Origin of the sequence: Delftia sp. GW456-R20 (assembly GCF_001622915.1) — a bacterium.
Taxonomy (GTDB): domain Bacteria; phylum Pseudomonadota; class Gammaproteobacteria; order Burkholderiales; family Burkholderiaceae_C; genus Comamonas; species Comamonas acidovorans.
This window is the reverse complement of sequence record NZ_LWCN01000004.1, coordinates 3,928,419-4,041,391: the sequence shown is the minus strand read 5'-3', so window position 1 is coordinate 4,041,391 and position 112,973 is coordinate 3,928,419. Positions and strand designations below refer to the sequence as shown.

Annotated in this window: 96 protein-coding genes and 2 pseudogenes (2 of these 98 cut by a window edge); 47 read left to right on the top strand and 51 right to left on the bottom strand. The window is 69.4% G+C overall.

Going from position 1 to position 112,973, the window contains the following annotated elements:
* Both A4F85_RS23410 and A4F85_RS23405 read right to left on the bottom strand, forming a co-directional pair.
* A protein-coding gene (locus A4F85_RS23410) for a response regulator transcription factor (RefSeq protein WP_013800000.1) crosses the window boundary here: on the bottom strand, nt 1-509 show its 5' portion. Its footprint begins 172 nt before the window's first position; the window shows 509 of its 681 coding nt (coding positions 1-509); it begins with the start codon at nt 507-509; its stop codon lies beyond the left edge, outside the window.
* Entirely contained in the window at nt 509-1,219 is a 711-nt protein-coding gene (locus A4F85_RS23405) for a PepSY domain-containing protein (RefSeq protein ID WP_224986229.1), read from the bottom strand. The genes A4F85_RS23410 and A4F85_RS23405 overlap by 1 nt, the downstream gene beginning before the upstream one ends.
* A 148-nt stretch (nt 1,220-1,367) precedes the next feature.
* Between A4F85_RS23405 and A4F85_RS23400 the strand changes: the two genes are divergently transcribed.
* The gene (locus A4F85_RS23400) at nt 1,368-2,567 is read left to right on the top strand and encodes a DUF5666 domain-containing protein (RefSeq protein WP_063328068.1); all 1,200 of its coding nucleotides are present in this window, start codon (nt 1,368-1,370) and stop codon (nt 2,565-2,567) included.
* On the opposite strand, the gene A4F85_RS23395 is transcribed toward A4F85_RS23400, so the two are convergent.
* The 18 genes and pseudogenes from A4F85_RS23395 to A4F85_RS23310 all read right to left on the bottom strand — a co-directional run bounded on the left by A4F85_RS23395 (nt 2,564) and on the right by A4F85_RS23310 (nt 21,299).
* Complete coding sequence (locus tag A4F85_RS23395) at nt 2,564-3,979, bottom strand: amino acid permease (RefSeq protein ID WP_047217568.1); 1,416 nt, start codon at nt 3,977-3,979, stop codon at nt 2,564-2,566. The two genes, A4F85_RS23400 and A4F85_RS23395, sit on opposite strands and share 4 nt — an antisense overlap.
* Nucleotides 3,980-4,188: 209 nt before the next feature.
* Nucleotides 4,189-4,692, bottom strand: coding sequence for a flavin reductase family protein (locus A4F85_RS23390; RefSeq protein WP_012202035.1), 504 nt, complete (start codon nt 4,690-4,692; stop codon nt 4,189-4,191).
* 190 nt (nt 4,693-4,882) lie between these two features.
* Entirely contained in the window at nt 4,883-5,518 is a 636-nt protein-coding gene (locus tag A4F85_RS23385) for a 3'-5' exonuclease (protein WP_063327830.1), read from the bottom strand.
* Between the two features lie 44 nt (nt 5,519-5,562).
* Complete coding sequence (gene hpaR / locus A4F85_RS23380; RefSeq protein ID WP_013800005.1) at nt 5,563-6,051, bottom strand: homoprotocatechuate degradation operon regulator HpaR; 489 nt, start codon at nt 6,049-6,051, stop codon at nt 5,563-5,565.
* Nucleotides 6,052-6,137: 86 nt separating this feature from the next.
* The gene (locus A4F85_RS23375) at nt 6,138-6,959 is read right to left on the bottom strand and encodes an aldolase/citrate lyase family protein (RefSeq protein ID WP_012202038.1); all 822 of its coding nucleotides are present in this window, start codon (nt 6,957-6,959) and stop codon (nt 6,138-6,140) included.
* An 18-nt stretch (nt 6,960-6,977) separates the two neighbouring features.
* The gene (locus A4F85_RS23370) at nt 6,978-8,432 is read right to left on the bottom strand and encodes an NAD-dependent succinate-semialdehyde dehydrogenase (protein ID WP_063327829.1); all 1,455 of its coding nucleotides are present in this window, start codon (nt 8,430-8,432) and stop codon (nt 6,978-6,980) included.
* A 45-nt stretch (nt 8,433-8,477) separates the two neighbouring features.
* The gene (gene hpaH / locus A4F85_RS23365; protein ID WP_043823361.1) at nt 8,478-9,311 is read right to left on the bottom strand and encodes a 2-oxo-hept-4-ene-1,7-dioate hydratase; all 834 of its coding nucleotides are present in this window, start codon (nt 9,309-9,311) and stop codon (nt 8,478-8,480) included.
* Between the two features lies 1 nt (nt 9,312).
* Nucleotides 9,313-9,747, bottom strand: a complete 435-nt coding sequence (locus A4F85_RS23360) for a 5-carboxymethyl-2-hydroxymuconate Delta-isomerase (protein ID WP_012202041.1) — start codon at nt 9,745-9,747, stop codon at nt 9,313-9,315.
* Entirely contained in the window at nt 9,748-10,566 is an 819-nt protein-coding gene (locus A4F85_RS23355; RefSeq protein WP_012202042.1) for an extradiol ring-cleavage dioxygenase, read from the bottom strand. It abuts the gene before it with no gap.
* A gap of 1 nt (nt 10,567) precedes the next feature.
* Entirely contained in the window at nt 10,568-10,894 is a 327-nt protein-coding gene (locus A4F85_RS23350) for an aromatic ring-opening dioxygenase subunit LigA (RefSeq protein WP_012202043.1), read from the bottom strand.
* A gap of 20 nt (nt 10,895-10,914) precedes the next feature.
* Nucleotides 10,915-11,910 (bottom strand): annotated as a pseudogene (locus A4F85_RS23345) (tripartite tricarboxylate transporter substrate binding protein); the annotation flags it as partial.
* Nucleotides 11,911-11,952: 42 nt separating this feature from the next.
* A complete protein-coding gene (hpaE, locus tag A4F85_RS23340) occupies nt 11,953-13,410 on the bottom strand; it encodes a 5-carboxymethyl-2-hydroxymuconate semialdehyde dehydrogenase (protein WP_017405675.1) in 1,458 nt (485 codons plus the stop codon).
* A 28-nt stretch (nt 13,411-13,438) separates the two neighbouring features.
* Nucleotides 13,439-14,200 (bottom strand): fumarylacetoacetate hydrolase family protein, encoded by a 762-nt coding sequence (locus tag A4F85_RS23335; protein ID WP_063327828.1) that lies wholly within the window; start codon nt 14,198-14,200, stop codon nt 13,439-13,441.
* Complete coding sequence (locus tag A4F85_RS23330) at nt 14,197-14,877, bottom strand: fumarylacetoacetate hydrolase family protein (protein WP_063327827.1); 681 nt, start codon at nt 14,875-14,877, stop codon at nt 14,197-14,199. Before A4F85_RS23330 ends, A4F85_RS23335 begins: the two co-directional genes overlap by 4 nt.
* Nucleotides 14,878-15,050: 173 nt before the next feature.
* Nucleotides 15,051-18,695 carry a choice-of-anchor U domain-containing protein gene (locus tag A4F85_RS23325; protein ID WP_231890600.1) on the bottom strand — a complete coding sequence of 1,215 codons (3,645 nt, stop codon included), beginning with the start codon at nt 18,693-18,695 and terminating at the stop codon, nt 15,051-15,053.
* Nucleotides 18,696-18,905: 210 nt separating this feature from the next.
* Entirely contained in the window at nt 18,906-19,328 is a 423-nt protein-coding gene (locus A4F85_RS23320; RefSeq protein ID WP_012202049.1) for a universal stress protein, read from the bottom strand.
* A gap of 63 nt (nt 19,329-19,391) precedes the next feature.
* Complete coding sequence (locus A4F85_RS23315; protein ID WP_063327826.1) at nt 19,392-20,291, bottom strand: metallophosphoesterase; 900 nt, start codon at nt 20,289-20,291, stop codon at nt 19,392-19,394.
* 48 nt (nt 20,292-20,339) lie between these two features.
* Nucleotides 20,340-21,299 carry a LysR family transcriptional regulator gene (locus tag A4F85_RS23310; RefSeq protein ID WP_013800015.1) on the bottom strand — a complete coding sequence of 320 codons (960 nt, stop codon included), beginning with the start codon at nt 21,297-21,299 and terminating at the stop codon, nt 20,340-20,342.
* Nucleotides 21,300-21,440: 141 nt separating this feature from the next.
* Between A4F85_RS23310 and A4F85_RS23305 the strand changes: the two genes are divergently transcribed.
* Nucleotides 21,441-21,860 (top strand): hypothetical protein, encoded by a 420-nt coding sequence (locus tag A4F85_RS23305; protein WP_012202052.1) that lies wholly within the window; start codon nt 21,441-21,443, stop codon nt 21,858-21,860.
* A 294-nt stretch (nt 21,861-22,154) separates the two neighbouring features.
* Here A4F85_RS23305 and A4F85_RS23300 read toward each other — a convergent pair whose 3' ends face one another.
* From A4F85_RS23300 to A4F85_RS23295, 3 genes are all read right to left on the bottom strand, one after another.
* Complete coding sequence (locus A4F85_RS23300) at nt 22,155-24,020, bottom strand: phosphoenolpyruvate carboxykinase (GTP) (protein WP_063327825.1); 1,866 nt, start codon at nt 24,018-24,020, stop codon at nt 22,155-22,157.
* 325 nt (nt 24,021-24,345) lie between these two features.
* The gene (locus tag A4F85_RS30930; RefSeq protein ID WP_013800017.1) at nt 24,346-24,495 is read right to left on the bottom strand and encodes a hypothetical protein; all 150 of its coding nucleotides are present in this window, start codon (nt 24,493-24,495) and stop codon (nt 24,346-24,348) included.
* A gap of 106 nt (nt 24,496-24,601) precedes the next feature.
* Nucleotides 24,602-25,801: a threonine ammonia-lyase gene (locus tag A4F85_RS23295; protein WP_034397582.1), complete on the bottom strand. Its 1,200-nt coding sequence runs from the start codon at nt 25,799-25,801 to the stop codon at nt 24,602-24,604.
* A gap of 135 nt (nt 25,802-25,936) precedes the next feature.
* Here A4F85_RS23295 and A4F85_RS23290 point away from each other — a divergent pair, with 135 nt between their 5' ends.
* Together A4F85_RS23290 and A4F85_RS23285 are read left to right on the top strand one after the other, a co-directional pair.
* Nucleotides 25,937-26,965, top strand: a complete 1,029-nt coding sequence (locus tag A4F85_RS23290) for a helix-turn-helix transcriptional regulator (protein ID WP_063327824.1) — start codon at nt 25,937-25,939, stop codon at nt 26,963-26,965.
* Nucleotides 26,966-27,095: 130 nt separating this feature from the next.
* Nucleotides 27,096-28,208, top strand: coding sequence for a siderophore-interacting protein (locus A4F85_RS23285; RefSeq protein ID WP_063327823.1), 1,113 nt, complete (start codon nt 27,096-27,098; stop codon nt 28,206-28,208).
* Nucleotides 28,209-28,241: 33 nt separating this feature from the next.
* Here A4F85_RS23285 and A4F85_RS23280 read toward each other — a convergent pair whose 3' ends face one another.
* Nucleotides 28,242-29,762: a class I adenylate-forming enzyme family protein gene (locus A4F85_RS23280; protein ID WP_063327822.1), complete on the bottom strand. Its 1,521-nt coding sequence runs from the start codon at nt 29,760-29,762 to the stop codon at nt 28,242-28,244.
* Between the two features lie 45 nt (nt 29,763-29,807).
* Nucleotides 29,808-31,502 carry an acyl-CoA dehydrogenase family protein gene (locus A4F85_RS23275; protein WP_063327821.1) on the bottom strand — a complete coding sequence of 565 codons (1,695 nt, stop codon included), beginning with the start codon at nt 31,500-31,502 and terminating at the stop codon, nt 29,808-29,810.
* A 45-nt stretch (nt 31,503-31,547) separates the two neighbouring features.
* Here A4F85_RS23275 and A4F85_RS23270 point away from each other — a divergent pair, with 45 nt between their 5' ends.
* On the top strand, nt 31,548-32,201 hold the full coding sequence (locus A4F85_RS23270; protein ID WP_013800023.1) for a TetR/AcrR family transcriptional regulator: 654 nt from the start codon (nt 31,548-31,550) through the stop codon (nt 32,199-32,201).
* A 26-nt stretch (nt 32,202-32,227) separates the two neighbouring features.
* Here A4F85_RS23270 and A4F85_RS23265 read toward each other — a convergent pair whose 3' ends face one another.
* From A4F85_RS23265 to A4F85_RS23255, 3 genes are all read right to left on the bottom strand, one after another.
* Nucleotides 32,228-33,406 (bottom strand): sensor histidine kinase, encoded by a 1,179-nt coding sequence (locus tag A4F85_RS23265; RefSeq protein WP_043823338.1) that lies wholly within the window; start codon nt 33,404-33,406, stop codon nt 32,228-32,230.
* A complete protein-coding gene (locus A4F85_RS23260; RefSeq protein ID WP_013800025.1) occupies nt 33,391-34,116 on the bottom strand; it encodes a response regulator in 726 nt (241 codons plus the stop codon). The genes A4F85_RS23265 and A4F85_RS23260 overlap by 16 nt, the downstream gene beginning before the upstream one ends.
* Nucleotides 34,117-34,249: 133 nt before the next feature.
* A complete protein-coding gene (locus tag A4F85_RS23255; protein WP_063327820.1) occupies nt 34,250-35,254 on the bottom strand; it encodes a fimbrial protein in 1,005 nt (334 codons plus the stop codon).
* 344 nt (nt 35,255-35,598) lie between these two features.
* Here A4F85_RS23255 and A4F85_RS23250 point away from each other — a divergent pair, with 344 nt between their 5' ends.
* The 9 genes from A4F85_RS23250 to A4F85_RS23210 all read left to right on the top strand — a co-directional run bounded on the left by A4F85_RS23250 (nt 35,599) and on the right by A4F85_RS23210 (nt 43,829).
* The gene (locus A4F85_RS23250; protein ID WP_063327819.1) at nt 35,599-37,071 is read left to right on the top strand and encodes an efflux transporter outer membrane subunit; all 1,473 of its coding nucleotides are present in this window, start codon (nt 35,599-35,601) and stop codon (nt 37,069-37,071) included.
* Entirely contained in the window at nt 37,068-38,222 is a 1,155-nt protein-coding gene (locus tag A4F85_RS23245; RefSeq protein WP_012202065.1) for an ABC transporter permease, read from the top strand. Before A4F85_RS23250 ends, A4F85_RS23245 begins: the two co-directional genes overlap by 4 nt.
* A 15-nt stretch (nt 38,223-38,237) precedes the next feature.
* Nucleotides 38,238-38,996: an ABC transporter ATP-binding protein gene (locus A4F85_RS23240; RefSeq protein ID WP_013800028.1), complete on the top strand. Its 759-nt coding sequence runs from the start codon at nt 38,238-38,240 to the stop codon at nt 38,994-38,996.
* Nucleotides 38,993-39,937, top strand: coding sequence for an HlyD family secretion protein (locus tag A4F85_RS23235; RefSeq protein ID WP_034397595.1), 945 nt, complete (start codon nt 38,993-38,995; stop codon nt 39,935-39,937). Before A4F85_RS23240 ends, A4F85_RS23235 begins: the two co-directional genes overlap by 4 nt.
* Complete coding sequence (locus A4F85_RS23230) at nt 39,930-40,634, top strand: MtnX-like HAD-IB family phosphatase (RefSeq protein WP_013800030.1); 705 nt, start codon at nt 39,930-39,932, stop codon at nt 40,632-40,634. The genes A4F85_RS23235 and A4F85_RS23230 overlap by 8 nt, the downstream gene beginning before the upstream one ends.
* Before the next feature lie 174 nt (nt 40,635-40,808).
* Nucleotides 40,809-41,756: an alpha/beta hydrolase gene (locus tag A4F85_RS23225; RefSeq protein WP_013800031.1), complete on the top strand. Its 948-nt coding sequence runs from the start codon at nt 40,809-40,811 to the stop codon at nt 41,754-41,756.
* Nucleotides 41,746-42,114: an EamA family transporter gene (locus A4F85_RS23220; RefSeq protein ID WP_012202070.1), complete on the top strand. Its 369-nt coding sequence runs from the start codon at nt 41,746-41,748 to the stop codon at nt 42,112-42,114. The genes A4F85_RS23225 and A4F85_RS23220 overlap by 11 nt, the downstream gene beginning before the upstream one ends.
* A gap of 1 nt (nt 42,115) precedes the next feature.
* On the top strand, nt 42,116-42,610 hold the full coding sequence (locus A4F85_RS23215) for a DMT family transporter (RefSeq protein ID WP_012202071.1): 495 nt from the start codon (nt 42,116-42,118) through the stop codon (nt 42,608-42,610).
* The gene (locus A4F85_RS23210) at nt 42,603-43,829 is read left to right on the top strand and encodes a DegT/DnrJ/EryC1/StrS family aminotransferase (RefSeq protein ID WP_063327818.1); all 1,227 of its coding nucleotides are present in this window, start codon (nt 42,603-42,605) and stop codon (nt 43,827-43,829) included. The genes A4F85_RS23215 and A4F85_RS23210 overlap by 8 nt, the downstream gene beginning before the upstream one ends.
* On the opposite strand, the gene A4F85_RS23205 is transcribed toward A4F85_RS23210, so the two are convergent.
* From A4F85_RS23205 to A4F85_RS23190, 4 genes are all read right to left on the bottom strand, one after another.
* A complete protein-coding gene (locus tag A4F85_RS23205; RefSeq protein WP_063327817.1) occupies nt 43,792-45,096 on the bottom strand; it encodes an SAM-dependent methyltransferase in 1,305 nt (434 codons plus the stop codon). The two genes, A4F85_RS23210 and A4F85_RS23205, sit on opposite strands and share 38 nt — an antisense overlap.
* A 68-nt stretch (nt 45,097-45,164) precedes the next feature.
* Nucleotides 45,165-46,076: an arginase family protein gene (locus A4F85_RS23200; RefSeq protein WP_063327816.1), complete on the bottom strand. Its 912-nt coding sequence runs from the start codon at nt 46,074-46,076 to the stop codon at nt 45,165-45,167.
* Nucleotides 46,058-47,131 carry a GNAT family N-acetyltransferase gene (locus tag A4F85_RS23195; protein ID WP_063327815.1) on the bottom strand — a complete coding sequence of 358 codons (1,074 nt, stop codon included), beginning with the start codon at nt 47,129-47,131 and terminating at the stop codon, nt 46,058-46,060. The genes A4F85_RS23200 and A4F85_RS23195 overlap by 19 nt, the downstream gene beginning before the upstream one ends.
* 7 nt (nt 47,132-47,138) lie before the next feature.
* Nucleotides 47,139-48,512, bottom strand: a complete 1,374-nt coding sequence (locus A4F85_RS23190; RefSeq protein ID WP_034397609.1) for an aspartate aminotransferase family protein — start codon at nt 48,510-48,512, stop codon at nt 47,139-47,141.
* 278 nt (nt 48,513-48,790) lie between these two features.
* Here A4F85_RS23190 and A4F85_RS23185 point away from each other — a divergent pair, with 278 nt between their 5' ends.
* From A4F85_RS23185 to A4F85_RS23175, 3 genes are all read left to right on the top strand, one after another.
* Complete coding sequence (locus tag A4F85_RS23185; RefSeq protein ID WP_063327814.1) at nt 48,791-51,211, top strand: TonB-dependent hemoglobin/transferrin/lactoferrin family receptor; 2,421 nt, start codon at nt 48,791-48,793, stop codon at nt 51,209-51,211.
* Between the two features lie 172 nt (nt 51,212-51,383).
* Nucleotides 51,384-51,872, top strand: a complete 489-nt coding sequence (locus A4F85_RS23180; protein ID WP_012202078.1) for a hypothetical protein — start codon at nt 51,384-51,386, stop codon at nt 51,870-51,872.
* Between the two features lie 6 nt (nt 51,873-51,878).
* Complete coding sequence (locus A4F85_RS23175; RefSeq protein WP_063327813.1) at nt 51,879-52,688, top strand: DUF4198 domain-containing protein; 810 nt, start codon at nt 51,879-51,881, stop codon at nt 52,686-52,688.
* 100 nt (nt 52,689-52,788) lie between these two features.
* Here A4F85_RS23175 and A4F85_RS23170 read toward each other — a convergent pair whose 3' ends face one another.
* The 3 genes from A4F85_RS23170 to A4F85_RS23160 form a co-directional block, all read right to left on the bottom strand.
* Nucleotides 52,789-54,720 (bottom strand): RecQ family ATP-dependent DNA helicase, encoded by a 1,932-nt coding sequence (locus A4F85_RS23170; protein WP_063327812.1) that lies wholly within the window; start codon nt 54,718-54,720, stop codon nt 52,789-52,791.
* A 220-nt stretch (nt 54,721-54,940) separates the two neighbouring features.
* The gene (locus A4F85_RS23165) at nt 54,941-56,092 is read right to left on the bottom strand and encodes an acyl-CoA dehydrogenase family protein (protein ID WP_063327811.1); all 1,152 of its coding nucleotides are present in this window, start codon (nt 56,090-56,092) and stop codon (nt 54,941-54,943) included.
* A gap of 10 nt (nt 56,093-56,102) precedes the next feature.
* Nucleotides 56,103-57,344, bottom strand: coding sequence for a CaiB/BaiF CoA transferase family protein (locus A4F85_RS23160; protein ID WP_063327810.1), 1,242 nt, complete (start codon nt 57,342-57,344; stop codon nt 56,103-56,105).
* A gap of 94 nt (nt 57,345-57,438) precedes the next feature.
* Here A4F85_RS23160 and A4F85_RS23155 point away from each other — a divergent pair, with 94 nt between their 5' ends.
* From A4F85_RS23155 to hutG, 13 genes are all read left to right on the top strand, one after another.
* Nucleotides 57,439-58,329, top strand: a complete 891-nt coding sequence (locus tag A4F85_RS23155; RefSeq protein WP_063327809.1) for a LysR substrate-binding domain-containing protein — start codon at nt 57,439-57,441, stop codon at nt 58,327-58,329.
* A gap of 274 nt (nt 58,330-58,603) precedes the next feature.
* The gene (locus A4F85_RS23150) at nt 58,604-59,578 is read left to right on the top strand and encodes an ABC transporter substrate-binding protein (protein ID WP_012202084.1); all 975 of its coding nucleotides are present in this window, start codon (nt 58,604-58,606) and stop codon (nt 59,576-59,578) included.
* 18 nt (nt 59,579-59,596) lie between these two features.
* Nucleotides 59,597-60,481 (top strand): ABC transporter permease, encoded by an 885-nt coding sequence (locus A4F85_RS23145; protein ID WP_016447378.1) that lies wholly within the window; start codon nt 59,597-59,599, stop codon nt 60,479-60,481.
* Nucleotides 60,482-60,630: 149 nt separating this feature from the next.
* Complete coding sequence (locus A4F85_RS23140; protein ID WP_012202086.1) at nt 60,631-61,410, top strand: ABC transporter ATP-binding protein; 780 nt, start codon at nt 60,631-60,633, stop codon at nt 61,408-61,410.
* 27 nt (nt 61,411-61,437) lie between these two features.
* Entirely contained in the window at nt 61,438-62,208 is a 771-nt protein-coding gene (gene hutC / locus A4F85_RS23135; protein ID WP_049801468.1) for a histidine utilization repressor, read from the top strand.
* 113 nt (nt 62,209-62,321) lie between these two features.
* Nucleotides 62,322-63,893: a histidine ammonia-lyase gene (gene hutH / locus A4F85_RS23130; RefSeq protein ID WP_063327808.1), complete on the top strand. Its 1,572-nt coding sequence runs from the start codon at nt 62,322-62,324 to the stop codon at nt 63,891-63,893.
* 39 nt (nt 63,894-63,932) lie between these two features.
* The gene (gene hutU / locus A4F85_RS23125; RefSeq protein WP_016447381.1) at nt 63,933-65,666 is read left to right on the top strand and encodes a urocanate hydratase; all 1,734 of its coding nucleotides are present in this window, start codon (nt 63,933-63,935) and stop codon (nt 65,664-65,666) included.
* A 23-nt stretch (nt 65,667-65,689) separates the two neighbouring features.
* A complete protein-coding gene (locus A4F85_RS23120) occupies nt 65,690-66,250 on the top strand; it encodes a HutD/Ves family protein (protein ID WP_063328066.1) in 561 nt (186 codons plus the stop codon).
* A gap of 29 nt (nt 66,251-66,279) precedes the next feature.
* Entirely contained in the window at nt 66,280-67,587 is a 1,308-nt protein-coding gene (gene hutI / locus A4F85_RS23115; protein WP_063327807.1) for an imidazolonepropionase, read from the top strand.
* A 10-nt stretch (nt 67,588-67,597) separates the two neighbouring features.
* Entirely contained in the window at nt 67,598-68,986 is a 1,389-nt protein-coding gene (locus A4F85_RS23110; RefSeq protein WP_063327806.1) for an FAD-binding oxidoreductase, read from the top strand.
* Nucleotides 68,983-70,128: a histidinol-phosphate transaminase gene (locus tag A4F85_RS23105; protein WP_063327805.1), complete on the top strand. Its 1,146-nt coding sequence runs from the start codon at nt 68,983-68,985 to the stop codon at nt 70,126-70,128. Before A4F85_RS23110 ends, A4F85_RS23105 begins: the two co-directional genes overlap by 4 nt.
* On the top strand, nt 70,125-71,525 hold the full coding sequence (locus A4F85_RS23100) for a formimidoylglutamate deiminase (protein WP_063327804.1): 1,401 nt from the start codon (nt 70,125-70,127) through the stop codon (nt 71,523-71,525). The genes A4F85_RS23105 and A4F85_RS23100 overlap by 4 nt, the downstream gene beginning before the upstream one ends.
* Nucleotides 71,526-71,539: 14 nt before the next feature.
* On the top strand, nt 71,540-72,403 hold the full coding sequence (gene hutG / locus A4F85_RS23095; protein WP_051941033.1) for an N-formylglutamate deformylase: 864 nt from the start codon (nt 71,540-71,542) through the stop codon (nt 72,401-72,403).
* Here hutG and soxR read toward each other — a convergent pair whose 3' ends face one another.
* Entirely contained in the window at nt 72,404-72,907 is a 504-nt protein-coding gene (gene soxR, locus A4F85_RS23090; protein ID WP_012202096.1) for a redox-sensitive transcriptional activator SoxR, read from the bottom strand.
* A 223-nt stretch (nt 72,908-73,130) separates the two neighbouring features.
* Between soxR and A4F85_RS23085 the strand changes: the two genes are divergently transcribed.
* Both A4F85_RS23085 and A4F85_RS23080 read left to right on the top strand, forming a co-directional pair.
* Nucleotides 73,131-73,514 (top strand): hypothetical protein, encoded by a 384-nt coding sequence (locus A4F85_RS23085; RefSeq protein WP_063327803.1) that lies wholly within the window; start codon nt 73,131-73,133, stop codon nt 73,512-73,514.
* 31 nt (nt 73,515-73,545) lie between these two features.
* Entirely contained in the window at nt 73,546-74,379 is an 834-nt protein-coding gene (locus tag A4F85_RS23080; RefSeq protein WP_012202098.1) for a helix-turn-helix domain-containing protein, read from the top strand.
* Nucleotides 74,380-74,399: 20 nt separating this feature from the next.
* Here the strand turns inward: A4F85_RS23080 and A4F85_RS23075 are convergent, their stop codons facing one another.
* From A4F85_RS23075 to A4F85_RS23065, 3 genes are all read right to left on the bottom strand, one after another.
* Nucleotides 74,400-76,376 (bottom strand): reverse transcriptase family protein, encoded by a 1,977-nt coding sequence (locus A4F85_RS23075; RefSeq protein WP_063327802.1) that lies wholly within the window; start codon nt 76,374-76,376, stop codon nt 74,400-74,402.
* Between the two features lie 307 nt (nt 76,377-76,683).
* Nucleotides 76,684-78,411: an SWIM zinc finger family protein gene (locus A4F85_RS23070; protein WP_063327801.1), complete on the bottom strand. Its 1,728-nt coding sequence runs from the start codon at nt 78,409-78,411 to the stop codon at nt 76,684-76,686.
* A gap of 31 nt (nt 78,412-78,442) precedes the next feature.
* Nucleotides 78,443-81,586, bottom strand: coding sequence for a hypothetical protein (locus A4F85_RS23065; RefSeq protein WP_063327800.1), 3,144 nt, complete (start codon nt 81,584-81,586; stop codon nt 78,443-78,445).
* 449 nt (nt 81,587-82,035) lie between these two features.
* Between A4F85_RS23065 and A4F85_RS23060 the strand changes: the two genes are divergently transcribed.
* The 9 genes from A4F85_RS23060 (at nt 82,036) to A4F85_RS23020 (ending at nt 95,083) form a co-directional block, all read left to right on the top strand.
* Nucleotides 82,036-83,250 (top strand): efflux RND transporter periplasmic adaptor subunit, encoded by a 1,215-nt coding sequence (locus A4F85_RS23060; RefSeq protein ID WP_063327799.1) that lies wholly within the window; start codon nt 82,036-82,038, stop codon nt 83,248-83,250.
* 13 nt (nt 83,251-83,263) lie between these two features.
* Nucleotides 83,264-86,458 carry an efflux RND transporter permease subunit gene (locus A4F85_RS23055; RefSeq protein ID WP_034397640.1) on the top strand — a complete coding sequence of 1,065 codons (3,195 nt, stop codon included), beginning with the start codon at nt 83,264-83,266 and terminating at the stop codon, nt 86,456-86,458.
* Nucleotides 86,451-87,884, top strand: a complete 1,434-nt coding sequence (locus A4F85_RS23050; RefSeq protein ID WP_063328065.1) for an efflux transporter outer membrane subunit — start codon at nt 86,451-86,453, stop codon at nt 87,882-87,884. The genes A4F85_RS23055 and A4F85_RS23050 overlap by 8 nt, the downstream gene beginning before the upstream one ends.
* 151 nt (nt 87,885-88,035) lie before the next feature.
* A complete protein-coding gene (locus tag A4F85_RS23045; RefSeq protein ID WP_269447126.1) occupies nt 88,036-89,190 on the top strand; it encodes an NAD(P)/FAD-dependent oxidoreductase in 1,155 nt (384 codons plus the stop codon).
* A 61-nt stretch (nt 89,191-89,251) separates the two neighbouring features.
* Nucleotides 89,252-90,337 (top strand): YkvI family membrane protein, encoded by a 1,086-nt coding sequence (locus A4F85_RS23040; protein ID WP_063327797.1) that lies wholly within the window; start codon nt 89,252-89,254, stop codon nt 90,335-90,337.
* Between the two features lie 53 nt (nt 90,338-90,390).
* Complete coding sequence (locus A4F85_RS23035; RefSeq protein ID WP_193760916.1) at nt 90,391-91,062, top strand: helix-turn-helix domain-containing protein; 672 nt, start codon at nt 90,391-90,393, stop codon at nt 91,060-91,062.
* A 233-nt stretch (nt 91,063-91,295) separates the two neighbouring features.
* Complete coding sequence (locus tag A4F85_RS23030) at nt 91,296-92,360, top strand: homocysteine S-methyltransferase family protein (protein ID WP_063327796.1); 1,065 nt, start codon at nt 91,296-91,298, stop codon at nt 92,358-92,360.
* A gap of 22 nt (nt 92,361-92,382) precedes the next feature.
* Nucleotides 92,383-93,765, top strand: a complete 1,383-nt coding sequence (locus tag A4F85_RS23025) for a hypothetical protein (protein ID WP_063327795.1) — start codon at nt 92,383-92,385, stop codon at nt 93,763-93,765.
* Between the two features lie 319 nt (nt 93,766-94,084).
* Nucleotides 94,085-95,083 carry a porin gene (locus A4F85_RS23020; protein ID WP_012202110.1) on the top strand — a complete coding sequence of 333 codons (999 nt, stop codon included), beginning with the start codon at nt 94,085-94,087 and terminating at the stop codon, nt 95,081-95,083.
* Here the strand turns inward: A4F85_RS23020 and A4F85_RS23015 are convergent, their stop codons facing one another.
* Together A4F85_RS23015 and A4F85_RS23010 are read right to left on the bottom strand one after the other, a co-directional pair.
* Nucleotides 95,084-96,736 carry a methyl-accepting chemotaxis protein gene (locus A4F85_RS23015; RefSeq protein ID WP_013800064.1) on the bottom strand — a complete coding sequence of 551 codons (1,653 nt, stop codon included), beginning with the start codon at nt 96,734-96,736 and terminating at the stop codon, nt 95,084-95,086.
* Between the two features lie 595 nt (nt 96,737-97,331).
* Entirely contained in the window at nt 97,332-98,633 is a 1,302-nt protein-coding gene (locus tag A4F85_RS23010; protein ID WP_063327794.1) for a CaiB/BaiF CoA transferase family protein, read from the bottom strand.
* A gap of 162 nt (nt 98,634-98,795) precedes the next feature.
* On the opposite strand from A4F85_RS23010, the gene A4F85_RS23005 reads away from it, so the two are divergent.
* On the top strand, nt 98,796-99,710 hold the full coding sequence (locus A4F85_RS23005; protein WP_012202113.1) for a LysR family transcriptional regulator: 915 nt from the start codon (nt 98,796-98,798) through the stop codon (nt 99,708-99,710).
* 152 nt (nt 99,711-99,862) lie between these two features.
* Here A4F85_RS23005 and A4F85_RS23000 read toward each other — a convergent pair whose 3' ends face one another.
* The 4 genes from A4F85_RS23000 to A4F85_RS22985 are packed head-to-tail and all read right to left on the bottom strand — an operon-like array spanning nt 99,863 to nt 103,062.
* Entirely contained in the window at nt 99,863-100,264 is a 402-nt protein-coding gene (locus tag A4F85_RS23000) for a PaaI family thioesterase (RefSeq protein ID WP_043795651.1), read from the bottom strand.
* Between the two features lie 5 nt (nt 100,265-100,269).
* Nucleotides 100,270-101,427 carry an acyl-CoA dehydrogenase family protein gene (locus A4F85_RS22995; protein ID WP_063327793.1) on the bottom strand — a complete coding sequence of 386 codons (1,158 nt, stop codon included), beginning with the start codon at nt 101,425-101,427 and terminating at the stop codon, nt 100,270-100,272.
* Between the two features lie 22 nt (nt 101,428-101,449).
* Nucleotides 101,450-102,661 carry a thiolase gene (locus A4F85_RS22990; RefSeq protein WP_063327792.1) on the bottom strand — a complete coding sequence of 404 codons (1,212 nt, stop codon included), beginning with the start codon at nt 102,659-102,661 and terminating at the stop codon, nt 101,450-101,452.
* Nucleotides 102,658-103,062 (bottom strand): Zn-ribbon domain-containing OB-fold protein, encoded by a 405-nt coding sequence (locus A4F85_RS22985; protein WP_063327791.1) that lies wholly within the window; start codon nt 103,060-103,062, stop codon nt 102,658-102,660. The genes A4F85_RS22990 and A4F85_RS22985 overlap by 4 nt, the downstream gene beginning before the upstream one ends.
* Nucleotides 103,063-103,426: 364 nt before the next feature.
* Here A4F85_RS22985 and fmdA point away from each other — a divergent pair, with 364 nt between their 5' ends.
* From fmdA to A4F85_RS22965, 5 genes and pseudogenes are all read left to right on the top strand, one after another.
* Nucleotides 103,427-104,659, top strand: coding sequence for a formamidase (fmdA, locus tag A4F85_RS22980; RefSeq protein ID WP_063327790.1), 1,233 nt, complete (start codon nt 103,427-103,429; stop codon nt 104,657-104,659).
* A gap of 17 nt (nt 104,660-104,676) precedes the next feature.
* Nucleotides 104,677-105,030, top strand: a complete 354-nt coding sequence (locus tag A4F85_RS22975; RefSeq protein WP_013800072.1) for a zinc ribbon domain-containing protein — start codon at nt 104,677-104,679, stop codon at nt 105,028-105,030.
* 146 nt (nt 105,031-105,176) lie between these two features.
* Nucleotides 105,177-106,202, top strand: coding sequence for a tripartite tricarboxylate transporter substrate binding protein (locus A4F85_RS22970; protein WP_034397659.1), 1,026 nt, complete (start codon nt 105,177-105,179; stop codon nt 106,200-106,202).
* 231 nt (nt 106,203-106,433) lie between these two features.
* Nucleotides 106,434-106,643, top strand: a pseudogene (locus A4F85_RS29865) (ABC transporter substrate-binding protein); the annotation flags it as partial.
* Between the two features lie 57 nt (nt 106,644-106,700).
* Entirely contained in the window at nt 106,701-106,910 is a 210-nt protein-coding gene (locus A4F85_RS22965) for a hypothetical protein (protein WP_063327789.1), read from the top strand.
* A 69-nt stretch (nt 106,911-106,979) separates the two neighbouring features.
* Here A4F85_RS22965 and A4F85_RS22960 read toward each other — a convergent pair whose 3' ends face one another.
* The 6 genes from A4F85_RS22960 to A4F85_RS22935 form a co-directional block, all read right to left on the bottom strand.
* Nucleotides 106,980-108,371 carry an amidase gene (locus tag A4F85_RS22960; RefSeq protein ID WP_063327788.1) on the bottom strand — a complete coding sequence of 464 codons (1,392 nt, stop codon included), beginning with the start codon at nt 108,369-108,371 and terminating at the stop codon, nt 106,980-106,982.
* Entirely contained in the window at nt 108,355-108,615 is a 261-nt protein-coding gene (locus tag A4F85_RS22955) for a hypothetical protein (RefSeq protein ID WP_013800077.1), read from the bottom strand. The genes A4F85_RS22960 and A4F85_RS22955 overlap by 17 nt, the downstream gene beginning before the upstream one ends.
* Nucleotides 108,593-109,564, bottom strand: a complete 972-nt coding sequence (locus A4F85_RS22950) for a tripartite tricarboxylate transporter substrate binding protein (RefSeq protein ID WP_063327787.1) — start codon at nt 109,562-109,564, stop codon at nt 108,593-108,595. Before A4F85_RS22950 ends, A4F85_RS22955 begins: the two co-directional genes overlap by 23 nt.
* 354 nt (nt 109,565-109,918) lie before the next feature.
* Nucleotides 109,919-111,430 carry a class I adenylate-forming enzyme family protein gene (locus A4F85_RS22945; protein WP_063327786.1) on the bottom strand — a complete coding sequence of 504 codons (1,512 nt, stop codon included), beginning with the start codon at nt 111,428-111,430 and terminating at the stop codon, nt 109,919-109,921.
* Nucleotides 111,431-111,444: 14 nt separating this feature from the next.
* Nucleotides 111,445-112,461 carry a Bug family tripartite tricarboxylate transporter substrate binding protein gene (locus A4F85_RS22940; RefSeq protein WP_043823455.1) on the bottom strand — a complete coding sequence of 339 codons (1,017 nt, stop codon included), beginning with the start codon at nt 112,459-112,461 and terminating at the stop codon, nt 111,445-111,447.
* Between the two features lie 155 nt (nt 112,462-112,616).
* Nucleotides 112,617-112,973, bottom strand: the 3' end of a protein-coding gene (locus tag A4F85_RS22935; RefSeq protein WP_082848247.1) for a LysR family transcriptional regulator. Its footprint extends 639 nt past the window's final position; only the last 357 of its 996 coding nucleotides appear in the window; its start codon lies off the right edge, out of view; the stop codon is at nt 112,617-112,619.

Here is a 112,973-nt window from a genome sequence, read left to right as displayed (position 1 = left end):
CTGACGAGCTGTCCATGCCGGTTGGTCAGAAAGCTCAGGATGCGTTGCTCCTGCGCGGTCAGCGCAAGCGGCCGACCTTCGAGCGTGAAGCGGTCTGCCATGGTGTCGTAGGCCAGCGGGCCTATCTGCACCAGGGGCCGGCTGCCGCCTGCTGCGCGCCGGTGCAGCACGCGCAGCCGCGTGACGACCTCCTCGTGCAGAAAGGGCTTGGTCAGGTAGTCGTCCGCGCCGGCCTGGAAGGCCGTGAGCTTGTCGCTCCAGCGGTTGCGGGCCGTGAGCACCAGCACGGGAAAGGAGCGGCCCTGCTCGCGCCAATGGCGCAGCACCGAGACGCCGTCCTGTCCTGGCAGCCCCAGGTCCAGCAAGGCGGCGTCATAGTGTTCGACGCTGCCCAGTTCCTGGGCGAGGCGGCCGTCCGCGCAGCACTCGGCCAGCATGCCGGCCTCCTGCAGGATGGCCTGCAGGCCTGCAGCAAGATCGGCGTCGTCTTCGACGATGAGCACCCGCATCAGCGCAGTCCGTCCTCTTCGATGGGCTGGCCGCTATACGCATCCACATGCACTTCGATGCTGCGGCCGGCGCTCAGCTGCAACTCGACCTCGTAGTAGGCGCGCTGCCGGACGTCGATCTTGAGCTCGGCCTCTGTGGCGCGGGCCTGGTACTTGCGCTCCAGCTCCTCAAGAATGCGCGGCAGCGGTTGCAGCGTGGCGGCCTGCTCCCGGCTCAGGACAGGCTCCACCAGGATGCGGCCCGTCTGGGCGTCGGCGCGCAGCAGCTGCTCACGGCCTTCGCGCGTGAGCAGCTGGATCTCGTAGTAGGGCCTGGGGCTGCGCGTTTCCTCCAGCTCGATCTGCAGCACGGTGCCGGGATGCAAGCGGGTGACGGCTGCCGCCACGGCGGACATGGGTATCAGCACGGCGGTGGTCGCGCCTGGCCGGGGGATGTCCTGTCCCGTGACTGCATCGATATAGATCTCCGTGCGCTGGCCATTGGCGAGCTTGATTTCGTACCAGCGCCGGCCGTCGGCGCCGCGCTCGAGTTCGATGTCGATGACGCGCCCTTTGTGGCGCTGCTGCACGTCCTGGAGGATTTCCGCCAAGGGCCGCAGGCGCTTCGACTGCACCTCGCGGCGCACGCTTTCATGCTCCGCTGGCGTGGTGGCAGAGGCGGGCGCCAGCGGCAGGGCCAGCAAGGCAGCAAGTGCGAGGCGGAGTTTCACGGCCACGCATCTTATGTGCACGTTCTTAAACAGTGCATGAACGCGCCATTCATGCGCGGTTTAGGCGCCTTTGCCGACACTGCAGGCGGTTGCACCGATGGCCCCGCCGCGGTGCCTTTTCATCTGTTTCTTTCTGGCATCGAACACCATGCATTTTCTTCGCTTTTCCCGCTCCGCCCCGCCATTGCACCGGGCCCTGGGCGCTGGCGCGCTCTCGCTGTCCGTGCTGCTGGCCGCCTGCGGCGGTGGCGGCGGCGGGGCTGACAAGCCCGCCCCCACGCCGGTCACTCCCAGCGCCAGCTATGCGTCGGGCACCATTGACGGCTTCGGCTCCATCCTGGTCAATGGGGTGCGGTATGACGAGCGCCAGGCCCGGATCACCGATGGCGATGGCGTCCTGCTGGCCAGCGATGCGCTCAAGCTGGGCATGGCGGTCCATGTCACGGCCGACCCCGTGACCACCGGCAGCGACGGTGTGGCGCGCGCCATGGCCCGCCAGATTCTTGTGCGCAGCGATCTGGAAGGCCCGTTGAGCGCGGTCGTGGGCGACCGGCTGACCGTACTGGGCCAGACCGTGATCGTCGATGCGGCCACGGTGTTCGAGGACGGCCGCGCGGCGGCGCTGCAGGTCGGCCGTGTGCTGGAAGTCCACGGCCTGCGCGATGCGCAGGGCCGCATTCTTGCCAGCCGCATCGAGATCGAGGATGACGCCGACGAGCCCTGGCGCCTGCGCGCGCCTGTCGATGCCGTTGACGCGTCGCGCCGCACCCTGCGCATCGGCGAGGCCATCGTCAACTGGAGCGGCGTGCAGGTTGCCGCCGCGCTGGCTGCCGGCGACGTGGTCAGCCTGCGACTGGCGCGCCAGCCCGATGCCGCCGGCCTGTGGGTGGCCACCGCACTGTCGGTGCAGCGTCCCACGCTGCCCGAACAGGCAGGCGTGGAGGCCGACGTCACCGGCCATATCACCCGCATGGACTCGCCGACCCGCTTCGTCGTGGACGGCCTGAGCGTGGATGCGGGCAGCGCCACACGCCTGCCCGCAGGCCTTGCCGTGGGCGACCTGGTCGAGGTCGAGGGTATGTTCCAGGACGGGGTGCTTCGCGCCTCCGAGGTCGAGCGCAAGCTGCGGCTGGACAGTGACGATGGCTTCGAGATCGAGGGCCGCATCACCGCTGTCGACAGCCTGGCCGGCATCTTCGAGCTGCGCGGCGTGCGCGTGGACTATCGCAATGCGCGCTTCGAGGATGGCAGCGCTGCCCAAATTGCCGTGGGGCGCGTGGTGGAGGTCAAGGGCCGGCTCTCGGTCGATGGCGCGATGGTGGTGGCCACCGAGGTCGAGTTCGACTAAGGGTTCGCGTTCGCCGCAGGCCGCATCGCCTCGCTCTGCGCACGCGCGGCGGCGGGGCGCACCCACAGCAGGTAGGCAGCGCCCAGCAGCACGATCCACAGGCCGCCCACGACCAGGGCTGCCCGGGTGTGGGGGAAGTAGCCGAGCACGCCCAGCACCAGCAGCATGAAGGCGATGGCGGCCAGCGGCGCGGCGGGCCACAGCGGGACCGGGAACTTCAGCGCGGCCACCTGCTGCGGGCTCATGCGGCGGCGCGCCGCGAACTGCGACAGCAGGATCATCAGCCAGACCCAGACCGTGGCGAAGGTGGCGATGGAGGCGATCAGCAGGAACACGTCCTCGGGGATCAGGTAGTTCAGCACCACGCCGGCCAGCAGCGCCACGGCCATCACCACCACCGTCATCCAGGGCACGCCATGGCGCGAGACGCGGCCGAAGCCGGCGGGGGCCTGGCCCTGGTGCGCCATGCCGTAGAGCATGCGGCCGGCGCCGAAGATGTCGCTGTTGATGGCCGACACGGCCGCCGAGATCACCACGATGTTGAGGATGGTGGCGGCCGAGGAAATGCCCAGGCCGCTGAAGATCTGCACGAAGGGGCTGCCCTGGCTGCCGATCTGCGGCCAGGGGAAGATGCTCATCAGCACGAACAGCGTGAGCACGTAGAACAGCAGGATGCGCAGCGGCACGGCGTTGATGGCGCGCGGGATCACGCGCGCCGGGTCCTTGGCCTCGCCGGCCGATATGCCGATGATCTCGATGCCGCCGAAGGCGAACACCACCACCGCCAGCGAGGCGATCAGGCCCGAGACGCCATGGGGCATGAAGCCGCCGTGCACCCACAGGTTCTGCACGCCGGTCGGCGCCTGATCGGCCGCCATGCCGAAGCCGAACACCATGATGCCCAGGCCGCCGCCGATCATGGCGATGATGGCCGCCACCTTGAGCAGGGACAGCCAGAACTCCATCTCGCCGAACACCTTGACCGAGCACAGGTTGAGCGCGCCGATGAAGCAGACGATGGACAGCACCCAGATCCAGCGCGGCACCTCGGGAAACCAGAACCCCATGTAGATGCCGAAGGCCGTCACGTCGGCCAGGCAGACGATGACCATCTCGAAGGTATAGGTCCAGCCCGTGACGAAGCCGGCGAACGGCCCCAGGTAGTCGCTGGCGTACTGGCCGAAGGAGCCGGGCACGGGGTTGTGCACGGCCATCTCGCCCAGCGCGCGCATCACCATGTAGACCGCCGCGCCCGCCAGCAAGTAGGCGATCAGCACCGAGGGGCCGGCCTGCTGTATGGCCTTGGCCGAGCCGTAGAACAGCCCCGTGCCTATGGCCGAGCCCAGTGCCATGAAGCGGATATGGCGGGCCGACAGCCCTCGGTGCAGGCTGCCTGCAGATGGTGAACTCATGTGCTGTCTCCCCCCGTCATTGGTGAAATGGCTGCCGCATCCACAGGCTTCATCAGCCTGCGGATGGGTCTGCGATCAGATGTATAAGCCTGTATATACAATATGCGCAGACACCGATTTCCCGGACCGGGGATTACCCGGAGGCGGGAAGGTACGGGAATGGGGGAGTCGCCGAAAGAGGCGACGGGAGTGCCGCCGCGGGCCCGGGCTCAGCCCAGGCCGCCCGTGTGCATGCGGCCTGCGTGGTACAGCAGCGGCGTGTGGCCGGCCTGGTGGCTGCACTGCTCGACCTCGCCGATGAAGATCACATGGTCGCCTTCTTCATGGCGATGGCGGTTGCGGCACTCGAAGACGGTGGTGGCTTCGGACAGCAGCGGCACTCCCTGGGCCGAACTGCGCCAGGCGGTGTTGGCGAAGCGGTCCACGCCCTTGCGCGCGAACAGCTCGGCCAGGGGCTTTTGCGAGGCCGACAGCACGTGGATGGCGTAGTGCGAGCAATGCTGGAACACGGGCAGCGAGGCTGCCGACAGCGCCATGCTCCACAGCACCAGCGGCGGCGTGAGCGAGACGGAGTTGAACGAGCTCACGGTGACGCCCACCGGATGGCCCTGCGGACTGCGTGCGGTGACGATGGTCACGCCCGTGGCGAACTGGCCCAGCGCGTCGCGGAACTCGCGCGACGAGAACGGGGACTGTGGAGGCAGGGCGGCCATGGCGGCGGGAGGCAGTGCGGAATTCACGGGTGCAAGAACCAGGCGGCAGCAAGGCCGCAGCAGGGCTGCAGCGTTTGGGACGGGCGCCCGGAGCCGGGCAGCAACCTTGCATTATGGGTGCGGATGCCGGCAGAAGCGGCCGATGGGGCCTCTGCCAGGGAGGTCTTTGCCCTGTGTGCGCGGCGCCGGCTCACAGCGCCATGCTCATCTGGGCGGGCGCGGCGTTCTCGTTCAGCCAGGCCTTCATGCGGGCCCGCGTGCAGCGCTGCAGCTGCATCAGCAGGGCATGCTCGGGCCAGGCCAGCGCGTGGCGCCGGCACAGGTCCTGCTGCATGCGCGCCAGCAGGGCGGCGGCCATCTCGGCATCGGCCAGCGCCCGGTGGGCACGCTCGGCCACGGGCAGGCCCAGGTGGGCGGTGAGCCGGCTCAGGCTGTGGCTGGGCGCCTCCGGGTAGATGCGGCGCGACAGCAGCACGGTGCAGGCAAAGGGCTGGGGCGCGGCCTCGCCGGCCAGGGCCAGTTCGGACTGCCAGAACTTGCTGTCGAAGGCCGCGTTGTGCGCCACCATGGGGGCGCTGCCCACGAAGCGGGCGGCATCGCGCATCACGTCCTCGGCGGGCGGCGCGGCTGCGACCATGGCATTGGTGATGCCGGTCAGCCGCGTGATGAAGGGCGGTATCCAGGCGCCGGTGCGCATCAGGCTCTGGAAGCGGTCCACGACCTGGCCGCCCTCGATCAGCACGATGGCGACCTCGGTGGCACGCGCGCCCTGGGCGGGCGCCATGCCCGTGGTTTCAAAGTCGATGACGGCAATCGGCTGCGGCATGGGGCGATTGTGCCCGGCAGTGCCCGACCGGCGTGCCGGGGCGGCTATTCCTCGGCCTGGCTGCCGTCGGCCGCGCCCAGGCGCTGCACGACCTGGTCGAGCAGGGCGTAGAGCTGCTCGATCTCTTCATGGCCCACCAGGCGCTCGATCTCGGCATAGGTCTCGGAGGAATGCGGCGCGATCTCGGCCACGATGGCGTGGCCGGCCGCCGTGAGCTCGAACTCGGCGCCGCGCATGTCGCTGGCGTGGCGCGAGCGCTCCACCAGCTGCCGGCCTTCCAGCGTCTTGAGCAGGCGCGAGAGGCTGGGCATGCTGATGTAGGTGGCCTGCGACAGCTCCATGGGCCGCAGCCTGTGCGTGACCGCCGCCATGGCGCGCAGCACGCGCCACTGCTGTTCGGTCAGGCCATGGGCGCGCAGCATGGGCCGAAAGCGCACCATGACCGATTCGCGGGCGCGCAGCAGCGCCATGGGCAGGGAGCGCGAGAAGGCGCGCAGCGGCTCGGGGGCAAAAGAGGGCGTGGTCTGGGGCATGTTCGGCAGCATCTGTCGGCTGGATTCTATGCAGCCGCCGCTCCCTCCCCGGAGCGGCGTTGCGGGCGCCTTGTCAGGCCGGGGCCTCAATAGGTCTGGCTTTTCGGCGCGGGGGCCGCTGCCTGCTTGAAGCGCGCAGCCAGCGCGCTGGTGGCCTGCACCAGCACGCTGGTGTCCAGGCCCACGGCCGTGAAGGTGCAGCCCAGCTCCAGGTACTTGCGTGCCAGGGCCTCGTTGGGCGTGAGGATGCCGGGCGCCTTGCCGGCGCGGCGTATGCGGGCGATGGCGTCGGCAATCGCCTCCTGCACCTCGGGGTGGCCGGGGTTGCCGATGTGGCCCATGGACGCCGACAGGTCGGCCGGGCCGATGAAGACGCCGTCCACGCCCTCGGTGGCGGCAATGGCGTCCAGGTGGGCCAGCGCCTGGCGCGTTTCCACCTGCACCAGCACGCAGACCTGGGCGTTGGCTTCATGGGCGTAGTTGGCACGCCGGCCCCAGGCCGAGGCGCGTGCGCCGCCCATGCCGCGGATGCCGCCCTGGCCGTCGGCCTGCGGATAGCGCGCGGCGCGCACGATGCGTGCGGCCTGCTCGGCCGTGTCCACCATGGGCACGAGCAGGGTCTGCACGCCGATGTCCAGGTACTGCTTGATCAGCATCTCGCCGACCTCGCCGTGTCCCATGGGCACGCGGGCAATGGCATGGCTGTCGGGATAGGCCGCGATGGCCTGCAGCTGCGCCAGCAGGGTGCGCGTGTCGTTGGGCGAATGCTCGCCATCGATCAGGAGCCAGTCGAAGCCGGCGCCCGCGCAGATTTCCGCCGAATAGGCGTCGGCCAGGCCCAGCCACAGGCCGATCTGGGGTTGGTCGGCCGCAATGGCGGCCTTGAAGCGGTTCACAGGTGTCTGCATGGTGTGATTGTCCGGGCCTCAGTGGCCCATGCACAGGTACTTGGTGCTCAGGTATTCCTCTATGCCGGCGGCGCCGCCCTCGCGGCCCATGCCCGACTGCTTGACGCCGCCAAACGGCGCCACGGCCGTGCTGATGATGCCGCTGTTGATGCCCACCATGCCGTACTCCAGCGCCTCGCCCACGCGCCACACGCGGCCCACGTCGCGGGCGTAGAAGTAGGCTGCCAGGCCGTACTCGGTGTCGTTGGCCATGCGGATGGCCTCTTCCTCGGTCTTGAAGCGGAACACGGGCGCCACGGGGCCGAAGACCTCTTCCCTGGCGATGCGCATGCGGTCCGTGGCGTTGGCCAGGATGGTGGGCTCGTAGAAGGTGCTGCCCAGCGCATGGCGCTTGCCGCCCAGCACGACCTCGGCGCCGTTCTTCACGGCGTCGGCCACCAGCTCCTCGACCTTGTCCACGGCAGCCTGGTCGATCAGCGGGCCCTGGCCCACGCCGGCCTCAAGCCCGTTGCCCACCTTGAGGGCCTGCACGGCGACCTTGAGCCTGGCCATGAAGGCGTCGTACACGCCGTCCTGCACCAGCAGGCGGTTGGCGCACACGCAGGTCTGGCCGGTGTTGCGGTACTTGGAGGCCATGGCGCCTTCGACGGCGGCATCCAGGTCCGCGTCGTCGAAGACGATGAAGGGCGCGTTGCCGCCCAGCTCCAGCGACATCTTCTTGAGCGTGGGCGCGCATTGCTCGGCCAGCACGCGGCCCACTTCGGTGGAGCCCGTGAAGGTCAGCTTGCGCACGGCCATGCTGGCCGTGAGCACGCCGCCGATGGCGCGCGAGGAGCCCGTGATCACGCTGAACACGCCTTCGGGAATGCCGGCGCGCTGGGCCAGCTCGGCCATGGCCAGGGCCGACAGCGGTGTCTGCTGCGCGGGCTTGACGATGATGGTGCAGCCCGCCGCCAGGGCGGGCGCGACCTTGCGCGTGATCATGGCGGCCGGGAAGTTCCAGGGCGTGATCGCGGCGCAGACCCCCACGGGCTCCTTGGTCACGATGATGCGCTTGTCGGCCCAGGGCGCGGGCACGGTGGAGCCGTAGATGCGGCGCGCTTCCTCGGCAAACCACTGCACGTAGGAGGCCGCATAGGCAATCTCGCCGCGCGACTCGGCCAGGGGCTTGCCCTGCTCGCTGGTCATGATCAGGGCCAGGTCTTCCTGGTTCTCCATCATCAGCTCGAACCAGCGATGCAGCAGGCGCGCGCGGGCCTCGGCGGTCTGCTGCTTCCAGAGGGCGAAGGCGCGCTCGGCGGCGGCGATGGCGCGCTGCGTCTCGGCCTCGCCCATGCGGGGCACATGGCCCACGGACTCGCCCGTGGCGGGGTTGTGGACGTCGATGCGGCTGCCATCGTCGGCGGCCAGCCATTGGCCGTCGATCAGGCAGAGGTTCTTGAGCAGGCTGGGGTCGCGCAGTGCAAGCGGCATGGGAAATCTCCAATAAGGGCGGGGCAGGCGTCGGGACGACGGCGCCTAGACAAAACGGAATTGCAGGCGGCCCAGCGGGCCGTAGTCGGCATCGAACAGGTCGCCGGCCCTGGCGGCCACGGGGCGCGTGAACGAGCCCGCCAGCACGGTCTGGCCGGCCTCCAGGGCCTCGCCCCAGGGCGAGAGCTTGTTGGCCAGCCAGGCCACGCCGATGGCGGGATGGCCCTGCACGCCGGCAGCCAGGCCGGTCTCCTCGACCACCCCGTTCTGGCGCAGTATGGCGCCGCACCAGGGCAGGTCAAGCACCCCGGGAACAGCCTGCCCGGCGCCGACCACGATGCCCGCATTGGCCGCGTTGTCGCTGATGGTGTCGTAGACCTTGCGCATGGCCTTGGTGTGGCGGTCGAACTGCTCGATGCGCGCGTCGATGATCTCGATGGCCGGCGTCACGTGGTCGGTGGCGTCCAGCACGTCCTGCAGCGTGATCTCCTTGCCGCCGGGCAGGCCCGGGCCGCGCAGCGGCGCCTTGAGCACGAAGGCCAGCTCCACCTCCACGCGCGGCGCGATGAAGTGGGCGGCCGGTATGTCCAGCACCTGGCCCGGCGTGCAGCGGTAGAGCATGCTGTCGAGCAGGGTGCCGTAGTCGGGCTCGTCGATCTGGCTCGATATCTGCATGGCGCGCGAGGTCAGGCCGATCTTGTGGCCGATCACCTTGCGGCCCGCCGCGATCTGCAGGCGCACCCATTCGCGCGAGACGCGGTAGCCATCCTCCACGGTCATGCCGGGAAAGCGCTTGGAGAAATGCTCGACCTGCACGCGCGTCTTCTCGCTGCGGTCGAGCTCCTGGGCCAGTTGGGTCAACAGTTCTTGGGAAAACATTTCAAGGCCTGGAAAAGAGGGGATGAAGGGTGCTGTGCTTGCCGTCATACACCTGGCCCGGGCTTTCATCGACCTGCACGGTCAGGCCCAGGTGGCGCTGCGCGAACAGCGGCTGCAGGTGGCGGCGCGCGCAGGCCAGCAGGGCGTCGCCTGCCTGCTGCTGCACGGCGGCCGAGCGGCCCCGGCCCATGCGCAGGTTGATGTAGATGAAGCCGTAGTCGCCATCGCCGCCCGCTGCGCGGCCCGCAGCCCCGCCATCGGCCACGGCGCTGTGCGGCGCGGGGTAGGCCAGCACGCGCGTGCCGCCCGTGGGAAAGACCTGGGCGCCGTCTTCGGCACGCACGGTGAGCATGGTGTCGGCCAGGGCGCGGCACAGCTGCGTCATGTCGGTATGCGCGTCCAGGCTGGCCGTGTAGAGGATGACCACGTGCGGCATTCAGGCCACCTCCATGGTGGCGGCCGTGCAGCTCACGGCGAAGATGGGAATGGGCTGGCAGTACAGCACCTGGCCCGCGCCGCGCGCGGCGGCGGCCACGGCGATGAAGCTGCGGATCTCGAAGCCGCCCTGGCCGCCGTCGCGGTAGGTCTCGGCGTCGGTGTACGACAGCAGCGCGTCCCGGTCGTTGCGGCACCAGCGGTCCATGAACTGCTGGTCCCACTCCCAGTTGACCTTGCCCGAGTCGGGCGTGGCCGGCCAGTGCGAGATGCCGCCCGTGCCCACGATGGCGATGCGCTCGGGCGCCTTGTCGCAGGCGCGGCGCAGGGCCTCGCCAAAGGCCCAGGCGCGGTGCAGCGGCGTCAGCGGCGGGCCCTGGCAGTTGATGTTGACGGGGATGATGTCCTTGTCATAGGCCGGCGTCAGAAAGTGCAGCGGCACCATGATGCCGTGGTCGAACTTCCACTCCTCGGCAAAGGCCACGTCCACGGTCTGCATGACCTCGGTGATCAGGCGCCGCGACAGCTCGGCATTGCCGGGGATGCGGTGGCGCTCTATGCCCAGCCAGGCCGGGTCCTCGATGGGCCCTTCGTAGTGGTCTGCCATGCCGATGGCATAGGCCGGCATGTTGTTCATGAAGAAGTTGGCGAAGTGCTCGGCCGCGATGACGATCACGGCATCGGGCCGCGCCGCCTCCAGCCGTGCGCCCATGTCGCGGAAGGCCGCATGGAAGGCATCCCTGGTGGCCGGATCGGCCAGGTGTGCGCGGCCCGTGATGCCGGGCGCGTGGCTGCAAACGCCTGCAAATACCAGACTCATCTCAAACTCCTGCGATCTTTTCGTTGGTGGCTGTCGTCATCGCGTAGACGCCCGCGCGCACCGGTCCGTGCTTTTGCACGCCGTCGCGCATGGCTTGCAGGTAGTCGGCCCAGGGCATGCCCAGCAGCGGCGCGAAGTGCATCAGCAGCTGGCCGTTGCAGCCCAGCACGTAGAGCTTGCCGATGTCGCCGTGGAACATGGCTTCGTACTCCTCGGGCTCCAGCGCGTACTCGGCCAGCAGCGCGGCGCGGTCCTCGGCAAAGCGCCGCTGCACCTCGGGCTCGCGGTTGAGCTGGAACAGGAATTTCTGCATGGTGTACAGGCTCATGGCGGCTCCCGGTGTCTGCCTCAACCCAGCGTGATGTTGGCGCGGCGGATGATGGCTTCGTACTTGGCGATTTCGCTGGTGACGAAGGCCGCGAACTGCTGCGCCGTGCCGGCCTGCGAGACGATGCCGCCGCGCGCGAAGGCGTCCACCACGGCGGGCTCGGCCAGGGCCTTGACCACGGCGGCGTTGATGCGCTGCACCAGCGCATCGGGCGTGGCGCCGGGGGCCAGCAGACCCTGCCAGGAGTTGGATTCCAGCGCCACGCCCTGCTCGGCCAGCGTGGGCACCTGGGGAGCGAACTGCGAGCGCTGGCGCGTGGCCATGCCCAGTGCCACCAGCTTGCCGCTTTGCACATGGCCACGGAACTCGGGCCAGTTGCCGAACATCACGTCCACCTGGCCGCCCAGCAGGTCGGCCAGCGCCGGGCCCTGGCCCTTGTAGGGGATGTGGACCATGTCGATGCCCATCTCCTGGCACAGCAGCGCGCCCGACAGATGGGCCGAGGTGCCGTTGCCGAACGAGGCATAGCTGAGCTCGCCGGGCCTGGCCTTGGCGCGGCTGCGCAGGTCGGCCAGCGTCTTCAGGCCGCTGCCCGGGTGGGTGGCCAGCACATGCTCGGACAGGCCCATCAGCGCCACGGGCTTGAGGTCGCGCGTGGTGTCGTAGGGCAGGTTCTTCACCAGCGTCTTGTTGGCCGTGAAGCTGTTGGCCACGCACACCAGGGTGTAGCCGTCGGCCGGCTGCTTGGACACATAGTCCACGCCGATCACCGTGCCCGCGCCGGGCTTGTTCTCCACGATCACAGGCTGGCCCAGGGACTTGCCCAGCTCGGTGCCCACCAGGCGCGCCACCAGGTCGGTGGTGCCGCCCGGCGTGAAGGGCACGATGATGCGCAGCGGCTTTGCGGGCCAGGTGCCGGCCGGGCTACCGGGCTGGGCCTGGGAAAGGCCCGGGAGCATCAGCGCTGCGGCCGTGGTGGCTGCGGTGGATTGCAGGAAATGGCGGCGTTGCATGTCTTGTCTCCTCGGTTCTCTTTGTCGTTGTCGCTGGTCGCCCGTTCAGACGCCCCAGTGCGGAATATGGTGCGAGCCCAGCGAGACGGCCACGTTCTTGGGCTCGCAAAAGACTTCATAGCTCCAGCTGCCGCCCTCGCGGCCCGTGCCCGAGGCCTTGGTGCCGCCGAAGGGCTGGCGCAGGTCACGCACGTTCTGGCTGTTGACGAAGCACATGCCGGCCTCGATGGCGGCGGCCACGCGGTGGGCGCGGCCCACGCTCTCGGTCCAGACGTAGCTGGACAGGCCGTACTGGATGTCGTTGGCCAGGCGCACGGCCTCGGCCTCGTCGCTGAAGGGAATGATGCAGGCCACGGGGCCGAAGATCTCGTCCTGGGCGATCTGCATGCGGTTGTCCACGTCGGCAAACACCGTGGGCAGGACGTAGTTGCCCTTGCGCACGCGCTCGGGCAGCACGGGCGCATCGAGCCCGCCGCACAGCATGCTGGCGCCTTCCTTCTGGCCCAGTTCGATGTAGTGGCGCACCTTGGCCAGGTGGCTGGCGCTGATCATGGGGCCGACGATGGTGGATTCGTCCAGAGGGTCGCCCACGGTGATCTTCCTGGCGCGCTCCACGAAGCGGTCCACGAACTTCGCATAGATGCCCTTTTGCACCAGGATGCGGCTGCCGGCCGTGCAGCGCTCGCCGTTGTTGGAGAAGATCATGAACACGGCCGCATCCAGCGCGCGCTCGAAGTCGGCGTCGTCAAAGATCACGAAGGGGCTCTTGCCGCCCAGCTCCATGCTGAATTTCTTGAGGCCGGCGGCCTGCACGATGCGGTTGCCGGTCTGGGTCGAGCCCGTGAACGAGACGGCGCGCACATCGCGGTGGCGCACCAGGGGCTCGCCCGCGTCCTTGCCGTAGCCGTGCACCAGGTTGAGCACGCCGGGCGGAATGCCGGCCTCCAGCGCCAGCTCGCCCAGGCGCGCGGCCGTCATGGGCGACAGCTCGCTCATCTTGAGCACGGCCGTGTTGCCGAAGGCCAGGCAGGGCGCCACCTTCCAGGTGGCCGTCATGAAGGGCACGTTCCAGGGCGAGATCAGCGCGCACACGCCCACGGGGTGGAACAGGGTGTAGTTCAGGTGCGTGGGCGTGGGATAGGTGTGGCCGTCCACGCGCGTGCACATCTCGGCAAAGTAGTAGAAGTTGTCGGCCGCGCGCGGCACCAGCTGCTTGCCCGTCTGGGCGATGACCTGGCCGCAGTCGTTGGTCTCGGTCTGCGCGATCTCGGGCACATGGCGGGCGATCAGGTCGCCCAGCTTGCGCACGAGCTTGGCGCGTTCGGTGGCGGGCGTGTTGGCCCATTTCGGGAAGGCGTTCTTCGCGGCGGCGACGGCGGCCTGTACCTCGGCCTCGCCGCCAGCGGCGACCTCGGCCAGCACCTCCTGGGTGGCGGGGTTGACGGTCTCGAAGTAGTCCTTGCCGGCGACGGCCTTGCCGTCGATCAGGTGGTCAATGCGCATGGGGATTCCTTGGCGTGTGCGATGGGTTTCAGGAGGCGGCCGGCGCGTCGCCGACGATGGTGTTGACCAGGCGGCCCAGGCCTTCGATCTCGGTGACGATCTCGTCGCCCACGCGGGAGTCGGCCACGCCGTCGGGCGTGCCGGTGAGGATGAGATCGCCGGGGTTCAGCGTCATGAAGCCCGACAGGTGGGCGATCAGCGAGGGGATGTCATGCACCATGTCGCGCGTGCTGCCGTCCTGCTTGAGCTCGCCGTTGACCCAGCTGCGCAGGCGCAGGTTCATGGGGTCGGGCACATCGGCCGCATCGACGAACCACGGGCCCACGGGCGTGGCGCCGTCGCGGTTCTTCACGCGCAGGTTGGGCCGGTAGAAGTTCTCCAGGTAGTCGCGTATGGCGTAGTCGTTGGCCGTGCAGTAGCCGCCGACCACGCCGTAGGCGTCTTCGCGGCGCACGTTGCGGCAGGTCTTGCCGATGACCACGCCCAGCTCGCACTCGAAGTGCATGTAGGCCACGTCGGCGGGCCGGTACGTGTGGCCGTGGTGGCCGTTCAGCGTGTTCGGGCCCTTGAGGAAGACCAGCGGTTCCTCGGGCGCCTTGTTGAAGGCGATTTCCTTGGCATGGTCCGCATAGTTCAGGCCCAGCGCGAAGACGGTGCCGAACTGCAGCGGCGGCAGCCACTGCACGGCGGTCTCTGCCACCAGGCGGCCATCGGGCAGCTGCACCTGTCCGTGCGGGCCTTCGGTGACCTGCAGGGTCTGGCCTTCGAAGATGACGCGTCCGTGCTTCATGCTGCTGCTCCCTGTTCTGCCACCACCGAATGTGTGAGCCGGCCCAGGCCGGGCACCTCGATGACCACGCGGTCCCCGGGCCGCGCCAGCGGCGCGCCCTCGCCCGGGCCCAGCAGCAGCACGTCGCCGGGCGACAGCGTCATGAATTCGGTCACGTCGGCCAGCAGCCTTGCGGGCGAGCGCACCAGGTCGGCAAAGCCGCGCTGCCAGACCTGTTCACCATTGATGGACACCGTGAGCGTGGCCGCCTGTGCGTCAAAGCCTGTGCCGCGAACGAGGGCGCCCAGCGGGCAGAAACCGTCGCGGCAGCGCTGGCGGATGGCGGGGCGGTAGTAGTTCTCGTGCGGCAGCGTGAGGTCGCTGGCGATCAGCCAGCCGGCCACATGGTCCAGGGCCGACTCCTCGCTGACGCGCGTGGCGCTGCGGCCGATCACCAGGCCGATGCTGGCATCGACGCGGACCTCGCCGGGATCGGCCGGCACGGCCACCGCAGCGCCATCGCGCGCCCAGGTGTTGCGCGGCTTGAGATAGAGCACGGGGGCGCGCGGAGCGGCCTTGTAGGGCGCGCTGTCGAACTGCGGCGACAGGCGCTGCACGGTGGCCTGCTGGTTGAGCAGCGTGCCGTAGACCGTGCCCAGCGCAAGGCCGTCATCCAGGAGAAAGGGCTGAGTCTGCATGGTGTGAATTTAGTTAACGTGGTAATTATTGTTTTTGCAACAAGCCCCGTCAACACGGTGGATTCAGGGTTTTCCCAGGCCGCAGCAAAAAGCCCCTGCTCGGCGAACCGTGCAGGGGCTTGAAGGGGGTACCGGGTGCGGCCGGTGCGGCGGATGCAGAAGGCGCGCGGGCGTCAGCCGCGGCGGCGGCGCAGTGCGGCGATGCCGCCCAGGGCCAGCGCCAGCAGCGCCTGGGCCAGTGTGGACAGGCCGGGCACGGGGGTGGCCGTGGCGCCGGGCGGCAGGGCCGCAGGCGCGGCCACCGCCACGGGGTCCACGATGACGCCGTTGACGGCCAGGTCGCTGTCTCCCGTCTGCCCGTCGGTGATGTCGAAGCTCACCGAGCGGCGGTCGGGTGCGAAGCGGTAGGCCGAGGCGCTCAGCTCATACCAGTGCGCCGTGGGCGTGGCGGCCGTGGGGCCGTACTTCCAGAGCGTGGCCTGGGCGGGTGCGGCTTCAGGCAGGTCCATACGGATGGTGGCCATGGAGCCCGGCGTGCCGCCCATGAGCACGAAGCTCAGGCTGCCGTAGGGCAGACGCAGGTTGCCCGGCAGCGGGCTTTGCGAGGGCGCGGGCTGAAAGCCTGCCGAGTTCGAGGCGAACTGCCATTGGTCTGCACCCACATTGCCCGTGCCGTTGCTCACGCCCGCCGTGTTGCTGCCCGTGCCGATCTGCGTGCCGATGGGCACAGGCTTGCTCAGGGCCAGCACAGCCGGCGCGCTGGCCGTGCCCGAGGCCGGCAGGTTGACCGCATGCACGCGGTAGCTCACGGCAGGGTCCAGGCCGGTGAAGGACAGCGTGGCAGCGGTATTGGCTGCGGTGCTGACCGTGTTGCTGGCAGGGGCCGGCAGGCCGGCGGCATCCAGGCCGGCCATGACCTGTTCCCAGCTGGGGACGGGAGCATTGGCAGGCAGGGCCACGGCGCGCAGGCTGCCGGCCACGCTGGGCGTGGCCTGGACCACGGCCGATGTCTGGTCCACGGCCTGGGCGGACAGGGCCACGGTGGACAGGGCGGGCACCGCCAGGCTGTCCAGGCGCGCCTTTTTCCAGGCGGCATAGGGCAGGTCCTTGGCCACGGTGCCATCGCCGTAGAAATCGGCATCGCCGCAGTCGCTGATGATGTCCACGCTGCCGCCTGCGTCCAGGCTGGCCGGCATGGCGCCTATGCCTTCGGCCGAGCAGGCGGTATTGGGCACGGTGATGGCGGCCAGGTCGGCAGCGCGCGGGCGAAGGTTCAGGGCCAGGCCTGCGCCGTTCACGCGGCCATCCCAGGAATAGAGCTGGAAGTTGCGCGGCGCGCTACCCGTGGCGCTGGCCGAGGGGCCGGCAATGATCAGGTACTCGCCGGCCGCGTTCTTGCGGATTTCGCGGATGCCGCGGCCGCCCAGGTCCAGGCGAATCGGCTGGCCCATGGTCGCGCTGCCCTTGCTGCCGCCATCGGCCGCAGGCAGGGCCGCGAAGTTGGTCACGGGCACGATCAGCGCATGCGTGCGGCCCGTGGCTTGGTTGGCCGTGACGGCGGGCGCGCCCGGTGCCGGCACCAGCGGCGCGCGAAAGCCCAGCCATGCGGCGCCGTCGTCGGGGCTGGTGGACATGCCTTCGATGGAAAAGCCGCTCATCGTCTCGGCCTCGGGCGCCTTGGTGGCGCCGCCGTCCGAGCTGGCCACCAGGCCCAGGTAGTTGGCGGCAAGGCCGTCATGCGCGGCCGCGTCCCAACTGCGCAGGTCCTCGCGCAGCCAGCGGTAGTAGCCACTGGCGGTCAGCGCCGTGGAGGCGCCGGAGCCGGTCACATCCATCGCCGCCAGGCGCCAGCGGTCGGTGCGCGACTTGCCGCTCTTGTTGTTGGAGTGCGAGCCCGCCACGTACACGCGGCTGCCCAGGGCAAAGCTGGCCTCGATGTCCATTTCCTCGTCGCTCTTGCAGCTGTCCAGGCCCGTGAGGCCGGCGCCGGTGCAGGCGGCGGCATCGGCCAGGCCCAGGGCGGTCCTGTCCAGCATCAGCGGCTTGATGGGCAGCCCGCCGGCCGGGCCATAGGCCGAGAAGGAGTTGCCGGCCGGCAGTGCATTGCCCGAGGCATCCTGGGCGGGCGCCTCGTCGTCGCCCACCAGCATGGTGGCGGCATCGATGACGATGGCCGTCGATGCGTCCGAGCGCCCGGCCAGCCAGCGCGGGCTGGTGTTGGCTGCGGTGTTGGCCGAGGCCGCGTACTTGATGGTGCGGCTGACGGAGGCGCCGCCCGCGTTGGTCAGCGTGACGGTGATGTCGGCATAGCCCACGCCGGTGGGCGTGATCTTGAGCACGGCGTTGCCACCGCTTTGCGTCGCCACCAGGCCGTTGGCGGCGACCACGGCGAGATTGCTGGACGTGGCGCTGACCGTGGCGGCCGGATCGCTGACGGTGAAGGATAGGCCCGTGCCCGCGAGGACATCGCTGGCATCGCCGACCACGCCCGAATAGGCGGTCAGCGCGGGCAGGGAAGTCGTCGGGGGCGGGCTGGTGGTGACGGGCGCCGAAATGCCGGCCGCCCCGCCGCCCAGGCTGTTCACCGCGCGCACGCGCACCTGGTGGCTGCCGGCCGCCAGTCCGTTCACGGTCTGGCTGGTGCCGAATACCGCCAGGCTGTGCGACACGGTGGCGAAGCCGTCGCTGGACAGTTCGACCAGGTAGTAGGACGCGCCGCTCACGCTGGCCCACTGCGCCTGCACGCTGTTGCCCGAGGCGCTGGCATTGACGCTGGCAGGGGCTGCGGGCACGGCAGCCGGCGGGGACACTTCGGGTGCCCAGGCCAGGCCGTACAGCACGCCGTCGATGCCCGACGCCAGCGGCTGCGGCGTGCCAGCCAGCGTGCCGGTGCGGCCCGAGGCATCGAACAGGCGATACAACTGCCCGTCGGAGCCGGTGGCCAGCAGCATGACCGCGCCCTGGCCCAGATGCACGGCTGCCAGGCCATGGGCGCCTGCCAGCGGCGCCGAGCTCCGGGCCACCCAGGTGCCCGCTTCCAGCGTGTACTTGCGCACCGTGCCGGTGCCATCGTTGTTGGCGGCCACGTAGAGCGTGTCTGCGCCCGGCGTGCCATCGAGATCGAGGAAGGCCAGGCCGCGCAGGTTGTTGCCCGCCAGGCCCGGCAGCGCGCTGACTGCGGGCGTGCCTGTGGTGGGCAGCCCGGTTCCGATCCTGTTGAGCGTGTCGCCGCCGGCAAAGGCCGCGTAGAGCTGGCCATCGGCCATGGTGATGCCCTGGGTGTTCTTGTTGCTCAGCTGGGTGGCGCTGGTGGCATCTTTCTGGATGAACCAGATGCCGCGGTTGGCGTTGGGGCTGCCGCTGCCGCTGGCCCAGGCGCGGCTGCAGTCGTCGCTGACCACGCTGCGAAAGGCATCGCCGACCAGGGCCGTACCGCCCAGCCGCGTGCCATTGCCCACCACACCGTCGGCATCGACAAAGGCCACGCCGCGTGCCGCCGCCGTCTTGGGATCGGCGCCGCCCGGTGCCACCGCATAGCCGGGGACCGTCAGGCACAGGCCGTTGGCCGAGCGGTTGAGCAGGCCTTCCGAGCCCGTGCTGCTGGCCGTCAGCGGCGTTGCTCCGCCTGACAGCGGCAGCGATTGCACCAGGGTGCCGTCCACGCGGTACTCGTCCAGGTACACAGGCAGGGCGCCCGTGCCGGTGCCCACGCGGTAGGCCACCAGGTTGCCCGGGGTGAAGGGCGCGGACCATGCAGCCCCACACAGGGCCAGGCAGGCCGTTGCAATTGCCTTGTGCCGCCAATCCAAAGTATCCATGCGCATGCTCACCATCCCCTGTGTGACAAATCGCGCGACTGTAAAAGGCGGCTGTGACAGCCCGGTGACGGCAGGCCATGCACGATGGTGGCAAGCTGCCATGCAAAAAAAGACGGCTCCCGCGGGGGAGCCGTCTTTGGTTCATTGCGCCGTGAAGCCTGCGCTTTGCTTTTTCTGGTTATGGGCGCCGCATGTCCACGGTGCAGCGGATCAGCGGATCAGCAGCACAGGCACCTGGCTGCCGGCCAGCACCTGGGTGCTGACCGAGCCCATGACCAGGCGGCCCAGCGCGCCATGGCCATGCGTGCCCATGACCAGCAGGTCGAACTTGCCTTCCTCGGCGGCCTTGATGATGGAGTCGGCGACCGGGCCCACCTTGCTCAGGCGCGTGGCCTGCACGCCGTGTTCGGCCAGGTAGCTGCACACGGGGTCCAGCACCTTGGTCGATTCCTCGGCGTAGTACTCGTCCACCACCTCCTTGCCCAGTGCGGCGCGCGCGCGGGCCGGCAGCTGGGGCTGGACGGTGATGGCGCTGTAGCTGTGGGCGGAGCCCAGGATCTCGGGGTGCGAGGTCAGGTAGGCCAGCATCTTCTGGGTGTAGGGGCTGCCATCGACTGCGAGCAGGATGTTCATGAAAGTCCTCCTTTGGTATGGCCCAAGACTAAGCCCAAGCCGGGATGGAGTGCTTGATCCAGGTCAAGCGCGGACCGGCGCATCTGCCACCTCTGCCGCCCCTGCGGTCACGTGCACCGGCAACTCGATGGTAGAGCGCGGGAAAAAGCCCTCCTGCTCGCCCTTGCGTGCATAGCCCAGCGGGTTGGCCACCACGCGGCAGCGCCAGGCGCTGCCATCGTCGCGCAGGCCCTCGGCCACATAGTCGCTGGGCGAATGCAGGTGGCCGTGCAGCCACAGATCGGCAAAGGGCAGCAGGTCGTCGAGCACATTGCAAAAGCCGGCCGTGCCGGGCACCAGGCCATAGCGCGGATCGGCGCTGCGCAGGCTGGGCGCGAAGTGCGTGACGGCCACCGTGGGGCCGTCGAAAGGCCGGGCCAGCGCCTGGCGCAGCCATTGCTGGCAGACCAGCGACTGCTCGCGCATGGGCTCGGCCAGGAAGGGCTCGCCGCCGCGCGTGCCGCCGGTCTTGTGCAGGTAGAAGTTGGCGGCGCGGAAGGCCTTCTCGCGCAGCTTGAGCAGCCGGGTCAGGTCGCTCACGCCTTCGTGCATGGACATGGCGTCGTAGTCGCTCCACAGCGTGGTGCCCACGAAGCGCACGCCGCCCAGCACGGCGGTCTCGCGCTCCAGCCAGACCATGCCCATGCGCTCGCAGGCGTCACGCAGGCGGGCATGGGCGGCGTCGAAGTCCTGCATGTCGTACTCATGGTTGCCCGGCACGAAGATCACGGGGCAGGGCCAGCCCGCGTACTGGGGCAGGGGAGAGAAGCGCTCCAGCCCGAAGTGCTCGCCTTGCAGCAGGCTGCCGCTTTGGTAGGAGCCTATGTCGCCGGCCAGCACCAGCACGTCGGCATCGGGTGCGGGCTCGGCGATGAAATGCGGATGGGCCTCGAGGTGCAGGTCGGACAGCAGCTGGATCTTCATGCGGCCAAGTGTAGAACCTGCGCTGGCGCGCGCCCCCGCAACACGCTCTCAGGTGTGCGGGAAGGTGGCTTCGGCCGAGCGCGTGAGCGTGCGCAGCAGCCATTCATAGGCCTGCGGGTGCTGGCCGCGCCGGCGCCACAGCGCATCCACATGCACGGGCTGCACGTCGAAGGGCAGCTCGCGCAGCACCAGCTTGTCGGCCATGCCGGTCACGGGCACGAAGTGGCGCGGCAGGATGGTCAGCAGGTTGGAGTTCATGACCACGCGCCCGGCCGTGAAGAACTGGTTGACGGTGAGCACCACCTGGCGCGTGCGGCCCAGCGAGGCCAGGGCCTCGTCGATGAAGCCGAAGGAGCGGCCCGAGAAGCTCACCAGCATGTGGCGCGCCGCGCAGTAGTTGTCCAGCGTCAGCGGCACATCGGCCAGGGGATGGCCCTGGCGCATCACGCACAGGTACTCGCCTTCGTACAGGCGCCGGCTGTCGAAGGCCACCAGGGCGCCCGACTGCGCGCGCGCCGTCAGGTCGGCCAGCGCGGCGGGGAAGTAGCCCACGGCCATGTCGGCCTCGCCGGCCTCCAGCAGGCCGCGCGGGTCGCGCGTGGTCAGCGGCAGCACGCGGATGCCCACGCCGGGCGCCTCGCGCTCCAGCAGGCTGAACATGGGCGGGATCAGCGTGGCGGCCGTGGCGTCGGCCATGGCCAGCACAAAGGTGGCGGTGGCGGTGGAAGGGTGGAATTCGCCCGGCGTCAGCGTGTCCTGCAGTTGCTGCAGCGCCTCGCGGATCACGGGCCACAGCGCCAGCGCGCGCGGCGTGGGCTCCACGCCCTGGCCCTGGCGCACCAGGAGCTCGTCGCCCAGCGCCTCGCGCAGGCGGCGCAGCGCATTGCTCACGGCCGGCTGGGTGATGGCCAGCTTGTGGGCCGCCCGCGTCAGGCTGCGCTCTGCCATCACCTCGTCGAAGACGCGCAGCAGGTTCAGATCCAGTGTGCGGAAGTTCAGGGCAGACATGGCGGCGGACGCTGAGTCATCACTGGCGTGAATGCTACAGATTCAAGATATAAATTTGAAGAGCTCTAGGGTAAACCCTATAGTTACACCTAGTCGCCCGCCACGCCGTCAAAAGCGGCTATTTAACTGGGTTTATCTGCCATGAGCAACTTCATTTACAACTCCTACTGTGTCGAGCACCCTGGTGTGGTGCATGTCTATCAAGCCGCCGATGACCGCAAGAGCGCTGCCAAGCGTTTTTCCGGCAAGCGTGGCGCCAGCGCCCTGCTGCTCGCTGCCCTGGTGGCTGCGCTGATGGTGGTGGTCAACGAGGTCGCCCACAACTGGACCGACGGCCACATGCTGGGCGCCTGGGTGGTGCTGTGGGTTGCCGCATTCATGGGCCTGGCCCTGTTCTCCGCTCCCGCCCGCCGCGCTGCCATGACGGCCCGCGCCGGCTACCGCGCCTGGACCGAGAGCCGTCAGCAGGCCGCTGCCGACGAGCGCATCTGGAATGCCGCCCTGCAGGACGCCCGCCTGATGGCCGACCTGGCCCGCGCCATGGATCGTCAAGGCAACTGATCTCTGCCTGGGGCGCCTTGCGGCGCTCCTCCAAAAAAAGCCGCTGCCCACAAGGCGCGGCTTTTTTGTTGTCTGGGGGCGTCGTTGAAACGCCACAAAAAAAGCCTCGCAGTGCGAGGCTTTTTCTATGGGTCGAGAGCTACTCAAGGATTCATTGTTCTGTGCATCTTCCACAGTCCATGAAACTGGCGCTGCCCAAAGCAAGGGGCACCGAGGAAGGGCCGCCCCGCACCGAGGGTGCCGTCCCCCCCGCGAAGCGAGAGGGGGAAGCGGCGTAGCCGCTCAGGGGGAGCTTTATGTCCCCAGGCGCTTTTCCAGTTCAGCCTTGGTCACCAGCAGCTCCTGGGGCAGCTTGTGGGCCAGCTTGTCGAAGTGCTCGGTGTGCAGCTGCATTTCCTCGGCCCAGGCGGCCTTGTCGATGCTGGTCACGCTGGCGAACTGGTCGGCGGAGAAGTCCAGGCCGGTCCAGTTGATCTCGGCGTACTGGGGCGCAATGCCGAAGGCGGTCTGCTCGCCCTGTGCCTGGCCTTCGAGGCGGTCGATCATCCACTTCAGCACGCGCATGTTCTCGCCGTAGCCGGGCCAGACGAACTTGCCGTCGGCGTTCTTGCGGAACCAGTTGGTGGTGAAGATCTTGGGCAGGACGGCGCCCTGGCCTTCGATCTTGGCGCCCAGCGTGAGCCAGTGCTGGAAGTAGTCGCTCATGTTGTAGCCGGCAAACGGCAGCATGGCGAAGGGGTCGCGGCGCACCACGCCCTGGGCGCCGAAGGCGGCGGCCGTGGTTTCCGAACCCATGGTGGCGGCCATGTAGACGCCTTCGGTCCAGTTGCGGGCCTCGGTCACCAGCGGCACGGTGGTGGAGCGGCGGCCACCGAAGATGATGGCGTCGATCTTCACGCCCTTGGGATCGTCCCAGGCTTCGTCCAGCGCGGGGTTGTTGGTCGCGGCCACGGTGAAGCGGGCGTTGGGGTGGGCGGCCTTGGCGCCGGTTTCGCGGGCGATCTGGGGCGTCCAGTCCTTGCCTTGCCAGTCGATCAGGTGATCGGGCTGCTTGCCGGTGTCCTTGTCCATGCCTTCCCACCACACGTCGTTGTCATCGGTCAGCGCGACGTTCGTGAAGATCACGTTCTTGTCGAGGCTGGCCATGCAGTTGGGGTTGGTGTGGTAGTTCGTGCCCGGGGCCACGCCGAAGTAGCCGGCTTCGGGGTTGATGGCGCGCAGCGAGCCGTCGGCCTGGGGCTTGATCCAGGCGATGTCGTCGCCGATGGTGGTGACCTTCCAGCCTTCGAAGACCTTGGGCGGCACCAGCATGGAGAAGTTGGTCTTGCCGCAGGCGCTGGGGAAGGCCGCAGCCACGTGGTACTTCTTGCCCTGGGGGTTGGTCACGCCCAGGATGAGCATGTGCTCGGCCAGCCAGCCCTGGTCGCGGCCCATGGTGGAGGCGATGCGCAGCGCAAAGCACTTCTTGCCCAGCAGGGCGTTGCCGCCGTAGCCCGAGCCATAGCTCCAGATTTCGCGCGTCTCGGGGTAGTGGACGATGTACTTGGTCTTGTTGCAGGGCCAGCTGGTCTGGTCCTTCTCGCCTTCGGCCAGGGGCGCGCCCACGGTGTGCACGCAGGGAACGAACTCGCCTTCCACGCCGATCACGTCATACACGGCACGGCCCATGCGGGTCATGATCTTCATGTTGACGGCCACATAGGCGCTGTCGGACAGCTCCACGCCCACGTGGGCGATGGGCGAGCCCAGCGGGCCCATGGAGAAGGGCACCACATACATGGTGCGGCCGGCCATGCAGCCGTCGAACAGCGGCTGCAGCGTGGCGCGCATCTCGTTCGGGGCCATCCAGTTGTTGGTCGGGCCCGCATCTTCCTTGTTGGCCGAGCAGATGTAGGTGCGGTCCTCGACGCGCGCCACGTCGGACGGGTCGGACCAGGCCAGGTAGCTGCCGGGGCGCTTGACGGGATCGAGCTTCTTGAAGGTGCCGGCATCGACGAGCTGCTGGCACAGCTGCTCGTACTCTTCCTGGGAGCCGTCGCACCAGTGGATCCGGGCGGGCTTGCACAGTGCGGCCATCTCGGCCACCCAGGCGATCAGTCGGCTGTTCTTGACGTAGGCAGGGGCCTGGATGTTCAGGCCTTGCATGACGGGTGCGTTCATCGCGGAGCTTCCTTCAATTGAAAAAACCAGTTTTTCAAAGGGGACGCGCCTGTTGCCGCACCAACTTTGAGAAACGGGCTCTTGTTCAGTCGGCGCGCGAAGGAAGCTCTTCTCGGGGCGGCGAGGCGGCGCTGGCGGAAGCTGGCGGCGCACCGGCTGGGGATTCGATTCTAGGGAGCGGTCACGAATTTGTCAGCAAACGAATGGCAAAAACTATGCATTCTGTGCATTGAAATATGCAAGATTATCTGTCTGTTTGCCTATGCAATAGGCAAACAAAAAGCCCCGCAAAGCGGGGCTAGGTGCAGGGGGCGAAGGGGTCGTATCAGGCCATGTTGACGGCGATGAAGGCCAGCAGAAACATCATCACGGCGCCCGCCAGGGGCAGGATGACGGGCATGTAGGGGACGATGGCCTCGGTGGCGTCTTCGGGGGGCGACTGCTCGCCGTGGTTCGCTGCGGGATCATGCGACATGCAAAAGCTCCTGGCTGCCAATGGGGATGCCCCATTCTAGGCAGGCCTGCCCGCCCGCGCCTTCGGGGAAAGCCATGACACAAGGGGCCAGGGGCCTGCTAGGGCTCTAGACGGCGTTGACCTGCATGCCTTCGGCCTGCAGGGCAGCGATGACCTCTTCGATGTGGGCCTTGTTGCGGGTCTGCAGCACCAGCTCGATTTCCACGCTCTGCGCGGCCAGCATGGTGAAGGCGCGCTGGTGGTGGACTTCCTCGATATTGGCCCCCGCCGCCGCCACCGTGGCCGTGATGCGCGCCAGCACGCCGGGCACGTCGCGCGCGCTGACCTTGATGCGCGCCAGCCGCCCGGAGCGCACCATGCCGCGCCCGATGATGGCCGCCAGCAGCAGCGGGTCGATGTTGCCGCCCGACAGGATCAGCCCCACCTTCTTGCCCGCGAAGTGCTGCGGATGGCGCAGCAGCGCGGCCAGGCCCGCGGCGCCCGCACCCTCGACCAGGGTCTTCTCGATCTCCAGCAGCATGAGCACGGCCTGCTCGATGTCGCCTTCATCGACCAGCAGCATGTCGTCCACCAGGCGCGATACGACTTCCTGCGTGATCGCGCCGGGCTGGGTGACGGCAATGCCCTCGGCGATGGTCGAGGTGCCCATGGGCAGCCCGGCCTGGCGCACGGCATTGAACATGGACGGAAAGCGCTGGGTCTGCACGCCGATGATTTCGATGTCCGGGTTCAGCCCCTTGGCCGCCGTGGCCACACCCGCGATCAGGCCGCCGCCGCCGATGGCCACGATGAGCTGGTCCAGGTCGGGCTGCTCGGCCAGCATCTCCAGCGCCAGCGTGCCCTGGCCCGCCGCGATCTGCTCGTCGTCATAGGGGTGGACGAAGCACAGGCCCTGCTGCTCGGCCAGCGTGTAGGCGTGCTGGCGCGCCTCGGCCAGGGAGTCGCCGTGCAGCACGATCTCGGCGCCGAAGCCGCGCGTGCGCTCCACCTTCACGCCCGGCGTGAAGCGCGGCATGACGATGACGGCACGCACGCCCAGGCGCTGCGCGTGGTAGGCCACGCCCTGGGCATGGTTGCCGGCGCTCATGGCGACCACGCCGCGTGCGCGCTCCTCGGGCGAGAGCTGGGCCAGCTTGTTGAGGGCGCCGCGTTCCTTGAACGAGGCTGTGAACTGCAGGTTCTCGAACTTGAGATAGACCTGCGCTCCCGTGATCTGGGACAGCGTGCGCGATTCCACGCAGGGCGTTTCGAGCACGGCGCCGCGCAGGCGGTCGGCGGCGTTCTGGATGTCTTGGAGGCTGAGCATCACGCATTGTGGCGCACGGCGGCCCGGGCGCGCGGCAGGGCACGCCATGGATTCCCCGCAGAAAGCGCCGCACCGGCGCGATCCATAAAATGAGAATCATTCTTGTCTTTGGGGCGCACACCGCTCCGGCTGGCCATGGCTCTTTCCTCTGTCCAAACACCTGCACGCCCTCCGCGCTGGCTGGGGCGGGGCACGCTGCGTGCCTGCGACTTCAGCGGTCCCGACTACCGCATCCTCGATGCCGAGGTCACGGCCGAGGACGCGCTGCTGGCCGGGCACCTGCAGTCCTGGCAGGTCCAGCCCGGCCTGTGGCTGCATGGCGTGGAGGCGCGCGACCTGCGCACCATGAGCACGCGTTCGCCTGCCGTGCCGGGGCTGCATCTGGTCGTGCTGCTGGAGGGCTGCGTGGACGTGGCCTTTGGCAGCCAGGGCCTGCAGATGCAGGTGGCGCCCGCCAGCCCGGCCGGTGCCCATGCGCAGGCCTGCGGCGCCGTCATCCATTCGCGGCCCGGCGACATGTTCATGCGGCATTGGCGGCGCGGCAAGTTCGAGCGCAAGCTCAGCATCACCGTTCAGCCGCAATGGTTTGCCGCCCAGGCCCTGCCTATGGTCGCGCCACCGCTGCTGCGGCACTGGATGGAGCAGCAGTTGCTGGCCATACAGCCCTGGCAGCCATCGCCGCGCGCCGTGGCGGTGGCCGAGCAGATCATCCAGCTGGCGCGTGAAGGCTCTGCCCCCCTGCTGCTGGCCAGCCGCGCGCTGGAGCTGGTGCACGAGGCCGTGCAGGCGCTGGACGCGCCCGAGCCCGACCCGGCGCAGACCGTGCCGGGCGTGCTGGGCGTGCGCGAACACCGGCGCATGGCGCGCCTCAAGGCCTTGCTGGACAGCGGCGGCGACGGCTGCCGCCCGCTGGCCGAAATCGCGCGCGAGGTCGGCCTGAGCGCCAGCGCCCTGCAGCGCCAGTTCCGCCTGGCCTACGGATCGAGCATCGACGAGTACCGGCGCGAGCAGCGGCTGGAACGCGCCTGGGCCGCGCTGGAGCAGACGGGCTGCAGCGTCTCCGAGGTCGCGCATGCGGCCGGCTATTCCAGCGCCGCCAATTTCTCCACGGCCTTCAAGCGCCGCTTCGGCATCTCTCCCAAGCTGGTGCGCGCCAGGCTCTGAGGGCCAAGGCCGCTGTATGGGCTATGGGCCTATGGGTTTATGGGCGCGCTGCGCAAACGTCGGCGGGGCTGGCGCAAACCCCGCAGGCGCCGGGCGATGCTGCAATCACCGAACGAAAGGACATCCGTCAATGACACAGCTGCAGGCACGCACTTCGGTGCGCATGGACAGGGCCGAGGAGGCCATCGCCGCCATCGTCGGGCACATGCAGGAGCACGACATCACCGTGCGCCGCGAAGGCGCGCGCTGGGTGGCCGACTACGAAGGCGGCCGGGGCCAGCTGTGGCTGGAGGACCGGCAGGTCCATGCCGAGGTGGCGGCACCCGGCGTGGAGCTGCTGCAGGACATGAAGCTCATGCTGGCCCACCTGCTGCTGGAGGCCACGGGCGCCGCCGACGGCTCCCTGGCCTGGGAGGGTGACGGCGCCGCGCTGCAGCGCCCGCCGGCCTTCCGCGAGCTGCGGGTGCTGGCCGTGCGCGATCTCACGCCGCACATGCGCCGCGTGCGCTTTGCCTGTGACGACATGGCGCGCTATGCGCAGGACACCAACATCCACGTCAAGCTGCTGTTTCCGCAGCCGGGCGTGATCGAGCCCGAATGGCCCACGCTGTCGGCCAGCGGCCTGCTGCGCCTGCCCGAGGGTGACATGCGCCTGGACATGCGCACGTACACCATGCGCGCGATGGGAATGGCCCAAGACGGCGCCGACGGATGGATCGACGTGGACTTCGTGCTGCACGAGGACGCCGGCCCCGGGTCCGCCTGGGCCGCGCGCGCCCAGCCGGGCCAGCGCATCGGCATGACCGGCCCCGGCGGGCGCACGGCCACGCCGGCCGACTGGATGCTGCTGGCCGGCGACGACACCGGCCTGCCGGCCATGCTGCGCATTGCGGCCGCCCTGCCGGCGCACACGCGCGGCCATGTGTTTGCCGAGGTCCAGGGCCCGCAGGACGAGCAGCCCGTGCAGGCGCCCGCAGGCCTGCAATGGCATTGGCTGCACCGGGGCGCTGCCGAGGCCGGCACCACCACGCTGCTGATCGACGCGCTGCGCGCCGTGCGCTGGCCGGATGCGTTGGCCGGTCATCCCTCCAGCCGCTTCGTCTGGGCCGCTGGCGAGTTCGACACCGCCCAGGCCGTGCGCCAGTGGGCGCGCGAGGAGCGCGGGCTGGAAAAGCACGAGCAGCTGGTCGTGGCCTATTGGCGGCGCGGCATGAGCGAGTCGGATTTCAAGGCAGCGAAGTAGGTCGCGAAGCAGGCCACGCAGGAGGCCGGCACCTCAGGTGGCGCTGCGCTCCTGACGCAGCAGGAATTTCTGCAGCTTGCCTGTGGGCGTGCGCGGCAGGCTGGCCGCAAAGACGAATTCACGCGGGATCTTGTAGCGTGCCAGCCTGTCGGCCAGGAATTGCTGCAGCGCCTCGGTATCGGGCGCGGTCTCGCCGCGCAGCACCACATGGGCGATGACGGTCTCGCCCCATTCGGGGTGGGGCCGGCCCACGACGGCGACGTCGGCGACCTGGGGATGGGCCGAGATCGCGTCCTCCACCTCCTTGGAATAAACGTTCTCGCCCCCTGTGATGACCATGTCCTTGGTCCGGTCCACGATGAAGAGATAGCCCGCGTCGTCCAGACGCGCAAGATCGCCCGTGCGGTACCAGCCGCCCGGTGCGAAGGCGGCAGCCGTGGCCGGGGCGTCGTGCAGATAGCCGTCCATCACGCTGCCGGTGCGCAGCCAGATCTCGCCGGTGTCGCCCGGGCCGGCATCCTCGCCGTCGTCGCGCACCACGCGCATGTCCACGCCGGGCAGGGCCACGCGGCCGATGGAGCCGGCCCGCTCCACCTGCTCCTCGGGGTAGAGCGTGGTGCCCGTGGGGCCGGTCTCGGTCATGCCGTAGACCTGGTAGAAGCGGTCGCTGCGGTAGGCCGTGGCCAGCTTGTGTGCCATCTCGGCGCCGATGGGGCCGCCGCCGTAGACCCAGGCGCGCACGCTGCTCAGGTCGTAGCGGGCAAAGTCGGGCAGCATCTGCAGCGGCGCAAAGTAGGAGACGGGGGCGCCGAAGTACAGCGTCACGCCCTCGTCCTGCACGGCCTGCAGGAAATGCTGGGGGTGGTACTCGCGCAGCAGCACCACGGTGCCGCCCATGTACAGCGTGCCGCCAAACCAGTTGTTGAGCGGCGAGGAGTGCCAGATGGGCATGGCCATCAGCGTGCGTTCCTCGCGCGTGATGGACAGGCCCAGCGCCGCTGTGATCGCCGCCAGCGTGACGGCGCGGTGGCTCAGCAGGCAGCCCTTGGGCCGGCCCGTGGTGCCCGAGGTGTAGAGCACCTGGGCGATGTCGCCATCGGCGGGCCGCGTGCCTTCCATGGGCCTGGCGGCCGCCACCAGCGTGTCCCAGTCCTGGACACCCGGGACGGCCTCTTGCGCCTCGGTCACAAGGCGGGCGCAGGGGTGTGGCGCGGCGGCGACCACGGGCGCGAGTGCGGCGTCAAACACCAGGGCCTTGCACTGCGCGTGGTCGAGGATGTACTGCAGCTCGGGCGCCTGCAGCTTGTGGTTGACGGGCACCAGCGCGGCGCCCAGGCGCCAGGCGCCGAACAGGGCTTCGACAAAGCCCGGCGTGTTCAGGCACATCAGGGCCACGGTATCGCCCCGGCCCACGCCCTGGGCCTGGAGCACGGCGGCCGCGCGTTGCGAGCGCCGCTGCATGTCGGCATAGCTGATGGAGGCGCCGCGGTCGCGCAGAAAGGCCTTGGCGGGCGTCTTGCGCACGGCGCTGTCGAAGGCGTCGAGCAGGTTCATGTCTTGTCTCCTTGTGCTTTGTTGTGTGGTGGGCCGGCGGCCGCTTCAGGCGGGCAGCGCGCGCTGAAGGATGGCGGCGATGTCCAGGCCTGCCGGGTCGAAGGCGCCCGCCACCATGGCGCCCTGCTGCGCCCCCAGGCGCGTGGCGATGAAGCCGTCGGCCATGGCGGGCGGCGCATGGCGGCGCAGCAGGCAGGCCTGGGCCAGCAGCACCAGGTCCTGCACCAGGCGGCGTGCCTGGGCCTCGAGCTGGTCAGGCGGGCCGGACAGGCGCCGTGCCAGCGATTGCGCCTGCTGCAGCAGCGCGGGCTCGCCCGCTGCCGTGTCGATCAGGTCCTGCAGCAGCAGCTGTGCGCCTTCGGGCTCGCGCGAGATGGCACGCAGCACGTCCAGGCACATGACGTTGCCCGAGCCTTCCCAGATCGAGTTCACGGGCGCCTCGCGGAACAGGCGCGCCATCACGCCCGTGTCCACGTAGCCGTTGCCGCCCAGCACCTCCATGGCCTCGCCCGTCAGCTCCACGCCGCGCTTGCAGACCCAGAACTTGGCCGCTGGCGTCATGATGCGTTTCCAGGCGCGCTCCAGCGGATCACCCTCGTCGCCTCCACGCTCATAGGCCTGGGCCAGGCGCATGGCGATCTGCAGCGCGGCCTCGCTTTCCAGCGCCAGGTCGGCCAGTACGGTGCGCATCAGCGGCTGCTCGGCCAGCAGCTTGCCGAAGACGCTGCGCCGGCGCGCATAGGCCAGGGCCTGCACCGTGGCCGAGCGCAGGATGGCGGCGCTGCCCAGCACGCAGTTCAGGCGGGTGTAGGTGGCCATCTCGATGATGGTGGGAATGCCCCGGCCTTCCTCGCCCATCAGGATGCCCCAGGCGTCCTCGAACTCCACTTCGCTGCTGGAGTTGCTGCGGTTGCCCACCTTGTCCTTCAGGCGCTGCACGCGCACGGCATTCCTGCTGCCGTCCGGGCGCCAGCGCGGTACGTAGAAGCAGGCCTGCCCACCGCCTTCCCCCATGCGCGCCACCACCAGGTGGGCATCGCACATGGGTGCCGAGAAGAACCACTTGTGGCCGCGCAGCAGGTACTCGCCGCCACGCCCGCCGGCGTGCACCGGCATGGCCACCGTCGTGTTGGCGCGCACGTCGGAGCCGCCCTGCTTCTCGGTCATGCCCATGCCCAGCCACATCGATGCCTTGTCGGCCACGGGCAGGTCGCGCGGATCGTATTCGTGGCTGAACAGCTTGCCCTGCAGCTGCTGCCACAGCGCCGGTTCCTTTTGCAGCAGCGGGATGGCGGCCGTGGTCATGGTGGCCGGGCACAGCGTGCCCTGTTCGACCTGGCCGTGCAGGTAAAAACCTGCGGCCCAGGCGCTCCAGCGGCCCGCGCTGCTGTCCTCGAAGGGCAGGGAGATCAGCCCCTGCTGCCGGTATAGTCCCAGCAGCGTGTGCCAGCTCGGGTGGAACTCCACGGCATCGATGATGCGGCCGCGCGCGTCGAAGCGGTGCAGCTCGGGCGTGTGGCGGTTGGCCTGCTCGGCCAGCTCCCAGGTGGCGCGTTCGCCCAGCTGCTGCGCATAGCGCGACAGCGAAGGAATGTGGCGCGCAGCGCCGTTGCGCTGAAGGGCCTCGGCCAGGGCAGGGTCGGCCTCCAGCAGGTTGAAGTCGGTGAGTTCGTCGACCTGGTTCAGGACGTCGTGCGTGTTCCAGGTGTGCCCTGTCTGCAATGTCTGGCCGGTGCTCATGCGTGTCTCCGTGATCGTTGGTCTCAACGCAAAAGTCTAGGAAAAATGCCCAGCAAAGGTGTTCGGGTTTCACGGCAGCAGCCGCAGCCGCCCAAAGTGCGGCGCCGCCCCCTGCAATCGCGCGCGCAGGCCACGTCGCAGGCGCTGCAGGACGCCTTTGTTCGGCTTGTGATCGAGCAGGGCTACGAGCGCACCACGGTGCGCGAGGTGGCCGCCGTGGCCGGCGTGGGCCTGGGCACCTTCTATGAATACTTCGGCAACATGGACACGCTGGCGGCCATGTGCATCCACCGCCAGGTGCAGGCCCTGCACGCCCAGGGACTGCAGACGCTGCAGGACAGTGCCGGCATGCCGCTGGCCACGCGCGTGGACCGCCTGCTGGACACCCTGGTCGACGGCATTGCGCGCGAGGCGCCGATGTGGGCCGCGCTGTTCATGCTGGAGCGCAAGGTGTCCGCGCCCGAGCCCTTCCGCCGTCACTACCAGGCCTATGTACAGCTGTGGGGCACGGCATTGCAGGACTGCGATCCGCCGCTGCCCGCGCCGGCCCAGCCCCTGGCACGGCTGCTGCACACGCTGACCTATGGCTGGGTGTCGCAATCGCTGCTGGCGCTGGGGCCGCAGCAGACGCTGCAGCAGCTGCGCGCGCCGCTGGGCTGGGCCATCCATGCGCTGCTGCGCGAGGCGCAGGCTGCGTAGTCCCTCGGGGCCCAGGGGCCCGAGACTCAGACGCGCGGAAAGCGCAGCGTGAAGCGGGCGCCGCCCTGCTCGGAGTCGTCGGCCTCCACGCTGCCGCCCTGGGAGACGGTCAGTGCCTTGACGATGGACAGGCCCAGGCCCGAGCCCTCGCGGCGGCGCTTGCCGGGCACCTGGGCAAAGCGCTGGAAGGGGTGGGAGCGCAGCTCGCTGGGCAGGCCGGGACCGGCATCGCTGATGCGCAGCACGGCCCAGGCACGGCCTTCGATATCGGATTCCACCGTCAGCGCCACGCCCAGCCATGCGCCGCTGGCCGCATGGCGGATGGCGTTGCTGACGAGGTTGGAGAGGATCTGGCGCATGCGGTCGGCGTCGGCACGGATGTCGGCCATGCCAATGTCACTGGGCGCGGGCAGGTGCATCTCCAGCTGCATGCCATGCTGCAGGAGCTGGGGGTGCAGGTGGTCCAGCGTCTCGGCCACGAGTTCGGCCAGGTCCAGGCGCTGCTTTTGCAGCGACAGCTGGCCGGCATCGGCCATGGACAGCGTGTGCAGGTCGCCGACCAGCCGGCCCAGGTGCTCGACCTGGAACAGCAGCGTGTTCAGCTCGGTGTCGTCTGCGGCGATGACGCCGTCGCAGATGGCATGCAGGCGCGCCTGCAGCACGGTCAGCGGCGTGCGCAGCTCGTGCGAGATCGAGGCCGCCGTGGCGCGGCGCTCGGCCTCCAGCGTCTCCAGCGAATCGATCATGCGGTTGAAGGCCACCACCATCTCGGCCATCTCGCCATGGGCCTTGCCGGGCAGGGCGCGCGCGCTGAAGTCGCCCAGCTCCACGCGCTTGGCCACCTCGACCATGGACGCCAGGGGCCGCGTCACCAGGCGCGAGACCCAGAAGCCCACGGCCAGCCCGAAGGGCAGGCACACCAGCAGGCCGATGACCAGGGACCATTTCTCGCCGAACAGCAGATCGCCCGTCCAGTACTGGCCGTAGATCTGCATGGCGCGCGGGCTGTCTTCCAGCGACTGGGCGTTGAGTTCGTCCAGCTCGATCTGCACGGCCGGCGGCAGGCTGCTGTAGAAGTCGCGGTACTGGATCTCGGAGAACACCAGCACGCCGATGGCCAGCAGGGCAATGGTGCTGAGCACGGTGGCCGTGATCCACAGGCCGAAGCGCACCCAGATGCGGTTGGGCCTCAGTCCCAGGGCCATAGCCGGTAGCCAATGCCGCGCACGGTCTCGATCAGGCCTTCCTGGCCGGCCAGCTGCAGCTTGCGGCGCAGCTTGGACAGATGGGAGTCGATGACGCGCTCCAGCGCATCGCTCTCGGGCAGGCAGTGCTCGATCAGGTGGGAGCGCGAGAAGCAGCGCCGGGGCTGGGCCGCCAGGCAGGCCAGCAGGCGGAATTCGGTCAGCGTCAGGGGCAGCGGCAGGGCGCGGCCCTCGTTGTCGTAGACCACGGCGCTGTGTGCCTCGGAGTCGATCTCGATGGGGCCCACGCGGATGGGCGCGGGCGCCGGGTTCTTGCGTGCCTGGGTGCGGCGCAGCACGGCGCGCACGCGGGCCACGACCTCGGGCGGATTGAAGGGCTTGACCACGTAGTCGTCGGCGCCCAGGCGCAGGGCCAGCAGCTTGTCCACATCATCGGCCAGGGCCGTGACCATGATCACGGGCGTCTGGCTGTCATCGCGGATGGCGCGCAGCACGTCGATGCCATCCATGCCGGGAAGGTGGATGTCCAGCAGCACCAGGTCGGGCCGCAGCAGGCGGAACAGCTGCAGCGCCTCCTGGCCGTCCGAGGCCATGCGCGAACGCAGCCCGTCCCGCTCGAGATAGGCCGTCAGGATGCTGGCGATGGCGGGCTCGTCTTCGACGACGAGCACGAGGGGGGTGGTTGCCGTTGGCTGTGCTGTGGAGTTCATGGGAAAGCTGGCAGGGCCAGGCGCACATTATGGTGCGATGCCCTGCGTGCCGCCGCCCCTCCATATTGGCTCCACGAAGTCTGCAATCGCGCGCAAGGCTGGCGCTGTTCATTTCCTGCGGACCCATCAGCGGCTATTGGTAGCTCATCGTGAAGGTCGCCCGGCCATAGGCCATGCCAGGTGTCACGCTGCCGGCCGTCTGCACCAGGCGCGCGCTCAGCGGAATCTTCAGGCTGTTCTGCCCCTGTGCGACCTGGCCCGCATTCCATTGGTTGGCATTGCCCAGGCTGCCGGAGTCGGGGCCGAAGCTCACGGGCACGTTGTTTCTCAGTACCTGTATGCCGACACCCCGGGCCTTGGAATTTTGGGCCAGTGTCAGCGTGCTCGATCGGTTGGTGGCCTGGGTGGCATCCGTCAGCGTGATGAAGGCGGTCAGGCGTGTATTGGCTTCGCCTCCCGCACAGGTCAACTCGATGCTGAAGTCCTTGGCTGCCGTGACGGACCCGATTCCCTTGAAATCGGCGAACGGGGCGGGGGCCATGGTCACGTCGATCTTGCCCGTGGACACCCGGCAGGTCGGCGGCCTGGGGCGGCTGCTGACGTTGACGGTGATGCCACTCGAAAAGAATACCGTGGCCAGCAAGTCACGGGCATTGCTGGTCCCTGAGTAGATTCGTGCGAAGCTGCCATTCAGGGAACCGCCAGATGTGAGTTCTCCGGTTTTCACGAGCTCGAGGGTCATGTTGTTGCTTGGCAGTGAATGGAATATGCCCTGTTTCAGCATGGACCCTGAATAAGGCGCGGCTCTTTCCCACGTGATTCTCATGCCCAGGTTGGGAATGGCGGTGGAATATATTCCACCGCTTTCCGTTCCAATGCCTTCTATGTAATAAAAATCATTGTCGCAAGAAATGTGGTAGCTGCCGGCTCCGGTATTTTGTAAATTCATTGTCCTGGAATAGACAACGCTGCCAATCGGATAATTTTCATTGACGATGGTGGGGGTGTTGGCTGAACCCGGAAACTGGGCATTCCAACCCTGGGAGGAACAACGGGCCCAGGATGAAATAGGGGCCATACAAAAAATCAAGAGGAGAGGCGTGGCCAATGCATGGCGCAAGATGGCTGTGAAAGACATGCTGTGAACTCCAGCCTGGAAGATATGGATCAATGCCTTGGGACAGGTGGCATAGGGCGCGATATCCGGCCAATGTACTGACCTGCATGCGGCATTGGAATTGGAGCGTTCTGAAAATAAACTCGGAATCATCCGAGTCTGCGGTGATCGGGCGGTCCGCAACTGGCTCTCGCCCGGGTTGGGGCAGAGAGGCTCCCGCAAGGCGCTGCGCTCTCCATGTTTCCTCCATAAAGCCTGCAACCTCGCGCAAGCTTGGCCGCGTCCAATGGCTATCCGGGGACATGGTTCCCTGGCCTCGTTTTCCCGGTCCTCCCCTCGATCATCCCCTCCCGCCTGTCCATCCCGTGAACCACGCCGCCGCGACGCATCGCCTCTCCAGCCTGTGCCTGGGCGCCGCCCTGGCGCTGGCCGGTTGCTCCTCGCCGCCTCCGGCGCAGCTTGACGGCTCGGTGCCCACGCAGTGGACGCAGCCCCTGCCCGCCGCCGCGCCGGGTGCACCTGGCTCGGCCGCAGCGCCCGACCTGCAGGGCTGGTGGAAGGCCTGGGGCGACGAATCCCTCAACACCCTGGTCGAGGAGGCGCTGGCCGCCAACCTCGACCTGTCCCAGGCCCAGTCGCGCCTGCGCCAGCAACGGCTGCTGGCCGGCACGGCCGGCTCGGCCTTCCGGCCCGTGTTCACGGCCGGTGCGCGCACGCTGCAGGACATTGCGGCCATCGACTCGTATTTCCACGCCAGCATCGACGTGAGCTGGGACCTGGGCCTGTTCGGCGCCCGCGAGGCCGGCGAGCGCAATGCCGCCGCCTCCGTGCTTGACGCACGGGGCCGCCTGCAGGCGGCCCGCGTGGCCCTGGTGGCCGATGTGGTCCACCGCTATCTGGACATCCGCATGGCCCAGCGCCAGCGCGCCCTGATCGACGAACAGGCACTGCTGGATGCGCGTGCCCTGCAACTGGCCCAGGTGCGCCAGCAGCAGCGCCTGGGCACGGCCGAGGCCGTGCACCAGCTGCAACTGCAGGCCGGCCAGAGCGCCGCCTTGCGTGCCAGCCTGCGCGAAACCCAGGCCCGCAGCGCCCACATGCTGGCCGCCTTGCTGGGCCGCACGCGGCCCGATGCCCAGTGGCTGCAGGCCGATGCCAAGGCCCCGCTGCCCGGTGCCCAGGCACTGGGCGTGGCCGCCCTGCCGGCCGACCTGCTGCGCACGCGCCCCGACATCCAGGTGGCGCAGGCCGCCGTGGAACGCGCGGCGGCCGAGCAGGGCATTGCGCATGCGGCGCTGTATCCGCGCTTCGTGATCGGCGGCTCGCTGCTGTACTCGTTCAACATCACCCAGAACCTGCGTACCACGCAGGACAACGCACCCACCTTCGGGCCGCAGATCGACATTCCCCTGTTCGACTGGGGCCGCCGCCGCTCCCAGGCCGACGCCAGCGAGCTGGCGCTGCAGGCCGCCGTCCAGGCCTACCGCCAGAGCGTGCTCGACGGCGTGGCCGAGGTCGAGTCCGCACTGGCCGCGCTGGACGCCCAGCGCGAGCGCATCGCCTCGCTGCAGTCCACCCAGCAGGTGCTGGCCGAGCGCGAGCGCGTGCAGGACCAGCGCCTGAAGCTGGGCCTGGACAGCGAATTCGGCGGCCTGGCGCCCCGGCGCGCCGCGCTGCAGGCGCGCAGCGAGCAGACCACGGCCCTGGCTGCCCATGCGCTGGCCTACGTGGCGCTGTACAAGGCCCTGGGCGGCGCGCCGCTGCCGGCCGAGGACCAGGACGCTGCCGACAGCGGCATGGCTCCACTGGCTCCGCTCGCACAAGGAGCGCCCTCATGATCGCCCTGGCACGCAAGACGCTGGTGCACGAGTGGCGCCGCTTCATTCCCTCCGTCTTCGCCGTGGGCTTCTCCGGCGTGCTGCTGGCCATGCAGGCCGCGCTGGTGCTGGGCATCTTCGGATCGGCCGCGCTGTATGTGACGGCTTCCTCGGCCGACCTGTGGATCGGCTACCCGGGCACGCAGAGCGTGAACTTCGGCCGCACCATCGGCCGCGACGTGGACATGCGCCTGCGCATGGACCCCGATGTCGCGGCGGTCGAGCCCTATGTCTGGGTGGACGGCGACTGGCGCTCGGACTCGGCGGCCGGTGGCGCGGCCAGCGAGCACGGCGGCGGCGTGTCGGTCTACCTGTCGGGCATTGCCACCGATGACGCCTCCATGCTGTTTTCCCACGTGCTCCAGCCCTGGCAGCGCCAGCGCCTGCGCGAGACCGGCGCCGTGATCGTGGACCGGGCCGACCTGCAGACCCTGGGCACCAGCGAAGGCGGCGTGGCCTGGGTCAACAACCACCGCGTGCAGGTGGTGGCGGCCGTGGACGGCCTGCGTGGCCTGGGCGGCGTGAACGTATTGGCCTCGCTGGCCACGGCCCGCGAGATTGCGGGCGACCCCGGCCAGGGCAGCACCTATTTCGTGGCGCGCGTGCGCCCGGGCGCCTCGGCCAAGGCCGTGAAGCAGCGCCTGAACCAGCCCACACCCAGCTTCGGCCCCTACGAGGCCTGGACGGCCAGGGAATTCGCGCGGCGCTCGCAGCGCTACTGGATGTTCGACACGGGCGCCGGCGCGGGCGTGCTGTTCATGGCCGTCATCGTCTGCCTGGTGGGCTCGGTGGTCACCAGCCAGTCGCTCAAGGCCGTGGTGGCCGCTTCCTCGCGCGAGTACGCCGTGCTCAACGCGCTGGGCGTGAGCCGCGCGGCACTGGGCCGCGTGGTGGTCGAGCAGGCCTGCTGGATCGGCGGTCTGGGCTTTGTGATGGCCGCGCTGGCCAGCGCCGTATTGCTGGCCCTGGCCATGGCCTACCGCGTGCCCGTGGCGCTGAACGCATCGGCCGTGCTGGCCTGCGCCGTGCTGGTGGCCGTGCTGTCCCTGCTGTCGGGCCTGGGCGCCATGCGCAGCCTGCTACGGGCCGACCCGGCCACGCTGCTGCGCTGAAGACGGCCAGACCCCATGAACGTGATGAATGCCCACTCTCCCGCGCCCACGGCGGCGCCCCGCACGGCACCCAGCCTGGAGGCCGTGCGCCTGTGCAAGTCCTTCCTGTCGGGCATGGTCAGCGTGCAGGTGCTGCAAGGCCTGTCCGTGTCGCTGTACCCGAGCGAGCTGAGCCTGATCTCCGGGCCCTCGGGCTGCGGCAAGAGCACGCTGCTGTCGCTGATGTCGGGCCTGCAGGCGCCCGACAGCGGCCACGCCATGGCGCTGGGCGAGGACCTGGGCAAGCTGGGCACGCGGGCGCTGGAGAAATTCCGCCTGCGCCACACGGGCTTCGTCTTCCAGGGCTTCAACCTGTTCCCGGCGCTGACGGCCATCGAGCAGGTGCAGCTGCCCCTGGGCTACATGGGCCTGCGCAGCGACGAGGCCCTGCGCCGCGCGCAGCAGGCGCTGGACGAGGTCGGCCTGTCCCACCGCGCCCACATGCGCCCGGCCGAACTGTCGGGCGGCGAAAAGCAGCGCGTGGCCATCGCGCGCGCCATGGCCAAGGCGCCGCAGCTGCTGTTTGCCGACGAACCCACGAGTGCGCTGGATGCCGAAAGCGGCCAGCGCGTCATCGACATCCTGCACCGCGCGGCGCGCAACCATGGCACGACCGTGCTGTGCGTGAGCCATGACCCGCGCCTGGTGCGCCATGCCGACCGCGTGCTCGGCATGGAGGACGGCGCCATCCGCAGCGACTGGCGCCAGACCTCCCCGTTGAAGGAAAAAGAATGAAGTACCCCCTGAGCGGCCTTGCCGCGTCCACTGCCGGTCTGGCTGCGGCGCTGGCCGCCGCCGCGCTGCTGGCGGGCTGCGGTCCTTCGCACGATGCGCCTGCCAATGCCGGCCAGGCCAGCGCCAAGGCGCAGCAAAACGGCCCGGCGGCCGTGGCCGTGGCGCGCGGCAAGATCGAGGTGGAAGGCGGCCTGCTGGACCTGTCGCCCGCCGTGGCCGGCGTGGTGCAGCAGCTGTCCGTCAAGGAAGGCCAGTCCGTGCAGCGCGGCCAGTTGCTGCTGAGGCTGGCCGACGATACGGGCCAGGCCGACCTGGCCGTGGCCGAGTCCGAGGCCCAGCTGGCCAAGGCCCGCCAGAAGGCACGCGCCGCGCGCCTGCCCCAGCTCAAGCAGACCCTGTCTCGCTGGCAGGCCGCAGCGCGCGAGGGCGCCGCCGATGCGCAGAACGTGGACGAGGCCGCGCAGGCGCTGCGCGATGCCCAGGCCGAGATCGACGTGGCCGCAGCCGAGGCCCAGGTGGCACAGCGCAAGCTCGAACAATTGCGCGCCCAGCACAAGCGCCAGGAACTGCGCGCGCCCGAGGCCGGCACCGTGGTGCGCCTGGCCACCCACGCGGGCAGCCAGGCCGTGCCCGGCACGCCGGCCGTGGTGCTGCTGCCGCAGCGCCCGCTGCAGGTGCGCGCCGAAATCAACGAAAGCTTCGCCGCCGCCGTGCGCGAAGGCATGCGGGCCACGGTGACGCTGGACGCCGATGGCGCCGCACAGCAGCAGTTGCCCTCGGCACGCGTGCTGCGCATCAGCCCCGTCTATGGCACGGCGCGGCTGCAGGACGACCAGCAGCGCGGGCCGGTGCGTGTCATCGAGTGCGTGCTGGTCTTCGAGCAAGCTCCCGCCGCCGCCGTGCGCGTGGGTCAAAACGTAAGGGTGCAGTTTCATGAATAAGCGCATTCCCCTGTATCTGGACACCGCCGCCCCCGGCTGGATGGTGCAAAGCGACTTCGACGGCACGATCAGCCTGCTGGACGTGACCGACACCCTGCTCAACCGCTTCGGCAAGCCCGGTTGGCAGGAACTGGAAGACGCCTGGGAGCGCGGCGAGATCGGCTCGCGCGAATGCATGAAGGGCCAGGTCGCGCTGCTGGACATGGACGAGGCCGAGCTGCGCGCCCATCTGGACACCATCGAGATCGACCCCGGCTTTGCCGGCTTCGTGGCGGCCGCCCAGGCCCACGGCATGGTGGTGCAGGTGGTCAGCGACGGCATCGACTACGCCATACGCCATGTGCTGGAGCGCCATGGCCTGGGCCATCTGCAGGTCATCGCCAACCGCCTGGTGCAGACCGGCGAGCGCAGCTGGCGCCTGGACTCTCCCTGGGCCAGCGCGCAGTGCGCGCGCGCCAGCGGCAACTGCAAGTGCGAGCGCCTCGCCGAGCAGCAGGCCCTGCACGGCCGCGTGCTCTACGTGGGCGACAGCACCTCGGACTTCTGCGTCTCGGGCCGGGCCGACTTCGTGCTGGCCAAGTACAAGCTCATCGCCCACTGCGAAAGCCGGGGCATCGCCCATGCGCCCTTCGAGCATTTCGAGCAGGCCACGGCCCTGCTCGACAAGGTGGTCCTGGGCCTGGAGGCGCTGGCATGACATACCACCCCCTGAGTCGCTTCGCGCCTTCCCGTTGCACGGCGCCCCCCAAGGGGGACGATACCTTCGGTGCGGGGCGGCGCGGCCGGCCAAGGCCCTTCCTCGGTGTCTCTGGCTTCAGGGCACGCCAGTTTCACGGTCAGAGGGCGACGCGCAGCGTCATGGAAAATTGACATGAATTTGAGTGATGGGCTCTCCTTGGTTCAGCACAGCGAGCAGGCTGCTGCCACGGGGCTGGACAGCATCTGCGTGACCGAGCATGAATTCGTCATGCCCGGCACGGGCGCGGCCGCGCGCACCGGCGTGCTGCTGGTGCACGGGCTCACGGGCACGCCGGCCGAGATGCGCCTGCTGGCCAAGGGGCTGAACAAGCAGGGCTTCACCGTCTATGCGGTCCAGCTGGCCGGCCATTGCGGCAGCATGGAAGATCTCGTGGACACGCGCTGGACCGACTGGCTGGCCAGCGTGGAGGCCGGGCTGCAGCGACTGTCGCAGCACATGGACCATGTGGTGGTCGGCGGCCTGTCCATGGGCGCCGTGCTCTCCCTGGCCGTGGCCCAGCGCCACCCCGACAAGGTGGACGGCGTCTGCGCCCTGTCCACCACCTTCCGCTACGACGGCTGGAGCATTCCCTTCTACACGCGCCTGGCCTTCCTGCTGCCGCTGTTCCGCGCGCTGGGCATTGGCCGCCACAGCGTGTTCATGGAGCAGCCGCCCTACGGCATCAAGGACGAGGCCCTGCGCGCGCGCGTGGTCGAGCAAATGCATTCGGGCGACAGCGCGGCGGCCGGCCTGCCGGGCAATCCCTGGTGGTCCATCATCGAGCTGCGCCGCCTCTCGGCCCATGTGCTGGCGCGACTGCCCCAGCTGCGCTCGCCCTGCCTGGTCATCCATGCGCGCAACGACGACATCTCGTCGGTGGCCAACGCCCATGACATCGTGCATGGCGCCAGCCAGGCCCATGTCGAGCTGGTGCTGCTGGACAACAGCTACCACATGGTCACCATTGACCGCGACCGCCGAACCGTGATCGCGCGCACCACTGAATTCGTGGCGCGCATCGCCAGCGGTGCCGCCCCCCGCGAGGTGCGGGCTGCGGAGGCCGCGCGGCATGGGCAGTGATCTCTCGCCGCTGGTCATCACGCTGTGGGTGCTGAACGTGCTGGTGGACAGCGGGGGCCAGCTGGCCTTCAAGGCCGCCGCCAGCCAGCCCGGTGACCTCGACGGCCTGGCGCGCTGGCGCTTCATGGCCTCCAGGCCCTGGCTGTGGCTGGGCGTGGGCTGCTACGTGGCCGAGTTCGTGCTGTGGCTGGCCTTTCTCTCGCTGGTGCCGCTGTCCGAAGGCGTGCTGCTGGGCTCCATCAACATCGTGGCCATCATGATCGCGGGCCGGCTGCTGTTTGCCGAGAAGCTGGCACCCATGCGGGTCGCCGGAATTGTCCTCGTGTCCATAGGCGTCGCCATCGTGGGCCTCCATTGAAATGAAGCGCTTTTATTTCATCGGCTTTCTGGTGCTCATGGCCTTCGACACGCTGGCCCAGCTGAGCTTCAAGCAGGCCGGCAATGCGGCGCTGCCGCTGGAGTTCTCCACGGCCTGGCTGGCGCGCGTGTTCGGCCAGCCCTGGATCTATGGCGCCTTCGTGGGCTACATCGGCGCCTTTTTCTCGTGGATGACCTTGCTCAAGCGCGCGCCCATCGGCCCGGCCTTTGCGGCATCGCACCTGGAGATTCTTTCCGTGCTGGCGCTGTCGTACTGGCTGTTCGACGAGCGCATAGGCATGCCCCAGATCATCGGCTGCCTGTTCATCGTGGCCGGCATCGCCTGCCTGGCCGTCAGCGAGACGCAGGAGGCCGAGGGGCCCGGCGCAGACGATGACACGCCGGGCCATGCGGGCGGCAACCCGGGCGCGGGTTCGGCCAGCGCGGGCGCCGCGCATCTGGCGGCCTCGGCCGAGCACGGCACGCACCGTGGCTGAACGCGTGCTGCCGCCCACGGCGGGCCTGCCGCTGCGCGCGGCCGACCTGCTGCCCTGGGGCGATGCGGACCTGGCGACGGCGCTGGCGCAGTGGCTGGGCGTGCCCGCCGTGCAGCTTGAATGCTCGGGCACCTCGGCGCTGATGGTGGCGCTGCAGACCCTGCGCCGCCTGGCGCCGGGCCGCAGCGAAGTCATCGCCCCCGCCTATACCTGCCCGCTGGTGGCCCTGGCCGTGGCGCACTGCGGCCTGCAACTGCGCCTGTGCGATCTGCATCCCGACACGCTGGACATGGACCCCACGCGCCTGCGCGCCCTGTGCAGCGAACGCACCCTGGCCGTGCTGCCCACGCATCTGTGCGGCCGCGTGGCCGACGTGGCCACGGCCGTGGACTGCGCGCGCGCCGTGGGCGCCTGGGTGGTGGAGGACGCGGCCCAGGCCCTGGGCGCGCGCCTGCGCGGCGAGCCCGTGGGCTGGCAGGGCGATGTGGGCTTCTACAGCCTGGCCGTGGGCAAGGGCCTGACCACCTTCGAGGGCGGCGTGCTGCTGGCGCGCGACCCCGCGCTGCGCGAGGCACTGCGCGAGACACATGCGGCCAGCGTGCGCCAGGACCGGGGCTGGGAGTTGCGCCGCAGCCTGGAGCTGTTGGGCTATGCGGCGCTGTACCGCCCCGCCGGGCTGGACCTGGCCTATGGCCGTCCCCTGCGCGAGGCGCTGTCGCGCAGCGACTGGGTGCAGGCCGCCGGCGATGATTTCGACGACGCCATTGCCCGCCATGAACTGGGCGCCTGGCGCCGCCGCGTGGGCCGGCGCGCGCTGGCGCGGCTGGCGGATTTCCAGCAGCAACTGCAGCGCCAGGCCCGTGAGCGCGGCGCCTGGCTGTCGGCCATCGATGGGGTCGAGGTGGTGGGTGACACCGTGCCGGGTGCGCAAGGCGTCTGGCCCGTGCTGCTGCTGCGCCTGCGCGATGCAGCCACGCGCGATGCGCTGCTGCGCGCGCAGTGGGGGCGGGGCTGGGGTCTGTCGCTGCCCTTCGTCCATGTGCTGCCCGACTATGGCCGCTACGACCATGTGCTGGGCCTGGCGCGCCAGGACGTGGTGGACCAGGGGCGCGACTGGGCACGGCGCCTGGTGGCCGTGGGCAACAGCCTGTGGTTCGACGACGCGCGCTTCGAGGCCTTGCTCAGTCTGCTGGAGAGGCCGCACGCCGCGCCTGGCTGACGGCTGCGGCCTGCGTGGCGCCGGGCGGTGGCTCGCGCCCGCGCAGGGCCTGGCTGCGTTCGGCGACATAGTCGCGCGTGAGCGGAACCGCTTCCTGGCGGCGTGCCAGCTGCACCTGGAAAATGGCGATGTCCTGGTAGCGGAAGGCGGCTTCCGACATGGACAGATAGAACTCCCACATGCGGCAAAAGCGCTCGTCGTAGAGCGCGGCAGCCTCGCCGCGGCGCGCCATGAAGCGCTCGCGCCACAGCCGCAGAGTGCGCGCATAGTGCAGGCGCAGCACTTCGATATCGGTGACCACCAGGCCGCTGCGTTCGATGGCCGGCGTGAACTCCGACAGGGACGGAATGTGGCCGCCCGGGAAGATGTAGCGTTCTATCCAGGGATTGTTGAAGTCGGGCACATCGCTGTTGCCGATGAAGTGCAGCAGCATCACGCCATCGTCGGACAGCAGCTCCCGGCACTGGCGGAAGAAGGCGTCGTGAAAACGCGTGCCCACATGCTCGAACATGCCCACCGAGACGATGCGGTCGAAGGTGCCGCGCGTGTCGCGGTAGTCTTCCAGGCGGTAGCTGAGGCGGTCTGCGCACGGAGACTGGCCGGCACGCTGGCGGGCGCCCGCCAGCTGCTCGCCGGACAGCGTCACGCCCGTCACATGGCCCGCGCCAGCCACCTCGGCCAGGTAGCGCGACAGTCCGCCCCAGCCGCAGCCTATGTCCAGCACGCGGTGGCCGGGCTCCACGAGCAGCTTGGCGGCGATGTGGCGCATCTTGGCCCGCTGGGCCTGCTCCAGGCTTTCGTCGCCATGCTCGAAGTAGGCGCAGGAGTACTGGCGCTCGCCATCCAGAAAGAGCCGATACAGCCGGTCGTCGAGGTCATAGTGGTGCGCCACGTTGGCGCGCGCCTTGCCGCGGCGGTTGTGCTGCAGCAGCGGGCGCAGCCGCATGCGCCAGGCATCGAGCAGCCGAACGCTGGCCGGCACGGGCAGGTTGCGCGCGTTGCGCAGCACGAGCTCCAGCACGTCGTAGATGCTGCCCCGCTCCACCACCAGGCGCTGCTGCATGAACATCTCGCCAAGGTTCAGGTCCGGGTCGCGCATCAGGGCCCACAGCGCGCGCCTGTCCGTGAAGCGGATGCGTGCCTGCGGCTGGCCGCCATCGCCGAAGGCCAGCATGCGCCCCCAGGGCAGGCAGATTTCGAGCAGTCCCTTGCGCACCAGGGGTGTGAAACTGCGCTGCAGCAGTCTTTCGGTCAGCCGGTCGATCATGGGGTTGCCTCCTGTCTTGCGGTCGGCCGCGGTGCGCGGACGTGGGGGATGCGGGGTGTGAACGGATCCTAGGGGCTGGTGCAGGTCTGGATGTATTCGACCAGCCGTTCGTTGAAGGCATGCTGGCCCAGCTGCCAGGTGGCCAGCGTCTGCGCGTCGATCTGCGTGTCCTGGCCGTCTCCGGCGCTCATCCAGCGCTTCCACCAGGTCGTGTAGCGCCAGGAGGACACATCGCCCGTGATGTCGCTGCCCACGATCTGGCCGGCCAGCGCGCCGATGATGTCCAGGGCCTCGCCTTCCTGCATGCGGCCCTGGTCCCAGTTGGTGCGCACCACCTCGGGCGCGAACACGTCCTTGTCGATGCTCAGGTAGGTGGGCTGGGCCTGCTCGCGCAGCATGCGCGCCAGCGTGCGCGACAGGTCGGCCACGCTGGCAAAGCCGTGAAAGGCGGCATCCACGCCCAGGCGGCGCGCCCAGCCCGTGTCCACGCCCGCGCTCCAGTAGCTCAGGCGGCCGGCGCGCAGCGGCGTGAGGTAGTTCTCCCAGGCGTGCGCGCGGCCGATGTCGCCGGAGGTGATGCCGGCCACATGCACATGCGAGACGGCCGGATGCAGGGCCACGCGCCGCACCCAGGAGCCGCAGTGCACGCCCCAGGGAAAGCGCATGTTGTCCGGGTGGTTGTCGAGCACGACCACGCGCAGCGGCCGGCCCGCGGACAGGGCCTGGGCGGTGATGCAGCGCTCGATCAGCGGCCAGCTCAGGTGGTGGAAGTCGCCACTGCCCATGAGGGCCGTGCCATGCGCGGCGGGCAGTTGCGCGTCGAGTGCCGCGCGGAACTGCGCAAAGCGGCGCAGGCCGCAGCCAAAGCGCACCTGCTCCTGCCAGTCCTGCAGCGGCAGGCGCAGCTCGCCGGGCAGGGTCCCCACCGAGCCATCCACATCCAGCACGACCGGCTGGGCATTCAGTTCTGTTCGCTCCATTGGCGATCGCTTTCGAAGTGGCCGGCAAAGCGCCGGCCCAGTGCGCGCAGCAGCGGATTGCGGATGAAGACCGCATGCTGCGTGAAGGTGAAGCTGGCGCCCAGCTGGGCCTTGACCTCGGGGTCGGTCCAGCCGGCCACGTAGTGGCTCAGGCCGCGTTCGATGGCGTATTCAAGGTTGACCATCCAGCTCACGAAGTAGAGATTGGCCTCGCGCGCGGCCGGGTAGGACAGGCCGATGTACTTGTCGATCAGCTTGCCGCCGTGCTCGAAGCACAGGTTCCAGCCCAGCAGCGCGCCGGGCGTGCCGTCGTCCTGCAGCGCGCGGTACTCGAACACGGTGCCGCCGTTGCCTGCATCGCGCAGCAGGGCCGCGAAGAAATCGCGCGTGAGCCTGTCGAAGTGGATCTCGCTTTGCGCATACACCGCATCGAACAGCGCGTAGTAGGCATCGACGCAGGCGTCATCGGCAAAGGCCGCGCCCGTGGGAATGCGCTGCACCTGCAGCTGCGCGCGGCTCCTGAGCTTGCGGCGCAGGTTCTGGCGGCGGCTTTTGGACAGGCGCGCAAGGTATTCGTCCAGGCTGGAGAAGTCGATGGGCACATGGGCCAGGGCCTGGCCCTCGACCAGGATGAAGCCCGCATCGGCCAGCGCCTGCGCCAGCGCCCGTGCGTGGGCGTTGTCGGCGTCCGGCAGCAGCGGTGAATCCTGGGGCAGGTCCTTGACGATGGTCAGCATGCGCCGGCCTGCGCGCGCACGCAGCGCGGCAGCCTGCTGGGCGGCAGGGATGCCGATGGGCAGCACGGCGTACTCGCTGACCGTGGTGCCCACGAAGTCGGTGGACAGGCGCAGCCGGCGCGACAGCCAGCCGCCACCGGGCAACGACAAAAGACGCGCCTTGAGCGCGTCGTCCGCCGTGGTCAGAAGATCGAAGGGCGCCGTGAAGGCCGGCGCCGGCCAGTCCTGCAGCAGTGCGAAGCCCTCGGGAGGATGGGCCGCGAACTGCGCGAGCAGGCCTGGGGGTTCGAGTTGGTTGTGCAGGCGCTCTGCGGGCATCGCGCCTTCAGGCCGCCTTGGCTTTCGTGAGCAACTGGTCCAGCAGGACCATGGCTTCGTCGATCTCGGGGCGCGAGATCATCAGCGAGGGCGCGAAGGTGATCACGTTCTTGTAGTAGCCGCCCACGTCCAGCACCAGGCCGCGTTTCTGGCCCTGGTATTCCAGGCCGCCTTCGAGGCCGATGTCCACCATCTTGTCCAGCAGCGCCTTGTTGGGCGTGAAGCCGTCTTCGGTGCAGATCTCGGCGCGCAGCGCCAGGCCCAGGCCGTCCACGTCGCCGATTTCCTTGTGGCGCTTTTGCAGCTCCTTGAGGCCTTCGAGGAAGTAGGCGCCCGATTCGCGCACCTGGCGGCCGAAGTCCATCTCGTGGGTCATCTTCATGACTTCCAGGCCCAGGGCCGTGCCCAGCGGGTTGGAGGCGAAGGTGGAGTGGGTCGATCCCGGCGGGAAGATGGTGGGGTTGATCAGCTCCTCGCGCGCCCACAGGCCCGACAGGGCGTTGAGGCCGTTGGTCAGCGCCTTGGCGAAGACCAGCACGTCGGGCTTGACGCCGAAGTTCTCCACCGACCACAGCGTGCCGGTGCGCCAGAAGCCCATCTGGATTTCATCGACCACCATCAGCACGCCGTGGTCGTCCAGCACCTTCTTGAGGCCCTTGAAGAAGTTGGGCGGCGGCACGACGTAGCCGCCCGTGCCCTGGATGGGTTCGACGTAGAAGGCCGCGTACTCGCACTGGTTGGTCTTGGGGTCCCAGATGGCGTGGTATTCGTTCTCGAACTTGCGCGCGAATTCCCGGACGATGGAGTCCGCGTATTCCTCGGACGTCATGCCCTTGGGGCGGCGGAACGGGTAGGGGAAGGGGATGAACTGCGCGCGGTCGCCGAAGTGGCCGTAGCGGCGGCGGTAGCGGTAGCTGGAGGTGATGCTGGAGGCGCCCAGCGTGCGGCCGTGGTAGCCGCCCTCGAAGGCGAACATCAGGCTCTTGCCGCCGCTGGCATTGCGCACGACCTTGAGCGAGTCCTCGATGGCCTGGGCGCCGCCCACGTTGAAGTGCACGCGGCCGGCATGGCCCCACTTGCGCTCCGCATCCTGGGCGATGAACTTGGCCAGTTCGATCTTGGTGGGGTGCAGGTACTGGCTGGCGACCTGGGGCAGGGTCTGCAGCTGCTCGATCATCTTCTGCTCGAGGCGCTTGTTCTTGTAGCCGAAGTTCACGGCCGAATACCACATCTGCAGATCAAGGTAGGGCGTGCCGGCCTCGTCGTACATGTAGCTGCCTTCGCACCCCGAGAAGATCTTGGGCGGGTTGACGTAGTGGACGGTATCCCCGAACGAGCAGTACTTGGCTTCGTCGGCCAGAAGTTGGGCGTTATTGATCACAGCAAAGGGCTCCAGATATTCAGCCGCCGCAGTGTGAGCGGGCAATCTTGCTGCGCTGTCGAGTCTTTGTGTGGGGTTTGTGGAGGAGGCCCGCGCGGAGCCTGGATCAGCCCCTGTGACGTAAATGAGACAAAACAAATGATAATCATTATCAATTGATGGGAGAATCGCGGAAAGCCAGCAGGAACAATCACACACGGGGGGAGCAATGGTCTCGCAAGAGCACTCCGCGGACAGGTCGGCAGCTAGCCAGCAACCCTCTTTCCCCGATTCCCGCCATGGCTGTGTCTTCGCGTTCGTCTTTCCTCTCCCTCTCCTGCAATCCCTCGCGCACGCCGGTATTGCGGCACAGCCTGCTGGCCGTGGCCGTGCAGGCCGCCGTGATCGGTCTGGCCTCGCCCGGCGCCTGGGCACAGACGCAGACGCAGACGCAGACGCATGTGCAGACTGCGGACGATGAGGCCCGGCTGATGGCACAGGCTCCCACCAAGGCGCTGGCCCAGGTCGATGTGGTCGATGCAGCCGAGCCCGTGCAGCGCACGCCCGGCGCCTCCACCACCGTCAGCGGCCCGGCGCTGGAGCAGGCCGGCAGCATGGCCGATGTGGTGCGCTACCAGCCCCTGGTCTCCGCGCCGGGCACGGCCTCGGGCACCAGCCGCAACCGCAGCAGCTTCGACCGCTCGGGCACCACGGGCTACAACATCCGCGGCATCGAGGGCAACCGCATCGGCATGGATGTGGACGGCGTCGAGATGCCCGACGCCACCACGCGCCCCTATGTGAGCCGTGTCGGCGCCAACACCTTTGGCGTGGGCCGCGACTTCATCGACCCCGAGATGTTCTCGGCCGTGGACATCCTCTCCGGCACCACCACGGCGCGGCGCGCGGCCGGTGGCATCGGCGGCTCGGTGGGCTTTCGCACCAAGTCCGCCGAGGACTACCTGGTGGGCGGCAAGACCTCCTACCTGGGCGGCAAGATCGGCCACGACACGGCCGACCGCTCCTGGAACGAGAGCTTCACGGCCGCTGGCCGCTCGGGCGACCTCGACGGCCTGATCGCCTACTCGCGCCGCGACGGCCACGAGACGCGCAACCACAGCGCCATCGTCAACAGCTATCCCGACGACTGGAACTCCAACGCGCTGCTGCTCAAGGGCGGCCTGCGCATCAACCCGGCCCACCGCCTGGTGCTGTCGGCCGACCTGTACCGCCGCAAGAACGACACCTCCTTCCACGGCTGGGACACCACCAACACCAGCATCACCGAAAGCTCACGCCAGAACAGCGACACCAGTCGCAACACGCTGCAGCTGCAGCACCTGTGGACACCGACTGGCGCCTGGGTGGACCAGCTGGACACGCGGCTGTACTTCCAGAACACGGACACCAACGACGTCACCGACACCACCACGCTGGCCACGGGCGCCAAGGTGCACAACGTCTCCGGCAATGAGACGCGCACCTGGGGTTTCTCGAGCACGGGCGACAAGCGCGTCGACCGCCACCGCCTGAGCTTTGGCGTCAATGCCTCGACCCAGGACACGGAGCGTCCCTGGGCCGTGTCCGGCAACATGAAGCCCCAGCCCGACACCACCACCCGCCGCTACGGCGCCTTCCTGCAGGACGAGATCAGCTTCCAGGCCGGTGGCCGCCGCCTGGCGCTGATTCCCGCGCTGCGCGTGGACCGCGTGGAGATCAAGACACGCGACCTGGACAACTTCGTCTCGGGCGTGCTCACGGCCGCCGATGTCCAGAAGCTCTACGGCGGCACGCGTGGCAACACCATCCTCAGCCCCAGCCTGGCCCTGGTCTATGACCTCACGCCCACGTTCAGCGCCTATGCCCAGTTCAAGCGCAGCGGGCGCGCGCCCTCGGCCGGCGAGATCTTCGGCTCGTGGAACATGGCCAGCAACTACAACACCGGCAACCAGTACGCGCTGGTCGGCAACCCCAACCTGAAGGAGGAAAGCAGCAATGCCTTCGACTTCGGCCTCAAGGGGTCGCCCACGCCGGGCGTGACCTTCAACAGCTCGGTCTTCTATACCAAGTACTCCGACTTCATCGCCTACACGCGCTACCTGCGCGCGGGCCGTCCCGACCTGTTCGTCAACGTGCCCGCCCACATCGGCACCATCTACCAGGCTGAGAACCGCGACAGCGCAAAGATCTACGGCTTCGAGGCCAGCGCGCGCCTGGACCACGGCCAGTGGATGCCCGCCGCCAGGGGCCTGTACTCCACCTGGGCGCTGGGCATCAGCCGCGGCACCTCCAAGTCCTACTACGCAGGCGACAAGGATGTGCCGCTGGACAGCGTGCTGCCGCGCAAGGCCATCGTCGGCGTGGGCTATGACGCACCGGCCCGGCAATGGGGCCTGAACCTGACCGGCACTTTCGTCGCGGGCAAGCAGGCCGTGGCCACCAACCGCGACAGCTACCAGAACGCGGGCACCGGCCTGACCGACTCGACCACCGAGCTGTTCCGCGTGCCCGGCTATGCCATCTTCGACCTGGCCGGCTACTGGCAGGTCGCAAAGAACGTGCGCCTGAACGCAGGCATCTACAACCTGGGCGACAAGCGCTACTGGGACTATTCCAGCACCCGCAGCCTGCAGCCCGGCGTGGCGCGCGACCGCCGCGACATCGAGCTGCTGAGCAACCCGGGCCGCACCTTCGCCGTGTCCATGAACGTTGCGTTCTGAGCGCCCTGCGCACCATGCCATTGCATCCACGCCACCTTCACTTGCCGCGTGGCGCGGATCCGAGGAGTTTCTCCAGGGGCCGGCCGGCCTTCCCTACAGCGGCGGTGTCGGCCGGAAAGCCTCCACCACCATCGCAGCCGCCGCTGTATCTGCCTACTTCAGGAGTCGTTTCATGATCGAGTTCTCTCTGTCCCACCGCATGCTGGCCGCTGCCGGCCTGGCGGCCCTGCTCACCGCCTGCGCATCGCCCACGGCACCGTCCGCCAGCGGCCCGGCCCAGCCTGCGGGCGGGCATGGCCAGTCTGCCTTCATGGGCAGCTACGACGCCAACCGTGATGGCGTGGTCACGCGCCAGGAGTACGACACCGTGCGCAAGCAGCGCTTCCTGGCCGGCGACACCAATGGCGACGGCTGGCTCAGCGAGAAGGAGTACGTGGACGAGTTCGAGGCCCGCCTCAAGCAGCAGTACGCGGGCCGCCAGCCCGACGAGCGCTATGCCCAGTCCATGAAGCAGGCCCATGTGCGCTTCGGCATCGTGGACAGGAACCGCGACGGCAAATACACCGTGGAAGAAGACATGGCCATCGCCGAACGCAGCTTCAAGGAAGCCGACGTCAATGCCGATGGCGTCGTGGACAAGAACGACGTCAAGAAGCCCTGAGCGGACATGGCCAAAACCCCATCCAAGCGATTGGCCTGGTGGCTGCCGCTGCTGTCGGCCGTGTGCATCTCCGCCCAGGCCCACACGCCCTACCTGCTGCCCACCAGCTTCGAGGCTTCGCCCCGGGCCGTCATCAGCGTGGACGCCAGCTTTGCCGACAAGTTCTTCATCCCCGAAGTGGCTTTTGGCGAAACGCGCTTCACCGTGACGGCGCCCGACGGCTCGGTCACGCCCGTGGCCGATGTGCGCCAGTTCAAGACCCGCACCGTGGCCGAGCACCAACTGTCCGACGAGAAAGGCACCTACCGCGTGAGCACCGGCCCGCGCCTGGGCGCCGTCTTCCGTTCGTGGGAGCGCAACGGCAAGGTGGAGACGGCGCGTGATCCCGCCACGCCCACGCCGGCCGATGCCAGGCTGCTGAGCCACTACCAGTCGCTGTCGGTCTCCGAGACCTACATCACGGTGGGCAAGCCCAGCCGGGCCGCGCTCGCGCCCTCAGGCAAGGGCCTGGAGATCGTGCCCGTCACGCATCCCGCCGACCTGTTCGCGGGCGAGAAGTTCGACTTCACCGTGCAATACGACGGCAAGCCGCTGGCCGCGCAGAAGGTGGAAATCTTCCGCTCGGCCATGGACCTGGCCAGCCAGCACAGCGTGGATGCACTGACCACCGATGGCGAGGGCCGCATCTCCTACGCCCTGCCCAAGTCCGGCATCTACCTGGCCCTGGTGCGCTACCGCGCCGACGCCCCCGCCGGCGCCGCCGCGCCGCAGTACGGCAACAACTACACGCTGACCTTCAGGGTGCTGGCGCAGTAAGGGGTTCCGGTTTCACGAAAAAGGCCTGACGCCATGGAGGTGCAGGCCTTTTCTCATGGTTGAGCCCAGCCCCAAGCGATGTGCATGAGGGCTATGCGCGTCAACCCGTGGCCACCACCCGCAGCACCTCGGCGCCGTAGGCGTCGAGCTTCTTGGCACCCATGCCGCTGATGCCCTGCAGGTCGTCCAGCGAAGCCGGGTTGCGTTCGGCAATGGCCGCCAGCGTGGCGTCGTGGAAGATCACATAGGCCGGCAGGTTGTGCTCGCGCGCGACCTCGGCGCGCCAGGCCTTGAGATTGATGAAGCGCACCTGGGCGTCGGGCCCCAGGCTGGCGGCGGCCGCGTTGGGCTGGGTGGCGCGCTTGGAGGTGCGCGTGCGTGGCGCGGCCACGGCCTCGCGCAGCTGCACGGGGACATTGCCGCGCAGCACGTCGCGCGAGCCATCGGCCAGGCACAGGGTGTCGAAGCTGTGGCCGCTGTTCTCGCTGGTGATCTTGTGCAGGCCCAGGGCGCCGGTGGCCAGCAGCTGGCGCATCACGCCGCGCAGCTGGGGCTCGCTGTAGTCCTTGCCCAGGCCGAAGGTGGAGATCTTGTCGTGGCCGTACTGGCGCACCTTCTCGGTGTCCTTGCCGCGCAGCACGTCCATGATGTGGCCCGCGCCAAAGGTCAGCTGGCTGGCCTCGTGCACGCGGTAGATGGTGGACAGCAGCTTGCGCGCGGCGTCCGTGCCATCCCACAGGGCCGGGGGCTCCATGCAGTTGTCGCAGTTGCCGCAGGCGGTCTTTGCCACGCGCTGCAGAGGCCGGCCTTCAAGGTCCGTCTCTGCGTCTTCTCCCGGTGCGCCCAGGCCGTACTGCTCGCCGAAGTAGGCCAGCAGCCGCACGCGGCGGCAGTCCGTGGCCTCGGCCAGGCCCAGCAGGGCATCGAGCTTGCCGCGCATGACCTGCTTGAAGGTGTCCTCGGCCGGGCTTTCGTCGATCATGCGGCGCTGGTTGACCACGTCGGACAGGCCGTAGGCCATCCAGGCATCGGCGGGCAGCCCGTCGCGGCCTGCGCGGCCGGTTTCCTGGTAGTAGCCCTCGATGTTCTTGGGCATGTCCACATGGGCCACGAAGCGCACATCGGGCTTGTTGATGCCCATGCCGAAGGCGATGGTGGCGACGATGACGATGCCGTCCTCGCGCAGGAAGCGGTCCTGGTGCAACTGGCGCGTCTCGAAGGGCAGGCCCGCGTGGTAGGGCAGGGCGGGCACGCCGGCCTGGCTCAGCGTCTGGGCCAGCTCCTCCACGCGCTTGCGCGACTGGCAATAGACCACGCCGGCCTCGCCCTCGTGCTCGCGCTCGATGAAGCGCAGCAGCTGGTTGCTGACGTCCTTCTTCTCGGCGATGCGGTAGCGGATGTTGGGGCGGTCGAAGCTGCTGACGAAGTGCCGTGCGCTCTCCAGCTGCAGCCGCTCGACGATGTCGGCGCGCGTCAGCGCATCGGCCGTGGCCGTGAGCGCGATGCGCGGCACGCCCGCATAGCGTTCGTGCAGCACGCTCAGCGCGCGGTACTCGGGCCGGAAGTCATGGCCCCACTGGCTCACGCAGTGGGCCTCGTCGATGGCGAACAGCGACAGCTTGCCCTGGGCATGCAGGTCGTCGAGCAGGCCCAGGAAGCGCGGCGTGTTCAGGCGCTCGGGCGCGGCATACAGCAGGGTGATCTCGCCGCTTTGCAGGCGCCATTCGACTTCCTGCGTCTCGTCATAGGACAGCGTGGAGTTCAGGTAGGCGGCGCTGACACCGGCCTCGTGCAGCGCGCCGACCTGGTCGTGCATGAGCGCGATCAGCGGCGACACCACCACCGCCACGCCGTGGCCCTGCTGCTGGCGCACGATGGCCGGCACCTGGTAGCACAGCGACTTGCCGCCACCCGTGGGCATGAGCACCAGCGCATCGCCGCCGGCGACCACGTGCGAGACGATGGCTTCCTGCGGACCGCGGAATTGTTCGTAGCCGAACACGGCTTGCAGGACGGAATGCGCGGCGGACAACGGGGACTTCTTTCGGCAGAGGCGGCTGGCGCGGGAGGGAGCGGGATGCGGGCGCTTCCCGCAAAAAATGCGCTGCGGCCCGAAGGCCGCAACAGCCGCCATTTTGCGCCCCCTCGCAAGGTCCAGGGAAGACCTGGGGTTTGAACCGCTCTGCATCAACGGCCTTTTGCGGGCGCGAGGGTGCCATTTTCAGATTTCTCCTAGCCACCCGCTGCTGCATTCAGCTGCCGCCCAGCACCCCACGCGCAATGATGCTGCGCTGCACTTCGGACGAGCCTTCGTAGATGCGCAGGATGCGCGCATCGCGCACCAGGCGCTCCAGCGGCATTTCGCGCGTGTAGCCGTAGCCGCCGTGGATCTGCAGGGCTTCGTCGGTGACGAAGCCCACCATTTCGGACGCATGCAGCTTGGCCATGGCCGAGTGCTGGGTGAAGGGCTGGCCGGCCTGGCGCAAGGCCAGGGCCTGCATGGTCAGTGCCCACGATGCCTCCAGGCGCAGCTTCATGTCGGCCAGCTTCCACTGGATGCCCTGTTTCGTGGCCAGTGGCTCGCCGCCGACCAGGCGCTGATTGGCCCATTGCGCGGCGGCGGCCAGGGCGGCCTCGGCCACGCCCAGGGCGGTGGCCGCCACGTCCAGGCGGCTGTTGTCCAGCACCTTCATCGCCGTCTTGAAGCCTGTGCCCTCGGCGCCCAGCCGGTGGCTGGCGGGCACGCGCACGCCGTCCAGCGAGACCTCGAAGGCATGGCCGCCGCGGATGCCCATGAGTTTCTCGGGGGCCGAGATCTGGATGCCGGGCAGATCGCGCGGCACGATGAAGGCGCTGACGCCGCGCGCGCCGGCCTCCATGTCGGTCTTGGCGAAGACGACCATGAAGCGCGCCTCGGCGGCGTTGGAGATGAAGTGCTTGACGCCCGTGATCAGATAGTCGTCCCCATCGCGCACGGCGCGCGTGCGCATGTCGGCCGGGTGCGAGCCGCCGCGCGGCTCGGTCAGCGCAAAGGCGGCCAGCCATTGACCGCTGGCGCAGCGCGGCAGCCACTGCTGGCGCTGGGCGTCGTCGCCGCCGATGAGCACGGCGTCCGTGCCCAGGTAGTGGGCGCCGATCATGGACGAGGTGGCCGCGCAGGCGCGCGAGATGGCTACCAGGGACAGCAGCATGGCCGTGGGCGTGACGCCGGGGCCGCCCAGGGCCTCGGGCAGGTTCATGCCCATCACGCCCAGAGCCGACAGGCCCGGCACATGGCAGGTGGCGGACAGTGCCTCTTCGTCCATGCGCTGCGCCAGCGGGGCGAGTGCGTCGTCGGCAAAGCGGGCCACGGCATCGGCAATGGCGTGGTCGTCGGCGGTAGTGCCCAGTCGTTGGAAGTTCATGGAGGTTCGCTCAATGTGATGGGGAAGAGGGGGCCGAGCCTGCGGTGCCCAGGGCACCGGATGCACGCAGCGCGGCAATGGCTTCGGCGCCCCGGCCCAGCCACTGCGAGAGCAGGGCCTCGGTGTGCTCGCCCAGGGCGGGTGCGCGCTCGGCGCGGTTGGGTGCGGCGCCGCTGAAATGCACGGGCTGGGTGGGCAGGCGCAGGCCGGGCAGGCGCGGGTCCTGCACCGCGCCGAGCAGGCCGCGTGCCTGGCTCTGGGGCGACTCCAGCGCCTGGGCAATGTTCCAGATGGGGGCGGCGGGCACGCCGGCCGCATCCAGCGCGGCCACCACCTGCGCCACTTCATGCCTGCCGGCCCAGGCCTCGATGGCCTCGCGCAGCGCGGGTTCGTGGGCCGAGCGTGATTCGTCGCTGGCAAAGCGCGGGTCGCCGGCCAGCCCGCCCAGCTCCATGGCCTGCAGGGCGGCGGCGAACAGCTTGTTGTTGAGCACGGCCAGCGCGAAGTGGCCGTCGCCTGCGCGGTACACGCCGAACGGTGCGGACAGCGGATGGCGGTTGCCCACACGGCGTGCGGGCCGGCCCGTGAACAGGTAGCGCGCCACCGAGGTGGCCAGAAAACTCAGCGTGGTGTCGAACATGGCCACGTCCACCTGCTGGCCCTGTCCCGTGGCGCGGGCCTGCAGCAGCGCGGCCAGCGTGGCCCAGGAGGCGAACAGGCCGGCCACCACGTCGCTGACGGCCTCGCCCACCACGGTGGGCGCGCCATCGGGCTCGCCCGTGGCCTCCATGAGGCCGCTCATGGCCTGCACGATGATGTCGTAGGCCGGCCGGTGGGCCAGCGGCCCGGTCTGCCCGAAGCCCGAGACGCTGACATAGACCAGGCGCGGATTGAGCGCCCGCAACTGGCTTGCGCCTATGCCCAGGCGCTCGGCCACGCCGGGCCGGAAGTTCTCCACCACCACGTCGGCCTGGGCGGCCATCTCGTGGACCAGGGCCACGGCCTCGGGGTGCTTGAGGTCCAGCACCAGGCTTTGCTTGTTGCGGTTCATCACCGTGAACAGCGCGCTTTCGCCGTTGTTCATGGGGCCGATGGCGCGGTAGTCGTCGCCCTGCGGCGGCTCGATCTTGACGACCTCGGCGCCCAGGTCGGCCAGCAGGGCCGTGGACAGCGGCCCGGCCAGCACGCGCGTGAAGTCGAGAATGCGCACGCCGTCCAGCGGGCGGGCGGTAAGGGGGGTGGACTCGGTCATGGGGGCAGCCTTGGACGGGTGGTCTATGGCTGCATGCTGGCGCGTGATTGAATCAATGGAAAATATTCAATCCTGATGCAATGCATTCAAAAAGATGATCCAAATCAGCCTGCGCCAGCTGGAGTATTTCGTGGCCGCCGCACGCCATGGCAGCACGTCGCGCGCGGCCGAGGCCATCGGCGTGTCCCAGCCGTCCATCTCCAAGGCGATTGCCGACCTGGAGGCGCTGTGGGGCGAGGCGCTGTTCGTGCGCCGCCATGCCAGGGGACTGGATCTCACGGCGGCCGGCGCGGTGCGCAGCCGCGAGGCCCAGGCGCTGCTGGACGGCGCACGCAGCCTGCAGGGGCCGCGCACGGCGGCGATGGCGGGCGTGCTGCGCCTGGGTTTTCTGAGCACGCTGGGCGCGCGCTGGGTGCCGGCCCTGCTGGCGCAGATGCAGCGTCTGCACCCCGGCATTGCGCTGGAGCTGGTGGAGGGCGACATCGCCTCGCTCACGCAGCAGGTGGAGCGCGGCGAGCTCGATGCGGCCCTGCAGTACGACACGGGCCTGGCGCGTCCCCGCATGGAGCTGCTGCCCGTGGCGGCGCTGCCGCCCTATGTGCTGCTGCCGCAGCGCCATGCGCTGGCGGCCAGGACCAGCGTGGCGCTGGCCGAGGTGGCCCGCTACCCGCTGGTGCTGATCAACCTGCCGCACAGCCGCGAGTATTTCCTGTCGCTGTTCCGCGAGGCCGGCGTGACGCCGCTGGTGGCCCATGAGTTCGCCTCCATCGAAATGCTGCGCTCCATGGTGGCCAACGGCCACGGCCTGAGCGTGCTGACCACGCGGCCGGTGGTGGACCGCACCCACGATGGCCAGCGCCTGGCCTGCCGCCGCATCCGGGGCCGCGTGGCCCCCCAGGGCGTGGTGCTGGCCGTGCCGGCGGGCAATGCCTCGCCGCTGATTGCACCGTTCTTGAAGGTGGCGCGTGCCGTGATTGCACCGTAGCGGCGCGCAGCCCCGTGGCATGCACCACGGTGGTGAGCTGTTACCCGGGATTTTCCCCAGGTTGTATGGACAAGCTTGGTTGGCACGGCATTTGCTGTTGCTCTCCGTGTTGATCGCAGGTAGATGCAGGATGCTCGCTCCATCACCGGTTTGCCGGGTAATCCTGTATATACATGTCCGGTCGGCAAAAACACACTTCGGGCACCCGCACTGGTCTGCCTGCGGACCCCGAAACTGCCATCGCCAACTTGCTTTCCCGACCGAGGAGTGCCACATGAGTTCGATCCCCACGTTCCGCCGCCTGCCCCTGGGGCCGCTGGCCGCCGCCCTCTGCCTTGCAGCCGCACTGCAGCCCGCTGCCGCGCAGGAGACCAAGATCACCCTGGGCATGTCGGGCTGGACCGGCTTCGCGCCGCTGACCCTGGCCGACAAGGCCGGCATCTTCAAGAAGAACGGCCTGGCGGTGGACCTGAAGATGATTCCGCAGAAGGACCGCCACCTGGCCCTGGCCTCGGGCGCCATCCAGTGCGCGGCCACCACCATCGAGACGCATGTGGCCTGGAACACGAACGGCGTGCCCATCGTGCAGATCTTCCAGATGGACAAGTCCTATGGCGCCGACGGCATCGCCGTGCGCAATGACGTCAAGGGCTTCGCCGACCTCAAGGGCAAGACGGTGGCCGTGAGCGCGCCGGGCACGGCGCCGTACTTCGGCCTGGCCTGGATGCTGCACAAGAACGGCATGACCATGAAGGATGTGAAGACCGTCTCGCTGGAGCCCCAGCCCGCGGCCCAGGCCTTCGTGGCCGGCCAGAACGATGCGGCCATGAGCTACGAGCCCTACCTGTCCACCATCCGCGCCAATCCGGCCGCGGGCAAGATCCTGGCCACCACCATCGACTACCCCATGGTCATGGACACGGTGGGCTGCGATCCCAAGTGGCTCAAGGCCAACGCGGCCGCCGCCAAGGCGCTGGCCCAGTCGTATTTCGATGCGGTGGCCATGATCGAGGCCGACAAGACCAAGTCCTTCGAGATCATGGGCGCGGCCGTCAAGCAGGGGGGCGAGCAGTTCGGCAAGTCGGCCTCCTACCTGAAGTGGTCCGACAAGGAAGCCAACCAGAAATTCTTCGCCAACGAGCTGGTGCCCTTCATGAAGGAGTCGGCCGTGATCCTCAAGGAGGCCGGCATCATCCGCTCCATCCCCGAGAACTATGGCGTGATGTACGACGCCAGCTTCATCCAGTAAGCCCGCCAGGGGATGACCATGCAAGCCGCATCCACTTCCGCAGTCCAGCCGGCTAACAAGCCCATGACCCACGCCACACCGCACGCTCCCGCGCCCGCCGCGGCGCCAGCCCCCGTCCGCCGCCGCCGCATGGCGCCGCTGGAGCCCGTCAGCCCCACGGCCAAGTGGGTGCTGGGTGTGGCCTTCTTCGTGCTGTTCTTTCTCGTCTGGGCGGCTGTGACGCTGGGCGGCTTCGTCTCCCCGACCTTCCTGGCCAGCCCCATGACCATGGCGCGCGAGGGCGTGCTGCTGTTCACCGAGTACGGCTTCCTGCACGACATCGGCATGACGGTATGGCGCGTGATGGGCGGCTTCATCCTGGCCTCGGTCGTGGCCGTGCCCCTGGGCATCGCCATGGGCGCCTGGAAGCCGGTCGAGGCCTTCTTCGAGCCCTTCGTGTCGTTCTGCCGCTACCTGCCGGCCTCGGCCTTCATCCCGCTGCTGATCCTGTGGGCCGGCGTGGGCGAGACGCAGAAGCTGCTGGTCATCTTCATCGGCTCGGTGTTCCAGATCACGCTGATGGTGGCCGTCACCGTGGGCGGCGCGCGCAAGGACCTGGTGGAGGCCGCCTACACGCTGGGCGCCTCCAACACCGGCGTGGTGCGCCGCGTGCTGATCCCGGGCGCCGCGCCCGGCATTGCCGAGACGCTGCGCCTGGTGCTGGGCTGGGCCTGGACCTATGTGATCGTGGCCGAGCTGATCGGCTCGTCCTCGGGCATCGGCCACATGATCACCGACAGCCAGGCGCTGCTGAACACGGGCCAGATCATCTTCGGCATCATCGTGATCGGCCTCATCGGCCTGGTTTCCGATTTCATCTTCAAATCTCTGAACCGTCGCATGTTCGAGTGGAGCACCCTGTGAAAAGGATCTACCCCCTGAGCGGCTGCGCCGCTTCCCCCTTGAAGGGGGACGACACCCTCGGTGCGGGGCGGCCCTTCCTCGGTGTCTCTGAGGTGAGTCGCGCCGGTTGCAGCCGCCGTGAATATTGACAAGCGCCCTGGAGAATCGTGATGAATCTTTTGTCTATTCAAGGTGTTTCGCGCACCTTCACCAGCCACAAGGGCACGAGCACGCAGGCCCTGCTGCCTGTGGATTTCGAGGTCCGCGAGAACGACTTCGTCACCATCCTCGGCCCCTCGGGCTGCGGCAAGTCCACCATGCTGCGCATTGCGGCGGGGCTGGATTTCCCGACCACGGGCCAGGTGCTGCTGGACGGCCGCGCCGTGGACGGGCCGGGCGCCGACCGGGGCATGGTGTTCCAGAGCTACACGCTGTTCCCCTGGCTGACGGTGGCGCAGAACATCCGCTTCGGCCTGCGCGAGAAGGGTGTGAGCGAGGCGCTGCAAAAGGAGCGCAGCGACTACTTCATCGCCAAGGTGGGGCTGCGCGGCTTCGAGAACCACTTTCCCAAGCAGCTGTCGGGCGGCATGCAGCAGCGCACGGCCATTGCGCGCGCGCTGGCCAATGATCCCAAGATCCTGCTCATGGACGAGCCCTTCGGCGCCCTCGACAACCAGACCCGCGTGCTCATGCAGGAGCTGCTGCTGGGCATCTGGGAGGCCGAGCGCAAGACCGTGATGTTCGTCACCCACGACATCGATGAGGCCATCTTCATGGCCAACCGCGTGGCCGTGTTCAGCGCGCGGCCGGGCCGCATCAAGGCCGATATTCCCGTGAACCTGCCGCATCCGCGCCACTACACGGTCAAGACCTCGCCCGAGTTCATGGAGCTGAAAGCCCGGCTGACCGAAGAGATTCGCGCAGAGTCGCTGGCCGCTGCTGCACACTGACGCTTTTCCATGACCACTGCCCACACCATGTCTTCGCGTTCCACGGCTTCCCGACTTTCCGCAACGACGGCGGAGGTGCCCATGGCCCTGTACCAGCAGGTCAAGGACCATGTGCTGCGCAAGATCGCCGATGGCTCGCTGTCGGCCGGCGAGCGCGTGCCGTCCGAGCAGGAGCTGGTGCAGGAGTTCGGCGTGGCCCGCATGACGGCCAACCGCGCGCTGCGCGAGCTGGCCGAGCAGGGCGTGATCGTGCGCGTGGCCGGCGTGGGCTCCTTCGTGGCCGAGGAAAAGCCGCAGTCCACGCTGCTGCGCATCGCCAACATCGCCGAGGAAATCCGCCAGCGCGGCCATGACCACCGCTTCGAGCTGATCAGCGTGCGCCGAGAGTCGGCCTCGCCCGAGGCGGCAGCTTCGCTGCAGCTGTCTGCGGGCAGCTCGGTGTTCCACCTGCAGGGCGTGCATTTCGAGAACGACGTGCCCGTGCAGCTGGAAGACCGCCATGTGAACCCGCGCATGGCGCCGGACTTCATGGAGCAGGACTTCTCGCTGATCCAGCCTTCGGTGTATCTGGTGCGCAACGTGCCCTTCGACCAGATCGAGCATGTGGTGGACGCCATGCTGCCCACGCCCGAGCAGGCGCGCTGGCTGCAGATGGACGCCGACCAGCCCTGCCTGACGCTGACGCGCCGCACCTGGTACCTGGGCACGCCCGTGACCTGGGTGCACTGCGTGCATCCGGGCATGCGCTACCGGCTGGGCAGCCGCTTTCGCACCGACGGCGGATCGCACGACGGCTGAGGCCTGAAAGGCGGGGTTCCCGCTCTTGCGCTGTTCCGCTTCGATTGATATTGTATAGACAGGCATAGACATCCATCCCGGCACACCCTCCCAGACACCGACAGGGCATCACCATGAACACCATCACGACTCCCGGCCTCACCTCCCGTCCCGGCACCGCGCTGACGCTGCAGCCCGGCCAGGTCAGCCTGGCCCAGCTGCGGGCCATCCAGCAGGGCGGCGTGCGCCTGTCCATGGCGGCGTCCGCCTACGAGCGCATGCGCGCCGCCCAGGCCCATGTGCAGCACATCGTGGATGAGGACCAGGTCGTCTATGGCATCAACACCGGCTTCGGCAAGCTGGCCTCCACCAAGATCGCCCATGACCGCCTGGCAGAGCTGCAGCGCAACCTGGTGCTGTCGCACAGCGTGGGCACGGGCGATCCGCTGCCTGACGCCGTGGTGCGCCTGGTGCTGGCCACCAAGGCCGTGAGCCTGGCGCGCGGCCACTCGGGCGTGCGCCCCGAGCTGGTCGATGCGCTGCTGGCCCTGGCCAACGCCGACGTGCTGCCCGTGATTCCCGCCAAGGGCTCGGTGGGCGCCTCGGGCGACCTGGCGCCGCTGTCGCACCTGGCCTGCGTGCTGATCGGCGAAGGCCAGGCCAAGATCGATGGACAGGTGGTGTCCGGCACCGAGGCCATGCGCCACGTGGGCCTGGAGCCCTTCGTGCTCGGCCCCAAGGAAGGGCTGGCCCTGCTCAACGGCACGCAGGTGTCCACGGCGCTGGCCCTGGTGGGCCTCTTCCAGGGCGAGAGCGTGTTCGCGGCCGGCCTGGTGGCGGGCTGCCTGACGCTGGAGGCCATCAAGGGCTCGGTCAAGCCGTTTGACGCCCGCATCCACGAGGCGCGCGGCCAGCTTGGCCAGATCGCCGTGGCCACCGCCGTGCGCGAGCTGCTGGACGGCAGCGCCATCGACACCTCCCACCCCCATTGCGGCCGCGTGCAGGACCCGTACTCCATCCGCTGCGTGCCCCAGGTCATGGGCGCCTGCCTGGACAACCTCAGCCATGCGGCCCGCGTGCTGGTGATCGAGGCCAACGCCGCCTCGGACAACCCGCTGGTCTTCGACAACGGCGACGTGATCTCGGGCGGCAACTTCCACGCCGAGCCCGTGGCCTTCGCGGCCGACATCATCGCCCTGGCCCTGGCCGAGATCGGCGCCATCTCCGAGCGCCGCATGGCCCTGCTGCTGGACACCGGCCTGTCGGGCCTGCCGGCCTTCCTGATCGCCGACAGCGGCGTGAACTCGGGCTTCATGATCGCCCAGGTCACGGCCGCCGCCCTGGCTGCCGAGAACCAGTGCCTGGCCCATCCCAGCAGCGTCACCAGCCTGCCCACCTCGGCCAACCAGGAAGACCATGTCTCCATGGCCACCTATGGCGCGCGGCGCCTGGGCGAGATGGCGCGCAACACCGCCGTCATCGTGGGCGTGGAAGCCATGGCCGCCGCCCAGGGCATGGACTTCGACCGCAGCCTGAACAGCTCCGAGCTGATCGAGGCGCAGTACGCGCTGATCCGCAGCCAGGTTCCGCACCTGGACCGTGACCGCTACCTGGCACCCGACATCGAAGCCATGCGCCAGTGGGCGCTTGCCACGGACTGGCCCCAGGCCATCGTCCGCCACCTGCCCAGCCACCAGGCTGCCTGAACCCCGCAACCGCTCACCCCCCGCATCCAGGAGATCGCCATGAACGCCAACGACGCCATCCTCAACGCCAACGCTGCCACGGCTGCCACCAATCCCCGCTATGACGCCAGCCGCGTCATCCGCGCCCCGCGCGGCAGCGAACTGCACTGCAAGAACTGGCTGGCCGAGGCCGCCTACCGCATGCTGCAGAACAACCTGGACCCCGACGTGGCCGAGAACCCCAAGGCCCTGGTGGTCTACGGCGGCATCGGCCGCGCGGCGCGCAACTGGGAGTGCTATGACCAGATCCTGGAGTCGCTCAAGAAGCTGGAGGCCGACGAGTCGCTGCTGATCCAGTCGGGCAAGCCCGTGGGCGTGTTCAAGACGCACGAGAACGCACCGCGCGTGCTGCTGGCCAACTCCAACCTCGTGCCCCAGTGGGCCAACTGGGAGCACTTCAACGAGCTCGACCAGAAGGGCCTGTTCATGTACGGCCAGATGACGGCCGGCAGCTGGATCTACATCGGCGCCCAGGGCATCGTGCAGGGCACGTTCGAGACCTTCGTCGAGGCTGGCCGCCAGCACTACAACAACGACCTCACGGGCAAGTGGATCCTCACGGCGGGCCTGGGCGGCATGGGCGGTGCCCAGCCCCTGGCCGGCGTGCTGGCCGGCGCCTGCGTGCTGGCCATCGAATGCCAGCAAAGCAGCATCGACTTCCGCCTGCGCACGCGCTACCTGGACAAGCAGGCGCGCGACATCGACCACGCGCTGGAGCTCATCGCCCAGCACACGGCTGCGGGCGAGGCCATCTCCATCGGCCTGCTGGGCAATGCCGCCGAAATCCTGCCCGAGCTGGTACGCCGCGCAAAGGCCGGCGGCGCCCGCCCCGACATCGTGACCGACCAGACCTCGGCCCATGACCTGATCAACGGCTACCTGCCCGTGGGCTGGACCGTGGACGAGTGGCGTGCCGCCGCCGCCGACCCGTCGCGCCATGCCCAGCTCAAGGCCGCCGCCGCCCAGGGCTGCGCCCAGCATGTGCAGGCCATGCTGGACTTCCAGGCCATGGGCATTCCCACGGTGGACTACGGCAACAACATCCGCCAGGTGGCCCTGGACCAGGGCGTGAAGAACGCCTTCGACTTCCCCGGCTTCGTGCCCGCCTACATCCGGCCGCTGTTCTGCGAGGGCAAGGGCCCGTTCCGCTGGGTGGCCCTGTCAGGCGACCCCGAGGACATCTACAAGACCGACGCCAAGATCAAGGAACTGTTCCCCGACAACAAGCACACCCACCGCTGGCTGGACATGGCGCGCGAGCGCATCAGCTTCCAGGGCCTGCCCGCGCGCATCTGCTGGCTGGGCCTGGGCGAGCGCCACAAGGCGGCCCTGGCCTTCAACGAGATGGTGAAGAACGGCGAACTCAAGGCCCCCATCGTGATCGGCCGCGACCACCTGGACTGCGGCTCCGTGGCCAGCCCCAATCGCGAGACCGAATCCATGAAGGACGGCACGGACGCCGTCAGCGACTGGCCGCTGCTCAACGCCCTGCTCAACACCGCAGGCGGCGCCACCTGGGTCAGCCTGCACCACGGCGGCGGCGTGGGCATGGGCTACTCCCAGCATGCGGGCGTGGTCATCGTGGCCGATGGCACGGACGAGGCCGCCGCCCGCCTGGGCCGCGTGCTCTGGAACGATCCGGCCACCGGCGTCATGCGCCATGCGGATGCTGGCTACGACATTGCCGTGGCTGCGGCCAAGCGCCATCAGCTGAACCTGCCCATGGTCAAGTGAGCCGCTGGCAGGACACCACGGCAATGCAGCGTTTCGACCTGAACCAGATCGCCGCCAGCCCCTGGAAGAACGGGGGCGGCAGCACGCGCGAGATCGCCTGCTGGCCGCCCGGGGCGGGCATGGAGGCTTTCGGCTGGCGCATCAGCGTGGCCACCATCGACCAGCCCGGCCCGTTCTCGGCCTTTGCGGGCGTGGACCGGCAGATCATGCTGCTCGATGGCGACGGCGTGCACCTGCGCGGCGAAGGCATCGACCATGTGCTGGACGCGCGCTGGCAGCCGTTTGCCTTCTCCGGCGATGTGGCGCTGGGCTGCTCGCTGCTGGGCGGCACTTCCACCGACTTCAACGTGATGGCGCGGCGCGGCCGGTGGCGGGCGCAGGTTCAGGTGCTGGACAGCGCTGCCGACGCCGGCCGCGCCGACGCCGGCCTGTGCATGGTGCTGCAGGGCAACTGGCAGGCGGATGGCGCTGCGCTCATCCCCGGCCAGGGCCTGTGGTGGAGCGCGCAGCAGCCCGACCCGCAGCATCTGGTGCCGCAGACCGACGACGCGCGGCTGGTGCAGGTGCTGCTGCAGGCCTGCTGACGACCCACGACATCCAAGGAATCACCTCCATGACCGAGCCCCACGCACCCGCTTCTGCACCTGCTTCTGCATCCGCTTCCGCACTCGCTCCATCCTCTTCGGCCGACGGCTGCTGGCAGAACCTGCGCCTGGCGCCTGACATGTTCGAGGCCGGCCAGGCCGTGGGTGACGGGGAGGATGCCTGCATCGTGGTGCAGCAGGGCCGCGTGGCCTGGGTGGGGCCGCAGCAGGCCCTGCCGCCCGCATATGCGTCCCTGCCGCGCCATGACGGCCAGGGCATGCTGGCCACGCCGGGCCTGGTCGATTGCCACACCCACCTGGTCTATGGCGGCGAGCGCGCCAACGAATTCGCCATGCGCCTGGACGGCGCCAGCTACGAGGAAGTGGCACGCGCCGGCGGCGGCATCGTCTCCAGCGTGCGTGCCACGCGCGAGGCCAGCGAGGACGAACTGTTCGCCCAGGCCCTGCCGCGCCTGCAGCAGCTGCTGGACGAGGGCGTCTGCGCCATCGAGATCAAGTCGGGCTACGGCCTGGCGCTGGAGCACGAGCGCAAGCAGCTGCGCGTGGCCCGGCGCCTGGGCCAGGCCCTGGGCGTGACCGTGCGCACCACCTTCCTGGGCGCGCATGCGCTGCCGCCCGAGTACGCAGGGCGCAGCCAGGACTACATCGACCTGGTCGCCGGCACCATGCTGCCCGCGCTGGCGGCCGAGGGCCTGGTCGATGCGGTCGATGTGTTCTGCGAGCGCATCGCCTTCTCGCTGGCCGAGACCGAGCAGGTCTTCCAGGCCGCACGCCGCCTGGGCCTGCCCGTCAAGCTGCATGCCGAGCAGCTGTCGAACATGGAGGGGGCGGCCCTCGCGGCCCGCTATGGCGCGCTGTCGTGCGACCACATCGAGCACCTGTCCGAATCCGGCATCACCGCCATGCGCGGCGCGGGTTCCGTGGCCGTGCTGCTGCCCGGCGCCTACTACACGCTGCGGGACACCCACATGCCGCCCATCGCAGGACTGCGCGCCGCGGGCGTTCCCATGGCCGTCTCTACCGATCACAATCCGGGCACCTCCCCCTGCCTGAGCCTTTTGCTCATGGCCAACATGGCCTGCACCCTGTTCCGGCTCACCGTGCCCGAGGCCCTGGCGGGCATCACCCGCCATGCCGCGCGCGCCCTGGGCCTGCAGGACGAGCATGGCCTGATCGCGGCCGGCCGTCCCGCCCACTTCGTGCTCTGGCCCGTGCGCCATGCGGCCGAGCTGGCCTACTGGTTCGGCAGCAAGCCTGACTGCACCATCGTGCGCCAGGGCCGCATCGTGCGGACCCGCAGGCAGGGGAGCCACTGAAAGCCTGCTCATGTCCCATGCACTGTTTCTCGATGAATTGATTTCCACCCTGGGCGCCGAAGTGGCGCAGCGCGGCGACGATGTGCCCGCGCGCTACCACACCGACTGGAGCGGCACGCCGCCCCAGCGCCCGCTGGCCCTGGTGCGCCCGCGCAGCACCGACGAGGTCAGCGCGCTCATGCGCCTGTGCACGGCCCACCGCGTGCCTGTCGTGCCCCAGGGCGGGCTCACGGGCCTGGCCGGCGCGGCCGTGCCCGTGGCGGGTGCCGTGGCCGTCTCCATGGAGCGCATGAACGCCATCGAGGACGTGAACGCGCGCACCGCGCTGATGACCGTGCAGGCCGGCGCCACGCTGCAGGCCGTGCAGGAGGCGGCCGTGGCCGCAGGCATGGTCTTCGGCGTGGACCTGGGCGCACGCGGCAGCTGCCAGATCGGCGGCAACGTGGCCACCAATGCGGGCGGCAACGGCGTGCTGCAGCACGGCATGATGCGCGAGCAGGTGCTGGGCCTGGAGGTGGTGCTGGCCGACGGCACGGTGCTGCCCATGCTGCGCCCCATGCTCAAGAACAACACGGGCTACGACCTCAAGCAGTTCTTCATCGGCTCGGAGGGCACGCTGGGCATCATCACGCGCGTGCTGCTGCGCCTGCGTCCCGCGCCCCAGGCCCGCGCCACGGCCCTGGTGGCCGTGCCGGACTTCGATGCTGCGCTGTCCGTGCTCGCGCGCATGCAATCGCGCTTTGGCAACGGCGTGGCGGCCTTCGAGCTGATGTGGGACAGCTTCATCCAGGCCTCCATCCGCTGGCAGAAGCTGCAGCCGCCGTTTGGCCAGGCGCATGCGCTGCTGGCCCTGATCGATGTGGACGGCAAGGACGAGGCCACGCTGCGCGCCGACGTGGAAGAGGCCCTGGGCGAGGCCATGGAGGCCGGCGAGGTGGCCGATGCCGTCATCGCCCAGTCCGTGGCACAGGCGCGCCAGCTGTGGAAGCTGCGCGAGGCGCCGGCCGAGCTCAACACGAACATGCATCCGCCCGTCAACTTCGACGTCAGCCTGCCCCAGGCCGACATCGGCCGCTTCGCCGATGCCTGCCGCGCCGCGTTCGACGCGCGCTGGCCCGGCCACCACTCGCTGTTCTTCGGCCATGTGGGCGACGGCAACCTGCATGTCTCGGTGGACGGTGCCACCGCCAACGGCGACTGCGAAGGCGTCGAGGCCGCGCTGTACCACCTGGTCGGCGAGTTCGGCGGCAGCGTCTCGGCCGAGCACGGCATCGGCCTGCACAAGAAGCCCTATCTCGGCGCCAGCCGCACGCCGGCCGAACTGGCCGTGATGCGCGCCATCAAGCAGGCGCTGGACCCCCTGCATCTGTTCAACCCCGGCAAGGTATTCGACCTATGAACGCTCCCGCCATCCACGCGATCCACACCCTGGCACGCCCCGAAGTGCCGCCGCTGCCGCCGTACAACGCAGGCCTGTCCTCCGAGGCCGTGCGGGCGCGCTACGGCGTCACCGAGATCGCGCGGCTGGCGAGCAACGAGAACCCCTTTGGCGCCAGCCCTGCCGTGGCCCGCGCCCTTGCCGACCTGGCCCTGCATGTGGGCACCTATCCCGATGCGCAATGCACGGCGCTGCGCGCGGCCATCGCGGCGCGCACCGGCGTGCCGGCCGAGGCCATTGCCGTGGGCAACGGTTCCGAGGACATCCTGCAGATGCTCTGCCAGGCCTTTCTCTCGCCCGGCGACCGCGTGCTCACCCAGCGCCCGGCCTTCGGCCTGCACGAGATCTACCCGCGCATGATGGGCGCCCGCGTCGAGCTGCTGGAGCTGACGCCCGCGCTGGACTTCGATGTCGATGCCTGGTGCCAGGCGCTGGCGCGCGGCCCCAAGATCGCCATGCTGGCCAATCCCTCCAATCCCGTGGGCTGCATGTTCAGTGCCGGCGATTTCGCGCGCCTGCTGGACGCCACGCCACCGCAGACCCTGCTGGTGGTGGACGAGGCCTACTACGAGTACGCCCTGCACGCCGACGGCTACCCCGACGTGCTGGCCCTGCTGCGCGGCCGCGCCATGCCCTGGATCGTGCTGCGCACCTTCTCCAAGGCCTGGGGCCTGGCGGGCCTGCGCGTGGGCTACGGCCTGGCCAGCGACGCGGCCCTGGTGCAACTGCTGGACCGCGTGCGCACGCCTTTCAACGTCAACCAGGCCGCCCAGGCGGCGGCGCTGGCGGCCTGGGGCGACGAGGGCTTCATGCAGCGCGGCGTGGCCGAGACCGTGCGCCTGCGCGATGTGCTGGCGCAGCGGCTGGCCGCCCTGCCTGCACTGCCCGCACTTCGGATGGCGCCTTTGGCCGCCAACTTCCTGTTCATCGACATCGGCCGTCCCAACGGCCCCGTGAACGAGGCGCTGCTGGCCCGGGGCATCATCACCAAGCCCTGGAAGGAGCCGGGCTTCGAGCACTTCATCCGCGTCTCCGTGGGCACGGAGGCCGACAACGCGCGCTTCGTGCGCGCGCTGGCCGACATCCTGGAGGCCGGGCAATGAGCGGCATCGACCAGACTTCCGATAGCCGCACGCTGTTCGCCGAGCACGCGCTGCTGCCCACGGGCTGGGCGCGCAATGTGCTGCTGCGCTGGGATGGCGCAGGAAGCCTGCAGGCCGTACAGGCCGACGCCCCGCCCGGCAACGCGCCGCGCGCGCCCGGCCCCGTGCTGCCCGGCATGCCCAACCTGCACTCGCATGCCTTCCAGCGCGCCTTTGCAGGCCTGACCGAATACCGCGCCGAGGCCCAGGACAGCTTCTGGAGCTGGCGCGACCTCATGTACCGCTTTGCCGCGCGCATCACGCCCGAGTCGCTGGAGGCCATCGCCACCTGGCTGTACGTGGAGATGCTGGAGGCCGGCTACACCTCGGTCTGCGAATTCCACTACGTGCACCACGACCGGGATGGCCGGCCCTATGCCGACGACGCCACGCTGTCCCTGGCCCTGCTGCGCGCCGCGCGCAAGGCCGGCATGGGTATCACCCTGCTGCCCGTGCTCTACCAGACCAGCGGCTTCGGCGGCAAGCCGCCGCGCGCCGACCAGGCGCGCTTCATCCGCAGCACCGACAACATGCTGGCCCTGCTGCAGCGCCTGCTGCCCGAGGCCCGTGCCCAGGGCGCGGCCCTGGGCCTGGCGCCGCACTCGCTGCGCGCCGTGCCGCCCGACAGCCTGCGCGCGGCGGTGGAGGGCCTGACGGCGCTGGACGCGCGCGCGCCCATCCACATCCACATTGCCGAGCAGACCCAGGAGGTGGACGACTGCCTGGCCTGGAGCGGCCAGCGCCCCGTGCAATGGCTGCTGGGGCATGCCCCCGTGGACGCGCGCTGGTGCCTGGTCCACGCCACCCACATGACGCCCGGTGAATACGCGGGCGCCGCGCGCAGCGGCGCCGTGGCCGGCATCTGCCCCACTACCGAGGCCAACCTGGGCGATGGCATCTTCGACATGCCGCAATGGCTGGGCCACGGCGGCGCCTGGGGCGTGGGCTCGGACAGCCATGCCTGCGTCAACGCTGCCGAGGAACTGCTGATGCTCGAATACAGCCAGCGCCTGTCGCTGCGCCAGCGCAATGTGCTGGCAGGCCCCGACCCGCAGGTGGGCACCGCGCTGTGGACCGCCGCCGTGCAGGGCGGTGCCCAGGCCGCAGGCCGCCCCGTGGCCGGGCTGGCCGTGGGCCAGCAGGCCGACTTCCTGGCGCTGGACGCAGGCCATGTGGCACTGGCCGGCCTGCCGGTGCAGGCCATGGTCTCGGCCCATGTCTTCGGCAGCCACCGCAGCAGCGCGCTGCACAGCCTGTGGGTGGGCGGCGAGCGCCGCGTGCAGGCTGGACGGCATGCGCTGCACGAGGCGGCGGCCCGCGGCTTTGTCGCGGCACGCACGGCCACCCTGCAATCCTGAGGCACCCGCATGCCATGGGCCCGCAAAATCCGCCAGAAACGTTCCAGAATCACACCATGACCGATACCGCTCCCCCTCCCTTCGTCTTCCACCAGGGCACGGCGCCGCTGCTGATCTCCATGCCGCATGCGGGCACCCATGTGCCGCCCGACATCGCCGCGCGCCTGACCGAGGAAGCCCGCCATGTGCCCGACACCGACTGGCACCTGCCGCGCCTGTACGAGTTCGCCAAGGCCATGGGCGCCTCCATCCTGGTGGCCACGCATTCGCGCTATGTGGTGGACCTGAACCGTCCGCCCGATGGCGCCAGCCTCTACCCGGGCCAGAGCGTCACCGGCCTGTGCCCCGTGGACACCTTCGACGACACGCCGCTGTACGCCGACCCGGCCGATGTGCCCGCGGACGCCGAGATCGCCGCACGCCGCGAAGCCATCTGGGGCCCGTACCACGCACAGCTGCGCGCCGAACTGGACCGCCTCAAGGCCGTGCACGGCACCGTGGCGCTGTGGGACGCGCACTCCATCCGCTCGGTGCTGCCGCGTTTCTTCGAAGGCAAGCTGCCCGACCTGAACCTGGGAACCGGCAAGGGCACGAGCTGCGCGCTGGAGCTGGCCGAGCATCTGCTGGCCATTGCGCAGACCGCGCCGGGCCACACCGCCATACTCAACGGCCGCTTCACGGGCGGCTACATCACGCGCCACTACGGCCAGCCCGAGGCCGGCATCCACGCCGTGCAGCTGGAGATGACGCAGTGCAGCTACATGCAGGAAGCGCTGCCCTTCGACTACCTGCCCGAGCGCGCCGAACAGATCCAGCCCACGCTGCAGCGCATGCTGCAGGCGGTGCTGGACTTCGTCACGACACGGCGCGTGTCCTGATCAGCCTTCGTCGTGGCAGTGGCCCGGGCAGGGCCCGCCCATGGCCACGGGCGGCGGGTCGCCCAGCCAGCGGCGCGGCCCCGGGCCGTTCTGTGCGCACAGGTCGCCGGGGTTGTGCAGCACGCAGTGGCGCAGCGACAGGCAACCGCAGCCAATGCACTGGTCCAGGCTCTCGCTGAGCCGCTGCAGCTCGCCTATGCGGTCGTCCAGCCGCTGCTTCCAGACCCTCGACATCTTCTGCCAGTCCCCGCCCGTGGGGACATGGCGGCTGGGCAGCTTGGCCAGCTGCTCGGCGATCTCCTCCAGCGTGAAGCCTATGCGCTGGGCGAACACCACGAAAGCGATGCGTCGCAGCGACGAGCGGTGGTAGCGCCGGTGGCCGCTGGCGCTGCGCACGGACTCGATCAGGTTCAGCGACTCGTAAAAGCGCAGCGCCGAGGCCTTGACCCCGCTGCGCTGCGCCACGTCGCCGATGCTGAGCAGCGGATCATCCTCGGTTTTCATGGTGGCTTTCCTTCGTGGCTTGACTTCAAGTTCACTTGAACTCGAAGAATGCGGCCATTCTGAGCGAAAGCGCAGGAACAGGGCAACCGGGTCTGTACCGCCCATGCGAGCGTCCTGGCCGGACTGCGAAATTCTTTGGCTGAGTGCTGCAATGACGCAGCTGCCGTTCATTCATACAGTAATGGGTCTCATTTGTATTGAATGGCATCGGCCGGAGGTTTCCATGTACATCGACAGCAGCAGCTTTCCCCTGGTCCGCATGGGCTACGAGCGCGACAAGGCCGTGCCCGTGGACCGCTTGCTGGAGGACTTCTCGGCCCTGCTGGCCCGCGGCCAGGCCTTTGTCTTCTTCAGCGACGGCGACATGTCCCAGGAGGAGCGCTCGCCCGAGGAGCGCAAGCAGGTCGTGCTGTGGATGAAGGCCCGCCGCACCGAGCTCAAAAGCCTGGTGCGCGCCCTGGTCCATGCCGAGCCCGATGCGCACAAGCGCGCCGAGGCCGAGGCCTTCGCACAGATGTTCGGCAAGGCCTGGGGCTATCCCATGCTGCTGGTGGCCTCCCCCGAGGAGGCGCAGCAGCGTGCACGGGAGCTGCTCGGGTCCGATTGATGACCGATTGACATGAACTGAGAGAAACACCATGAATGCCGTGGATTCCGCCCTGCTCAAAGTCCTGCCCGAGAGGTGGGACCCCGACCATGTGGACCGTCCCGTGATCGTCCTGCCCATGCGGTCGGGCCCCGGCGACTGGGGGATGAACTTCCATGCCCACCGCAAGAGCCAGCTCATGGTCACCCATGCGGGGCTGATCACGCTGGAGACCGATGCGGGCGTCTGCGTGGTGCCGCCGCGCAGCGCCGCCTGGATTCCGGGCGGCACGCTGCACCGCGTCAGCTGCAGCGGTGCGGCCAGCGGCTACGTGGTCTTTGTCGAGGCAGGGGCCGTGCGCCCCGTGCCCGGACCTTGCCATGCGCTGGCCGTCTCGCCCTTTCTCAGTGCGCTGCTGGACCGCGTGCAGGGCCTGCCGCAGGACTACGAGCCCGACAGCGGCGATGGCCGGCTCATGCAGGTGCTGCTCGACGAGATCCAGGCGGCGCAGCCCGAAGGACTGCACCTGCCCCTGCCGCACGACCGGCGCCTGCGCCGCATGACCAACGCCCTGTGCGAGCAGCCGCAGCTGCAGGCACGGCTGGCCGACTGGGCCCAGCGCATCGGCATGAGCGAGCGCAGCATGACGCGGCTGTTCCTGGCCGAGACCGGGCTTACGGTCAACCAGTGGCGCCGCCAGCTGCATGTGCTCACCGCACTGCAAAAGCTGTCCGAGGGGCTGCGCATACAGACCGTGGCAGATGCCCTGGGCTACGAGAGCGCACCCGCCTTCGTGACCATGTTCCGCAAGGCGGTGGGCACCTCGCCGCGCCGCTTCCTGGCGCTGCGCAGCGCACCCGTGGCGGGCGGCGGCGCAGGCCTCTGAGGCCTGCTGCCCCGCGAACATCACGACAGCCGCAACCCCAGGCCCAGCAGCACGGCCACCACCATCGCAGCGGCAAAGACATCCCAGCGCCGTATGCGCCGGTAGCGCAGGAGCAGGACCAGCACGATGCCGATCAGCGTGATCAGGCGCGCCTGAAACACCGTGCCCAGCAAGAAGCAGATCACGATCTGCGCCCAGTAGGTCAGCAGGCCGGGCATCGGCGATGGGCCGGGGGCCTGTGCATCGGGGCCCGGCGCCTGTGCGGGCTGCTGCTGCGGCGTGTCCACGGCGGGCCGGGCGGCCGCAGCTGCCTGGGCGCGTGCGGCCTCGCGCTCCTGCAGCCGCTGTTCGCGCCGCTGCTGGTCGGTCTTCTCGATCACGGGTGCCGCCGGCTCGGCCGGCTGCCACCAGGTCTTGCCGCTGGCCAGCGCAGGCGCCTGCCCGCTGGAGGCCAGACGCCGGAACTGTGCGCTTGCGGGCGGCTGCGCACGCGCCGCCGCGCGGTCCTGCCGGCTGGCCTGCAGCAGGGCATCGTTGGCGCGGTCGATGGGGCTGCGTGTGAGCTGGCGGGCCTGGCCCAGCAGCGGGCCGCCCTGCACGGGGTCGACCTGGTACACGAACTGCGCCAGTCCCAGCAATTGCGAGGGCTGGGCTGCCTGCCCCTGCCAGTGCGCCGGCTTGCCGGCGCTGGCCTGCGTGGCGCGGTGCAGGGCGGCGCGCAGGCGCCTGCGCGTCTCGCGCGATACGCCGGGCTTGTCCGCGTTCACCACCAGCCCCGTGACCTCCTGGCGGCGGCCCTTGCGCATCACGCGCTCCTTGTCGGGGTGGGGCGTGAAGCCTTCGTCGCGCAGTATCCAGCGCACGCGGCCCAGCAGCTGGCCCACGTTGTCGCGCGCGGCCTCGCCCGAGGCGGAGAAGGTCAGGTCGTCCGCATAGCGCGTGTACACAAAGCCCAGCTGCCTGGCCAAGCCCAGCAGGCGGCGGTCCAGGCGGCGGCACAGCAGGTTGGTGAGCATGGGGCTGGTGGGTGCGCCCTGGGGCAGCACGCGCTCGCGCGCCTTGCCGCCGACGAAGAGCTTCTCGCCATCCACCTGCCAGGCCTGGGCGCGGTTTTCACTGCACAGCAGGGCCAGGAGGGTGGCCATGGCCTCGCCATAGCCCAGATGCCGGAACACGCCCTTGATGCGGCCGAAGGCAATGCTGGGAAAGAAGTCCTTCACGTCCAGGTTGATGACCACGTCGTGGCCTGCATGCGGCGCGGCATTGCTCACGATGGACCGGCCGGCCAGGAAGCCGTGCGCGGCATCGTGCGCGGGCACCTTGGCGAGGATGTTGTCCAGCACCCAGTACTGCGCGCGCTTGAGGCGCGGCATGGGCGCGGAGATCAGCCGCTCGCCGCCGGTCTTCTTGGGCAGGGTGAACGAGTGGTAGTGGTGGGTGCGGGCCACCTCGCGGTGGAAGCCCAGGAAACGCAGCTCGGCCACGGTGATGCCCATGGCATCGGCCAGCTGCGCCGCATCGGCAAGTTCCGGCAGGCCATGCCGGGCCAGCCTTTGCGGGTCGGCCTGCCGGCGTTCCCCGGCAGCAGGCGGTGCCTCACCGGCCTGCGGCCCCTGCAGGGCAGCGGAGACGCCGGGGCCCAGATAGCCCACGTGCGTGGCCCGCTTCGCATGCCAGGCCAGCGCCTTGTCGTGGCGCTCCTGGGCCTGGCGGCGTTTGGTTTCCTCGCGCTGGGCCAGCGCCTTTTGCATGCGCTCCTTGCGCATCTGGCGCAATGCGCGCTCGGGGTTCTGGCGCACGGCGATCTGCTGGCGCAGCTCGGCCAGCTCGCGCTGCAGCTCGCCTTCGCGCTGGATGTGGGCGGCGGCCAGCTGCGGCTGTCCCTCGCCCTTGGGCCAGAAGCCCAGGCGCTGCATCTCGTCGAGGATGACTTCCTGTTTGCTCGATGCCTTGATGCGCTCGTAGATCTCGGCGCGTGTGGGTTGCGGCTGGCTCATGCGGCCACCCCGGCAAGGCGGGCCCGGCCGCTGTGCGGTGGGCAAAGAAATGGAGCGACGCGCTTCTCGTCGAAGAGCCCGCAGGGCTCACGGGACGGGAGCTGTTCGCTCGACGCCACCCCGCGACGGTATGCGTGTTTCGCTTGTGGCAAGCCACTCAGGAAAACGCATACCGTCGCTGGGGTGGCACAGTGAAAACGGCGCCCGTGGTGCATGAAACGGCAGTTCACAAGGGTGGCGAAACACCACCCGGATTGCAAGAGCCTGCGCGTCGCTCCGCGTGGCAGTGTAGAGCAATTGAAGCGGTTCACGCGATTTCTCCTTGTCCTGCGGCCTTCATCTGCGGGCCGGTCGGCTGGCGGGCGGCATCGAGCTGGGGCTGCGCCACCAGGCGCAGCGCAATCATGTGCTCGCAGGGCCCCTGGCGCAGCCGGTACTGCTGGTAGTGGTTGCAGCTGCAGCGCGCATCGGTCAAGCGTTCGTCGGCATCGAGTTCGAGCTGGGTGTCGAACAGGCGCTTGCCGTCGGCGCGCGGGATCTGGCCGGTGATGCGGCTGAACCCGTCCTTGCGGTCGATGCGCGGCGGGGCAATGGCCTTGCCGCGCACCAGGGCCAGCGCCTTGTCCTCCTCGGGGTTGGCGGGCTGCAATTGCTGCGCCGTCAGCGGCTCGCGCAGCAGCTCGCGCCAGGCGTAGCGCCCGGCGTCCAGGTCGTAGACCGCGCGCCCGGCCTGCATCCAGCGTGTCATGGCCGTGTGCACCTGGGCCGGGGACAGGCCCGTGGCCTGGGCCAGATCCTGCGCGCCGGCCTGCCAGCACGACTGCAGCTGCCGGCCCACGGCCTCGACCTGGGCGGGCGTGACCTCGGCCTGCGGCGCCATCAGGTGAAAGCGTGCGCTGGCGGCCCAGTCGTTGGCGCTCCAGCCCGACAGGCCCAGCGTGACCGTGACCAGGCCCAGCTCGATCACCCAGAAGCTGGGCATGCCGCTGCCCAGCAGGTGCACGCGCACGCGCGTGGCCTGGGAGATCAGCCGCTCCAGCGTGAGCAGGCGGCGGCGCCCCCACAGGCGGATGGTGCCGCCGCCCGTGCCCATGGCATCGCTGACGACGTGCGAGCGCCGGGTGGCCAGGCGCTCCTCCCAGGGCTCGAACACCACGGCGGGCGGCTGTCCCGGCGCCAGCTCGAAGCGCAGCGCGCGCGGGCCGTGGCGCTCGCGCCGGGCACGCAGCCGCGCGCAGATGTTGAACAGGTCCATGGGGTGCAGTTCCAGCACGGTGGCAGGCAGGGCCATGGCGCTGGAGACCTGCACGAAGCCGCGCAGCCAGCTGTCGGGCAGGTCGATCTTTTCCTCGCGCAGCGCGGGGTCGCCGCCCACCTGCACGGCAAAGCCGGCCGGGTCCAGCGTCAGCCGCGTGTCCCGGTAGTTGCGGATCTTCTGGAATTCTTCGTAGAGGCTGGCCGAGTAATCGATGTTGGTCGTGCCGCAGATGCGCTCGCCCGCATGCTCGAAGGCCTCGTGCCGGATGCTGACCGCGCAGTAGCTCGATTCGTCCTGGCTGAAGGCCTCGAACAGCAGCCGGTCCGGGTGCACGGTGATCACGGGGTCCAGCACATACCAGGCATCGCGGTTGGCCACGAACAGCCAGTCGAAGTACTTGCGCTGGGCCTTGTAGAAGGGGGAGAGCACCTGGTTGCGGGTCTCGCGCAGGTTCTTGAGTTCGGCGCTGATTTCCTTGGCGCGCGCCTGGGCGCCGCCGGTGTCGGCCATGAAGGTGGCCAGCATTTGCGCTTCGTGCTCCTGCAGCCATTCGCGGTAGGCCGTCTTGTCGCGGCCGCGCGTGCGCAGGTCGCTGACCACCACGCTGTGCAGCGCGGACAGCCCTTCGCGCACCTGCAGGTAGGCCGGGCCGTCGCGCCGGAGCAGGCCGTCGAAGCGCGTGGGTGGGCGCAGCAGGTCGGGCGCGAAGGAGAAGGCCTGCTCGGCCGCCGTGTCGTTGACCTGCGTGCTGCCGTAGTACTGATAGCGAAATTCCATGTCCGATCGACTCCGTGCCTTGTTGCGGCGCTCAGGTTGAAGACGGGGCCTGGCCGCGCCGCTCCGCCGCCAGGGGCTGCATGAAGCTTTGCGCCAGCTGGGGATGGCGCTGCACGATGTCGCGCAGCCCGGCCACATAGTCGGGCTGGTCGGCATGGCTGGCGCTGACCACCTGCCGCGCAAAGATGGCCGCCACCACGGCGGCGGTCTCGGGCGCCTGCACCTGGCTGCGCAGGAAATGCAGCACGCGCGTCTTGCTGGCGCGCGCGCGGTGCACCTGGCTGAGCACTGCCAGGAAGTAGGGCTGCAGCTCCTGCAGGCGCGCCGCGCGCTGCGGTGCGGGCTCGTCGGGCAGGGCGAGCAGCCATTGCGTGACGAACAGCTGCACGCTGGTGGCGGGGTGCTGGGCCAGGCGCGTGAGGAAGAGGCTGGCCTCGGGCGCGCTCATGTGCTGCGCGAGCCGCTGGCGGCCCAGGGCCTGCACCCAGGGCTGGGCGTGATCGACCCAGCCGAGCAGCAGCTGCGGCGACAGGGCGCCGTCCGGCAGCCGCTGGCCGAACATCTCGCGTGCGTACTGCTGCGTGTCGGCAAACAGGGCGTCGGCCAGCGGCAGCAGCTGTTCGGCCTGCTCGGGCAGGGTCCGGTCCATGGGGGTGAGCTGCGCATCGATGCTCTGGCGGCTCAAGGCGCGCACGTCGGCATCGGCATGCCGGGCCAGCGTGGACCACTGGCGCAGCGTGTAGGCCTGCAGGTCCAGCGCCTTCAGGCCCCAGGCGCCGTAGCGCTGTGCGCCCTTGGCCTGCGCCTGCAGGGCGCGCCAGATGCCCGAGGCATCGCGGGCCGGGGCCACGGCGGCCAGCGGGCCGGTGAGCAGCCGCAGCGCCGCGTCGTGCACGCCTTCGGCCTTTTCCGCGCGGAACAGCACTTCGTGCAGGCGTTCGGCGATCTGGGCGTTGCAGCGCGTGTTGTAGAGGGGTATGCCGGCCAGGCGCTCGACCAGGGGCGCTGCCGCTGCGCGCAAGGCGGCATGCGGCGATACGGCGAATTCGGCCAGCATGGCGGCCTGCTCGCACAGCAGGTCATCGGCCAGGCTGCCCATGAGCCGGATGCCGCAGGCCATGCGCGCAGGTTCCTCGGATTCCAGCAGCCCGCGCAGCGCCGCCGGGGGCAGGGTCCGCAGGCCCTGCGGATGCGCCAGCAGCCAGGCGGTGGCCATCGCCACCAGCGCCGTCACCGAGTGCGCCAGCAGGTGGTGCAGCGGCGGGGCCGGGACGCTGGCGGCCTGCGCAGCCAGCGGGCCGTTGCCATCGAACAGCGCCTGCACGGCATCGCGGATATCGGCCAGCGCGGGGCTTTCGGTGTCCAGTGTGGGCAGCGCCGCCAGCAAGGCCAGGGCCACGGCTGCACCATCGGCATAAAACAGCAGGGCCAGGCCCTGGGTGCGCGAGCTGGCAGCCGGTGACAGCAGCAGGGCTGCCACCAGTTCGGCATCGCGCGCGGCGCCTGCGCGGTCACGCGACAGCCAGGCGCCCAGGTAGCTGGCGGCAGGCCCGTCGCCGCATTGCGCAAGCGCCAGCAGCCAGGGCCGGCGTGCCGCATCGTCGGTCAGCGAGACCATGCGCTGCTGGGCGATCTGAAGGCCCAGCGCAGCCGCCGGTGCATAGGTTTTGTGCAGCAGCGGCGCGGTGGCCGCTGCATCGAGGCCGTCCAGAAAGGCCTTCTGGTCCTGCAGGGCGCGCGTGAGCGACCACAGCAGCAGCGTGGACTGCGAACGGCCCACCAGTTGCAGCAGTTGCCCGGGGTGGGCATCCCACATGGCCGAAAGTCCTTCCACGCGCTGCGCGGGCAGCTGCTGCAGGTCCAGCGGCTCGTCGGTGTACCAGGTGTGGGCGCGGGCCGAGGCATGCAGTTGCGGCCAGCGCGGCAGCAGCAGCCGGGCGGCGATGAGCCAGCGCGATTCGGGCAGGCGGCCGGAGCGCGAGGCAGGCAGGCCCGCGCAGCAGCGGTCCATGGCCTGGAGCAGGGCTGCGGCATGGGCGGCGCTTTCGCTGTGGTCGGCCGAGGCCATGCGCCGCAGCTGGCGCCAGCCGCGCAGGCGCAGGTACAGCGAGGTGTCGCGGCTGAAGACGGCACCCTCGTCGCGCGGGCCATCGAAGCGCGCGTGCAGCACGGCCAGCAGGGCGTGGTCGCGCCGCCACTCGGCACGCTTGTGGATGCGCCGCAGGGCCGGCCACCATGCGCGCGTGAAGGGGATGCGCTCCATCCAGGCCAGCAGCTGCTGGTGGACGGCGCCGTCGTGCGCGCCCAGCGCATCGGCCGCCAGCAGCGCCTGTGGCCCAAGGGCCTGGAAGAAGGCCTGTTCGGCCTGCGGTCCGTCCTCTTTCGGGCCGTTTTCCTGCGGGGGAATCCCGGCCCACTGCGCCTGGTACTCCTGCAGCGCCGCCTGGCGTTCCTGCGGCTCCAGCAGGGCCAGCCAGGCCTGGTGCGCCAGATCGCGCGTGGCCTCGCTGGTGCCGCGTTGCGAGAGCGCCTGCAGGGCCACCGCCGCGCCGCCATCGCCCAGGCGCCCGATGAGGTAGGCCAGGCAGTAGTCGAGCAGATCGTCCCCGGTGCCCAGCAGCGCCACCAGGCGTGGAACCTGGGCATGCAGCAGGCGCTGGGCGGCGCCGCTGCGCGCGGGGTCCGCATACTCGGCCAGCCGCCACACCAGCCGGGCCTGCTGGCCCGAGGGCATCAGCCGCCAGGCGCTGCCGTCCAGGCGTTTGCACAGGGCGGAAATGGCGCCGGCCTGCAGGGCCGACTCCGGCAGGCCGGGCGGCACCGTGGCCTGTCCCGGGGCCGGGCCGGGGGAGGGCGCCGGGCCTGCTTCAGCATCCAGCTCCGCAAAGCCCTCATGGGACTGCAGCACATCGCCCGCGCCCAGGCGCTGGCGCAGGTAGGCCAGCGCGCGCTGGCGTGCAGGCTCCAGCGCCTGGGGCAAGGGGGTGAGCGTGCTGTCATCGACCTGCGCGACGACGCCGGCCTTCAATTGCGTGACCTGCAAGGTCACGACATGGCGCGCGGCGGTGGCCGTGGTGTCGCCGCCCGGCATCTCCAGGGCCAGCACCCTCACGGTGCTGATGCGTTCGTTGCGTCCCTGTGGCCGGGACAGTGTGGCGTGAGCAAGCAGATTCATGCGGCAGGCATCCAGTGCTTTTCCATGGAGGGTGTCGGCGTTCGTCGGCAGTAGTCGGCGGCTTTTGGCGGTACCTGGCGGTTCCTGGTGAAACCTGGCCGCCACCCTGGGTCAGATGGCCTTGCAGTGTAGTGGTGGCGTCCTGCAGGTGCGGCAACGCGCGTGTGTCCGTCTGTGCGCGCCTGTCCAGGTCTTTTCAGGTCGTTCCTGGTCAATTGCCGCTGCGCTTGTCCGATCCGGCCAGCGATGTCCCCGGCAAACCGTCCTCAATTTTCGTGGTGTCTTTGCGCGCGGATCTTGACTTCAAGTTCACTTGAACTTGAAGAATGCAACCCATTGTGAGCAACCGCCTGGAAGGCCTCCAGAGCCTGCGGTCCCGCCCCTTTTTCCGGCCCCGCCGCAGCCCCGGCAGCAGGGCCTTGCCCATCCCCCTCAAGGAGAGTCGATCCATGCCCGTTCTTCCACCGCCGCCGTTGCGGCGTGCCCTGTTCGGAGGCGCCCTGGCGGCGCTGGCCCTGCTTGCCGGCTGCCGCCCGCAGGCCGTGGGCGATGCCCACGCCAGCGACGGCCCGCCGCCTGCGCCCGAGGTGCTGGTGAGCGAGGTCGTGCCGGCCAGCGTGCGTGTCTGGGACGAGTTCAACGGCCGCATCGATGCCGTGGAGTCGGTCCAACTGCGCCCGCGCGTGTCGGGCTATATCGAGCGCATTGCCTTCAGCGAGGGGCAGGAGGTGAAGAAGGGCCAGCTGCTGTTCGTGATCGACCAGCGGCCCTACCGCGCCGCCCTGGCCAGCGCCGAGGCCGAGCTGGAGCGCACGCGCGCAGGCGCCGCGCTGGCCCGCACCCAGGACCAGCGCGCCCGCCAGCTGGTGGCCGAGCATGCCGTCTCGCGCGAGGAGGCCGATACGCGCGCCGGCGCCCTGGCCCAGAGCGCCGCCCAGGTGCGCGCCGCCGAGGCCGCGCTGGCGGCAGCCCGGCTCAACCTGGATTTCACCGAGGTGCGCGCGCCGGTCTCCGGCCGCGCGGGCCGCGCCCTGCTCACCGTGGGCAACCTGGCCCAGGCCGACCAGAGCGTGCTGACCACCGTGGTTTCGCAGGACCCGGTGTATGTCTACTTCGATGCGGACGAGCACAGCTTCCTGCGGCAGCAGCAGGCCGCCAAGGACACCAAGGGGCGGCCCGGCGTGCAGCGGCCCGTGCGTGTGGGGCTGGCTGGCGACGAAGGCTTTCCGCATGCGGGCAGTCTGGACTTCACCGACAACCAGCTCAACGCGGGCACGGGCACGGTGCGCATGCGCGCCCGCCTGCCCAATCCCGACCGCCTGCTGACGCCGGGCCTGTTCGCGCGCGTGCAACTGCAAGACGCGCAGGGCGCGGGCGGCGAGCGGCAGACGCTGCTGATCGACGACAAGGCCGTGCTCACCGACCAGGACCGCAAGTACGTCTATGTGGTGGGCGAGGGCAACAAGGCCGAGCGCCGTGACCTGGAGCTGGGCCGCATGGTCGATGGCCGGCGCGTGGTGGACAAGGGGCTGGCGGCGGGCGACAGGCTGGTGGTCGGCGGCCTGCAGCGCATCTACTACCCCGGCATGCCCATCAGCCCCAAGCCTGCGCCCGGCGACGGGCAGGCGGCGGTGGCCAAGGCGCCGGCCGTGGCCGCGCAGTGAACCGGGAAGCACCATGGACTTCTCCAAATTCTTCATAGACCGGCCGATCTTCGCGGTCGTGCTCTCCATCATCCTGTTCGCCGTGGGGCTGGTCGCGATTCCGCAGCTGCCCGTGGGCGAGTATCCCGAGGTCGTGCCGCCCAGCGTGGTGGTGCGCGCCACCTATCCGGGCGCCAATCCCAAGGAGGTCGCCGAGTCGGTGGCCGTGCCGCTGGAGGAGGCCATCAACGGCGTCGAAGGCCTGATGTACATGAAGTCGGTCGCGGCGTCCGACGGCAGCCTGCAGGTGGTCTCCACCTTCCGCCCTGACGTCGATCCCGACACGGCCGCCGTGCGCGTGCAAAACCGCGTCAGCCAGGCCCAGAGCCGTCTGCCCGAGGAGGTGCGCCAGTTCGGCGTGACCACGCAAAAGCAGTCGTCCACGCCGCTGATGTACGTGGGCCTGGTCTCCCAGGACGGCCAGCATGACGCGCTGTACCTGCGCAACTACGTCACGCTCAAGATCAAGGACGTGCTGGCACGCATTCCGGGCATTGGCGACGTGGGCATCTACGGCGCGGGCGACTACGCCATGCGCGTGTGGCTGGACCCGGACAAGGTGGCCGCGCGCCAGCTCACGGCGCCCGAGGTGATTGCCGCCATCCGCGAGCAGAACATCCAGGTCTCGGCCGGGCAATTGGGCGCGCAGCCCAGTCCGCAGAGCGCGGACAAGCTGCTGTCCATCAACGTGCGCGGGCGGCTGAAGACGCCCGAGGAATTCGGCAGCATCGTGCTCAAGGGCGGCGCGGACGGCCAGGTCGTGCGCCTGGCCGACGTGGCGCGCATCGAGCTGGGCGCCAGCGACTACACGCTGCGCTCGTGGAGCGACAAGAAGAACATGGCGGCCGTGGGCATCTTCCTGTCGCCCGGCGCCAATGCGCTGGGCGTGGCCGAGCAGGTCTACGCGGCCATGGACAAGCTCTCGCAGGACCTGCCCGAGGGCGTGGCCTTCGAGACGGTCTGGGACCCCACGGTCTTCGTGCGCGACTCCATCAAGGCGGTGCAGAGCACGCTGATCGAGGCCGTCATCCTCGTGGTGCTGGTGGTCATCGTCTTCCTGCAGACCTGGCGCGCCTCCATCATTCCGCTGCTGGCCGTGCCCGTGTCCATCGTCGGCACCTTCGCGGGGCTGTACCTGCTGGGCTACTCCATCAACACGCTGACCCTGTTCGGCCTGGTGCTGGCCATCGGCATCGTGGTGGACGACGCCATCGTCGTGGTGGAGAACGTGGAGCGCTACATCGAGGAAGGGCACACGCCCCTGGAGGCGGCCCACCTGGCGATGAAGGAGGTCTCGGGCCCCATCATCGCCATCGCCCTCGTGTTGTGCGCGGTCTTCGTGCCCATGGCCTTTCTCAGCGGCGTGACGGGTCAGTTCTACAAGCAGTTCGCCGTGACGATTGCCATCTCCACGGTGATCTCGGCCATCAACTCGCTGACGCTGTCACCCGCGCTGGCGGCCAAGCTGCTGCAGCCGCGCGGCGCGCCGCGCGATCCGCTGGCGCGCGGGCTGGACCGCAGCCTGGGCTGGCTCTTCCGGCCCTTCAACCGCTTCTTCGACCGCAGCGCCCACGGCTACCAGAACTCGGTGGGGCATTCGCTGCGCCGCCGGGGCCTGGTGTTCGCGGTCTATGCGGCGCTGCTGGCGGGCACGGCCGTGCTGTTCCAGGCCGTGCCGGGCGGCTTCATCCCGCTGCAGGACAAGCTGTACCTGTTCGGCGGCGCCAAGCTGCCCGAGGGGGCTTCGCTGAACCGCACGGATGCGGTCACGCGCCAGATGGTCGATGCCGCCAAAAGCGTGGAAGGCGTGGACATGGTCGCCGCCTTCGCGGGCTTCAACGCGCTGCAGTCCACGACCACGCCCAACCTGACCAGCGCCTACATCATGCTCAAGCCCTTCGGCGAGCGCACGCGCAGCGCCGAGGCCATCAATGCCGAGCTGGGCGCCAAGTTCTCGCAGATCGAGGGCGGCTTCGCCTATGCGCTGATGCCCCCGCCCATCCAGGGCCTGGGCAACGGCTCGGGCTACTCGCTGTTCCTGCAGGACCGCGCGGGCCTGGGCTACGCGGCGTTGCAGCAGGCGCTGCAGGCCTTCCAGGCCGAGATCGCCAAAACACCGGGCATGACCTACCCGGTCAGCAGCTACCAGTCCAACATCCCGCAGCTGGAAGTCAAGGTGGACCGCACCAAGGCCAAGGCCCAGGGCGTGGCGCTGACCGACCTGTTTCAGACGCTGCAGGCCTACCTGGGATCGGTCTACGTCAACGACTTCAACGCCTTCGGCCGCGTCTGGCGCGTGATGCTGCAGGCCGACGCGGACCACCGCCAGACCGTGGAGGACATCGCCAGTCTGCGCACGCGCAATGCACGCGGCGAGATGGTGCCCATAGGCTCCATGGTCACCGTGGTGCCCAGCTTCGGCCCCGACCCGGTGCTGCGCTACAACGGCTTTCCGGCGGCCGATCTGATCGGCGACTCCGACCCGCGCGTGCTGTCCTCGGGCGAGGTGCTGGCCAAGCTCCAGGAGATCGCGCAGCGCACGCTGCCGCGCGGCATCGAGCTGGCCTGGACCGACCTGAGCTACCAGCAGGTGGAGCAGAGCAATGCCGCGGCCGTGGTCTTCGCCATTGCCGTGATGCTGGTCTTCCTGGTGCTGGCCGCGCTCTACGAAAGCTGGACGCTGCCGCTGGCCGTGATCCTCATCGTGCCCGTGTGCATCTGCGCGGCGCTGTTCGGCGTCTGGCTGGCCGGGGGCGACAACAACGTCTTCGTGCAGGTAGGACTGGTGGTGCTGATGGGGCTGGCCTGCAAGAACGCCATCCTGATCGTGGAATTCGCACGCGAGCTGGAGCTGCGCGGCGTGGGCATCGTCGATGCCGCGCTGCAGGCCTGCCGCCTGCGGCTGCGGCCCATCGTCATGACCTCGATCGCCTTCATCGCCGGAGCCGTGCCCCTGCTCATCGGTGGCGGCGCGGGCAGCGAGGTGCGCGCGGCCACGGGCGTGACGGTGTTCTCGGGAATGCTGGGCGTGACCTTGTTCGGCCTGTTCCTCACGCCGGTGTTCTACGTCACGCTGCGCCGGCTTTCGGGCCGCGCGCTGACGGGGCATGCGCCTGCGCATTCCACCGGGCCTGCCCAGCCCGCCTCCCTGGAGTCCCCACATGCCTGAGATACGCAAGTCCCTGAGCCGCCACGCGCTGGCACTGGCATCCGCCGCCCTGGTGGGCGGCTGCGCGGTCGGCCCCGACTTCAAGGCGCCTGCGGCGCCGCGGGCCGCAGCGCAGTTCGCGCGGGCCGAGCCTGCACCGGCCACCCCCCAGGCCGAGCCTGACGCCGCCTTCTGGCGCCAGTTCCAGGACCCGCAGCTGACGCAGCTGGTGGAGCGCGCGCTGGGCGACAACCAGGACCTGCAGGTGGCGCTGGCGCGGCTGGACGGTGCCCAGGCGCTGCTGCGCGAAAGCCGCTTCGACCAGCTGCCCACGGTCACGATGTCGGGCCGGGCCACGCAGCAAAAGCTCAGCGAGAGCGAGGCCTTCTATGGCCCGCGCAGCCAGCGCATCTACACCGCCGGATTGGCCGCCAGCTGGGAGATCGACGTGTTCGGCCGCGTGCGGCGCAGCATCGAGGCGCGGCATGCCGACCTGCGCGCCGATGCGGCCGACCTGGCGGCCCTGCAGGTGGCCATTGCGGCCCAGGTGGCGGGCAGCTACGCCGACCTGCGCGGCTGGCAGCAGCGCCTGGCCTTGGCGCAGGCCAATGCGGCCAACCAGCAGGACACGCTGCGCCTGGTGCAGCTGCGCCTGGCGCACGGCAGCGGCACCGAGTTCGACCTGGCGCGCGCCCAGGCCCAGCTGGAGGCCACGCGCTCGCGCATTCCCGCGCTGCAGGCGCAGATCGCCATGGCGCAGCACCGGCTGGCCGTGCTCACGGGCCAGGTGCCCGAGGCGCTGATCGCCGCCCTGGATGCGCCTGCCGCCCTGCCGCAGCTGCCGCCGGCCATCGACCCCGGCACGCCGGCCGGCCTGCTGCGCCGGCGCCCGGACGTGGCTGTGGCCGAGGCACGGCTGCATGCGGCCACGGCACGCATCGGCGTGGCCACGGCCGACCTGTTCCCGCGCCTGTCGCTGGGCGGCCTGCTGGGCAGCACGGCATTGCACGGCGGCGCGCTGTTCGAGGGCGCCAGCGCCCGCAGCAGCGTGTTCCTGGGCGTGGACTGGTCCTTTCTTGACGTGGGCCGCGTGCGGGCGCGCATCGCGGCCAGCGAGGCCGGCGCCCAGGCTGCGCTGGCCCAGTACCAGCAGACCGTGCTGCTGGCGCTGGAGGACACGGAGAACGCCCTGGTGCGCCTGCAGCGCACGCGCAGCGAAGACGCCCACCTGGCCCAGGCCGCCGAGCAGCGCCAGCGTGCCGAGCAACTGGCGCAGCGCCGCTACCAGCTGGGCAGCGTGGGCCTGTACGAAGTGCTGGATGCGCAGCGCGACCTGTATGCGGCCCAGGACGCGGCCGCCGACAGCCGTGCGCGCGGCCTGCGCGCCGCCGTGGCGCTGTACCAGGCCCTGGCCGGTGGCTGGGACGGAAAGCTGCCGCCGGCCTGAGCGTGCGGCGCGCATTGCCACAAGGGACGGCCAGGCGCCGTCCCTTTTTTCTTGTGCGGCGCCCCCGGTGAAAACCACGAGGACCAGGGGCTTGCCTCATTTTTTTCTTATCGGATAATTTTCTCATTGGAAAAAAATGGAGCGATGGATGATGGAAAGCCAGGTTCTGGATTTCGCCGTGATCGGTGCCGGCATGGCCGGTGCCTCCGTGGCCTGGCGGCTGGCCGGTGCGGGCGCCTCGGTGCTGGTGCTGGAACGCGAGCCGCAGCCCGGATACCACGCCACGGGCCGCTCGGCCGCCATGTTCATGGAGAGCTACGGCACCGCGCAGATACGCGCGCTGACACGCGCCAGCCGTGGCTTCTACAGCGCGCCGCCCGAAGGTTTTTGCGAGCACGCGCTGCTGCAGCCGCGCAGCGTGCTCTACATAGGAACGGCCGGCCAGGAACCCCAGCTGGACGAGGCCCTGGCCATGTACCGCCGCGACGGCCTGCGCGCCGAGCGCATCGACGCGCGCCAGGCCTGCGCCCTGGTGCCCTGCCTGCAGGAGAGCCTGCTCGTGGGCGCCGTGCATGACCTGGACGCCATGGACATCGACGTGGCCGAACTGCACCAGGGCTTTCTGCGCGGCATGGCGCGTGCCGGTGCGCGGCTGCGCTGCGGCGCCGAACTGTCGGGCGCCGAGCGTGAGGTGGATGGTGATGGACAGGGCCTGTGGACCCTGGTGCTGCAGGACGGGTCGCAGGTCCGCGCCCGCGCCATGGTCAATGCCGCAGGCGCCTGGGCCGATGCCGTGGCCCGGCTGTGCGGCGCGCGGCCGCTGGGCATCGAGCCCCGGCGCCGCTCGGCCTTCACCTTTGCCGCACCCGAGGGCGAGGAAATCCACGGCTGGCCTGCCGTGATCGGCGTGGACGAGAGCTTCTACTTCAAGCCCGATGCGGGCCAGCTGCTGGGCTCGCCCGCCAATGCCGATCCCGTGCCGCCGCACGACGTGGTGGCCGAGGAACTGGACGTGGCCATGGGCATAGACCGCATCGAGACACTGACCCGCCTGCGCATACGCCGGCCGCGCCATGTCTGGGCCGGGCTGCGCAGCTTTGCGCCCGACGACGACTTCGTGATCGGCTGGGATGCGCAGCGCGAGGGCTTTTTCTGGCTGGCCGGGCAGGGCGGCTACGGCATACAGACGGCAGCCGGCGCCTCGGCCGCCGCGGCCGCGCTGCTGATGCGCAAGCCGCTGCCCGCCGAGCTGCTGGCGCAGGGCGTCGATGCCCTGCGGCTGAGTCCGGCGCGCTTCGCGGCCTGACCCGTCATCGCTTTTTCACCTTTTCAGCCCTCGCAACACACAACAATCCAAGGAGACAGGCATGGGTGCATTCAAGGAAGTGAGCAGGATTGCCGGCGCCTTCGTCGGCGTCATCGTCGGGGCGGGCTTCGCCTCGGGGCAGGAGATATTGCAGTTCTTCGCGGGCTTTGGCGCCATCGGCCTGGCGGGCTGCCTGGTGGCGGCCCTGGCCTTCGTCTTCCTGTCCATGGCGTTCTCCACCATGGGCCAGCGCCTGCAGGCCGGCTCGCACAAGGAGGTGGTGCAGGCCCTTCTGGGCCGGCATGTGGGCATGGTGTTCGATGTGCTGATCACCTTCTTCCTGTTTGCCATCACCGTGGTCATGCTGGCGGGCGCGGGCTCGCTGCTGCACCAGTGGCTGGGCCTGCCCGAGGTCTGGGGCAGCGTGCTGGCCACCGTCGCCACGGTGCTCATCGTCTGCCTGGACGTGGGCCGGGTGATCGCCTTCATCGGCGCCGTCACGCCGCTGCTGGTGTTCATGACCGTGGTGGTCGCCGGCTACGTGCTGCTGACGCCCCACGGCGACATGGCCGCGCTGGAGGCCGCCGCCGCCACCCAGCCCCGGGGCGCCGGCCACTGGCTGGTGGCGGCGCTGCTCTATGTCTCCTACAACGTGGTGGCGGGCATGCCCTTCCTGGTGATCATGGGCGGGCAGGCCAGCTCGCGCCGCGTGGCGCTGTGGGGCGGCGTGGCGGGCGGGCTGCTGCTGGGCCTGCTGATGCTGATGATCGCGGCCGCGATGTACTGGCGCATGGACACGCTGGGCGGCCTGTCCATGCCCATGCTGTCGCTGGCCACGCAGATCTCGCCCTGGCTGGGGCACCTGATGTCGCTGGTCATCTTCGGCATGATCCTCAACACGGCCGTGGGCATGCTCTATGCCTTCGTGGCCCGCATCCTGCCGGCTGGCACGCCGCGTTTTCGCTGGGGCACGGGCGTGGCGGGCGTGCTGGCCCTGGGCGGCAGCTTCGCGGGCTTCATCACGCTGGTGGGCATGGTCTACCCGGTCTATGGCTACATCGGCTTCGCCCTCATGGCCTGCGCGCTGGTGGGCTGGCTGCGCATGGGCCGCAGGCAGACGCCCGGGGCCGGCCTGCGCGGCGCCTGACGGCCGGGCCTGACCCTAGAATCGGGCGGTCGCCAGCCCCGATCGCCCGCTTCATGCCCAGCCCCCGCACCAGATCCAGCCCCAGGTCCAGCACTCTCCCCACGCCGGACCAGGTCCTCGCCGCCGTGCTGCCGGGCGCCCGCACGGCCGCCGCCATGCCTGCGGGCAAGCACGAAGTGGGCGCCAAGCTGCGCAAGGCGCGCAAGGAGCGCGGCCTGACGCTGCAGCAGGTGGCCGAAAGCAGCGGGCTGGCCGTGTCCACCATCTCCAAGGCCGAGCGCGGCCAGATCGCGCTGAGTTACGAGAAGGTGCTCATGCTGGGCAACGCGCTGGACATCGACATGACACGGCTGTTCATGGTCGGTGACGCCCAGCAGGCGGCCGGCGACACGCCCACCGTGGTCAAGGACTGCTTCGAGGACGTGCAGCGCTACGAGACCGACCAGTACCTCTACAGCGTGCTGTGCGGCGCCTTTCCGGGCAAGAAGATGCAGCCCCTGGTGGCCGTGATCAATGCGCGCGAGGCCGGGGAATTCTCGGAGACCATCCGCCATGCGGGCCAGGAATTCGTGATGGTGCTCTCGGGCCGGGTGCGCATCCTGTTCGAGAACGGCGAATCGGTGGAGCTGGGCCGCCACGAGGCCGCATATTTCGACAGCGGCGTGGGCCATGTGTATGTGAGCCTGAGCCGCCAGCCGGCCCAAGTCGTCTCTGTCTGCACCTGAAATGGTTAGCACCCCCTGAGCGGCTGCGCCGCTTCCCCCTCTCTCGCTACGCGGGAGGGGGACGACACCCTCGGTGCGGGGCGGCGCGGCCGGCATAGGCCCTTCCTCGGTGTCTCTGGCGTGGGGGTGCGCTAGTTTCATAGGTCGCGCCTCTTGTTTGGGGCGCAGGCCGTTTTTCTGGGGGAATCCTCGTGCCCGGCACGGCCGCCCCGGAGTTCCTACAATCGCTGCCCATGAGCCTGCCCCAGTACACCCGCGCCAAAGAGCTTCCCGCCATCCTTGCCAAGCGCCTCGTCATTCTTGACGGCGCCATGGGCACCATGATCCAGCGCTTCAAGCTGGGGGAGGCCCAGTACCGGGGCCAGGGCTACACGGGCCCCGGCAGCGTGGGCGACCGCTTCAAGGACTTCGCGCATGACGTCAAGGGCAACAACGAGCTGCTGTCGCTCACCCGCCCCGACGTGATCCGCGACATCCATGAGAAGTACCTGGCCGCCGGCGCCGACCTGATCGAGACCAATACCTTCGGCGCGACCACCATTGCGCAGGACGACTACCACATGGCCGATCTGGCGCGCGAGATGAATCTCAAGAGCGCCCAGCTGGCCCGCGCGGCCTGCGACAAGTACAGCACGCCCGGCCATCCGCGCTACGTGGCCGGTGCCCTGGGCCCCACGCCCAAGACGGCCAGCATCAGCCCCGACGTGAACGATCCGGGCGCGCGCAACGTGAATTTCGAGCAGCTGCGCCAGGCCTACCTGGAGCAGACGCTGGCGCTGATCGAGGGCGGCTCCGACGTCATCCTGGTCGAGACCATCTTCGACACGCTCAACGCCAAGGCCGCGCTGTTCGCGGTGGACGAGGCCTTCGAGCAAAGCGGCGAATGCCTGCCCATCATGATCAGCGGCACGGTGACCGATGCCTCGGGCCGCATCCTGTCCGGGCAGACGGTGACGGCCTTCTGGCACAGCGTGCGCCATGCCAACCCGCTGTCCATCGGCCTGAACTGCGCGCTGGGCGCGGCGCTGATGCGCCCCTACGTCCAGGAACTGAACAAGGCCGCGCCCGAGACCTTCATCAGCTGCTACCCCAACGCCGGCCTGCCCAATCCCATGAGCGACACGGGCTTCGACGAGACGCCCGAGGTCACCAGCCGCCTGGTGCACGAATTCGCGTCCGAGGGCCTGGTCAACATCGTGGGCGGCTGCTGCGGCACCACGCCGGACCACATCGGCGCCATCGCCAAGGCCGTGGGCAGCACGCCCACGCGCCGCCTGTTCTACCCGGAATCGGCCTGATGGCCCGGGCGGAGCCTCTGACATGAGTTCGCCGCTGCCGCCCGTCCCGTCCCCAGCCGCAGGGCTGCCGCTGCCAGTGGCAGCGCCTGTGCCCGTCCCGGCCGCTGGCGCGCCGGTGGGGCCACAGGCTCCGTCCGCTGCGGTGGCGCCGGCTTCGCCCGCGTCACCCGCCTCACCCTCCATTCCCGTCACGCCGCCAGCGGCCACGGCCGTGCGCTGGTCGCCCGAGATGCTGCAAAGCCTGCGCCTGCAGGCCTTCGAGCAATTGGTGGCCCAGCTGGCGCGCCAAGTCCAGTCCAGCCCTGGCGCGCCCGCGCCGCAGTGGCCGGCCAGCGGCGTGTCCGAGGCGCTGGGCCGGCTGCTGGAGGCCTTGCTGGCCCAGGTAGGTACCCAGCAGGGCCAGGCCCTGCAGTTGCTCGCGGCCCAGCCCGGATCGGCCGCGTTGCTGCAGGCGCTGGCCGCCGGCACGACAGCTGGTGCAGCGGCGGCCGGAGGGCAAGCGCAGCCATCCCAGAGTCCGCAGACGGGGACATCAGCCTCTGCCCAGGCCGGCACCGCGCCGCAGGCGGCATCTTCCTCGCCTGCATTGCAGGCCGCAGCCTCCCTGCAGCCCGCTGCTGCCGCAGTGACGCTGGCCGTGGCAACCGCCAAGGCCAAGGTGGTGGATGCGCTGCTGGCCGGATCGGGGCTGGCGCCGCAGGCCGGTGCCAGCGCGCCTGGAGGTGTTGCAGGCGGCGCCACCCAGACCCTGCCCGCGCTGCAAAGCTGGTGGGTGCAGCAGGGCACGCTGCTGACGCCCCAGGGCGAGCGTGGCTTCACGCTGAGCCTGCAGGTGCCCCAGGCCTGGGCCCAGGCGCAGGGCGCGGCCATGGCGCTGGCGGCCGCATCGGCTTCCGCGCCGGGTGCGGCCCCTTTCACGGCGGCGGCACTGCCTGCGGGCGCTGCGCTGCCCTTGGCGGGCGCGCAGGCCGCGGAGCCGGGCCTGCGCCTGCCATTGGATGCCTCGCTGCAGTCCCTGGCCTCGGGGCCGGTGGCCGTGGTGGTGCAGCCGCGTGGCGCCGATGCGCTGCGCACCAGCGCCCTGCTGCTGCTGGAGCTGCAGCCGCTGCGCCAGCCGGGCGGCGCCATGGCGTCGCCGGCCGGCCTGGCCTCGGTGGCTTCGCTTTCGCCTGCGCTTGCGCAGGAGGTGCAGCAGATGCTGCAGCAGCGCAACGATCCCTGGCTGCACATGGCGGCGGCCCAGGCCTCGGGCGCCTTGCCGCGCGAGCGCCGCGCCTTCGAGCACCAGTCGCATTTCTGCACCACCGAAGGCTGCCAGTACGAGGGCCGCGCGCCCTGCGCCCAGCCTTTTTGCAGCGAGATGAACCGTCTCTGGGACGTGTCGCGTACCGAGCGCAGCCGCTGACGACCTGGCCCCGGCCCGGGGCCGCCACGCTACGAAACTGACCGGGCCTGACGGTGGCGTGGTCATCGCCGGCCCCAGCTTTCATAATGCCGGCTGTCGTTCGCCATCTGCGCGGATGACGTCTTTGGCCGGGATGTGCAATGAATGTGCAGCGATCATGCTGCGATCTGCATCCTGGCTGCCTCCAAGTCGCTGCAAGCCACCAGCCCGCCGCGCACCTTCCAGCCACCTCTGTCGTGGCAACCCCCGTCGCCGTTTGCGCATGCCCCCGGGCCGCGCCGGTGTTGTGCCATCTTTCATTTCCAGGAACCCGTTCAGGATGCGTTGTACCTCCCGCTTGACCCTTGCTTCTCTCGCCGTTGCGGCTGCCCTGCCGGTGGCTGCCCAGTCATCTGCCACAGGCTCCAACGTCACCATCAGCGGTTATCTCGACGCTGGCGTGTTCCGGGATTTCGACAAGACCAGCAAGCTGGGCACGATTCAGCGCAGCAACCTGGCGATTGCCGGTTTCGAGGACCTGGGCGGTGGCCTGAAGGCCACCTTCCGGCTGAGCACGCGCTTCGACCTGGACACGGGCCTGACCGAGGACTATCCGAAGAAGCCCTTCTGGCATGACGAGTCCACCGTGGGCCTGCAGGGCAGCTGGGGCCATCTGCGCCTGGGCCGCGCGCTCAGCGCCATGTGGAGCCAGGAGTGGCAGTTCGATCCCTGGGGCAACTTCAACCGCATCGCCTCGCCGGCCTGGCACATGGCCCACTACCTGACGCCGACCGACCGCGCCAGCAACAACGGCTCGCCCGAGTACGGCCGCATGTCCAACGGCGTGTTCTACGACTCGCCCAAGTTCGGCGGCTTTTCGCTGCACCTGAGCGCCTCTCCCGAGCGCACCGAGGCGCCGGGCCGCCAGGGCCGTGCGCGCTCGGTGTCGGTCAACTACGACCAGGGCGCGGTGGCGGCCATGCTGGCGCACGAGCGCAACGGCAGCGGCGACACCGACCTGTACATGGGCGGCAAGTACCGCATCGGCACGGCAGCGGTGATGCTGGCCTATGACCGCAGCAAGTCGGGCACGCCCGGCACGGGGCCCGACAAGTCGCGCATGGTCTCGCTGGGCGCCACCTACGGCATCGGGGCGACCACGCTCAAGGCCAGCTATGCACGCCAGCGCCTGGACCGCGATACCAACAACATGCTGTCGCTGGGCGCCGAGTACGCGCTGTCCAAGCGCACCATGCTCTACACCAGCCTGGGACACCAGCGCTACGAGAACCAGAGCTCGCGCACGGCCTTCGGCGTGGGCATGGCCCATTCCTTCTGATCAATGCGCTTCCCAGCGGCCTGACTGGGCAGCGCTGGTGATCCTGGCCAGGCCTGGAGCCGGCATGGGCTGAGGGGTTGCGGGCAGGGCGGTGAGTTCCAGGCCTTGCTCCAGCTTGAAGACGCTCACGGCCTGCTGCAGGCCATAGGCCTGCTCCTGCAGGGACTGGGCGGCGGCGGCGGCTTCCTCGACCAGGGCGGCGTTCTGCTGGGTGACCTGGTCCATCTGCGAGATGGCCTGGTTGATCTGCTCCAGGCCCGCCGTCTGCTCGACGCTGGCGGCCGTGATCTCTCCCATGATGTCGGTCACGTTGCGCACGCTGCTGACGATGTTCTGCATGGTCTGCCCGGCCTGCGCCACCAGGGCCGATCCGGTGCTGACCTTGCCGTTGGAGTCCTCGATGAGCAGCTTGATCTCCTTGGCCGCATCGGCGCAGCGCCGCGCCAGGGCGCGCACTTCGGCCGCAACGACGGCAAAGCCCCGGCCCTGCTCGCCCGCACGCGCGGCTTCCACGGCCGCGTTGAGCGCGAGGATGTTGGTCTGAAAGGCGATGGCGTCGATCACGCCGATGATGTCGGCGATCTTGCGCGAGGAGGCATGGATGGCGCCCATGGTGTCCACCACCTGGGAGACCACCTCGCCGCCTTGCTGGGCGACGGCCGAGGCCGAGGCCGCCAGCTGGTTGGCCTGGCGCGCGTTGTCGGTGTTCTGACGCACCGTGACGGTGAGCTGCTCCATGGAGGCAGCGGTTTCTTCCAGCGAGCTGGCCTGGTGCTCGGTGCGCACCGAAAGATCGTTGTTGCCCGAGGCGATCTGGCTGGAGGCCGTGGCGATCGAGTCCGTGCCACTGCGCACCTGCCGGACGATGTGGATGAGGCTCTGGTCCATGCGGTGCAGTGCGTGCAGCAGCTGGCCTGTCTCGTCGGTGGTGGTGGCCTGGATGCGGCGCGTCAGGTCGCCTTCGGCCACGGCCTGGGCCACGCCCAGGGCCTCGTTCAGCGGACGCGCCACGATGCGCGCCAGCGTGAGCGCCAGGGCCAGCCCCAGCAAAATGCTGGCTCCCAGCAGGCCGACCACCCAGATGCGTGCGCTGCGGTAGAGGGCATTGGCGTGGTCGTTGGCCTGCTGTCCGCCTTCGTGGTCGATCTGCACCATGCGGTCGATCTGGTCATACAGGCGTCGGCTCAGCTCCAGCGATTCGCCCTGGGCCAGCACCAGGGCTTCGTCCTTGCGGCCATTGCGCGCCAGGGCCATGACCATGGCGTGCTCCTTGGCGTACTCGTTGCGCAGCCGGCCCAGTTCGTCGTAGGCGGCCTTCTCCGGCGCGGAACTGATGAAGCTGGCGTAGTTGTCGTAGCTGGTCTGGGTCTTCTTCCACAGCTCGCCCATGATCCTGTCGAAGGCACCGATGTCCTGCTCGCTGGTGGATATCAGGTACTGCAGCTCGTTGACGCGGTAGCGGGCCGTGGTGGCGCGGATGTCGAGCAACATGCGTGATGAAGGCATCCAGCGCGTGGCGATATCGATGGACGCCTGGTTGATCCGGCTGAGCTGCAGCACGGCATAGAGGCCCACGAAGGTGGTCAGCGCCAGGACGGCCACGAAGGCCAGCAGCAGCTTGGAGGAGATCTTGAGATTGCGAAAGGCTTGCATGGCGAAGTCCTGTAGGCGTGTCCCTTGAACGGCAAGGGGGAAAAAAGGCGTGCAGCAGGGCGCACCTTGCCTGCCGTGCAGAGCAAGGTGGAACGGGTATCAGCGAAAGAGAAAACGAGGGCCGCAGTGCCCGCTCAGGGTGGGAACCAGCCCGAGGTCCGGCAGATGCGGCCCTTGATGCGGGGCCTCATGGCGCAGGCCCTGTCCGTGCGCCTGCGCTGCGGCGGGCGCTTCGCGGGCATGCCGCAGCAGCGGGGAAGATGCAGAGGATTTCGAACCGTCCGCCTGCACCGTTTGGCACGCGGATACCCGCTGCAGCCAGGCGTTCGGCGGCGGCTGCCGCGCGCTGGGGGCGGGCATTGCGGGTAGTTGTCCTAGGGACTTCGGACAGGGAGAAAGTGGCTATCTGCATCTGTGGTGGGAATTATTTCCGCACCGTCTGAGGATGAGGATGCCCGCCATCTGATTTTGGATAGGACGTGTCCTAAAAGCCGTTTGCAGGCCCGCAGCCCAGCCATCCGCGTCCGCGGGTGGCCGGCTTCAAGGCATCGGAAACTTCAGCGCATCAAGGCGACCGGCGTCTGTCGCCAGTCGCTCAGACCACGCCCTTGCCGCGCAGGGCCTGCAGCTGCTGCGCATCCAGGCCCAGGCGCTCGCGCAGCACCTCGTCCGTGTGCTGGCCCAGGGCGGGCGGCGCATGGCGCAGCGTGGTGGGCGTGTCCGACAGGCGCAGCGGGCTGGCCGTGGTCACCACGCGGTTGATGGTCTCGCCCGCAGGCGGCGTGGCGCCCGGATAGCGCTCCTGCTCCACGCGCAGGCCGCGCGCGCGCACCTGTGCATCGTCGAAGGCCTGGCCGATGTGGTTGATGGGGCCGCAGGGCACGGCCTTGTCCTCCAGCAGCGCGATCCACTCGGCCGTGGGCCGGCCGCGCGTGAGTTCGGCCATCAGCGGGATCAGCGCGTCGCGGTGGATGACGCGGCCGGCATTGGTGGCAAAGCGCTCGTCGCGCGCCCAGTCCACGCCGGCCGCCCCGCAAAAGCGCGCGAACTGGCCGTCGTTGCCTATGGCCAGCAGCATGCGGCCGTCGGCCGTGGGGAAGTCCTGGTAGGGCACGACGCTGGGGTGGGTGTTGCCCTGGCGGCCCGGCACATGGCCGGTGTTCAGGAAGCCCGCGCCCTGGTTGGCCAGCACGGCCATGGCCACGTCCAGCAAGGCCATGTCGATGTGCTGGCCCCGCCCCGTGTGGTGGCGCGCCTCCACGGCGCCCAGGATGGCCGTGGTCGCATACATGCCGGTGAACAGGTCGATCACGGCCACGCCCACGCGCAGCGGGCCGCCGCCGGGCTCGCTGTCGGTGCGGCCCGTGATGCTCATGAGGCCGCTCATGGCCTGCACCAGCAGGTCGTAGCCGGCGCGCGGCGCATAGGGCCCGGTCTGGCCGAAGCCCGTGACCGAGCAATAGATCAGGCGCGGGTTCAGCGCGCTCAGCGAGGCGTAGTCCAGGCCGTAGCGCTTGAGGCCTCCGGTCTTGAAGTTCTCCACCACCACATCGCTTTGCATGGCCAGCTCGCGGATCAGCTGCTGGCCCTCGGCCGTGGCCATGTCCACGGTGACCGATCGCTTGTTGCGGTTGCAGGCCGCGAAGTACACGGCGTTGTCCGAGGGATTGCCTTGCGCATCGGGAAAGAAGGGCGGGCCCCAGTGGCGCGTGTCGTCGCCCTCGCCGGGCTTTTCGATCTTGATCACGTCGGCCCCCATGTCGGCCAGGTTCTGGGTGCACCAGGGGCCGGCCAGCACGCGCGAGAGGTCGAGCACGCGCAGATGGCCCAGCGCTCCTGCGGTCTGGGTGGCCGTGTTGTGGATGGGGCTGGGGGAGGGGGTTTCTGTGTGGTTCATGGGCTGAGGCGGCTATCCCGGGCAGATGGGCCCATGCTACGGCGCGCGGGCCTGCTGCGGCTTCGCATTTGTGAAAGCGCGCGTTCGCGCACGGGCCGGCACTGCGGTTTGTACTGACGCGCGCGGCTCAGTGCCGGAGCCTGCGGCTTTCTACAATGCCGGATGGCCATGCATTTCGATCTTGTGGATCTGCGCCTTATGGTGCACATCGCCGACGCCAACAGCATGACGCGTGGCGCGGAACTTTCCTTCATCTCCCTGCCGGCGGCCAGCACCCGCATCAAGAACCTGGAGGAGAGCATCGGCACCAAGCTGCTGTACCGCACCAGCCAGGGCGTGACGCTGACGCCGCCGGGCCAGGCCTTCGTCACCCATGCGCGCATGGTGCTGGGCCAGATCGAGCACCTGCGCGGCGACATGCAGGAGTACGTGCGCGGCATCAAGGGCCATGTGCGGGTGTTTGCCAACACCACCTCGCTGGGCGAGTTCCTGCCGCCCGTGCTGCGCCATTACCTGCGCCGCAATCCCGACGTGAACATCGACCTGCGCGAGCGCCTGTCGCATGACATCGTGCGCGCCGTGACCGAGGGGCAGACCGACATCGGCATCGTCGCCGGCCTGGTGCGCACCGAGAACCTGGAGACCCTGCCCTACCGCCGCGACCGCCTGGTGCTGGTCGTGCCGCGCGGCCATGCGCTCGATGGCGAGATGCAGATGGCCTTTGCCGACACGCTGGACCTGGACCATGTGGGCCTGCACGAATCCAGCGCCATCCATGCCTTCCTGCGCCAGGCCAGCGACCAGCTGCACCGGCCCATCAAGCAGCGCATCCAGGTGGGCAACTTCGAGACGGCCTGCCGCATGATCGAGTCCGGCGTGGGCGTGGGCGTGCTGCCCGAATCGGCCGCCAGCCGCCATGCGCATTCCATGGACATCGCCATCGTGCCGCTGTCCGATGCCTGGTCGGTGCGCGAGATGCAGATCTGCGTGCGCAGCCTGGAGGCCCTGCCGTCCTTCGCCCAGGAGCTGGTGGAGCTGCTGGTGGCCGACGCACAGGGCCGGCTCACGCTGGAGTAGCTTGGACTCAACTATTCAGTGCTTGCGCACGGCCTACGCAACTGGCGTGTTCCAAGCGCGAGACGCCGAGCAAGGGCCGCCCCGCAGCGAGGGCGTCGTCCCCCTCCCGCGAAGCGAGAGAGGGGGAAGCGGCGTAGCCGCTCAGGGGGTGTTCATACCGTCGGTGCCAGCCAGTACTTGAAAGTGCCGGTGGCCGTGGCCACCAGCTTTCCGTCTTCATCGAGCAACTGCGCCGCGCAGCTGCACAGGCTGCGGCTGGCATGCACCACCCAGCCTTCGGCCAGCAGCGCGCCCTTGCCCGGACGGTGGAAGCGGCTGCTCATCTCCACCGTCACGGCGGTCTGCGATGGCGCACCGGGCAGCTCGCCCGCGGCGCGCGACATCACGGAGTCCAGCAGCGTCATGAGCACGCCGCCGTGCGCGGCGGGCAGCTGGTTGAGTAGTTCCTCGCGCATGTGGGGCAGGCGCACATGGACCTTGCCGGGCGGCGCGGGCACCTGCGAGGCGCCGATCAGCCGCATGAAGGCATTGCGGTCGGGGGCCGGTGCGCTCATGCGGCTCATGCGGCGCGCGCCTCGCGCACCATGTTGCGCGCGATGATGACCTGCTGGATCTGGGTCGTGCCTTCGTACAGGCGGAACAGCCGCACGTCGCGGTAGAAGCGCTCGATGCCGAACTCGGCCAGGTAGCCCGAGCCGCCCAGGATCTGCACGGCGCGGTCGGCCACGCGGCCCACCATCTCGGTGGCGAACATCTTGCAGCACGAGGCCTCGGTGGAGACGTTGCGGCCCTCGTCGCGGCGGCGCGCCGCGTCGATCACCATGCACTCGGCCGCATACAGCTCGGCCTGGCTGTCGGCCAGCATGGCCTGCACCAGCTGGAACTCGCAGATGGGCTGGCCGAACTGCTTGCGCTCCAGCGCATAGTTCAGCGCGTCGCGCAGGATGCGCTGAGCCACGCCCACGCTCACGGCCGCGATGTGGATGCGGCCCTTGTCCAGCACCTTCATGGCGGTCTTGAAGCCCTGGCCTTCCTTCAGGCCGATGAGGTTGGCCGCCGGCACGCGCACGTTGTCGAAGAACACGTCGCAGGTGTGCGCGCCCTTCTGGCCCATCTTCACGTCGTTCTTGCCGAAGCTGATGCCCGGCGACTCCGCATCCACGATGAAGGCCGAGACGCCGCCCGCGCCCTTGTTGGCCGGGTCGGTGCGCGCCATCAGCGTGAACATGCCCGCATGCGGCGCATTGGTGATGAAGCGCTTGTTGCCGTTGACCACGTAGTGGTCCCCGTCCCTGATGGCGGTGGTGCGCAGCGAGGCCGCGTCCGAGCCCGCCTCGGGCTCGGTCAGCGCGAACGAGGCCATGATCTCGCCCGTGGCCAGCTTGGGCAGCCAGGCCGCCTGCTGCTCGGGCGTGCCGTCGATGAGGATGCCCTGCGAGCCTATGCCCACGGTCGTGCCGATCACCGAGCGGAAGGCCGGCGCGGTCTGGCACAGCTCGAAGAGCACGCGCACCTCTTCCTCCATGGTCAGCTCCAGCCCGCCGAACTGCTCGGGGATGGTCATGCCGAACAGGCCCAGGTTGCGCATCTCCTGCACGATGGACTCGGGAATCTCGTCGGTCTCGGCCACTTCGTTCTCGGCGGGCACCAGGCGCTCGCGCACAAATCGGCGCACGCTGTCCAGCAGGGCTTCGAGGGTTTCTTGGTCGCGGATCATTGCGGTGTGCTTCCTGTGCGGTTCAGAGGGTTTCGGCGGTTCCCAGCACCGCCGTGGATTGGCTGGATAACGTGCCGCCATTGCCATGGACCACGGCCGTGCGGTGGCGTCCCAGCTGGCGCTGGCCGGCCTCGCCGCGCAGCTGGCGCACGGCCTCGATCAGCGCAAAGATGCCGTACATGCCCGGGTGCACGCAGGACAGGCCGCCGCCGTTGGTGTTGACGGCCAGCCGTCCGCCGGGCGCGATGCCGCCCTTGGACACGAAGGCACCGCCCTCGCCCTTGGCGCAAAAGCCCAGGTCCTCCAGGAACAGCAGGGTGTTGATGGTGAAGGCGTCGTAGACCTGGGCCATGTCCATGTCGGCAGCGGTGAGCCCCGCCATGGCAAAGGCCTGGGCGCCGGACTGCGCGGCGGCCGTGGTGGTCAGGTCGGGCATGCAGGAGATCTGGCGGTTCCAGATGGCCGTGGCATTGCCCAGCACGTAGACGGGGGGGCGCGGCAGGTCGCGGGCGCGCTCGCCGCGCACCAGCACGATGGCGCCCGCGCCGTCCGTCACCAGGCAGCAGTCGCGCACGCTCAAGGGGCTGGCGATGGGGCGGGCCGAGAGCACGTCCTCGATGGTCAGCGGGTCGCGCATGAAGGCTTCGGGGTTGAGCTGGGCCCAGGCACGTGCGGCCACGGCCACCTCGGCCAGTTGCTCGCGCGTGGTGCCGAACTCGTGCATGTGGCGCGCGGCCGCCAGCGCATAGGCGGTCACGGGCAGCACGGGCTCGTAGGGGAACTCGTAGGGCTGCGGGTCCAGGAAACGCCGCGCCGCCTGGCCTTCCTTGCGGCCGAAGGTGGCCGAGCGCTGGGCGCTGCCGTAGCACACCAGCACGGCCTTGCACTGGCCGGCCTCCAGCGCGCGGATGGCGGGCAGCAGGTGGGCGATGAAGCTGCTGCCGCCGATCATCGTGCCGTCCACATAGGTCGGGTTGATGCCCAGGTGCTCGATCACCGGCATGGTCCACATGCTGGCGTTGACGCTGCAGGTGGCCAGGCCGTCGATGTCCTGCATGGTCAGGCCCGCATCGGCCACGGCCGCATGGGCGGCACGCACCAGCAGGGTCATGTCGTCCATGCCGGGTGCCTCGCCACAGCCATAGGTGGCGGCGCCGGCAATGGCCACGCGCCCGCGCAGCGGGCGGTTCACGGCGGCGGCGTCCAGGGTGGATTGGGGGATGCGGGTACTCATGCTGCACCTCCCTGCGATCCCTGTGCCGCCTGTCCGAGCGCGGGCTGGAACAGCACCAGGCCGCGTCCGTCCTTGCTCGCCACATGGGCGCTCACGCGCTGGCCTATGCGCACGTCGGCCGGCGCAATGCTTTCGACGCGGCCCATCATGCGCACGCCTTCGTCCAGGTCGATCAGGGCCACGTTGTAGTCGCCACCGGCATCGCTCTTGCGTGCGACGGTGCTGGTGGAGTAGACCGTGCCCTGGCCGCTGGCGCGCACCCAGCGCAGCGGGCTGGCGCCGCAGTGCGGGCACAGCTCGCGCGGGGTGAAGACATGGCGCGTGCATTGCGGGCACTGCTGTATGCAGAAGCGGCCGGCATCGAGTTCGGCCTGGTAGTGGGTCTGTGCGCTCAGGTGCATGGGCGGTGTCTCCGTTCTCGGTGTTCTTGGCGCTGCACCCGGCACGCGGGCGCAGCGGCTGTCCGCCAGCATGCCCGCATCGCGGGGCCGCTTCAATTCGCCAATCTGGAAGGGTGGCTTCACCAGTGCCGGCGCCCGGCTGTCAACCCAGGGTTGCTGCCTAGGCGGGCCGGCGGGCACGGCTGCTATGGTGTTTATGCATTCCCGGCCTTTTCTTCATACCCGCCCTGCGCCGCCTGCCGGCGCACCGAGGGCGCGCCGCCGCTTTGGCACAGCGTGGCGCCACAGGAAGGCCGGCAATGGCGCGCCGCACCCCGGCCCGTTCTCCGCTGTCGATCCCCACCCACCCAGGAGGTTTTTGCACATGACGGATACGCTGATCAAGGTTGACCTGAACCGCCCGCCCACCGACAACGAAAGGGTCCACAACCGCTGGCACCCGGACATTCCCATGGCCTGCTGGGTCCAGCCCGGCGACGACTTCATCCTGGAGACCTACGACTGGACCGGCGGCTTCATCAAGAACAACGACAGCGCCGACGATGTGCGCGACATCGACCTGACCACGGTGCACTACCTGTCCGGCCCCGTGGGCGTGAAGGGCGCCCAGCCCGGCGACCTGCTGGTGGTGGACCTGCTGGACATCGGCGCCAAGCCCGACAGCCTCTGGGGCTTCAACGGCTTCTTCTCCAAAAACAATGGCGGCGGCTTCCTGACCGACCACTTCCCCTCGGCCCAGAAATCGATCTGGGACTTCAAGGGCATGTTCACCAGCTCGCGCCACATACCAGGCGTGAACTTCCCCGGCCTCATCCATCCCGGCCTCATCGGCTGCCTGCCTGACCGGCCCATGCTGGAGATGTGGAACGAGCGCGAGCGCGCCCTGATCGCCACCGATCCCGAGCGCGTGCCCGGACTGGCCAACCCGCCGTCGGCCGGCACGGCCCACATGGGCCAGATGCGCGGCGAGACCCGCGACAAGGCCGCCGCCGAAGGCGCGCGCACCGTGCCGCCGCGCGAGCATGGCGGCAACTGCGACATCAAGGACCTCTCGCGCGGCGCCAAGGTGTTCTTCCCCGTCTATGTGGATGGCGCCGGCCTGAGCGTGGGCGACCTGCACTTCAGCCAGGGCGATGGCGAGATCACCTTCTGCGGCGCCATCGAGATGGCGGGCTGGGTGCACATGAAGGTCAGCCTCATCAAGGGCGGCATGGCCAAGTACGGCATCAAGAACCCCATCTTCAAGCCCAGCCCCATCACGCCGCGCTATGACGACTACCTGATCTTCGAGGGCATCTCGGTGGACGAGAGCGGCAGGCAGCACTACCTGGATGTCAACGTGGCCTACCGCCAGGCCTGCCTGAACGCCATCGAATACCTGAAGAAATTCGGCTACAGCGGCGCCCAGGCGTATTCCATCCTGGGCACGGCGCCCGTGCAGGGCCATATCAGCGGCGTGGTGGACGTGCCCAACTCCTGCGCCACGCTGTGGCTGCCCACGGGCATCTTCGACTTCGACATCAACCCCAACGCGGCGGGGCCGGTCGTCCAGTTCGACGGCAGCATCGACATGCCCCTGTCCCCCGACCTGCGCTGACGCCAAGGAGTCCGCCCATGCCCACCTACGACTATGACTGCGTGCAATGCGGCGGCTTCGAGGCCCTGCGGCCGCTGCGCCTGCGCGACGAGCCTGCGGCCTGCCCCGGCTGCGGCACGGCTGCTGCGCGCGTGCTGGCCGCCGCGCCCCGGCTGGCGCTGATGGCCGACGGCACGCGCCGCGCCATGGACACCAACGAGCGCGCGCGCCACGAGCCCGCCAGCTCGCGCGACTATGACCATGGCTATGCGCGCTTCAAGCACCCGGCAGGCTGCGGCTGCTGCGGATCGGGGCGGCGCAGCGCCACGGTGACGGCACCCAACGGCGCAAAGTCCGCGCCCTCGCGGCGGCCCTGGATGATCAGCCACTAGGCTGCATCGGAGTGGACCGCTTCCCAGGGTTTCCACCGCTTGGGAGCCCTGGAAGCGCGCCTTCCATATTCGCGAAACACGGCGCAGGCCGGCTTGCCCAGAATGGGCCGCGCGGCAAGCCGCCGCCCGTTGCCCGGAGTTTCGCCATGCCCCCGTCTTCCCTCCCATCCTCTTGCCCGTCTTCCTTTTCGTCGCAGCGCCGCCGCCTGCTGTCCGCCGGCGGCGCGCTGGCTGCCAGCAGCCTGTTTCCCGCAGCCCGGGTGGCCCATGCGGCCGATGCCTGGCCCACGCGGCCCGTGCGCTTCATCGTGCCCTTTCCGCCCGGCGGTCCCGTGGACACCACGGCGCGCGCCTTCACCCAGAAGCTGGGCGAGATCTGGCAGCAGCCCAACCTGGTGGACAACCGCGCGGGCGCCGGCGGCATGGTGGGCGCGGCCCTCGCAGCCAAGGAGCCTGCCGACGGCTACACGCTGTTCGTGGGTTCCATCCACCATGCGGTGAACCCGGCGCTGCAGCCGAAGATGACCTACGACATAGAGCGCGACTTCGCGCCCGTGAGCTTTGCGGCCATGTTCCCGGTCTTCCTGGTGGCCCATCCCTCGGTGCCCGCCAGCAATGTGCGCGAGCTGATCGCGCTGGCCAAGTCCGGCAACGGCCTGAGCTTCGGCTCCTCGGGCAATGGCGGCGGCACGCACCTGGCCGGTGAGCTGTTCAACATGCATGCAGGCATCAAGCTGCAGCACATTCCCTACAAGGGCAGCGCGCCGGCCATGAACGACCTGCTGGGCGGCCAGGTGCAGCTGATGTTTGCCGATGCGCCCAGCGCGCTGCAGCACATCAAGTCCGGCCGCATCAAGGTGCTGGGCGTGGCCAGCCGCCAGCGCTCGGCCATGCTGCCCGAGGTGCCCACCATTGCCGAGTCGGGCCTGCCCGAGTACGAGGCCTATTCCTGGGCCGCGCTGTTTGCGCCGGCCCGCACGCCGCCCGCCGTGCTGGCGCGCATCAACGCCGACTTCAACACCGCGCTGCGCGATGCCGCCGTGCGCCAGCGCCTGCTGACGGCTGGCGCCGAGGCCGACCCCGGCACCCAGCAGCAGATGCGCGAGCGCCTGAGCAGCGAGCTGCGCAAATGGGCCCAGGTGGTCAAGGTGGCCGGCATCCAGGCGGACTGAGCGCGGCGGCGGGCCGGAGTCGGGACAAACCCGGCTTCGCAGCGCTGCAACCCCGCCTTTCGCAATCGCGCATAGGCGGGCCGCTATGGCCTGCTTAGGCTTGCCTCCGGTATCCAGAAAAACAACCCCGAGACAAGGAGACGGATATGCGGAAAGGCTTGATGCGAGGCGGCTTGACCAAGGCGCGCGCTGCCGGCTGCGCGCTGGGCGCCGGCCTGCTGTGGGCGGCGGCGGCGCTGGCCCATCGAGGACTTCTTCGCCCAGAACGGCAAGGTGCGCGAGGACGGCCGCATGGTGCACGACATGTACCTGGTGCAGATCAAGAAGCCCGAGGAATCCAGATACCCCTGGGACTACTACAAGGTGCTCTCCACCATTCCCGGTGACGAGGCCTTCCGCCCGCTGTCCAAGAGCAGCTGCAAGCTGGTGAAGACATCATGAAGACACGCGCCGCCGTACTCACGAGAACGGGCGCAGCCGCGCCCTATCTGGCACCTGGTGGCCGAGGAGCGCACGCTCAAGGGCTGCTACATGGGCAGCTGCGTGCCGCGCCGCGACATCGACCGCTATCTCGCCCTGCATGCGGCCGGCAGGCTGCCGGTGGACCGCCTGGTCACCGGCCACCTGACGCTGGACCAGATCAACGAGGGCTTCGACCGCCTGGCGCGGGGCGAGGCCATACGCCAGATCATCCGCATGGAGGCCTGAGGTCAGGCTGATCAGCGAGGACTGGGGCTGCTGCTGCTGCTGCTGCTGTGTCCAAGCCAAGCACGGCGGTCAGGTGCCGTCGGGCAGCAGCTGGTTTTCCCAGCCGGTCAGCCGCTCGATGGCCCGGGCCACCTGCAGGATGCGGGCCTCGTCGAAGTAGCGTCCCACCACCTGCACGGCCAGAGGCAGGCCTTGCGGCGACAGGCCCACCGGCACGCTGATGGCCGGGTGCCCGGTCACGTTGAAGGCATGGGTCTGCACCGGCCAGTGGCGGAAATGCGGCATGGGATCGAAGCGCGGCGCCGTATCCAGGGTGATGGCGGTCAGCAGCACGTCGCAGCGGTCCAGGGCCGCGTCCACGCGGGCCGCCAGCATGCGGCGCACGCGCAGGGCGTTCAGGTAGTCCTCCGAGGACACGGTGGCGCCCAGCAGCAGCCGCGCCGCCGTGAGTTCGCCATAGTCCAGCGGGCGCGAGCGCAGGTCCTGCGCATGGATGGTGAACATCTCGGCACTGAGGATGACGCGGCCGGCCGCCAGGAACTGCTGGCTGTGGGGCAGGCTCACGTGGATGGGGCGGGCGCCGGCCTCGGCGAGCAGGGCGGCCGTGCGGTCGAAGGCCGACAGGAACGTGGGCGATGCCTGGGGCGACGACTGGAAGTGGTCCTGCGGCACGCCGATGGTCAGGCCCTTCACGCCCTGCTCAAGCCCCGTGCAGTAGTCGTCCACGGGTTCGGTGGAGCTGGCCGGGTCCAGCGGGTCGTGCCCGGCCAGCACCTGCAGCGCGATGGCTGCGTCCTCCACGCTGCGTGACAGCGGGCCGCAGTGGTCCAGCGTCCAGGCCAGCGGAAACACGCCGTGCTTGGAGACGCGGCCGTAGGTGGGTTTCAGCCCCACGGCGCCGCACCAGGCGGCCGGTATGAGGATGGAGCCGCCCGTGCAGGTGCCCAGGGCCAGCCGTGTGAAGCCCGCCGCAATGGCGGCGCCCGAGCCCGACGACGATCCGCCCGGGATATGGGCCAGGTCCCAGGGGTTGCGGGCCGCGGGAAACGGCAGGTCGGGGCTGGGCGCGCCGATGGCGAACTCGTGCGTGGCCAGCTTGCCCAGGATGATGGCGCCGGCATCGCGCAGGCGCCGCACCGGCGTGGAATCCTCCTCGGGCACATAGTCCAGGCTCAGCCAGGACTGGCAGGTGGTCGGCAGGCCGGCCACGTCGTAGACGTCCTTGATGGCCACGGGAATGCCGTGGAGCAGCGGCAGGTCGGCGCTTTCGGCGCGCGCCATGTCTGCGCTGCGCGCAGCCTCCATGGCACCGCTGGCATCGAGATTGGTGAAGGCATGGATGTCGATGTCCATGGCGCGGACGCGTCCCAGCGCCGCCCGGGTCAGCATCTCCGAGGTGGTCTTGCCGGCGCGCAGCGCGCTGGCCATCTGCCGTATGGAAAGTTCAGGACTGCCGCGCATGGTTGCTCTGACGGGAAATGGTGGTGTGGATGTGCGAGGGACCCGCCTCATGCGCCAGTTCGTTGACGAGGCCGCGGTGCTCCATCAGCAACTGATGCTCCGCCAGGATGGGTCCCAGCCGCTCGAAGGGGATGTCGATGCCGTGCTTTTTCAGCGCATTGAGCAATTCGTGCAGCGCATTGACATCGGGCCCTGCCAGTTTCTGCGGCGAAGGGGGTATTTCAGATTTTCGCGATGCCGGCATCACTGACCACCTTTCTCCATTTTCTGGCGTCGTCGGATACGAATGCCTTGGTGCCGCCCACGGATTTCCAAAGGGGAATGCTGCCAAGCTCCATGAATTTGCGCTGCACCTTTTCATCGGCCAGGATATTTTTCATCTGTGCATTGATGGCGTTCACTATCGCGGCCGGCGTGCCCTTGGGTGCCATGAGCACATTCCATGAGGTCTCGTTGAAATTGCCGAGCCGGGCCGGGCTTTGCTCGCTGAGCGTCTGCCAGTCGGGCATGAGGGGCGAGCGCTCGCGCGTGGCCACGCCCACGCGATTGACCTTGCCCTGGTTCACATACTGCTTGGCCGTGATCAGCAGGTCGAAGGCGATATCGACCTGGCCGCTGACCAGGTCGGCCATCATGGGCGCGGCGCCCTGGTAGGGGATGTGCAGCATGCGTATGTCGGCGGCCAGACTCAGGGCCTCGGCCGCCATGTGGCCCGCGCTGCCATAGCCCGGCGTGGCATAGGTCAGCTTGCCGGGGCTGCGCCGCGCCAGCTCGATCAGGTCCTGCACCGACGACAGCTGCAGGCCCGGGCGTGTGATGAGCACCAGAGGACTGTCGTTGATGGTGGAGATGGCTTCCAGGTCGTTGGCCACGTCATACCCGGCCTGCGTGTACAGCGCGCCCGAGATGGTCTGGGCCGTGGTGCAGATCAGCAGCGTATATCCATCGGGACTGGCCTTGGAGACCTGGCGCGCGCCGATGTTGCCCGAGGCGCCAGGGCGGTTTTCCACCACCACGTTGACGCGCAGGCGTTGTGCAAGCTCCTTGGCGATGATGCGCCCCACGACATCAGTGCCACCGCCTGCCGGGAAAGGTACAACCAGCGTGATCTGCCGGTCTGGCCAGGCCGCATGAACCAGGCTGGCAGCGACCAGGAAAATACCTCCGAGAAACAGGCTGAGGATTCTTTTCATGGGCTTGATTCATGTGGTTGCGGGGGAGAGGATGCATGCCCTGTGCAGATCCGGGCCGACACGCCGGGATGCATCTCACGATGGATCCGGTAACTGCGGCCAAGGCCAAGGCAGGCGAAAAAATAATGAATTTGTTAAAACTATTGAAACATTGAGTGCCATAGTTTTACATCATGATGAATGGGGTGCAAGGCCTGCGGATGCGCAATGTAGGGGTGTTGCATCCATGCTGCAGAGGCCGGTTCCGGAAGGCAGTGGCGCGTGCGCACATCCGGGCTTGGGGCAGGGAAGGGGCAGGGCAAGGCAAAGGTTGCACCGGCAGCGGTGCCGGCGCAACTGCTGGGCGGCCCGGGCTCAGGAAACGCGCAGTGCCTGTTCCTGCAGCAGGCGCTTGAGCACCTTGCCGTTGGGGCTGGTGGGCAGCTCGGCCAGGGGCACGATGCGGGCGGGCAGCTTGTAGGGCGCCAGCCGTTCGCGCAGGTGGGAGCGTGCTGCGGCGCTGTCCAGCGTGGCGCCGGGCTGCAGCTCGACGAAGGCGATGACCTCCTCGTTGCCATCGCCCTCGGGCCGCCCGACCACGGCGCTGCGCTGCACGCCGGGCAGCTCGTTGAGCGCCAGTTCCACCTCGGCCGGATAGACGTTGAAGCCCGAGCGGATGATCATTTCCTTGAGCCGCCCCACCACGAAGAGCGCGCCGTCGGCATGCAGCTCGCCCAGGTCGCCGCTGGCGTACCACCCGCCCTCGCGCATCACGGCGGCCGTGGCCTGGTCATCGCGGAAGTAGCCGTGCATCAGGCCGCGCCCGCGTATCCACAGCTCGCCGCGCTCGCCCATCGGCAGGCTGCGGCCCGTGGCCGGGTCCACGGCTCGCACTTCCGCGCCTTCCACCACGTAGCCCGCGCTGGTGTCGGGCCGCTGCTCGCCCTGTCGTGTGAGGTGGACCGACCCTGCGTATTCCGACAGGCCGTAGCCATGGTGCAGCGCCTGGCCGAAGGCGGCCTCCACGCGCTTTTTCAGCGTCAGGTCCAGCGGGCCTGCGCCGGTATAGACATAGCGCAGCGCAGGCGCCTGCGGGTGGGCAATGCCCTGCTCCTGCAGATAGGCCAGCAGGCGCGCGTACAGCGCGGGCGGCCCCTGCAGCTGGGAGATGCCGTGGCGGGCCAGCGCATCCAGAAGATCGGCGGGGTCGAACTGCGGGCGCATCACCATCTGCGCGCCCGCATGCAGCGAGGCCAGCAGCACCGTGCCCAGGCCGAAGATGTGGGTCATGGGCACGAAGGCGTAGCTGCGGTCCCCGGGGCCCAGACCGCGCGATGCGGCCGAGACGCGAGCGAACAGCGTCAGCGCGTCATGCCCCACCATCACGCCCTTGGGCGTGCCCGTGGTGCCCGAGGTGAAGATCAGCGCCGCCACCTCGTCCTGCAGCGCGCCGGATTCGGCCACCGCCTGCGCGCGCACGGGGCTGTGCTGCATGCCGGCCAGGGCCGAGTCGCCTGCGCCAAAGCGCCGCGCGTGGCCGCTGGCGCTGTCCGATGCGGCCGAGGTGAAATACACCACGCGCGCATCGGCCTTGGCCGCAAAGGCATCGATCTCGCCGGGCGCCATGCGCGCATTCACGCCGCAGGACCAGGCGCCCACGCGGCTGCAGGCCAGGATCAGCGCCGCATGCTCGGGGCAGTTCTCGGCCACGACCAGCACGCGGTCGCCGGGCCGCACCTGCAGCGCGTGCAGCTCGGCCTCGGCCGTGTCCGCCAGCGCGCCCAGGTCGGCAAAGCTCAGGCTGCTGCCGTCGGGCAGGTGGATGAAGGGACGCTGCGGCGCTTCGGCCAGCCAGCGGTCCAGCAGATGGTGTATTCGTTGATTCATGCTCCGCGTATCCCTCAGTCCACCACAATGCCTTGGGTGACGGTGGCCCACATCGCGCGTTCTTTTGCACCGCGCTCGGCCAGTTTCTGGGGGGCGCCGGTCCACTCTTCGTAGCCCAGTTCCTTGAGGCGCTTGCGCAGCTCCGGCTGGGCCAGGGCGGCGTTGATGGACTTGTTCAGGCGGGCCACGAGTTCGGGCGACATGCCCTTGGGGCCGTAGACGCCATACCAGCCGCCCACGTCGAAGCCCTTGAGGCCTTCGATGCCGGACTCGGCAAAGGTGGGCACATCGGGCAGCGAGGCATTGCGCTGCGGCGAGGTCACGGCCACGGCGCGCACCTTGCCGCTCTGGATGTAGGTGCTGGCGGTGCTGATGATGTCCAGCATCATGCTCAGCTGGCCGCCGATCACGTCGGTCATGGCCGGTGCGTTGCCCTTGTAGGGGATGTGGTTCATCTCGATGCCGCTGCGCCGCGCGAACAGCAGCGCGCCCAGGTGGTTGGAGCCGCCCACGCCGGCCGAGCCGTAGTTGAGCTTTTGCGGATGGGCCTTGGCATAGGCCACGAGCTCGGCCGTGGTCTTGTAGGGCTCGTTGTTGTTGACCACCAGCACGTTGTAGTAGCTGAGCACGGGCGCCACGGGCGTGAGGTCACGGGCCGGGTCGAAGGACATCTTGCTCATCACGTTGGGGCTGATGGTGATGGTGGGGCTGGCCGCGAACCACAGCGTGAGGCCGTCGGGCCTGGCGCGCACCACCTCGCTGCCGGCCATGGTGGCGTTGGCGCCGGGCTTGTTCTCCACCACCACCGAGGCGCCCAGCTCCTTGGTCAGCGCCACGCTGAGCAGGCGGGCGCCCTGGTCCACGGGGCCACCGGCCGAGTAGCCCACGATGAGGCGCACGGGCTGCGCGTCCTGCGCGGCGGCGGGGAGGGCGGTCAGGGCGCTCAGGGTGGCCAGGGCGGTCACCAGGGACGCCAGAAGCGGGGCATGGGCCAGGGTGGCCAGGGCCTTGCGGCGGTGTTGGGCGGGCATGTGCATGTCTCCTGCAAAAAATGAATGAAGCGCTGCCGTGGCCTGCACGGCGGCGCGCCCGGTCTGCGCCGGACATGCAGGCAATGGTGCGCACGCCGGCGCTTCTTGGGAATCTGCTTTTGCCTAAGCCGGGGTTTGCCGGCTGTTAGGACGTCCTAGGAAGACAGGTCCGCGCCCGCCTCCTCGGCGCCCGCCTGCCAGCTGGGCGCGGCGGTGACGATGGCCTCGCGCAGGAACTGCTGGAAGGCGCGGGCCGCCATGGTGGGCTGGCGGTCGGGCATGCGCACCAGGTACATGGCATTGCCCAGGCCGGAGAACACCACTTGGTCCAGCACGGCCACCAGGGTGCCGCCGGCCAGCGCGGCCGAGGTCACGTAGTCCGGGAGCAGGGCCAGGCCCAGGCCGTCCAGCACGGCGTCGTACAGCAGGCGGTAGTCGCCCGATTGCAGCGAGGGCAGCACATCGAGGGCAGCGGCGACGCCATCGTCGCCGCTGCCGGCCAGCCAGGCCAG

What these genes read in the sequence shown, in the direction of transcription:
- A4F85_RS23400 (WP_063328068.1), top strand. Translation starts at nt 1,368, where the DNA reads ATGCATTTTCTTCGCTTTTCCCGCTCCGCCCCGCCATTGCACCGGGCC.
- A4F85_RS23395 (WP_047217568.1), bottom strand. Translation starts at nt 3,979, where the DNA reads ATGAGTTCACCATCTGCAGGCAGCCTGCACCGAGGGCTGTCGGCCCGC.
- A4F85_RS23390 (WP_012202035.1), bottom strand. Translation starts at nt 4,692, where the DNA reads ATGGCCGCCCTGCCTCCACAGTCCCCGTTCTCGTCGCGCGAGTTCCGC.
- A4F85_RS23385 (WP_063327830.1), bottom strand. Translation starts at nt 5,518, where the DNA reads ATGCCGCAGCCGATTGCCGTCATCGACTTTGAAACCACGGGCATGGCG.
- hpaR (WP_013800005.1), bottom strand. Translation starts at nt 6,051, where the DNA reads ATGCCCCAGACCACGCCCTCTTTTGCCCCCGAGCCGCTGCGCGCCTTC.
- A4F85_RS23375 (WP_012202038.1), bottom strand. Translation starts at nt 6,959, where the DNA reads ATGCAGACACCTGTGAACCGCTTCAAGGCCGCCATTGCGGCCGACCAA.
- A4F85_RS23370 (WP_063327829.1), bottom strand. Translation starts at nt 8,432, where the DNA reads ATGCCGCTTGCACTGCGCGACCCCAGCCTGCTCAAGAACCTCTGCCTG.
- hpaH (WP_043823361.1), bottom strand. Translation starts at nt 9,311, where the DNA reads ATGTTTTCCCAAGAACTGTTGACCCAACTGGCCCAGGAGCTCGACCGC.
- A4F85_RS23360 (WP_012202041.1), bottom strand. Translation starts at nt 9,747, where the DNA reads ATGCCGCACGTGGTCATCCTCTACACGGCCAGCCTGGACGCGCATACC.
- A4F85_RS23355 (WP_012202042.1), bottom strand. Translation starts at nt 10,566, where the DNA reads ATGAGTCTGGTATTTGCAGGCGTTTGCAGCCACGCGCCCGGCATCACG.
- A4F85_RS23350 (WP_012202043.1), bottom strand. Translation starts at nt 10,894, where the DNA reads ATGAGCCTGTACACCATGCAGAAATTCCTGTTCCAGCTCAACCGCGAG.
- hpaE (WP_017405675.1), bottom strand. Translation starts at nt 13,410, where the DNA reads ATGCGCATTGACCACCTGATCGACGGCAAGGCCGTCGCCGGCAAGGAC.
- A4F85_RS23335 (WP_063327828.1), bottom strand. Translation starts at nt 14,200, where the DNA reads ATGAAGCACGGACGCGTCATCTTCGAAGGCCAGACCCTGCAGGTCACC.
- A4F85_RS23330 (WP_063327827.1), bottom strand. Translation starts at nt 14,877, where the DNA reads ATGCAGACTCAGCCCTTTCTCCTGGATGACGGCCTTGCGCTGGGCACG.
- A4F85_RS23325 (WP_231890600.1), bottom strand. Translation starts at nt 18,695, where the DNA reads ATGGATACTTTGGATTGGCGGCACAAGGCAATTGCAACGGCCTGCCTG.
- A4F85_RS23320 (WP_012202049.1), bottom strand. Translation starts at nt 19,328, where the DNA reads ATGAACATCCTGCTCGCAGTCGATGGCAGCCCCTACACCCAGAAGATG.
- A4F85_RS23315 (WP_063327826.1), bottom strand. Translation starts at nt 20,291, where the DNA reads ATGAAGATCCAGCTGCTGTCCGACCTGCACCTCGAGGCCCATCCGCAT.
- A4F85_RS23310 (WP_013800015.1), bottom strand. Translation starts at nt 21,299, where the DNA reads ATGTCTGCCCTGAACTTCCGCACACTGGATCTGAACCTGCTGCGCGTC.
- A4F85_RS23305 (WP_012202052.1), top strand. Translation starts at nt 21,441, where the DNA reads ATGAGCAACTTCATTTACAACTCCTACTGTGTCGAGCACCCTGGTGTG.
- A4F85_RS23300 (WP_063327825.1), bottom strand. Translation starts at nt 24,020, where the DNA reads ATGAACGCACCCGTCATGCAAGGCCTGAACATCCAGGCCCCTGCCTAC.
- A4F85_RS30930 (WP_013800017.1), bottom strand. Translation starts at nt 24,495, where the DNA reads ATGTCGCATGATCCCGCAGCGAACCACGGCGAGCAGTCGCCCCCCGAA.
- A4F85_RS23295 (WP_034397582.1), bottom strand. Translation starts at nt 25,801, where the DNA reads ATGCTCAGCCTCCAAGACATCCAGAACGCCGCCGACCGCCTGCGCGGC.
- A4F85_RS23290 (WP_063327824.1), top strand. Translation starts at nt 25,937, where the DNA reads ATGGCTCTTTCCTCTGTCCAAACACCTGCACGCCCTCCGCGCTGGCTG.
- A4F85_RS23285 (WP_063327823.1), top strand. Translation starts at nt 27,096, where the DNA reads ATGACACAGCTGCAGGCACGCACTTCGGTGCGCATGGACAGGGCCGAG.
- A4F85_RS23280 (WP_063327822.1), bottom strand. Translation starts at nt 29,762, where the DNA reads ATGAACCTGCTCGACGCCTTCGACAGCGCCGTGCGCAAGACGCCCGCC.
- A4F85_RS23275 (WP_063327821.1), bottom strand. Translation starts at nt 31,502, where the DNA reads ATGAGCACCGGCCAGACATTGCAGACAGGGCACACCTGGAACACGCAC.
- A4F85_RS23270 (WP_013800023.1), top strand. Translation starts at nt 31,548, where the DNA reads ATGCCCAGCAAAGGTGTTCGGGTTTCACGGCAGCAGCCGCAGCCGCCC.
- A4F85_RS23265 (WP_043823338.1), bottom strand. Translation starts at nt 33,406, where the DNA reads ATGGCCCTGGGACTGAGGCCCAACCGCATCTGGGTGCGCTTCGGCCTG.
- A4F85_RS23260 (WP_013800025.1), bottom strand. Translation starts at nt 34,116, where the DNA reads ATGAACTCCACAGCACAGCCAACGGCAACCACCCCCCTCGTGCTCGTC.
- A4F85_RS23255 (WP_063327820.1), bottom strand. Translation starts at nt 35,254, where the DNA reads ATGTCTTTCACAGCCATCTTGCGCCATGCATTGGCCACGCCTCTCCTC.
- A4F85_RS23245 (WP_012202065.1), top strand. Translation starts at nt 37,068, where the DNA reads ATGATCGCCCTGGCACGCAAGACGCTGGTGCACGAGTGGCGCCGCTTC.
- A4F85_RS23240 (WP_013800028.1), top strand. Translation starts at nt 38,238, where the DNA reads ATGAACGTGATGAATGCCCACTCTCCCGCGCCCACGGCGGCGCCCCGC.
- A4F85_RS23235 (WP_034397595.1), top strand. Translation starts at nt 38,993, where the DNA reads ATGAAGTACCCCCTGAGCGGCCTTGCCGCGTCCACTGCCGGTCTGGCT.
- A4F85_RS23230 (WP_013800030.1), top strand. Translation starts at nt 39,930, where the DNA reads ATGAATAAGCGCATTCCCCTGTATCTGGACACCGCCGCCCCCGGCTGG.
- A4F85_RS23225 (WP_013800031.1), top strand. Translation starts at nt 40,809, where the DNA reads ATGAATTTGAGTGATGGGCTCTCCTTGGTTCAGCACAGCGAGCAGGCT.
- A4F85_RS23220 (WP_012202070.1), top strand. Translation starts at nt 41,746, where the DNA reads ATGGGCAGTGATCTCTCGCCGCTGGTCATCACGCTGTGGGTGCTGAAC.
- A4F85_RS23215 (WP_012202071.1), top strand. Translation starts at nt 42,116, where the DNA reads ATGAAGCGCTTTTATTTCATCGGCTTTCTGGTGCTCATGGCCTTCGAC.
- A4F85_RS23205 (WP_063327817.1), bottom strand. Translation starts at nt 45,096, where the DNA reads ATGATCGACCGGCTGACCGAAAGACTGCTGCAGCGCAGTTTCACACCC.
- A4F85_RS23200 (WP_063327816.1), bottom strand. Translation starts at nt 46,076, where the DNA reads ATGGAGCGAACAGAACTGAATGCCCAGCCGGTCGTGCTGGATGTGGAT.
- A4F85_RS23195 (WP_063327815.1), bottom strand. Translation starts at nt 47,131, where the DNA reads ATGCCCGCAGAGCGCCTGCACAACCAACTCGAACCCCCAGGCCTGCTC.
- A4F85_RS23185 (WP_063327814.1), top strand. Translation starts at nt 48,791, where the DNA reads ATGGCTGTGTCTTCGCGTTCGTCTTTCCTCTCCCTCTCCTGCAATCCC.
- A4F85_RS23180 (WP_012202078.1), top strand. Translation starts at nt 51,384, where the DNA reads ATGATCGAGTTCTCTCTGTCCCACCGCATGCTGGCCGCTGCCGGCCTG.
- A4F85_RS23175 (WP_063327813.1), top strand. Translation starts at nt 51,879, where the DNA reads ATGGCCAAAACCCCATCCAAGCGATTGGCCTGGTGGCTGCCGCTGCTG.
- A4F85_RS23165 (WP_063327811.1), bottom strand. Translation starts at nt 56,092, where the DNA reads ATGAACTTCCAACGACTGGGCACTACCGCCGACGACCACGCCATTGCC.
- A4F85_RS23160 (WP_063327810.1), bottom strand. Translation starts at nt 57,344, where the DNA reads ATGACCGAGTCCACCCCCCTTACCGCCCGCCCGCTGGACGGCGTGCGC.
- A4F85_RS23155 (WP_063327809.1), top strand. Translation starts at nt 57,439, where the DNA reads ATGATCCAAATCAGCCTGCGCCAGCTGGAGTATTTCGTGGCCGCCGCA.
- A4F85_RS23150 (WP_012202084.1), top strand. Translation starts at nt 58,604, where the DNA reads ATGAGTTCGATCCCCACGTTCCGCCGCCTGCCCCTGGGGCCGCTGGCC.
- A4F85_RS23145 (WP_016447378.1), top strand. Translation starts at nt 59,597, where the DNA reads ATGCAAGCCGCATCCACTTCCGCAGTCCAGCCGGCTAACAAGCCCATG.
- A4F85_RS23140 (WP_012202086.1), top strand. Translation starts at nt 60,631, where the DNA reads ATGAATCTTTTGTCTATTCAAGGTGTTTCGCGCACCTTCACCAGCCAC.
- hutC (WP_049801468.1), top strand. Translation starts at nt 61,438, where the DNA reads ATGTCTTCGCGTTCCACGGCTTCCCGACTTTCCGCAACGACGGCGGAG.
- hutH (WP_063327808.1), top strand. Translation starts at nt 62,322, where the DNA reads ATGAACACCATCACGACTCCCGGCCTCACCTCCCGTCCCGGCACCGCG.
- hutU (WP_016447381.1), top strand. Translation starts at nt 63,933, where the DNA reads ATGAACGCCAACGACGCCATCCTCAACGCCAACGCTGCCACGGCTGCC.
- A4F85_RS23120 (WP_063328066.1), top strand. Translation starts at nt 65,690, where the DNA reads ATGCAGCGTTTCGACCTGAACCAGATCGCCGCCAGCCCCTGGAAGAAC.
- hutI (WP_063327807.1), top strand. Translation starts at nt 66,280, where the DNA reads ATGACCGAGCCCCACGCACCCGCTTCTGCACCTGCTTCTGCATCCGCT.
- A4F85_RS23110 (WP_063327806.1), top strand. Translation starts at nt 67,598, where the DNA reads ATGTCCCATGCACTGTTTCTCGATGAATTGATTTCCACCCTGGGCGCC.
- A4F85_RS23105 (WP_063327805.1), top strand. Translation starts at nt 68,983, where the DNA reads ATGAACGCTCCCGCCATCCACGCGATCCACACCCTGGCACGCCCCGAA.
- A4F85_RS23100 (WP_063327804.1), top strand. Translation starts at nt 70,125, where the DNA reads ATGAGCGGCATCGACCAGACTTCCGATAGCCGCACGCTGTTCGCCGAG.
- hutG (WP_051941033.1), top strand. Translation starts at nt 71,540, where the DNA reads ATGGGCCCGCAAAATCCGCCAGAAACGTTCCAGAATCACACCATGACC.
- soxR (WP_012202096.1), bottom strand. Translation starts at nt 72,907, where the DNA reads ATGAAAACCGAGGATGATCCGCTGCTCAGCATCGGCGACGTGGCGCAG.
- A4F85_RS23085 (WP_063327803.1), top strand. Translation starts at nt 73,131, where the DNA reads ATGTACATCGACAGCAGCAGCTTTCCCCTGGTCCGCATGGGCTACGAG.
- A4F85_RS23080 (WP_012202098.1), top strand. Translation starts at nt 73,546, where the DNA reads ATGAATGCCGTGGATTCCGCCCTGCTCAAAGTCCTGCCCGAGAGGTGG.
- A4F85_RS23075 (WP_063327802.1), bottom strand. Translation starts at nt 76,376, where the DNA reads ATGAGCCAGCCGCAACCCACACGCGCCGAGATCTACGAGCGCATCAAG.
- A4F85_RS23070 (WP_063327801.1), bottom strand. Translation starts at nt 78,411, where the DNA reads ATGGAATTTCGCTATCAGTACTACGGCAGCACGCAGGTCAACGACACG.
- A4F85_RS23065 (WP_063327800.1), bottom strand. Translation starts at nt 81,586, where the DNA reads ATGAATCTGCTTGCTCACGCCACACTGTCCCGGCCACAGGGACGCAAC.
- A4F85_RS23060 (WP_063327799.1), top strand. Translation starts at nt 82,036, where the DNA reads ATGCCCGTTCTTCCACCGCCGCCGTTGCGGCGTGCCCTGTTCGGAGGC.
- A4F85_RS23055 (WP_034397640.1), top strand. Translation starts at nt 83,264, where the DNA reads ATGGACTTCTCCAAATTCTTCATAGACCGGCCGATCTTCGCGGTCGTG.
- A4F85_RS23050 (WP_063328065.1), top strand. Translation starts at nt 86,451, where the DNA reads ATGCCTGAGATACGCAAGTCCCTGAGCCGCCACGCGCTGGCACTGGCA.
- A4F85_RS23045 (WP_269447126.1), top strand. Translation starts at nt 88,036, where the DNA reads ATGGAAAGCCAGGTTCTGGATTTCGCCGTGATCGGTGCCGGCATGGCC.
- A4F85_RS23040 (WP_063327797.1), top strand. Translation starts at nt 89,252, where the DNA reads ATGGGTGCATTCAAGGAAGTGAGCAGGATTGCCGGCGCCTTCGTCGGC.
- A4F85_RS23035 (WP_193760916.1), top strand. Translation starts at nt 90,391, where the DNA reads ATGCCCAGCCCCCGCACCAGATCCAGCCCCAGGTCCAGCACTCTCCCC.
- A4F85_RS23030 (WP_063327796.1), top strand. Translation starts at nt 91,296, where the DNA reads ATGAGCCTGCCCCAGTACACCCGCGCCAAAGAGCTTCCCGCCATCCTT.
- A4F85_RS23025 (WP_063327795.1), top strand. Translation starts at nt 92,383, where the DNA reads ATGAGTTCGCCGCTGCCGCCCGTCCCGTCCCCAGCCGCAGGGCTGCCG.
- A4F85_RS23020 (WP_012202110.1), top strand. Translation starts at nt 94,085, where the DNA reads ATGCGTTGTACCTCCCGCTTGACCCTTGCTTCTCTCGCCGTTGCGGCT.
- A4F85_RS23015 (WP_013800064.1), bottom strand. Translation starts at nt 96,736, where the DNA reads ATGCAAGCCTTTCGCAATCTCAAGATCTCCTCCAAGCTGCTGCTGGCC.
- A4F85_RS23010 (WP_063327794.1), bottom strand. Translation starts at nt 98,633, where the DNA reads ATGAACCACACAGAAACCCCCTCCCCCAGCCCCATCCACAACACGGCC.
- A4F85_RS23005 (WP_012202113.1), top strand. Translation starts at nt 98,796, where the DNA reads ATGGCCATGCATTTCGATCTTGTGGATCTGCGCCTTATGGTGCACATC.
- A4F85_RS23000 (WP_043795651.1), bottom strand. Translation starts at nt 100,264, where the DNA reads ATGAGCGCACCGGCCCCCGACCGCAATGCCTTCATGCGGCTGATCGGC.
- A4F85_RS22995 (WP_063327793.1), bottom strand. Translation starts at nt 101,427, where the DNA reads ATGATCCGCGACCAAGAAACCCTCGAAGCCCTGCTGGACAGCGTGCGC.
- A4F85_RS22990 (WP_063327792.1), bottom strand. Translation starts at nt 102,661, where the DNA reads ATGAGTACCCGCATCCCCCAATCCACCCTGGACGCCGCCGCCGTGAAC.
- A4F85_RS22985 (WP_063327791.1), bottom strand. Translation starts at nt 103,062, where the DNA reads ATGCACCTGAGCGCACAGACCCACTACCAGGCCGAACTCGATGCCGGC.
- fmdA (WP_063327790.1), top strand. Translation starts at nt 103,427, where the DNA reads ATGACGGATACGCTGATCAAGGTTGACCTGAACCGCCCGCCCACCGAC.
- A4F85_RS22975 (WP_013800072.1), top strand. Translation starts at nt 104,677, where the DNA reads ATGCCCACCTACGACTATGACTGCGTGCAATGCGGCGGCTTCGAGGCC.
- A4F85_RS22970 (WP_034397659.1), top strand. Translation starts at nt 105,177, where the DNA reads ATGCCCCCGTCTTCCCTCCCATCCTCTTGCCCGTCTTCCTTTTCGTCG.
- A4F85_RS22960 (WP_063327788.1), bottom strand. Translation starts at nt 108,371, where the DNA reads ATGCGCGGCAGTCCTGAACTTTCCATACGGCAGATGGCCAGCGCGCTG.
- A4F85_RS22955 (WP_013800077.1), bottom strand. Translation starts at nt 108,615, where the DNA reads ATGCCGGCATCGCGAAAATCTGAAATACCCCCTTCGCCGCAGAAACTG.
- A4F85_RS22950 (WP_063327787.1), bottom strand. Translation starts at nt 109,564, where the DNA reads ATGAAAAGAATCCTCAGCCTGTTTCTCGGAGGTATTTTCCTGGTCGCT.
- A4F85_RS22945 (WP_063327786.1), bottom strand. Translation starts at nt 111,430, where the DNA reads ATGAATCAACGAATACACCATCTGCTGGACCGCTGGCTGGCCGAAGCG.
- A4F85_RS22940 (WP_043823455.1), bottom strand. Translation starts at nt 112,461, where the DNA reads ATGCCCGCCCAACACCGCCGCAAGGCCCTGGCCACCCTGGCCCATGCC.